At 40.0% G+C, this 110,184-nt stretch carries 104 protein-coding genes and 1 pseudogene; 33 read left to right on the top strand and 72 right to left on the bottom strand.

The window, feature by feature from the left end; translation table 11 throughout:
- Positions 1-384: 384 nt before the first annotated feature.
- The 9 genes from LM917_RS13720 to LM917_RS13680 form a co-directional block, all read right to left on the bottom strand.
- Entirely contained in the window at positions 385-1,176 is a 792-nt protein-coding gene (locus tag LM917_RS13720; RefSeq protein WP_232698092.1) for an ABC transporter ATP-binding protein, read from the bottom strand.
- A gap of 1 nt (position 1,177) precedes the next feature.
- Positions 1,178-1,975 carry an ABC transporter permease gene (locus LM917_RS13715; protein WP_232698091.1) on the bottom strand — a complete coding sequence of 266 codons (798 nt, stop codon included), beginning with the start codon at positions 1,973-1,975 and terminating at the stop codon, positions 1,178-1,180.
- Positions 1,976-2,135: 160 nt separating this feature from the next.
- Positions 2,136-3,149: an ABC transporter substrate-binding protein gene (locus tag LM917_RS13710; RefSeq protein ID WP_232698090.1), complete on the bottom strand. Its 1,014-nt coding sequence runs from the start codon at positions 3,147-3,149 to the stop codon at positions 2,136-2,138.
- Between the two features lie 12 nt (positions 3,150-3,161).
- Positions 3,162-4,283, bottom strand: a complete 1,122-nt coding sequence (gene hisC / locus LM917_RS13705; RefSeq protein ID WP_232698089.1) for a histidinol-phosphate transaminase — start codon at positions 4,281-4,283, stop codon at positions 3,162-3,164.
- Positions 4,273-5,370 (bottom strand): iron-containing alcohol dehydrogenase family protein, encoded by a 1,098-nt coding sequence (locus tag LM917_RS13700; protein WP_232698088.1) that lies wholly within the window; start codon positions 5,368-5,370, stop codon positions 4,273-4,275. Before LM917_RS13700 ends, hisC begins: the two co-directional genes overlap by 11 nt.
- 424 nt (positions 5,371-5,794) lie before the next feature.
- Positions 5,795-6,349, bottom strand: a complete 555-nt coding sequence (locus tag LM917_RS13695; RefSeq protein ID WP_232698101.1) for a phosphoribosyltransferase family protein — start codon at positions 6,347-6,349, stop codon at positions 5,795-5,797.
- Between the two features lie 21 nt (positions 6,350-6,370).
- Positions 6,371-7,432 carry an NCS2 family permease gene (locus tag LM917_RS13690; RefSeq protein WP_232698087.1) on the bottom strand — a complete coding sequence of 354 codons (1,062 nt, stop codon included), beginning with the start codon at positions 7,430-7,432 and terminating at the stop codon, positions 6,371-6,373.
- A 244-nt stretch (positions 7,433-7,676) separates the two neighbouring features.
- A complete protein-coding gene (locus LM917_RS13685) occupies positions 7,677-8,633 on the bottom strand; it encodes an ABC transporter substrate-binding protein (RefSeq protein ID WP_232698086.1) in 957 nt (318 codons plus the stop codon).
- 190 nt (positions 8,634-8,823) lie between these two features.
- Positions 8,824-9,294, bottom strand: a complete 471-nt coding sequence (locus LM917_RS13680) for a DinB family protein (RefSeq protein WP_232698085.1) — start codon at positions 9,292-9,294, stop codon at positions 8,824-8,826.
- Between the two features lie 301 nt (positions 9,295-9,595).
- On the opposite strand from LM917_RS13680, the gene ppdK reads away from it, so the two are divergent.
- Positions 9,596-12,223 carry a pyruvate, phosphate dikinase gene (gene ppdK, locus LM917_RS13675; RefSeq protein ID WP_232698084.1) on the top strand — a complete coding sequence of 876 codons (2,628 nt, stop codon included), beginning with the start codon at positions 9,596-9,598 and terminating at the stop codon, positions 12,221-12,223.
- 148 nt (positions 12,224-12,371) lie between these two features.
- On the opposite strand, the gene LM917_RS13670 is transcribed toward ppdK, so the two are convergent.
- On the bottom strand, positions 12,372-13,052 hold the full coding sequence (locus LM917_RS13670; protein WP_232698083.1) for a YdeI/OmpD-associated family protein: 681 nt from the start codon (positions 13,050-13,052) through the stop codon (positions 12,372-12,374).
- A gap of 400 nt (positions 13,053-13,452) precedes the next feature.
- Between LM917_RS13670 and LM917_RS13665 the strand changes: the two genes are divergently transcribed.
- Positions 13,453-14,337, top strand: coding sequence for a pirin family protein (locus LM917_RS13665; RefSeq protein WP_232698082.1), 885 nt, complete (start codon positions 13,453-13,455; stop codon positions 14,335-14,337).
- A gap of 95 nt (positions 14,338-14,432) precedes the next feature.
- Here the strand turns inward: LM917_RS13665 and LM917_RS13660 are convergent, their stop codons facing one another.
- The 3 genes from LM917_RS13660 to LM917_RS13650 all read right to left on the bottom strand — a co-directional run bounded on the left by LM917_RS13660 (position 14,433) and on the right by LM917_RS13650 (position 16,318).
- Positions 14,433-14,774, bottom strand: a complete 342-nt coding sequence (locus LM917_RS13660; protein ID WP_232698081.1) for a zinc ribbon domain-containing protein YjdM — start codon at positions 14,772-14,774, stop codon at positions 14,433-14,435.
- 320 nt (positions 14,775-15,094) lie between these two features.
- On the bottom strand, positions 15,095-15,865 hold the full coding sequence (locus LM917_RS13655) for a DODA-type extradiol aromatic ring-opening family dioxygenase (protein ID WP_232698080.1): 771 nt from the start codon (positions 15,863-15,865) through the stop codon (positions 15,095-15,097).
- A gap of 45 nt (positions 15,866-15,910) precedes the next feature.
- Complete coding sequence (locus LM917_RS13650; protein WP_232698079.1) at positions 15,911-16,318, bottom strand: DoxX family protein; 408 nt, start codon at positions 16,316-16,318, stop codon at positions 15,911-15,913.
- Positions 16,319-16,469: 151 nt separating this feature from the next.
- On the opposite strand from LM917_RS13650, the gene LM917_RS13645 reads away from it, so the two are divergent.
- Entirely contained in the window at positions 16,470-17,018 is a 549-nt protein-coding gene (locus tag LM917_RS13645; protein ID WP_232698078.1) for a helix-turn-helix domain-containing protein, read from the top strand.
- Positions 17,019-17,164: 146 nt separating this feature from the next.
- Here the strand turns inward: LM917_RS13645 and LM917_RS13640 are convergent, their stop codons facing one another.
- From LM917_RS13640 to LM917_RS13600, 9 genes are all read right to left on the bottom strand, one after another.
- A complete protein-coding gene (locus LM917_RS13640) occupies positions 17,165-18,220 on the bottom strand; it encodes an NAD(P)/FAD-dependent oxidoreductase (protein ID WP_232698077.1) in 1,056 nt (351 codons plus the stop codon).
- A 21-nt stretch (positions 18,221-18,241) separates the two neighbouring features.
- Entirely contained in the window at positions 18,242-19,222 is a 981-nt protein-coding gene (locus LM917_RS13635; protein ID WP_232698076.1) for an ABC transporter substrate-binding protein, read from the bottom strand.
- 89 nt (positions 19,223-19,311) lie between these two features.
- On the bottom strand, positions 19,312-20,157 hold the full coding sequence (locus LM917_RS13630) for an ABC transporter ATP-binding protein (RefSeq protein WP_232698075.1): 846 nt from the start codon (positions 20,155-20,157) through the stop codon (positions 19,312-19,314).
- 30 nt (positions 20,158-20,187) lie between these two features.
- Positions 20,188-21,903, bottom strand: coding sequence for an ABC transporter ATP-binding protein (locus LM917_RS13625; RefSeq protein ID WP_232698074.1), 1,716 nt, complete (start codon positions 21,901-21,903; stop codon positions 20,188-20,190).
- Between the two features lie 30 nt (positions 21,904-21,933).
- Positions 21,934-22,968 carry a FecCD family ABC transporter permease gene (locus LM917_RS13620; protein WP_232698073.1) on the bottom strand — a complete coding sequence of 345 codons (1,035 nt, stop codon included), beginning with the start codon at positions 22,966-22,968 and terminating at the stop codon, positions 21,934-21,936.
- Entirely contained in the window at positions 22,969-24,027 is a 1,059-nt protein-coding gene (locus LM917_RS13615; protein ID WP_232698100.1) for a FecCD family ABC transporter permease, read from the bottom strand.
- Positions 24,028-24,190: 163 nt separating this feature from the next.
- Entirely contained in the window at positions 24,191-24,529 is a 339-nt protein-coding gene (locus tag LM917_RS13610) for a TroA family protein (RefSeq protein WP_232698072.1), read from the bottom strand.
- A 13-nt stretch (positions 24,530-24,542) separates the two neighbouring features.
- A complete protein-coding gene (locus tag LM917_RS13605; RefSeq protein ID WP_232698071.1) occupies positions 24,543-24,935 on the bottom strand; it encodes an ABC transporter substrate-binding protein in 393 nt (130 codons plus the stop codon).
- A gap of 119 nt (positions 24,936-25,054) precedes the next feature.
- Positions 25,055-26,647, bottom strand: coding sequence for a helix-turn-helix domain-containing protein (locus LM917_RS13600; protein ID WP_232698070.1), 1,593 nt, complete (start codon positions 26,645-26,647; stop codon positions 25,055-25,057).
- A gap of 227 nt (positions 26,648-26,874) precedes the next feature.
- Here LM917_RS13600 and LM917_RS13595 point away from each other — a divergent pair, with 227 nt between their 5' ends.
- The 6 genes from LM917_RS13595 (at position 26,875) to LM917_RS13570 (ending at position 33,620) form a co-directional block, all read left to right on the top strand.
- The gene (locus LM917_RS13595) at positions 26,875-27,720 is read left to right on the top strand and encodes a M15 family metallopeptidase (protein ID WP_232698069.1); all 846 of its coding nucleotides are present in this window, start codon (positions 26,875-26,877) and stop codon (positions 27,718-27,720) included.
- Positions 27,721-27,740: 20 nt separating this feature from the next.
- Positions 27,741-28,796 carry a D-alanine--D-serine ligase VanG gene (gene vanG, locus LM917_RS13590; RefSeq protein ID WP_232698068.1) on the top strand — a complete coding sequence of 352 codons (1,056 nt, stop codon included), beginning with the start codon at positions 27,741-27,743 and terminating at the stop codon, positions 28,794-28,796.
- The gene (locus LM917_RS13585; protein ID WP_232698067.1) at positions 28,796-29,599 is read left to right on the top strand and encodes a M15 family metallopeptidase; all 804 of its coding nucleotides are present in this window, start codon (positions 28,796-28,798) and stop codon (positions 29,597-29,599) included. Before vanG ends, LM917_RS13585 begins: the two co-directional genes overlap by 1 nt.
- Positions 29,589-31,742, top strand: coding sequence for a serine racemase VanT catalytic subunit (gene vanT / locus LM917_RS13580; RefSeq protein ID WP_232698066.1), 2,154 nt, complete (start codon positions 29,589-29,591; stop codon positions 31,740-31,742). Before LM917_RS13585 ends, vanT begins: the two co-directional genes overlap by 11 nt.
- A 77-nt stretch (positions 31,743-31,819) precedes the next feature.
- The gene (locus LM917_RS13575; protein WP_232698065.1) at positions 31,820-32,515 is read left to right on the top strand and encodes a response regulator transcription factor; all 696 of its coding nucleotides are present in this window, start codon (positions 31,820-31,822) and stop codon (positions 32,513-32,515) included.
- The gene (locus tag LM917_RS13570) at positions 32,508-33,620 is read left to right on the top strand and encodes a HAMP domain-containing sensor histidine kinase (protein ID WP_232698064.1); all 1,113 of its coding nucleotides are present in this window, start codon (positions 32,508-32,510) and stop codon (positions 33,618-33,620) included. The genes LM917_RS13575 and LM917_RS13570 overlap by 8 nt, the downstream gene beginning before the upstream one ends.
- Positions 33,621-33,841: 221 nt before the next feature.
- Here LM917_RS13570 and LM917_RS13565 read toward each other — a convergent pair whose 3' ends face one another.
- Positions 33,842-34,393: an NAD(P)H-dependent oxidoreductase gene (locus LM917_RS13565; RefSeq protein WP_232698063.1), complete on the bottom strand. Its 552-nt coding sequence runs from the start codon at positions 34,391-34,393 to the stop codon at positions 33,842-33,844.
- Positions 34,394-34,553: 160 nt separating this feature from the next.
- Between LM917_RS13565 and LM917_RS13560 the strand changes: the two genes are divergently transcribed.
- Positions 34,554-34,892 carry a winged helix-turn-helix transcriptional regulator gene (locus LM917_RS13560; RefSeq protein WP_232698062.1) on the top strand — a complete coding sequence of 113 codons (339 nt, stop codon included), beginning with the start codon at positions 34,554-34,556 and terminating at the stop codon, positions 34,890-34,892.
- 203 nt (positions 34,893-35,095) lie between these two features.
- On the top strand, positions 35,096-35,809 hold the full coding sequence (locus LM917_RS13555; RefSeq protein WP_232698061.1) for an SDR family oxidoreductase: 714 nt from the start codon (positions 35,096-35,098) through the stop codon (positions 35,807-35,809).
- 106 nt (positions 35,810-35,915) lie between these two features.
- Here LM917_RS13555 and LM917_RS13550 read toward each other — a convergent pair whose 3' ends face one another.
- Positions 35,916-36,035 (bottom strand): helix-turn-helix domain-containing protein, encoded by a 120-nt coding sequence (locus tag LM917_RS13550; RefSeq protein ID WP_309241954.1) that lies wholly within the window; start codon positions 36,033-36,035, stop codon positions 35,916-35,918.
- A gap of 109 nt (positions 36,036-36,144) precedes the next feature.
- Between LM917_RS13550 and LM917_RS13545 the strand changes: the two genes are divergently transcribed.
- On the top strand, positions 36,145-36,885 hold the full coding sequence (locus LM917_RS13545) for an SDR family NAD(P)-dependent oxidoreductase (protein WP_232698060.1): 741 nt from the start codon (positions 36,145-36,147) through the stop codon (positions 36,883-36,885).
- Between the two features lie 489 nt (positions 36,886-37,374).
- Positions 37,375-38,487 carry a copper amine oxidase N-terminal domain-containing protein gene (locus tag LM917_RS13540; protein ID WP_232698059.1) on the top strand — a complete coding sequence of 371 codons (1,113 nt, stop codon included), beginning with the start codon at positions 37,375-37,377 and terminating at the stop codon, positions 38,485-38,487.
- A 167-nt stretch (positions 38,488-38,654) separates the two neighbouring features.
- Here the strand turns inward: LM917_RS13540 and LM917_RS13535 are convergent, their stop codons facing one another.
- The 8 genes from LM917_RS13535 to LM917_RS13500 all read right to left on the bottom strand — a co-directional run bounded on the left by LM917_RS13535 (position 38,655) and on the right by LM917_RS13500 (position 47,631).
- Positions 38,655-39,362 carry a DNA alkylation repair protein gene (locus LM917_RS13535; RefSeq protein ID WP_232698058.1) on the bottom strand — a complete coding sequence of 236 codons (708 nt, stop codon included), beginning with the start codon at positions 39,360-39,362 and terminating at the stop codon, positions 38,655-38,657.
- Between the two features lie 427 nt (positions 39,363-39,789).
- On the bottom strand, positions 39,790-40,416 hold the full coding sequence (locus tag LM917_RS13530; RefSeq protein ID WP_232698057.1) for a type 1 glutamine amidotransferase family protein: 627 nt from the start codon (positions 40,414-40,416) through the stop codon (positions 39,790-39,792).
- Positions 40,417-40,529: 113 nt separating this feature from the next.
- Positions 40,530-41,492 carry a helix-turn-helix transcriptional regulator gene (locus LM917_RS13525; RefSeq protein ID WP_232698056.1) on the bottom strand — a complete coding sequence of 321 codons (963 nt, stop codon included), beginning with the start codon at positions 41,490-41,492 and terminating at the stop codon, positions 40,530-40,532.
- Between the two features lie 333 nt (positions 41,493-41,825).
- Positions 41,826-42,314, bottom strand: a complete 489-nt coding sequence (locus tag LM917_RS13520; protein ID WP_232698055.1) for an imm68 putative immunity domain-containing protein — start codon at positions 42,312-42,314, stop codon at positions 41,826-41,828.
- Positions 42,315-42,559: 245 nt separating this feature from the next.
- Positions 42,560-45,169: an ABC transporter permease gene (locus tag LM917_RS13515; RefSeq protein WP_232698054.1), complete on the bottom strand. Its 2,610-nt coding sequence runs from the start codon at positions 45,167-45,169 to the stop codon at positions 42,560-42,562.
- Positions 45,166-45,849 carry an ABC transporter ATP-binding protein gene (locus LM917_RS13510; RefSeq protein WP_232698053.1) on the bottom strand — a complete coding sequence of 228 codons (684 nt, stop codon included), beginning with the start codon at positions 45,847-45,849 and terminating at the stop codon, positions 45,166-45,168. The genes LM917_RS13515 and LM917_RS13510 overlap by 4 nt, the downstream gene beginning before the upstream one ends.
- Before the next feature lie 99 nt (positions 45,850-45,948).
- The gene (locus LM917_RS13505) at positions 45,949-46,950 is read right to left on the bottom strand and encodes a sensor histidine kinase (protein WP_232698052.1); all 1,002 of its coding nucleotides are present in this window, start codon (positions 46,948-46,950) and stop codon (positions 45,949-45,951) included.
- The gene (locus LM917_RS13500) at positions 46,951-47,631 is read right to left on the bottom strand and encodes a response regulator transcription factor (protein WP_232698051.1); all 681 of its coding nucleotides are present in this window, start codon (positions 47,629-47,631) and stop codon (positions 46,951-46,953) included.
- A 296-nt stretch (positions 47,632-47,927) separates the two neighbouring features.
- Here LM917_RS13500 and LM917_RS13495 point away from each other — a divergent pair.
- Positions 47,928-48,416, top strand: a pseudogene (locus tag LM917_RS13495) (ABC transporter ATP-binding protein); the annotation flags it as partial.
- Between the two features lie 82 nt (positions 48,417-48,498).
- Here the strand turns inward: LM917_RS13495 and rlmH are convergent.
- From rlmH to pdxR, 4 genes are all read right to left on the bottom strand, one after another.
- Positions 48,499-48,978 carry a 23S rRNA (pseudouridine(1915)-N(3))-methyltransferase RlmH gene (gene rlmH, locus LM917_RS13490; protein WP_232698050.1) on the bottom strand — a complete coding sequence of 160 codons (480 nt, stop codon included), beginning with the start codon at positions 48,976-48,978 and terminating at the stop codon, positions 48,499-48,501.
- 5 nt (positions 48,979-48,983) lie between these two features.
- Positions 48,984-49,226, bottom strand: a complete 243-nt coding sequence (locus LM917_RS13485; RefSeq protein ID WP_232698049.1) for a CxxH/CxxC protein — start codon at positions 49,224-49,226, stop codon at positions 48,984-48,986.
- A 269-nt stretch (positions 49,227-49,495) separates the two neighbouring features.
- On the bottom strand, positions 49,496-51,538 hold the full coding sequence (locus tag LM917_RS13480) for a methyl-accepting chemotaxis protein (protein ID WP_232698048.1): 2,043 nt from the start codon (positions 51,536-51,538) through the stop codon (positions 49,496-49,498).
- Between the two features lie 287 nt (positions 51,539-51,825).
- A complete protein-coding gene (gene pdxR / locus LM917_RS13475; RefSeq protein ID WP_232698047.1) occupies positions 51,826-53,259 on the bottom strand; it encodes a MocR-like pyridoxine biosynthesis transcription factor PdxR in 1,434 nt (477 codons plus the stop codon).
- A gap of 852 nt (positions 53,260-54,111) precedes the next feature.
- Here pdxR and qoxA point away from each other — a divergent pair.
- From qoxA to qoxD, 4 genes are all read left to right on the top strand, one after another.
- Positions 54,112-54,966 carry a cytochrome aa3 quinol oxidase subunit II gene (qoxA, locus tag LM917_RS13470; protein WP_232698046.1) on the top strand — a complete coding sequence of 285 codons (855 nt, stop codon included), beginning with the start codon at positions 54,112-54,114 and terminating at the stop codon, positions 54,964-54,966.
- A 119-nt stretch (positions 54,967-55,085) separates the two neighbouring features.
- Positions 55,086-57,029, top strand: coding sequence for a cytochrome aa3 quinol oxidase subunit I (qoxB, locus tag LM917_RS13465; RefSeq protein WP_232698045.1), 1,944 nt, complete (start codon positions 55,086-55,088; stop codon positions 57,027-57,029).
- Positions 57,030-57,032: 3 nt separating this feature from the next.
- The gene (gene qoxC, locus LM917_RS13460; RefSeq protein WP_232698044.1) at positions 57,033-57,629 is read left to right on the top strand and encodes a cytochrome aa3 quinol oxidase subunit III; all 597 of its coding nucleotides are present in this window, start codon (positions 57,033-57,035) and stop codon (positions 57,627-57,629) included.
- Between the two features lie 2 nt (positions 57,630-57,631).
- Positions 57,632-57,922, top strand: a complete 291-nt coding sequence (qoxD, locus tag LM917_RS13455) for a cytochrome aa3 quinol oxidase subunit IV (RefSeq protein ID WP_232698043.1) — start codon at positions 57,632-57,634, stop codon at positions 57,920-57,922.
- 100 nt (positions 57,923-58,022) lie between these two features.
- On the opposite strand, the gene LM917_RS13450 is transcribed toward qoxD, so the two are convergent.
- From LM917_RS13450 to LM917_RS13435, 4 genes are all read right to left on the bottom strand, one after another.
- Positions 58,023-58,277, bottom strand: a complete 255-nt coding sequence (locus LM917_RS13450; protein ID WP_232698042.1) for a hypothetical protein — start codon at positions 58,275-58,277, stop codon at positions 58,023-58,025.
- A 247-nt stretch (positions 58,278-58,524) separates the two neighbouring features.
- On the bottom strand, positions 58,525-59,868 hold the full coding sequence (locus tag LM917_RS13445; RefSeq protein WP_232698041.1) for a TldD/PmbA family protein: 1,344 nt from the start codon (positions 59,866-59,868) through the stop codon (positions 58,525-58,527).
- A gap of 3 nt (positions 59,869-59,871) precedes the next feature.
- Positions 59,872-61,260 (bottom strand): TldD/PmbA family protein, encoded by a 1,389-nt coding sequence (locus LM917_RS13440; RefSeq protein WP_232698040.1) that lies wholly within the window; start codon positions 61,258-61,260, stop codon positions 59,872-59,874.
- Positions 61,261-62,110: 850 nt separating this feature from the next.
- Complete coding sequence (locus LM917_RS13435; protein ID WP_232698039.1) at positions 62,111-62,773, bottom strand: L-fuculose-phosphate aldolase; 663 nt, start codon at positions 62,771-62,773, stop codon at positions 62,111-62,113.
- Between the two features lie 385 nt (positions 62,774-63,158).
- Between LM917_RS13435 and LM917_RS13430 the strand changes: the two genes are divergently transcribed.
- Complete coding sequence (locus LM917_RS13430) at positions 63,159-63,719, top strand: hypothetical protein (RefSeq protein ID WP_232698038.1); 561 nt, start codon at positions 63,159-63,161, stop codon at positions 63,717-63,719.
- 131 nt (positions 63,720-63,850) lie between these two features.
- Here the strand turns inward: LM917_RS13430 and LM917_RS13425 are convergent, their stop codons facing one another.
- The 7 genes from LM917_RS13425 to LM917_RS13395 form a co-directional block, all read right to left on the bottom strand.
- A complete protein-coding gene (locus LM917_RS13425) occupies positions 63,851-65,104 on the bottom strand; it encodes a S1C family serine protease (RefSeq protein WP_232698037.1) in 1,254 nt (417 codons plus the stop codon).
- Between the two features lie 162 nt (positions 65,105-65,266).
- Positions 65,267-66,061 (bottom strand): MBL fold metallo-hydrolase, encoded by a 795-nt coding sequence (locus LM917_RS13420; RefSeq protein ID WP_232698098.1) that lies wholly within the window; start codon positions 66,059-66,061, stop codon positions 65,267-65,269.
- A gap of 30 nt (positions 66,062-66,091) precedes the next feature.
- The gene (locus LM917_RS13415) at positions 66,092-66,856 is read right to left on the bottom strand and encodes a two-component system regulatory protein YycI (protein ID WP_232698036.1); all 765 of its coding nucleotides are present in this window, start codon (positions 66,854-66,856) and stop codon (positions 66,092-66,094) included.
- Positions 66,843-68,234 carry a YycH family regulatory protein gene (locus tag LM917_RS13410; RefSeq protein ID WP_232698035.1) on the bottom strand — a complete coding sequence of 464 codons (1,392 nt, stop codon included), beginning with the start codon at positions 68,232-68,234 and terminating at the stop codon, positions 66,843-66,845. The genes LM917_RS13415 and LM917_RS13410 overlap by 14 nt, the downstream gene beginning before the upstream one ends.
- Positions 68,231-70,060, bottom strand: coding sequence for a cell wall metabolism sensor histidine kinase WalK (walK, locus tag LM917_RS13405; RefSeq protein ID WP_232698034.1), 1,830 nt, complete (start codon positions 70,058-70,060; stop codon positions 68,231-68,233). Before walK ends, LM917_RS13410 begins: the two co-directional genes overlap by 4 nt.
- Entirely contained in the window at positions 70,053-70,763 is a 711-nt protein-coding gene (yycF, locus tag LM917_RS13400) for a response regulator YycF (protein ID WP_232698033.1), read from the bottom strand. Before yycF ends, walK begins: the two co-directional genes overlap by 8 nt.
- A 240-nt stretch (positions 70,764-71,003) precedes the next feature.
- Positions 71,004-72,485 carry a peptidoglycan DD-metalloendopeptidase family protein gene (locus LM917_RS13395; RefSeq protein WP_232698097.1) on the bottom strand — a complete coding sequence of 494 codons (1,482 nt, stop codon included), beginning with the start codon at positions 72,483-72,485 and terminating at the stop codon, positions 71,004-71,006.
- A gap of 319 nt (positions 72,486-72,804) precedes the next feature.
- Between LM917_RS13395 and LM917_RS13390 the strand changes: the two genes are divergently transcribed.
- Positions 72,805-73,176: a hypothetical protein gene (locus LM917_RS13390; RefSeq protein WP_232698032.1), complete on the top strand. Its 372-nt coding sequence runs from the start codon at positions 72,805-72,807 to the stop codon at positions 73,174-73,176.
- 209 nt (positions 73,177-73,385) lie between these two features.
- Here LM917_RS13390 and LM917_RS13385 read toward each other — a convergent pair whose 3' ends face one another.
- From LM917_RS13385 to LM917_RS13325, 13 genes are all read right to left on the bottom strand, one after another.
- A complete protein-coding gene (locus LM917_RS13385; protein ID WP_232698031.1) occupies positions 73,386-73,595 on the bottom strand; it encodes a hypothetical protein in 210 nt (69 codons plus the stop codon).
- Positions 73,596-73,734: 139 nt separating this feature from the next.
- Positions 73,735-75,021 carry an adenylosuccinate synthase gene (locus LM917_RS13380; protein ID WP_232698030.1) on the bottom strand — a complete coding sequence of 429 codons (1,287 nt, stop codon included), beginning with the start codon at positions 75,019-75,021 and terminating at the stop codon, positions 73,735-73,737.
- Between the two features lie 244 nt (positions 75,022-75,265).
- Complete coding sequence (gene dnaB / locus LM917_RS13375) at positions 75,266-76,612, bottom strand: replicative DNA helicase (protein WP_232698029.1); 1,347 nt, start codon at positions 76,610-76,612, stop codon at positions 75,266-75,268.
- A 31-nt stretch (positions 76,613-76,643) separates the two neighbouring features.
- A complete protein-coding gene (gene rplI, locus LM917_RS13370; protein WP_232698028.1) occupies positions 76,644-77,087 on the bottom strand; it encodes a 50S ribosomal protein L9 in 444 nt (147 codons plus the stop codon).
- Positions 77,088-77,101: 14 nt separating this feature from the next.
- Positions 77,102-79,039 carry a DHH family phosphoesterase gene (locus LM917_RS13365; RefSeq protein WP_232698027.1) on the bottom strand — a complete coding sequence of 646 codons (1,938 nt, stop codon included), beginning with the start codon at positions 79,037-79,039 and terminating at the stop codon, positions 77,102-77,104.
- Between the two features lie 15 nt (positions 79,040-79,054).
- Positions 79,055-80,029, bottom strand: coding sequence for a YybS family protein (locus tag LM917_RS13360; RefSeq protein WP_232698026.1), 975 nt, complete (start codon positions 80,027-80,029; stop codon positions 79,055-79,057).
- 74 nt (positions 80,030-80,103) lie between these two features.
- Entirely contained in the window at positions 80,104-80,334 is a 231-nt protein-coding gene (gene rpsR, locus LM917_RS13355; protein ID WP_232698025.1) for a 30S ribosomal protein S18, read from the bottom strand.
- Between the two features lie 42 nt (positions 80,335-80,376).
- Entirely contained in the window at positions 80,377-80,850 is a 474-nt protein-coding gene (locus LM917_RS13350) for a single-stranded DNA-binding protein (RefSeq protein WP_232698024.1), read from the bottom strand.
- Between the two features lie 25 nt (positions 80,851-80,875).
- On the bottom strand, positions 80,876-81,163 hold the full coding sequence (gene rpsF, locus LM917_RS13345) for a 30S ribosomal protein S6 (RefSeq protein WP_232698023.1): 288 nt from the start codon (positions 81,161-81,163) through the stop codon (positions 80,876-80,878).
- Positions 81,164-81,301: 138 nt separating this feature from the next.
- Positions 81,302-82,402 (bottom strand): redox-regulated ATPase YchF, encoded by a 1,101-nt coding sequence (gene ychF, locus LM917_RS13340; RefSeq protein WP_232698022.1) that lies wholly within the window; start codon positions 82,400-82,402, stop codon positions 81,302-81,304.
- Positions 82,403-82,824: 422 nt separating this feature from the next.
- Complete coding sequence (locus tag LM917_RS13335; protein WP_232698021.1) at positions 82,825-83,046, bottom strand: DUF951 domain-containing protein; 222 nt, start codon at positions 83,044-83,046, stop codon at positions 82,825-82,827.
- Between the two features lie 4 nt (positions 83,047-83,050).
- Positions 83,051-83,941, bottom strand: a complete 891-nt coding sequence (locus LM917_RS13330) for a mechanosensitive ion channel family protein (protein WP_232698020.1) — start codon at positions 83,939-83,941, stop codon at positions 83,051-83,053.
- A complete protein-coding gene (locus LM917_RS13325) occupies positions 83,942-84,214 on the bottom strand; it encodes a putative Se/S carrier protein (protein ID WP_309241952.1) in 273 nt (90 codons plus the stop codon). It abuts the gene before it with no gap.
- A 236-nt stretch (positions 84,215-84,450) separates the two neighbouring features.
- Between LM917_RS13325 and yyaC the strand changes: the two genes are divergently transcribed.
- A complete protein-coding gene (yyaC, locus tag LM917_RS13320) occupies positions 84,451-85,083 on the top strand; it encodes a spore protease YyaC (protein WP_232698019.1) in 633 nt (210 codons plus the stop codon).
- A 153-nt stretch (positions 85,084-85,236) separates the two neighbouring features.
- Here yyaC and LM917_RS13315 read toward each other — a convergent pair whose 3' ends face one another.
- The 12 genes from LM917_RS13315 to rpmH form a co-directional block, all read right to left on the bottom strand.
- On the bottom strand, positions 85,237-86,397 hold the full coding sequence (locus tag LM917_RS13315) for an aminotransferase class V-fold PLP-dependent enzyme (RefSeq protein WP_232698018.1): 1,161 nt from the start codon (positions 86,395-86,397) through the stop codon (positions 85,237-85,239).
- A gap of 103 nt (positions 86,398-86,500) precedes the next feature.
- Positions 86,501-87,346: a ParB/RepB/Spo0J family partition protein gene (locus tag LM917_RS13310; protein WP_232698017.1), complete on the bottom strand. Its 846-nt coding sequence runs from the start codon at positions 87,344-87,346 to the stop codon at positions 86,501-86,503.
- The gene (locus LM917_RS13305) at positions 87,343-88,101 is read right to left on the bottom strand and encodes a ParA family protein (RefSeq protein ID WP_232698095.1); all 759 of its coding nucleotides are present in this window, start codon (positions 88,099-88,101) and stop codon (positions 87,343-87,345) included. Before LM917_RS13305 ends, LM917_RS13310 begins: the two co-directional genes overlap by 4 nt.
- A gap of 851 nt (positions 88,102-88,952) precedes the next feature.
- Positions 88,953-89,801 (bottom strand): nucleoid occlusion protein, encoded by an 849-nt coding sequence (noc, locus tag LM917_RS13300; protein ID WP_232698016.1) that lies wholly within the window; start codon positions 89,799-89,801, stop codon positions 88,953-88,955.
- Between the two features lie 630 nt (positions 89,802-90,431).
- Positions 90,432-91,148, bottom strand: a complete 717-nt coding sequence (gene rsmG / locus LM917_RS13295; protein ID WP_232698015.1) for a 16S rRNA (guanine(527)-N(7))-methyltransferase RsmG — start codon at positions 91,146-91,148, stop codon at positions 90,432-90,434.
- Between the two features lie 12 nt (positions 91,149-91,160).
- Entirely contained in the window at positions 91,161-93,062 is a 1,902-nt protein-coding gene (mnmG, locus tag LM917_RS13290) for a tRNA uridine-5-carboxymethylaminomethyl(34) synthesis enzyme MnmG (RefSeq protein ID WP_232698014.1), read from the bottom strand.
- Positions 93,063-93,072: 10 nt separating this feature from the next.
- Positions 93,073-94,449: a tRNA uridine-5-carboxymethylaminomethyl(34) synthesis GTPase MnmE gene (mnmE, locus tag LM917_RS13285; protein WP_232698013.1), complete on the bottom strand. Its 1,377-nt coding sequence runs from the start codon at positions 94,447-94,449 to the stop codon at positions 93,073-93,075.
- A gap of 229 nt (positions 94,450-94,678) precedes the next feature.
- Complete coding sequence (jag, locus tag LM917_RS13280) at positions 94,679-95,314, bottom strand: RNA-binding cell elongation regulator Jag/EloR (protein ID WP_232698012.1); 636 nt, start codon at positions 95,312-95,314, stop codon at positions 94,679-94,681.
- A complete protein-coding gene (gene yidC, locus LM917_RS13275; RefSeq protein ID WP_232698094.1) occupies positions 95,311-96,063 on the bottom strand; it encodes a membrane protein insertase YidC in 753 nt (250 codons plus the stop codon). The genes jag and yidC overlap by 4 nt, the downstream gene beginning before the upstream one ends.
- A gap of 54 nt (positions 96,064-96,117) precedes the next feature.
- A complete protein-coding gene (gene yidD / locus LM917_RS13270) occupies positions 96,118-96,336 on the bottom strand; it encodes a membrane protein insertion efficiency factor YidD (protein WP_232698011.1) in 219 nt (72 codons plus the stop codon).
- A gap of 17 nt (positions 96,337-96,353) precedes the next feature.
- Positions 96,354-96,722: a ribonuclease P protein component gene (gene rnpA, locus LM917_RS13265; RefSeq protein WP_232698010.1), complete on the bottom strand. Its 369-nt coding sequence runs from the start codon at positions 96,720-96,722 to the stop codon at positions 96,354-96,356.
- A 297-nt stretch (positions 96,723-97,019) separates the two neighbouring features.
- Positions 97,020-97,157: a 50S ribosomal protein L34 gene (rpmH, locus tag LM917_RS13260; protein ID WP_232698093.1), complete on the bottom strand. Its 138-nt coding sequence runs from the start codon at positions 97,155-97,157 to the stop codon at positions 97,020-97,022.
- Positions 97,158-97,731: 574 nt separating this feature from the next.
- On the opposite strand from rpmH, the gene dnaA reads away from it, so the two are divergent.
- The 12 genes from dnaA to LM917_RS13200 all read left to right on the top strand — a co-directional run bounded on the left by dnaA (position 97,732) and on the right by LM917_RS13200 (position 110,098).
- On the top strand, positions 97,732-99,090 hold the full coding sequence (dnaA, locus tag LM917_RS13255; protein ID WP_232698009.1) for a chromosomal replication initiator protein DnaA: 1,359 nt from the start codon (positions 97,732-97,734) through the stop codon (positions 99,088-99,090).
- 232 nt (positions 99,091-99,322) lie between these two features.
- Positions 99,323-100,462 carry a DNA polymerase III subunit beta gene (gene dnaN, locus LM917_RS13250; protein ID WP_232698008.1) on the top strand — a complete coding sequence of 380 codons (1,140 nt, stop codon included), beginning with the start codon at positions 99,323-99,325 and terminating at the stop codon, positions 100,460-100,462.
- 31 nt (positions 100,463-100,493) lie between these two features.
- A complete protein-coding gene (gene yaaA / locus LM917_RS13245) occupies positions 100,494-100,712 on the top strand; it encodes a S4 domain-containing protein YaaA (protein WP_232698007.1) in 219 nt (72 codons plus the stop codon).
- A gap of 14 nt (positions 100,713-100,726) precedes the next feature.
- On the top strand, positions 100,727-101,845 hold the full coding sequence (recF, locus tag LM917_RS13240) for a DNA replication/repair protein RecF (RefSeq protein WP_232698006.1): 1,119 nt from the start codon (positions 100,727-100,729) through the stop codon (positions 101,843-101,845).
- 12 nt (positions 101,846-101,857) lie between these two features.
- Positions 101,858-102,151 carry an extracellular matrix regulator RemB gene (gene remB, locus LM917_RS13235; RefSeq protein WP_232698005.1) on the top strand — a complete coding sequence of 98 codons (294 nt, stop codon included), beginning with the start codon at positions 101,858-101,860 and terminating at the stop codon, positions 102,149-102,151.
- Positions 102,151-104,073, top strand: coding sequence for a DNA topoisomerase (ATP-hydrolyzing) subunit B (gene gyrB, locus LM917_RS13230; RefSeq protein WP_232698004.1), 1,923 nt, complete (start codon positions 102,151-102,153; stop codon positions 104,071-104,073). Before remB ends, gyrB begins: the two co-directional genes overlap by 1 nt.
- 222 nt (positions 104,074-104,295) lie before the next feature.
- Entirely contained in the window at positions 104,296-104,847 is a 552-nt protein-coding gene (locus LM917_RS13225; protein WP_232698003.1) for a DJ-1/PfpI family protein, read from the top strand.
- 619 nt (positions 104,848-105,466) lie between these two features.
- Positions 105,467-106,234, top strand: coding sequence for an ABC transporter ATP-binding protein (locus LM917_RS13220; RefSeq protein WP_232698002.1), 768 nt, complete (start codon positions 105,467-105,469; stop codon positions 106,232-106,234).
- On the top strand, positions 106,221-108,143 hold the full coding sequence (locus tag LM917_RS13215) for an ABC transporter permease (RefSeq protein ID WP_232698001.1): 1,923 nt from the start codon (positions 106,221-106,223) through the stop codon (positions 108,141-108,143). The genes LM917_RS13220 and LM917_RS13215 overlap by 14 nt, the downstream gene beginning before the upstream one ends.
- Positions 108,144-108,190: 47 nt before the next feature.
- Positions 108,191-109,138: an L-lactate dehydrogenase gene (locus tag LM917_RS13210; RefSeq protein ID WP_232698000.1), complete on the top strand. Its 948-nt coding sequence runs from the start codon at positions 108,191-108,193 to the stop codon at positions 109,136-109,138.
- Positions 109,139-109,255: 117 nt separating this feature from the next.
- Positions 109,256-109,696, top strand: coding sequence for an FAS1-like dehydratase domain-containing protein (locus LM917_RS13205; RefSeq protein WP_232697999.1), 441 nt, complete (start codon positions 109,256-109,258; stop codon positions 109,694-109,696).
- 18 nt (positions 109,697-109,714) lie between these two features.
- On the top strand, positions 109,715-110,098 hold the full coding sequence (locus tag LM917_RS13200) for a MaoC/PaaZ C-terminal domain-containing protein (protein ID WP_232697998.1): 384 nt from the start codon (positions 109,715-109,717) through the stop codon (positions 110,096-110,098).
- Positions 110,099-110,184: the final 86 nt, after the last annotated feature.

Genomic DNA, 110,184 nt, shown 5'->3' with positions numbered 1-110,184 from the left:
ATTGCCTTGATCCTACTTTAGTGGAAAAAACCAGCTTCTCTTTTCACCCTTCGCTAAAAGTCTACGCCCACAAGGGGTTGGACTGCCCGCTCCGCACTATCCATCGGGAAAGCTCTCAACGACGTATTCACTGTAAGACTTGCTGGGGTTCGCTTTTTTATCCCGATGAATAGCGCTACGCTAGGTCGGGCTTCGCCAAGTCGCTCTGTGTGAAAAGAGAATCTGGTTTTTCATGCTTTTGAGTTTGATTTTGTTTCCCACTGAAGCCCTTTGCTGAAGAAGCACACTTCAGTAGTCAAGTAAAGTCCATTAGAATTTATCTGTAAATAAAAAAGACAGAGAAAAGATGAAACTTACCTTCTCCCTGTCTTCCTATTATTCATTCTAAGGTTTAACTGCCTTTAAACTTTCCTCGCGTATTAACTCAAGCAATTCTAGCTTTAACGCTAAAAAATCAGCACTGCTTTTATTCTGGTAATCACGTGGACGTGGCAACGGTACCTTGATGTTCTTCTTCAATCGACCCGGTCTTGCGGTCATTACATAGATAGAATCACCTAGAAAAATAGACTCTTCCACATCATGCGTGATAAACAGAATGGTTTTTTTCGATTCTTCCCATACCTTCAACAAAATCTCCTGCATAATGGAACGGGTCTGAGCATCAAGTGCTCCAAACGGTTCATCCATCAATAAGATTTCTGGTTCATTCGCAAGCGCTCTTGCTATTGCTACACGCTGCTTCATCCCACCAGAAAGCTGGATCGGATAATGCTTATCAAATCCGGTCAAACCGATAATATCCAGATAGTGATGGGCTATCTCATCCTGCTCTTTTTTGGAGATCCCTTTTAGCTGTAAGCCGAACGTGATGTTATCTTTCACCGTTAGCCACGGATATAACGTGTAGGACTGGAAGACCATTCCCCGATCTGGCCCAGGTCCTTTAATTTCTTTACCATCTAAAAACACATGGCCAGAGGTTGGTTCCTCTAGTCCCGCTACAACTCGTAGTATTGTTGATTTGCCACAGCCGGAAGGACCTAGTATGGTAACAAATTCTCCATTCATTACGGAAAATGAAGTTTGATCCAATGCTACTACTTCCCCACCCTTGGTTGAGAAGATCTTTCCGACATTATCAATGACTAATTTTGGTGTTGGTGTCGTGGTCATCTTATGATCCTTCCTTTCTCATCCAGGAGAAAGATACTCGGTAAATTGCCTTGAAAATTAAATCCATAATCAGTCCCAGTAAACCAATGATGATAATGCCCACAATGATTTTATCAGGCTTCAAGAAGCGAGATGCCTGCATAATCATGAATCCAATGCCCTCGGAAGCGCCAACGAGCTCCGCAACAACCAGATATGTCCAAGACCAACCAAACGTGATTCGTAGTGTATCTACTATTCCTGGCATCGATGCAGGCAGGATTACCTTTCGAAATAATTGCATTTTTTTAGCGCCCAATGTGTAGGAAACCTCAATCAAATCGTTCTGTACATTTTTCGTGACATCCATAACCATTAATGTAAGCTGAAAAAACGTACCAAAAAATATAACTGCCATTTTTTCGCCCTCACCTAGTCCAATCCATAAAATAAATAACGGGATAAACGCAGATGCTGGCATATATCGAATGAACCCAATAATCGGTTCAAATGCACCTTGAACAATACGTAATGAGCCCATTAATATTCCAAGCGGTACCCCAATAAGTGCCGCTAAAATAAATCCTGATGCTACCCGGGAAAAACTGATCCCAATATCAGCCCAGATTTCTCCACTTTGAAACATAGAGATGGCAGTTGCAACAATCCGATCAGGTGCAGGCAAGAAAAGTGGATTTACAAACCCTCCATAGCTTAATACGGACCATGTCCCGATTAGAAGCAGGAAGGTAAATATGCCCACACCTGTATAAAGTGGTTTCGCAATTTCTTTCTTTGGCGTTACAATATTTTTCCACATCTCTCTTCCTCCTTCTATCACAATCTTTTATTTGCATGAGAAAAGGAGGCCCTTTGAGGACTCTCCTTTTCTATATCAGATGCGTTACTCCCCGATCTGCTTGAATTACGTCCAATGAAAAGAACTCGTGATTTCAAATGCTCTTCATAGAGACGTATTCTTACAGTCCTCCAACAAATGTTGGGTTCAATACATCTTCCGCATTCAGAGCTTTGTCGATAATTTTTTGCTCTACATAGAAATCAATCGTATTCTTTGTAGAATCATAGATAGCTCCCTTACTTCCTACTGAGCCAAAGAGTGTTTTATTTTCTTCTTTATGAAGAAATTTCAGACCTGTAACGGTTCCTGTAAACTCAGCTAGCTCAATTTTTAGACCTTTAGCCATAATCCCGTTTGATTCTTCCGGATTTTGTTTCCAGTAATCCATCGCTTCTGCCATCGCTGCTACAAAAGCCTTGATATCATCTGGACGCTGCTCGATGACATCCTTTTTAAACCCTACTGTATCCACGATAATTCCAGATAGTTCTTTTGTAGAAACAAGTATTTTTCCATCTGCTTGTGTTGCTTTCGTTAACCATGGTTCCCATGTTACTGCTGCATCAACTTTTCCAGCTACGAAAGCCGCACCAGCGTCACCTGCTGACATTTGAACCATTTCTACATCTTTATCAGTTAAGTTAGCTTCTTTAAGTGCAGTAAGTATGAGAAGATGACTAGTAGAACCTTGTTCAAAGGCTACTTTCTTCCCTTTCAAATCGGCAACCGAAGGAATGTTATTCTTAGCAATTAGTCCATCCCCACCATAGGAATCATCAAGTAACCACACAACTTGCATCGGTACTCCCGCAGCAGCCAATGTAACTTGCACATCAAGAGCAGTAGCCATACCGTCAACTTGACCACCAGCTAGTGCCTGCTTACGCTCAGCCAACCCTTCAATTATCGATAATTCCACGTCGACTCCATGCTTTTCAAATAATCCTTTTTCTTTTGCCAGGAATAATGGACCATACCCTGTCCAGGTTGGCAACGTTACTTTAAGCGGTGTCTTTTCAGCCGTTCCTGCTTGTTCCTTACTTCCCCCGCCAGGTGTAGCCTGATTCGAGCTACATCCTACCAATCCAAGAATCATTATTACTGACAGCATGGTAATCAAAAACTTTTTCATGCTACTTCCCCCTCAATCTTTCTCTTCGTTTTGTATGACTTCTTTGAATGCCTTACTAAAATTCTTCATGTCATCTGGCTGTCCAATCGAGATGCGAAGTGAGGTCGGAAGTCCGTACCCTGTTAATGTACGAACGATAAATCCCCGTTCAGCCAACTGCTCAAAAACGACTTTGTTATCTTTAGCCGTATCTACATAAACAAAGTTCGCCTGACTGCTTACATAAGTCAGCCCCAGCTCTTCACACACATCAATCAGAAGTCGTTTTCCTTCCTCATTGATCTGTCTTGAGTGGAGGACATGCTCATCATCATCAAGGCTAGCCAGTGCACCAGCCTGAGCAATGCTATTTACGTTAAAGGGCGGCCTAACATGATTAATGGCATCAACCATCTCAGGCTGACCAATTCCATAGCCAATGCGGGCAGCGGCTAATGAATATATCTTGGAAAATGTACGCACAACAAACACATTTTTATAGCGTTTCCCTAATTCTACGGATGAACGGTAACCATCCCCATCCGCATATTCATGATAAGCTTCGTCAATGACAACCAATACTTGTCCAGGAACCTTGGAGAGAAACACTTCCAGCTCCTCGGCAGGAATCGCTCTTCCTGTAGGGTTGTTAGGATTACATAAAAAGATTGCCTTTGTTTTATTCGTGATTCTCTCAAGAATGGCATCCAAGTCTACTCCCAAGTCTTTTTTCATTGGAGAAAACACTGGTGTCGATCCCATCAGGTGGGTAGAAGCCAGATACTGAACAAATGAAATTTTCGGGATGATAACCTCATCGTCAGGCTCTAAAAAAGTCTGTGCTACCAGAATAATCATTTCATCAGCACCATTGGAAAGAATAATGCTATCCGAAGTGACTCCTTCTTTTTCAGCGATCTTATGTAAAACAGCTTCCCCATTGGAACTAGGATACAAATTTAATTGTGTCAGGGATTTCTGCATGGCATCTATTGCTTTTGGCGAAGGCCCTAACGGATTTTCATTAAAAGATAACTTGGATACTTTATCTAACCCTAATGCCTGTTTTATTTCTTCAACAGGTAAATCCTCCAGTTTGCATACATAAGGAGATAGGTTCGGGTAGACGCTTCTTACCATTTTCTCAAGCTTCATGTTTAACCCTCTTTCCAAGCTGATCTGCACCTTTGATAGCCGATACCACCATGTCTGGTGTTACGGTAAATGGCATGTTTGCCATGTCTTCAATCTCCACGCTAACGTCACCGAGACGAATCCATTCTTCCTCGGAAAGATTCATAATTCCCATGTCCTCTAAAGTGTATGGCAATTGAACCTTTTGATAGAACGAGATTAAATCGCGAATAGACTCTTCGCTTTTTCCTTCCATAACGAGCTGAGACAAAATTCCGAAAGCAACGATTTCTCCGTGATATGTTTCATGTACCTCTGGAAAAATGGTTAGTCCAGAATATATGGCATGTGCCGCAGCAGTTCGACAATCATCGCCGCCATAACCACTTACACTGCCACTTATTAAAATGATGCTGTCCACTACATCATCTACAGCCTGATCTACTTTTCCTTGTTTAACTGCTTCTAGTGCAGACGGGCCTTTTTCTAGCAACAATTCATAAATTCCCTCTGCTAATCTTACTGCGCTTCTGTTAAGAGCTGTAGGCTGGTTTTTCTGAACAGATGCAGAAGATTCAAACCATTTTGCTAACGTATCACCAATTCCCGCAGCTATAAATCGATATGGTGCTTTACTGATTACTTCTGTATCGACCAACACGATTTCAGGAGCCTTAGATCGATGACTGATTTCGATAAATGTTCCCTCGTCATCGTACATGATTGCAATTGGTGTAGCTGCTGCACATGTCGCCGCTATTGTCGGTATTGCAAGTAACGGTAATTTCTTTGCAAAAGCAACTGCTTTTACCGTGTCGATTGCTTTACCGCCTCCAACTGCTACGAGTACCTGTGGATTTTTCTCCTGAACCACAGCACTTAGCGCTTCTACATTTGACCAGGAACAATCCCCGCCGTACCAAATGAAGCCTTTGCTGGCTACCCCTTCTTGCTCCAAGCTTTCATTAATAATGGGTTCAACGATGGATAATGCCGTTTTACCACCAATAAACAGCGCATTTTCACCTAACGTTTTTATGTAGGAAGCGATTTCTTTTGTTATTCCCATTTCTCTTACATATTTTGCTGGTCCTAGTATAGTGTACATGATGACAACTCCTGTATTTTAATTTACTGATTATGTATTAATATACGACATTACATTTTATTATTTTTCTGAAAATTTGTCAATTCAGAAAAAATAACACGGAAAGTTATCAAAGAACGATACTCATAACTACCTATAATACCCGTTAACTATTACTCCAAGAAATCATTGCTCTATTTTGATATATTTTAATAAAAAATAATACAATTTTCTACAAATTCAATTATTTTTTATTTAAATGAATATGATAATCAATTATCAGAAAATTTCTCGAGACTTTCGTTTAGACAAACCTTCGTTGTACTTATGTAAATCAGTATTATTAAAAATCTTATTCACAAAATAAGACGCCTATCTGATAACAGGCGTCTTATACAAATAATATCGACAAAAACTTTGCCGTTTCTTTCATGTAACAACAGCTTTACTTCATCTGTGCATGAGGGAACAACGGAAGCTCTTCCAAAAATAGAATATCACTTCGCAGGGTAGCATTTCCTTCTGCCAAAATGGCTGCTCGTGCTACAACAATTCCTCCAGCCTGTACTACCAGGTCTTCAATCGCTTGTAGCGATTTACCAGTACTTATTACATCATCGATAATGGCAACTCGTTTGCCTGCAATTTCTCTGGCATCTGCCCCATCCAGACAAAGAACTTGCTTTTTCTGTGTAGTAATCGACTCTACTTCATTCACTAAAGGTGCTTCCATATATGGCTTAACACTTTTGCGAGCCACATAATATTTTTTCATTTGCATAACGCGGGATATTTCATGAATGAGTGGAATACCCTTTGCCTCAGCAGTAATTAATACGTCAACCTGCTCTAATTTTTCTGCTAGAAGTGGTGCTGCTGCTGTTACCAGCTCTGTATCCCCGAGGATAACAAAGCTAGCGATACTAAGATCATCGGTAATTGGTATAATCGACAATTGACGGGTAACCCCTGCTACCTCAAGTGTATATGTTTTTTCCATAACCATATGTACTCCCTCCTGTTACATTCCAAATAAACTGATTAACGCTCTCATTAATAAGCCAGCTAACATCCCAAAGAACGGATCAGAAATAGCCGTTACTACCATTGTTGTCCCACCCACTAGTCCAGACGATGCTTCTCCACCAGTTAGCGCAGAAGTAGCGTTCACCGGAACCGTTACAATCGCACCCAGTACAAACAAAAAGCCAGAGATGGATTCGCTCGGGATAAATCGTGCCATTTTTGGCAATAAACCAGCAATTAGGATGGCAGCCATAATAATCATCATCAAAACTCCGGAGGCTACAGGGTTAGGCGCTCCAGATGTAGCAGAAATAATCGCTTCTACAGGGGCACCACCAAACAAGGCAGAAACCATGTCAGCGACGCTACTAATGATGCTTAGGGTATCAATGTTTACATCAGTTTTGGCAATATCGCCATTGATCTGACCAAAGGCAATGTTCGCCCCAATGTTCAGACATACCATCGCCATCGCGCCACGCAGAATGCTAAATGAAAGTGTTGGTTTTTGAAAGATAAAACGGTCATTTTTTAAAGGTTGAATGGAGTTGTTCTGCTTAAGAACAATAGAAACAAGACTAGAAACAAGAACAGAAATAGTAATTGTATATACCAGATCTTTTGTTACAAAGTACGTTACCAAACCTGTCGCCATCGAAGTGATTCCAACAGGCATATTATTACGTGCCATATCCCATGACACCTTAGCTAGCATGATTCCAACCCCTGCCATCATACCGTTCGTAATAACAGGGCCAATAAATTCTACGATTTTCTCCAGGAAACCAAACAGACCGATAATGGTCATGATTGCTCCCCCGACAAAAATCATAGAGAGTCTGTCTCTCATGCTTTTTCCTAATGTTCCTGCTAATGCAATCGTTTCAGCCTGATAAGAGACAACTGCTACTGATCCTGTTAACGCGTTCCCCGTAGCACCAACCAAAAAGGCCAAAGCAGTTGGAACAGAGGCAAAACCAAGGGACAGCGCAAGCAAACCTTGCGGCAAACCATTTAATACAACGCTTAGCGCCGCAATAATATCTTTCCATTCCATTTCTCTCTTTCTCCTTTTCCCCTAAATCTCTCAGATGAGTTTTTAATCATTTCATATTTGAAAATTAACACAAAAACCGATCTTTATCAATGTAATAACTTTTTATTATTCGTATTTAATAAATAATCATGTGGTACTAACATAAAAATCATTCGTGTTTTGCCGAATCTCAGTAAAATACATGAAAAAAAACACATAAAAAAACCAGCCGATATACCGACTGGTTCTATAACATTCAATCTTATTATTGTGCTAAATCTGGATAAATTGCTTTAAACATTACCTCTATGCCATCTACTATCCTAGGTCCTGGTCTTGTAGTCAGATCGCTGTCCACATAAAATACATTTTTATTTTTAACCGCAGGTATGCCCTGCCATGATTTCCTCGTCATGATTTCCTTCTCAGGTTCTTGTACATAATCTACGGTAGTCAAAATAACTTCTGGTTTTCTTTTAATAACAGCCTCCTCAGAAACCTTGGACCAACCTGTTACATCGCTAAACGTATTTTCTACTCCAATCAGTTTTAGCGTCTCATCTTGGAATGTTCCTGATCCTGCTGTCCAAATGTCGGGATTAGGTGCTATTTCTAGATAAACCTGCTTTTTCTTCTCAACCTTACTAGCCGCATTAACAATTCCTTCTAGTTTTTGCTTCATTCCTGCTACGATCTCTTTACCCTTTTCTTCCGTACCTGTGATCTTGGCAAATAGCTCAATATCTGAATATACATCATCAATAGTAGCAGCTGATTTAATTGTTACTACCTTCAATCCCAGCTCTTCCAAATTACGTACTACGTCCCCATTCCCCATTGCATAAGCAAATACGACATCAGGCTTCAAAGCTACAATAGCCTCAATGTTAACCGTCATACTATTTGATACCTTCGTCTTGGTAGTTGCTTCTTGAGGGAAATCACATACATCAGTTACACCGACAACCTTATCACCAACACCCAACGCAAATAGAATTTCTGTATTGCTAGGCATCAAAGATACGATACGCCCAGGTTTTTTATCAAAAGTTATCTCCTTGCCAACTCCATCTACTACCTTAATAGGTGTAGTTACTGTCTCTGTGGATGGGGCAGGTGTTTTCTCAGCTGGTGGTTGTACATTTTGTGTCGAGCATGCAGTCATCAATACTAGAATGACTGCAAACAGCAGTATTCTCGCAGCATTAAGCCTCTGTATCATTCTTGGTTCCTCCCACTTTCTTTATGTCATAACATCTACTCACATGAATAATCTCATTGACTTCCATTTCACGATTAACTTGAACAGCAATGATAATTAAGAGATTAGCCAGTAAATGAGTATAGTCAAAAAATAGAAGAACCGTTAGAGAATTACCTCTCTAACGGCCGCAATAGTAAAAGAAGCTTTACTATTTATTGCTTACTTTTACAAGGCAAGAGATCGTTGTCAAATGCATGGCTTCATGAATAAAAGCAAAATTAAAGATTTCACCAACGGTATCAAAGCGTAAGAAACCTAACTCTACAGGTGTTTGTAGTGTTTGGTTAAGTACATCAGGAGTAATCTCGTTGATGATAGCAAGCTGTCCTGACATATGGGACAGAAGCTCTTCCTTAGAAGGTCCTGCCTCGGACCAATCGGATGGACGTGTTCCTGTAGAGAATAAAGCACGATAATTCTCAGGAAGTTGAGATGTAAACGTTATGCCACCTATGGTAAGGAAGAATTCAAAGCTGGAAATGATGTGACCCACATTCCATCTAACTGTATTGCTAAAACCTTCAGGCTGGGAATCGAATAGCTCCTCCGGAATTGCCTCAATCTGCTTGATTACTAGTTGGCGTACTGTTTTTGCTGTTTGGATAATTGCTTGGGACATTATAGTATTCCTCCTGTTTTGTATGTATGTCTGTATTATGCACTATGACTGTTATAAAAAACATATTTTAGATGTATTAGAACTGCGAAAGGACTTCGATAGGAGTTTTTCTTATCATAAGTTTGTACGATTATTATTTTTCACACCATTTCAGTAATTTGTAAAAAAATACTCTTGAAATTATATGTGTTATACTACAAAATAAAAAGTATAACACATATATGAATTCTTCATAATTAATGCTCATATTACTGTTTGCCATCACGTTATTCCATCAAGAAACGAGATATAGGAGGATATCATGGAGAAACTAGTGTATCGCTTTCAAGAAGGTTCAAAGGATATGTCAATTTTACTTGGGGGTAAAGGGGCAAATCTGGCAGAGATGACAAACCTCGGTTTGCCTGTTCCATCTGGTTTTACGATTACAACCGAAGCTTGTCGCCAATTTTATCAAACAGGTAAAAAGCTATCAGATGACTTATTGAAAGAGCTTGAAAAAGAAATTGCTGCATTGGAAGTACAAATGGGTAAAAATTTTGGAGATGTAAAAAATCCTCTTCTTGTTTCTGTTCGATCTGGCTCTGTTTTTTCTATGCCTGGTATGATGGATACGATCTTAAATCTGGGATTAAATAATAAAACTGTGGTTGCCCTTGCTGAAGCCACCCAAAACGAACGCTTTGCTTATGATAGCTATCGCAGATTTATTCAAATGTTCTCAGACGTTGTCATGCATGTGCCGAGAGAAAAATTCGAAAAGAAATTAGAACAAATAAAAGCAAAAAATAACTACAAGATAGATGCTGACATACCTGCTTCTGATTTAAAAAAACTTGTACAACAATATAAAGAAATCTACCAAACAGAAACCCAAAGTGATTTTCCAGAGGAACCTAAACAACAATTGCTATTGGCAGTAGAAGCTGTATTTTCCTCATGGGATAATGCACGGGCAAAAGTATATCGACAATTAAATGATATTCCCGATCATTTAGGAACCGCTGTAAATATTCAATCCATGGTATTTGGTAATATGGGTGATACCAGCGGAACGGGAGTTGCTTTTACAAGAAACCCCTCTACAGGTGAGGCAAAATTATTTGGTGAATTCCTCATGAATGCTCAGGGTGAAGATGTTGTTGCAGGTATACGTACACCTGAAAGCATCGATAAGCTAAGAAATATCATGCCCCATGTGTATGATGAATTTGTAAAAATTACAAGTCTATTAGAAAACCACTATCTAGATATGCAGGATATTGAATTCACTGTTGAAACTGGAAAGCTCTTTATTCTTCAAACCAGAAATGGCAAAAGAACTGCACAGGCAAGTATCAAAATCGCTGTAGACCTGGTTGAGGAAAAATTGATTACCAAAAAACAGGCGATGCGAAGAGTGTCAGCTAAACAAATTGAACAGATCCTGCACCCTACTTTTGATGTGCAAGGACTTAAGCAAGCTAATTTGATTACAAGCGGATTACCTGCATCTCCTGGCGCAGCAAGCGGTAAGGTTTACTTCCATGCTGACGATGTAGTTGCCGCCAAAAAACGAGGCGAAACATGTATATTAGCAAGATTGGAAACCTCTCCAGAGGATATCGAGGGAATGGTATCTAGTGCAGGTATTCTCACATCACGTGGTGGAATGACCTCCCATGCCGCTGTTGTAGCAAGAGGAATGGGATTATGTTGCATCGCTGGCTGTAGCACGTTAACCATTGACGAAAAGAAAAAAGAAATAAGCTACGGGGACATCGTCATTAAAGAAGGAGATTATATTTCCTTGGATGGTGGAACAGGTAAGGTATATCTAGGGGAAATTCCATATGATCATAATTCAATGGGAGACTCCTTTAAGGAATTTATGTCGTGGACAGATGAATTCAGCAAATTAGAAGTTCGCGCCAATGCTGATACGCCAAAGGACGTACAAACCGCTATCCACTTTGGTGTAACAGGAATTGGATTGTGCCGCACTGAGCATATGTTTTTCAATGAAAATCGTATATTTGCTGTTCGTCAAATGATCCTTGCTGAAAGTATAGATGAACGTCAAAAAGCATTGGACCAATTACTTCTCATGCAGAAAGAAGATTTTATTCAGCTATTTACCATCACAGCTGGAAAACCAGTTAACATTCGACTACTTGATCCTCCTCTTCATGAATTTTTGCCAAAAACAGAGGATGAAATTAATAAGCTAGCAGAAGATCTGTCGATTTCTACCTTCTATTTGAAACAACGTCTGCATGAATTGTCAGAAGTAAATCCAATGTTAGGGCATCGTGGTTGTCGCCTTGGTATTACTTATCCTGAAATTTATAATATGCAGGCAAAAGCTATTATCGAGAGTGCAATTGTTATACAAAAGTCTGGTATCGAAGTTGCTCCAGAGATTATGATTCCTTTCATTGGATCGCAAAAAGAATACAACTATGTGAAAGATAACATTGCGAAGACAATCGAAGATATCCTGCAACAAGAAAACATTCAAATCGGCTATCAAATAGGAACAATGATCGAAATTCCTCGTGCTTGTTTAACAGCCGATGAAATTGCGAAGGAAGCTGAGTTCTTCAGCTTTGGTACCAATGATTTAACTCAAATGACATACGGTTTCTCCCGAGATGACTCAGAAAAATTCTCTTGGGATTATATCGAAAAAGGCATCATGAAAAACGATCCATTCCAAACATTGGACTTCGATGGCGTAGGAGAACTTATCTCCATTGCCTGCAAAAAAGGAAGAGTAGTAAAACCTGCTCTTAAAATAGGCGTATGTGGTGAAGTTGGCGGTGATCCTGCCTCCATTCGCTTCTTCCACGAGCTAGGTTTATCATACGTGTCCTGCTCTCCTTATCGCGTACCTGTTGCCAAATTAGTGGCTGCGCAGGTTGCTATAGATGAGCCTTTTAAGAAGTAATGCTGGAAAGCCCTAGAATAAACGGCTAACAAATACAAGGAATACGAAAAAAGAACTGTAGCTGGAATAGTGGATTTTAATACCCACTTAATTCCGGTTGCAGTTCTTTTTGTAGGTGATACAGCTGGAGATTACTCCCTGTATTTTCCTATTTCTTATTTTTTCTATATAAATCCATTGATTTATATCCTTCTCCTAAGATAGTCTCCATTTCTGACAAGCGCTTTTCTTGCGTCTCTTTTCTCTTAGCGCTATATACATAACGTGCCCAATCCTTTTGATAACCAAAGGGTAACTGGTTGTATGTTTGTAATAAATCCTCATTCTTTTTCAAATGCTGCTTAATATCCTCAACATGTTCAATGTAGTCGTCTACACACTGACTGCTTTTCGTGCTAGTAGCTTTTTTTACTTTCTTTGGTGCTTCTGACTTAAGCCCGACTACAGTGAAAATATCATTTAAGCTAACCATTCTAGAAAATTTTATAGTACTTCCATAGACATACCCGTCCTCATTTTGAGGAATTTGACTAAATAAACTGTCACGGTCTATGTATTCCTTATATGTAGGGTTATTCTTTTTCGGGTACGCAAAGAATACATAACCTTTATCCGTAAGTAATTGCTTATCAATAATTTCCTTTACATACGTAGTAAGATCTTCTAATCCGAAAATAAAGATAAAGATAAGATCGTACTTATCTTTTTTAATAGATGTGTCATACTCTAATCCCTGAAAGTCATTATTATCCTCAGGAATATGAAGGATTAGTTTGGCCGGGTATTTATTTATATTTAATTTCTCAATAACACTTTTGGGCGAATTCATATTGAATACTCCTTTACTTTTTCATTATGTGTATTTTTCTGTGAAAAACGTTTCGACATTTTTCATAAAATTGGGATGTGACCGCTTGCGGTCCAACAAAACGGTCATGACCGTTTTGTTCATTCATCTCTTCTTAGGATAAATAGTATATCACGGAAACATTCACCGATATTTTAAGAGTTGACAAAAAGTAAATTACATATTATCTTCAATTAAAGATAAGTTAAATAGAGATTATTAAATTAAAGAAAATTTGCGAGGTGATTCCTATTGTCACCATCCAAGTTTGGCATATTAGAAACACTGTACACCAAAGGCAAGATCCCGATTCAACGAATACCCTGCTATGAAGATCGAAGAGTGATCAATACCAAAATAACGGAAAAAGGAGTGTAATAACATGACTAACACATTTAGAGCTATTGAAGGAACATTTAGAGGGGCCCCATTTCATATGGTAGGAGATGGATTTCGCGTATCCAACTACTTCCCATCAGGAACTAATTTTGCAGAACGAATCAGCCCGTTTCTTTTGATGGACTATAATGCACCTTTTGTTTTCCCACCAAGTAACGAAGTAAAAGGTGTTGGCGCCCATCCGCATAAAGGATTCGAAACCGTATCTATCGCATACGAAGGCTATGTTGAGCATCATGACAGCTTTGGCAACCACGGGATTATCGGACCTGGTGACGTTCAATGGATGACAGCCGGTTCTGGACTGCTTCACAAGGAGTACCACGAGAAAGAATTCTCGAAACGCGGCGGTGAATTCCATTTTATCCAACTCTGGGTCAACCTCCCACGTGCTAATAAATCGCATGAACCTAGATATCAGGCATTATTGAAAGAAGATATGGGACGTGTAGAACTTCCCGACGATGGTGGAAGTGTTCGAATCATTGCTGGAGATTTTAATGGAGCTCATGGACCAGCGCAAACTTTTACACCAATTAATTTGTTCGATATCGCTTTTAACAAGAACGGAAAAGCTCGCTTTGAACATCCAGCTACTCATAACACAGCTGCTATGGTACTTAAAGGAAGTGCCCAGATCAATGAAACAAAACAAGCCAATGAAGGGGATTTTATACTCTTCTCAAACACACAAGGGGAAATTCTCATTGAAGGCCTAACTGACGATACCCTCGTGATCATTCTTAGTGGAGAACCGATCAATGAGCCCATTTATATGCATGGACCTTTCGTCATGAATACCCGTGAAGAAATTATTACAGCCTTTGAGGAGTACCACTCCGGTAAAATGGGGAACCTTGATTTCTAATGAAAAAAGGATGGATTACCTTGTTTATTAGGTAATTCATCCTTTCATTTGAAGAGAACAGTAATGATATCGGTTCTATTGCATTAAAACTGTATCTATATCTTTTTAACAAACTCAGATTTTAGTTTCATAGCTCCAAAACCATCAATTTTGCAATCAATGTCGTGATCACCATCAACCAAACGTATATTTTTTACTTTTGTACCTATTTTCAGGACTGATGATGATCCTTTTACTTTAAGGTCTTTGATTACAGATACAGTATCACCATCGTTTAGGACATTTCCATTTGCATCTCTGATAACCTTATTATCTTCATTATTTTCGGTATCTAGCTCTAGACTCCACTCATGAGCACACTCAGGACAAACAAAATGGCTTCCGTCCTCGTACGTGTATTCTGAATTACATTTTGGGCAATTTGGCAAAGTAGACATAGATTCATTTCCTCCATTTGTTGTTGTACATTCTACTATATAAGAATTACATTTTCTTTTTTACAGCTTTATAAGAATAGCAGGTATGGGCTTTGAATTTAGTAGCTAACATATAGGGATTTCCTCATATAAGTATATACTGTCATAGTCTTCTCCTATTGACAAGCCTTCCTTCAAGCCATCCTTGAAGTTCATATTCCAAAAACATTTGATATTTAGCAATCATTACTCCCACATCAAAACCAAAAGGGCACCCTCAATTGGGTGCCCTGAAACTTAGTGCTAACCTAAACTTATATCATCTCAAACCGCCATCACTATTAATTAAACTGCCAGCAGCTTAAGCTTAAATTACCGTACTGATAGCTGCGGTGAAGCAATTTTGCATCCCGATTCGCATCACCAGCCCCCATCGCAATTAGCAAAGGAATAAAATGTTCATTTGTTGGCACGGCATCTTGGGCATATGGAGCTAGTTCCCTATAGTTAAACAAGGAAGTAACATCCCACGTTTCCAGTTTGCTCTGCAACCAGTTATCGAATTCTTCGGCCCATGAATCAGTACCTTTTGAATTCCAATTTACTCTCCGCAGATTGTGCACGGTTCCCCCGCTACCAATAATCAACACATCCTGTTCCCTAAGCTCGGACAAGGCTTTACCGATTTGATACTGCTGTTCATTGGTCAGATATCGGTTGACGGATAAGGCTACAACAGGAATATCCACATCGGGATAAATCAGCTTGAGAACTACCCAAGCACCGTGATCAAGTCCTCTCTCTTCATCCAACGTGCTCTGAATCCCGTGCTTGGAGAACAACGCTTGGATCTCGTCGCTTAGCGATCGATTACCTTTGGCTGGATAGGTCATACGGTAAAGCTCATCCTGGAACCCACCAAAATCATAAATGGTGCTGTACTCATCAACCGCGCTCACTGTTTGAGTTTGTTGCTCCCAATGAGCAGAAAAAATTACAATCGCTTTTGGCTTTGTTGTATGGGCCGCAAAGCTTTTCAATAAGTCATTGTACGCATGATCTTCAAGAACAAGAGAAGGTGCACCGTGCGCGAAAAAATATGATGGCATCATATAGCGATTCACTCCTTTTTCCATAACATATCTCTTCAATTATTGTTAAGATACGCTACGCTTGCTACGAATCATGTGATCAACTGAAAGTGGCGTAGGCTCAGATACAAGCAGATGCATAGAGATCAACATAAATCCTATTTCCATCTCGTACCCAGGCATCTGATCGCTTCCAAGTAGTCCTGCAGAAAGCTTCACAGTAATGATCGCGCCAAGCATCAATAGGATAAACAAAGCTGATACAAAGCGGGTGTACAATCCAACAATAAGCATAATGCCACCAGCTACTTCTACTATTGCTGCGATATAAGCGATAAATCCAGGAATACCCATAGAACTAAACCAAGCATCTACATTACCTAAACCCATTTGGAACTTAGTAATTCCGTGAAGGAGAAATATAATCCCCAACACAACACGCATAATAGTTGTTACCCCTGTCATTTTCGTCATTCTTTATCTCTCCATTCTTAATATATTAGTAATAATAAAATATATTTTATATAAGAAATATATATCATAGGACTCTGGCGTGTCAATAAAAACTTTGATAATATAAATATATATTCCGTATTACAAATATTTTAAAGGGCGAGTGAATACTATGGACATTGGCTCCAACATAAGAGCAATCCGGAAACGAAAAAGCATTACTATCGCTCAGATATGCGAAGAAACAGGCCTATCCCAAGGCTTTTTAAGCCAGGTCGAAACCAATAAAACCTCACCTTCCATTGCCACGCTTGAGAGTATTGCGCAGGCTTTGAAGGTACCCTTAGCTTATTTGCTACTAAAAAAAGAAGAACGCATGGGTATTGTTCGAAAAGAAGAAAGAAAAATCACGACAAGTGGAGTCGAGAATCTAAAGGTAGAGCATCTGAGCTCTACAAGGAATGTAAGAATGATGATCGTTGAGATGCCTCCCGGTTCTTCTACAGGTGAAGTTCCGCATGCTCATGAGGGTCAAGAAGTACACGTTGTGATTAAAGGGAAGATCTATGCCGAGCAGGGAGAAGATTCGGCTGTATTTGTGGAGGGAGATTCTTTTTCTTGGAATGCCTGCACACCCCATTTGGTAAAAAATATCGGCGATGAGCTGGCTATTGTACTTATATCTGTCTATACAGAAACAGATAACAGAAACAGATCATAACGGATATTTATTGTAAGCAAGTTTAGTAGTACTTCAACCTAATGAGACATATAGAACAAGAAAAATCCCTCAAACTCCAAAATTGACCTGAGGGATTTTTCCTTTCATTAAGTAAAAGAAGCAGGGTGGCTATCTCAAGTCCCCTATTAGCCTCTCACTTCTCTATAATTTTCGTCATCTAAACCAAGCTTCTTGTTTCGTTCCTTAAACCGGATATTATGTGAAGAAACGTATGCTACTTTCGGTGCATCTGGCTCAATATGTAACTTAGCACTATTTAAGGCGAGCACTCCATCCGTGAAGGCCCCAGCAATCAACCTCACCTTGCTCTCATGGTCAATGAAATCACCTGCGCCATAAATACCAGGGATATTCGTTTCCCTTTTCGCATTCACAACCGCTGCATCATCTTTCATTTCTAATCCCCATTCGGTTATTGAACCGTAATCGCACTTCAACCCATGATTGACAATAACTGCATCCACAGCAATTCTCTCTATTTCACCTGTTTCTATATGAGAAATGGATACTTGACTGATCATATCTCCATTACCATGCAGCTGTACCACTTCATAAGGTGTACGTACATCTACAGAGGACTCTTTCATCTTGATGACATTCTTCTCTAGTCCGCCAAAGTCATTACGTCGATGCACGACTGTTACACTTGCAGCGATTGGTTCTAATTCATTTGCCCAGTCAACCGCTGAGTTTCCACCTCCAGATATCAGCACATGCTTGTCACAAAATACCTCAAGCTCTTGTACTGTATAGTGTAAATTTGTGACCTCGTAGCGGTCTGCTCCTTCAATCTCTAGCTTTTGCAAGGTTAATACACCATACCCCACCGCTAAGATAACCGTTTTTGTATGATGCTTCTCACCTGTTGACGTCGTCAAAATAAAGGTTCCATCCTTCAATTTCTCTAACCCTTCGACCTTTTGATTCAACACAATTTTCGGATCGAAAGTTCTCGCTTGCTCTTCTAATTGAGTGATTAGTTGCTCACATAGAATTGGCGTAACTCCACCTACATCCCAAATCATTTTCTCTGGATAAATGAGCATTCTGCCCCCAAGCTTTGGTCCATACTCAATAATTTTTGTTTTTAAATCACGCATTCCACTATAAAAAGCTGTATACAACCCGGCAGGTCCCCCACCAACAATAGTTACGTCAAATAACTCTAATCCTTCTGTCATCTTGGTCCCCCATGCTTTTATTTATTTCGCTCCTGTTAACATCTCTGCCATTTCCTCTGCTTGTAACAGTGCTGATAATGGATCACTGGTAAAATATTTTTTAATATTTAGTTCATATACGTGCTGTTTTTTCACAGCATCAAGCGAATTCCAAACGCTCGGCAATTCTGGTTTGCTCCCCTCACCCTTTGTAATCATAAAAATATAATCACCAGCAAAGTCGTCTACTTTTTCCCAGGATACATCGAGTCTTTGCTCTCCCTTATCAATGATTTCGCTTTTTACTAAGGGATGCGGCGTAACTCCCAAAATTTGATACAAGGCATCTCCGCCTCGCTCTCCCGCTTCACCGACAACAATAGTCGATTTAGTAGTAACAACGTCAATAATTGAGAAGGTGGCACCTTCTGGAATCGCTTCTTTTATTTTTGCCTTAGCCACTGCGACCCGTTTATCAAAAGAAGTGAGCCACTCTTCCGCTTCTTTTTGTTTATTCAAAATTTCACCCATTGCCGTAATTTCCTCATGAATGCTGTTATAGTTACCCGTATCAAACACTACGGTAGGGGCAATTTTACTATATTGCTCAACCATTTTAGGATCCCACGTAATAATTAAATCTGGATTCAATGCAAGCATTTTTTCTACCGATACTTGTCCATCCTGCCCAATATCCTCTGTCCGGTCTGTTATGTACGGCTCAAGAAATCGTCCAAAATCTAGAATTGTTTTGGAAGTACCAACTGGCTCTACTCCTAGTGCCAGCACATGGCCGAGATCCCAGTCGACAATAACGCGCTCAGGATGGGTAGGAATTTCAACATCGCCTGTTACCGTGGAAATGATTCGTGTCTTATTCGTATCTTGTTCTACCGTCTGTTCTTCTTTCCTTACATTTGTACTGTTACTACTGGCTCCTTCACTTGCGCAAGCGGCAAGAAGGAACATCAAGCATAAAATGAACAGCCAGGATCCTGTTCTTTTTATGTTCTGTTTCATCATGTATACTCAATCCTTCTTTTCAGTTTTAAAAGGGGCAAGGTTAACCTACTAAGGTTTGACTCTTTTCTATAGGCACAACCTCGCACCAATTATTCTAATAAGCAGCTGCTAATACCTTTATGTTTGTTTGTTTCTTTCTTTTCCGATCCATCTGCTAGCTCATATGGCAGGCAAAGCGGACCGCCTGTACGTGGATCAGTGATAATATCTGCTTCGATCGCAAACACCTCACGTAGCACTTCAGGAGTGACCACCTTTTCCGGTGTTCCTGCACTCACTACTGTTCCTGATTTGATCGCCACCATATGATGGGCGAATCTAGTCGCATGATTCAAATCATGGACGACCATTATAATCGTTCTTTGCTCTTCCTCATTCAGCTTTTGTAGCAGTTTCAATACTTCAAGCTGATGAGCCATATCTAAAAAAGTCGTCGGTTCATCAAGAAACAGAATACTTGTCTGCTGGGCAAGCGCCATCGCTATCCATGCTCGTTGACGCTGCCCTCCCGATAATTGGTCAACAGCCCGATCATAAAAATCCATCATTCCCGTTACTTTAATCGCCCAGTGAATGATTTCACGGTCTTCCTGTGTCATTGTGCCTAAGCCTTTTTGATGCGGGTAGCGGCCATAGCCAACCAGCTCATAGACGGTTAATCCATCTGGCGCAGTCGGATTTTGCGGCAAAATGGCTAATTCCTTGGCCACTTCTTTCGTGGACTTCGTATGAATCATCTGCCCGTCAAGCATCACTCCGCCATCAATAGGTTTCATAATGCGTGCCATCGTTTTCAAAATAGTTGATTTGCCAGAACCATTCGCTCCTACTAAGGCGGTAATTTTCCCATTCGGTACAGACAAATTCAGGTTATCGATGATGATATGATCGCCATAGCCGATGGTTAAGTCTTTGGTTGATAAACGATCAGCCATTTCTATCTCCTCCTATAATCTAATCTTCTTCTACATTTGAAATTGTGCATAATGCAGTCTGCTGTAGGTACCTCCTGCTTCAAGCAGTTCCTTATGTGATCCTTGCTCTTTAATACCTTCTTCCGTTATTACTAGAATTCGATCGGCATTTTTAATCGTGGCAAGGCGATGAGCAATCACGAGCGTGGTTCTGCCTTGAGACAGCTCATGTAAGGCTTTCTGGATCGCTGCCTCTGTTTCAGTATCTAGCGCAGAAGTCGCTTCATCGAGAATAAGAATTGGCGGATTTTTCAGGAACATGCGAGCAATAGAAATTCGCTGCTTCTGTCCTCCAGATAACTTGACGCCACGTTCACCAATTAAGGTATCCAACCCATCTGGAAGCCCGAGGATAATGTCTTCCATCTGCGCACGCCTCGCAGCCTCCCAAATCTCCTCTTCCGTCGCATCAAGCTTCCCGTAGGCAATATTTTGTCGAATTGATCCATCGAAAAGAAACACATCCTGCTGCACAATCCCAATCTGCTGGCGCAATGATTGAAGCCCCATCTCTTTAATATCGATGCCGTCAATCATAATACTGCCTGATTCAATGTCGTAAAACCTTGGCAACAAACTACAAATCGTCGTCTTTCCAGCTCCCGATGGACCGACAAGCGCTACCGTTTCTCCTTTATTGACAGTAAAATTAATATTGGTAAGTACCTTTCCTTTTCCCTCGTAGCCAAATGTGACGTTTTTATACTCAATATCACCGTTTAGATGTTTAACTTGAATGGCATCAGGTACATCCTCCTCATCAGGCGCGGTGTTAAGTAGATCCAAATAACGACGGAAACCTGCTATTCCTTTTGGGTAGGTTTCTATAACAGAATTAATTTGTCGAATAGGTGTAAGAAAGATATTGGATAGAAGCACAAAAGCCATAAATTCTCCAAACGTCATTTGTCCTTCAATCACAAACCAAGTACCACAACCTAGAACAAATAGTGAAACAACCTTCATTAGCAAATGACTAATCGATGAGTTCCATGCCATCACCTTGTAAGTAACAAGCTTCGTTGTACGGAATCGTCCATTGTTTACTGCAAATTGCTTAATTTCATGATTTTCGTTAGCAAATGCCTTAACGACCCGAATTCCGCTCACGTTATTTTCAACTCTGGCATTGAAATCAGCTATATCGGCAAACATTTGGCTGAATGCCCGCGACATTTTCCCGCTAAAGTAAATAGATAGACATATCAGGAATGGAATAATAATGAATGTCAGCACAGCTAGCTCCCAATTAATCGATAACATTAAACCAAAGGCCCCAATCAGAGTCATCACCGCAATAAACAAATCTTCTGGACCATGATGGGCAATTTCGCCAATATCCATTAAATCATTGGTCATCCGCGAAACGAGATGGCCTGTTTTGTTATTATCAAAAAATCGAAAAGATAGCTTCTGGACATGGTTGAATAATTTTTTCCGCATATCTGTTTCAATATTAATTCCAAGCATATGACCCCAATATGTAACAACATAATACAGAAAAGAGGTAAGTATATATATCCCAAGCAAGGCGACACACGCCCATATAATTAAGCTCCAGTTTCCTGATGGCAGTAAGTCATCAATCACTTTATTAATCGCTAATGGAAAAACAAGCTCCAATAAGGCAGCAAAAATGGCACAAGAAAAATCTGCAATAAATAGCCATTTATATGGCCGGTAATAAGAAAAAAATTGCCTTAACATATTGTGAAAGAACTCCCTCCTATTTGATCATTAAACTTTTGAACGGGCTAGTAGGTATAAAAAGTAAGGCGCTCCTATCACTGCAACAACAACACCTGCTGGAATTTCCGAAGGCTGTATAATCCAACGTCCAATCGTATCAGCTACTAGAACGAGTAGTGCTCCTGCCAGAGCAGATCCTGGAAGCAGAAATTGATGCTGCGGACCGATCAGACGGCGAACAAGATGGGGCGCAATCAATCCGACAAACCCGATGCCGCCACTGACAGAAACGGAAGAGCCTGCTAATCCAACCGCTGCTGCAAGAAGAACCAATCGTTCTTTTTCCACAGAAGCTCCTAGTCCGATAGTCATCTGATCGCCCAAGCTTAATACATTTAGTACACGAGCTTTATAGCATACAAATGGCATTAAAATCACAATAAACGGAAGCAGTGAGACAACAAATGTCCAGTTAGAGCCCCAAATACTCCCAGCCATCCATGTTGCCACAAACTGATATTGCTCTGGTGAGATGCGCATAGTCAGCACAATCGTAGCAGCACTGATACCTGCAGCAATAGCAATTCCTGTCAATAAGAGCCTAGTAGGTGACAGGCCCTCTCCTTTTTTAAGCGATAGGACATAAATTAACGCAGCGGTGAGACCCGCTCCCAGCCATGCTAATATCGGCAGGAGCATCACAGAACCAACCGTTTGCGTTGGAAAAAAGGCAACGTAAAGCATCACAACAAGCCCTGCCCCCGCATTGATTCCCAGGATTCCGGGATCTGCCAGTGCATTTCGGGAAAGCCCCTGCAATACGCAGCCAGAAACCGCAAGTGAAGCCCCGACAAGAACAGAAATGATAATACGTGGAAGCCTGAAATCAAACAAAATCAGCTCTTGCTTGTCAGTGCCCCCGCCAAATAACGTTCTAATTAATTCTATTGGTGCTAGTCGGATATGCCCTGTATTAACACTTATAATAAAGGCAACAACAATGAACACTGTAAAAACAATTAATGTCGTTATGCTCCGCTTTCTTCTCTTGGATTCAGCAGGTGAAAAATCAGACCATTCCACTTATAACCCTCTCCTTTCTTTACGAGCAAGGTAGAGGAAGAACGGTACACCAATTAAAGCAATTAAAGCACCGACCGGTGTCTCATAAGGCGGATTGATCATCCTGGCGGTAAAATCTGCCCATAGAAGCAATAGGCTTCCAAGAACAGCTGAACATGGAATAATGTAGCGGTAATCTACCCCGACTAAATATCTTGTTACATGCGGAACGATAAGCCCGACAAATCCGACTGCTCCAACAATTGAAACAGCGGATCCAGCTAATACCAACACAAGAATAGTTCCCATAAGCTTAACCATTTTTGTTTTTTGCCCTAAACCGGAGGCTATCTCCTCACCAAGACTGAGCAATGTAATAGATCGGGAAAGCATAATGGCACAAAGAACCGCGACGCTAACCCATGGAATCATAATTTTCAACTGTTCCCACTTCGTCCCAGCTACTCCCCCCGCATACCAAAAGGCAAGATCCTGTCCGATCCGAAAATATAATGCAATTCCTTCATTTAATGCACCGAATAAAGCACTGACAGCTGCACCAGCAAGTACTAGACGTAACGGTGTCAAACCACCCTTTGCCATGGAACCAACTCCAAACACAAGTCCTGCTCCGACTGCCGCTCCGATAAACGAAAACATGATTAAGTTCATGTACGGGAGCTCTGGAAAAAAGGCAAAGCAAAGCGACATCACTAATACGGCACCAGAATTCAAACCGAGCAGTCCCGAATCAGCAAGCGGATTTCTTGTCATTCCCTGCATAATGGCACCTGCAACCGCAAAGCTTGCACCTACTAACACTGCCCCTAGTACTCTTGGCAGCCGCAAATCCCTGATAATCTGATGATCATTACTAGTAGGATTAAAATGAAAAACAGAATCCCAAATAACCGACAATTTAATATCAGCTGCTCCAAAAGAAATGGAAAGAGCTATACTAAATATAAGTGCGGCAATTCCCCCAATCATAATGATTGTTGCGGCTGCCGGTCGTGAACGGAGCTGAGGTTCCGCTGCTTCAATCTCCGTTTCATCTATTTTCACTGCAGTCATTCCCATCATCCATTCATTTTTGCATTAAAATATCCACAATTTAACGAAATTGATTATCATTATCATTTGAAAATGAATAGAGTAATCCTCCATGTTTCGAATTACTCGTGAAGCTTCTATACAAATGATTTCACCAATAACGACACATCAATGATATTTTCAGATAAAACTATTTCTTAATCGCTTCCAACATATCGGCAAATTCCTCCGCTTGGTTGGCCACGGAAATTGGATCATACGGCCAGAAGCGAGCTGGGTCTGGGAATAGCACACGTTTATTTTTTACTGCCTCAAGATTGTTCCAAATTGGACTTTTGGTATCAAAACTTCCACCGTATGACTCATCTACAAAAATATAATCCCCTGCATAGTTCTCAAGTACTTCATATGAGATCGTAAGAAATTCATCTGGATTTCCAATGACCTCTTTAGCAATTGCATCAGTTGGTTTTAATTGCAAATACTGATACAATGCTTCACCGCCCCGATATAAACTATCTCCATACACATAAAGATCCTTACTATAAGTCTGAATCATTATTTTGCGTAATGATTAAGTCTGGTTCAAGCTCCAGAATTTTCTCATAATCTGTTCCTTCACCAATGTCTTCTACTCCTTGGACTAAATCTTGAATATGGGGATTTTTAATATCCTTACTCCCTGCCCCAACCGGCTTCATATCCAAGGCCAGAACTGTAGCTAATAATCCAGCTTGTGTCACAATCCGCTGAGGTTTTGCTGGGATTGTCACCTCTCCATTAACCGTTTGGACTACCCGCGTTTCTTCAGCAGCAACCTGTTTATCTCTTGGGTTATTCTCTGAACTTTGACTAACCTCGTTGCTGCTGCAGGCTGTCAATACGGTTAGAGAGATAACAGTCAGTAGTACCAAAAGCTTATTGTATATGTTCAAAATTATCCTCACTCTCCCAACAGCGAAAATGATAACGATAACCATTTTCAATTGTAACAAGAGCAATTTTGAAAAGACATAGACAATGATAACTAATTCAATATGGACAAATGTCAGATTTACAACCTACCTAAGATGTATTTCACTTGAATATCCAATTGTTTCTCTAACGCTACACCTTCACTGGCCCAAAAATCTTCAAGGCGTAAGAGATAGATTTGTCTGTTTTTTGCGGCTGATAGCTGACGCCAAACTTCAAGTTCAGAGATTCTTGACGATTGCTCTACAGAATGAACTACAACAAACATATGGTCAGCTGCATACGCAGAAAGTTCATTTTCAGGAATGATCAGATGCTTATTAGTCTCCAATACTTCCTGTTGAATCCGCTTGGCAGGAGTCAACTTCAACATTGTATATAGATTAAAGGCTCCTCTTGCGGTCGATTTCCATATCCCTACATTTCCATTCTCTCTTAATTCATATAGACCGACTGTCTCCTCCTCTTTTAGCACACCTTTCAGCATTTTCCGGGCACATTCCGCTTTTTCCCTAAATGTCCGAATCCACTCATTCGTTTCCGTTTCTCTTCCAACGATCCGTCCGATCATCTCTACTTCTTCCAAACGGTCATGTGTATCCCAATCAAGCATCATGATTGGTGCTATTGACTCCATCTCCTCGATCATCTTTTGATTCGGATATAAATAAGTAGGGGCAATAATTAGATCTGGCTTGAGATCTCGCCATTGTTCAATGGTAGGCAGTCTATCAGGGGCTAATTGGATTGATGAGCCAACTTCCTCTCTTAACAGCTCAGGTACATTAGCATACGATGAGAGAACTGCGGCCGGTTTTATTCCTGTCGCTAGCAGTGAACCTGTAAACTGAAGGGTAAAGATTCGCTCAAAATTTCTTCCTTTCCTGAACTCACTTGGCGACATCCCCGTCTGCTTACGGAATTTTCTGCTTAAATAAAGACCATCCTGGTAGCCAACTTTGCGTGCAACCTCCCCAATCGTCAGAGTATGTTCAAGTAAAAAGACCTTAGCCTTATCCATGCGAATATGCGCCAAATAGTCAGAAAAACTCCAACCTGTCTCTTTTTTAAACCGCTCAGAAAAATAGTTTGGATGATAGCCAAAGTATTTTGCTACTGCGTCTCGTGACAAGGCTTGATGAGAATGTAAATGAATGTATTGCAACACTGAATGAAATGACGAACTATATGTACGCTCTTGAAATAAAATAAATTCAGCCTCAATTTTTGCAATTAATTCGTTCAACAAAAAAATTACTTTTGAATTTTCCGCTTCTTCAGCAGATATTTTAATCAGCTGAGTAGCTAAATTTTTCACCTCTACTGAAACCTGGTTATAATACAAACCACTCTGTGGAATTAAATCAAATGATTGCTGATAACGCAATTCTTCCTCTGTCACACCTATCAGCTCATAACATGAAAAAAAGAACACATCATAGATAAGTTCAGCTCTCCCTGTATTTCGAAGATTTACCTTTTCCTGAGGTTTTATTACTAACACCGAGCTGTTCTCAAGGTTGAACATTTGGTCTCCACTTTGAATCTCTGCCGTTCCAGATAAAATGATGAAAAGAACCGCAAGTTCTGTTTCATATTCAGCTACCTGCCCTGCTTTGATACATACATGAATGCCTTCTTTAAAGGAATACACTCTGTTTTGTCGTAACATCTCATCCTCCTTAAAATCCTGCATTTACCCTGATTTTCAATCTAATTGATTATCATTATCAATAAATTCTATCTCCTTTTTAGTATTCTCGCAATGTTAATAAAATAAAGAGAGCCCGATAACTTAAGAAAAATTTTATTTTCACCCTACTTTTCTTTTTAACAGTTGTCCCTATCCTAAATGAGTGAAGATTAAAGGAGGAAACTGGGAATGAAAAAGTTTTTTTTTTGCTTGTCATCTTGTTATTGCTAGGTTATAAGGGCGCTCAACAGATATATGAGAACACACAAATCTCTCTTAGTTACGAAAATAATCAAGCTCAAGGAGAGACTTCCAAGGAAGGATACCAAACAATAGAAATAACAAAAGATCAGATATACCAGGGAAATCTGTTATTAGTGAATAAAGAGTATCCCATTCATGAAGAAGCTGTAATGTCCGATGTGATCCATCTGTATCAGAATGAGGAATTGATAAGGGGGTATAGTTTGCTCGATACCTCCATTCAAATATCAGAAAGTGTAGCTAAAGCATTTTTAGATATGGCTCAGGATGCTAGGAAAGATAACGTGAGCCATTTTATGATTAACAGCGGTTATCGAGGCTTTGATGAACAAAATCAACTTTATGAAAAAATGGGCTCAGACTATGCCAATCCGGCTGGTTTTAGCGAACACAATATGGGTTTGGCCCTTGATATTGGATCTACTCAAATGAAAATGGAGAATGCGCCTGAAGGAAAATGGCTTGCAAAAAATGCTTGGAAATACGGATTTATTTTACGCTATCCAGCTGACAAAATAGCTATCACAGGTACGGCATATGAACCCTGGCATTACCGTTATATAGGGTTACCTCATAGTGCGATTATCCAAGAATATCATTTTACTTTGGAAGAATATTTGGATTACCTGAAAGAAAAAAAACACGTCTCAGTTCATGTCGATGGTGAAACATATGAAATCTCTTATTACCCTGTTTCCCAAGACACTACTATCAATGTACCAGTAAATAGGCACTATATTTCAGGTGACAATATGGGTGGAATTATTGTGACCATGTACCCTAATTAGCTATGGAAGGAGTGAGCAGTATGAAGAAAATAACAGTCGCCATCTTGTTTGGGGGGTGCTCCTCAGAATATGAGGTATCTCTTAAATCAATGAGCTCGGTGTTAGAAAACATAGATCAAGATAAATATCATGTCATTTTAATAGGGATTACAAGGGAAGGACGTTGGCTTCGATATGATGGCAGCATTGATCGAATTCTGGATAACAGTTGGCATCAAAGCGATGATTCCGTTCCTGCCTTTCTGTCTCCATGCAGACAAATGCAGGGAATCGTTGCACTCAATAATGGTACCATTACAACTACAAAAATTGATGTGGTTTTTCCTGTATTGCATGGTAAAAATGGAGAGGATGGTACCGTTCAGGGGCTATTAGAGCTTGCCGGAATTCCCTTTGTAGGTTGTCATACGCTTTCCTCTGCAATTTGTATGGACAAGGATTTTGCCCACATTCTGGCAAATAGTTCCGGAATAAAAACTCCTCGTTCAGTTACCGCTTTTAAAAATACCAATCTTGATACTCTTATCTCCGCCACCAAAACGTTAGGATTTCCGTTATATGTAAAACCTGCAAAAGAGGGATCCTCCAATGGAATTACAAAAGCACAAAATACCGCTGAATTGATACTGGGTATTGAAAAAGCCTTTTCACATGATAACAAAGTAGTCATTGAGGAAAACATTCCGGGATTTGAAGTGGGATGTGCCGTTCTTGGGAACAGTGATGTAATTGTGGGAGAAGTAGATGAAATCGAATTACTACATGGATTCTTCAATTATGAAGAAAAATATTCGCTGACAACTGCACTCATACATGTCCCAGCTAGAATTGAAAAAGAAGTCGCTGAAAAAATAAAGGAAACAGCAATTCACCTCTATCAGGTTTTTGGCTGTCGTGGTTTCGCACGCGTTGATATGTTTATAACACCGAACGGTGACGTTGTGTTTAATGAAGTGAATACGATTCCAGGCTTTACTACAAAAAGCAGATATCCAAGTATGCTGAGTTCAGCGGGACTTTCCTATACAGAGGTTATTGATAAACTGATTTCTCTGGCTATGGAGGAGGGTTACTGATGATTAAAGCAAGTAAAAATCGTTTTTCTATGATTTATTTGAACAGCCAAAATATGTATTATGGTCATTTAATCCTAGTCAATCATCATTACCCCATTCGGTGGCATTCAGACGACGGTATCCTTCTTAATAACATGAGGCTTATAGATGGAACGCACAACAATATTATGTTGGAAAACACGGCCGCGATTATGTTCAGTAGACTCCTGAAAGCCTCCAACGCAGAGCATGATATCGTACCTGTAAGCGGTTTTCGCAGTAAGGCAGAACAAAAAAACATCTATGATAAGTCCTTACATGATAATGGCTTGGAATTTACAAGACAGTTTGTAGCACGTCCAAATGAAAGCGAACATCAGACTGGGCTTGCTATTGATATTGCTGAAAAAAAGGAAGAAATTGATTTTATTTGCCCATCATTCCCCAACCATGGTGTATGCCAAACATTCAGGGAACTCGCAAGTCAATACGGATTTGTACAACGCTATACCAAAGATAAAGAGCAGCTAACAGGTATTTCGGATGAACCGTGGCATTTTAGGTATGTTGGCTATCCGCATTCTTCTCTAATGGAAGAGCATCACCTTTGTCTTGAAGAATATATAAATTTTACGAAAAACTACGAATTTCACAATGAACATTTACTGGTAGGTAATCAGAGAATTGAAATCTACTATGTAAAGGCAGAAGATTTTATTACACAAATCCCAATTGTACATGGTGCACGATACCAAATATCTGGTAACAATGTGGATGGATTTATTGTTACTGTATTTCATAAAGAGAATCGTAATGAGTGTTAGTAGTAATAAGCAGTATAGCGGGTTGGATGGTTTCAGAATAATTGCCGCAATACTTGTGATTGCTCTTCATACTTCACCACTTCTGTCATTTAGCGAGTTTGCTGATTTTACTTTAACCCGTATAGTAGCTAGGATTGCGGTTCCGTTTTTCTTTATGTGTACAGGATTTTTCTTTTTACAAAAGATTGGCAAAGATAAGAGTAAGAATACCTATATGTTGCAGCAGCTTTTATATAAAGTGGGAAGACTTTATGTGCTTTCGATCATTTTATATATTCCCGTAAATATATACACTGGATATTTTACAAATAACTTTACTCTATTTTCATTGGTGAAAGATATTTTGTTTAACGGGACAATGTATCATCTCTGGTATTTTCCTGGCATTATGCTAGGGGTTTGTATCAGCTACTTTTTATATACAAGGCTTTCTGCAAAGATAACTTTTTTGGTTACCGTTCTTTTATATGTAATCGGCTTATTCGGTGACAGTTATTTTGTATTTGCACAGATGAATCCGTATAGTAACGCATTCTATCAATCTATGTTCACCCTATTCGATTACACGAGAAATGGCATATTTTTTGCACCTGTGTTTATTGTCATGGGAGGGATGATTGCAAATTCCAATCACGGACGACGAAATGTTATATCTTACGCATTCGGATTAATATTGTACGGAAGCTTGCTAGTAACGGAAGGTTTACTTTTACATGCGTATCATATTCAGCGACATGACAGTATGTATATTTTTTTGATTCCGTATATGTACCTATTATTTCAGCTATTACTTTGTTTTAAAGGCAGAAGCATAGAATATTTGCGAAAGCTGAGCTTATACGTCTATATCATACATCCAATGTGTATTGTGCTTATTCGTGCAGTTGGAAAAATAACAGGACTTACACAGTTGATTGTGGAGAACAGCTTGATTCATTTTATGCTGGTAACAGCGTTGTCATTTGCTATTTCTATAATTTGGCTGTCAATTGTAAAGAGGTATCGTGGAGACACTCTTAATCAAACAGGACGAGCATGGGTTGAAATCGATTTTCATCATTTACGTCATAATGTAAAGGAAATCCAGCGTATTCTGCCTGAAAACTGTGAAATAATGGCCGTAACGAAGGCGCAGGCATACGGTCATGGGGGATGGCAAATTGCCAAATACGTAAGTAAATTGGGGATCAACCATTTTGCCGTTGCAACAATTGATGAAGGAATAGAGCTTAGGAAAAAAGGCGTAAGGGGAGATATTTTGGTTTTAGGATTTACTCACGAAAGCAATATACACAAAATTGCCCGATACAAGCTTACGCAAACTGTGGTGGATGAAGAATATGCAAAAAAACTGAATGACTGCGATATAAAGATACCTGTTCATATCAAGATAGATACAGGAATGGGAAGACTGGGAGAATCCTGTAAAAACATAGAAAAAATTGCTTCCATGTATCTATATGAAAATTTACACGTCTGCGGCACATTTACGCATCTGTCTGTAGCTGACAGTTTGGAAGAACGGGATATCCAATATACCAAAAATCAAATTGCACATTTCGATGAAGTTATTGAACAGCTAAAAGCAATAGGGATAGCTCCAAAGAAACTACATGTTCAAAGCAGCTACGGTGTGCTTAACTATGGTGAACTTAATTATGATTATGCACGTGTTGGTATCGCTCTTTACGGTATGTTGAGTTGTGAAGAAGATGAGGTTAAAGCAAACATTGACTTACGTCCTGTACTTTCACTCAAAGCACGAGTTGTGCAGGTAAAAAATGTGGATAAAGGAAATACCGTAGGCTACGGACGTAAATATACAGCAGAACAAGACGGCAAAATTGCAATAATTTCAATCGGATATGCGGATGGGATTCCACGTATGTTGTCACAAACAAGCGCTAACTGCCTAATAAAGGGGAAAAAAAGACCCATTGTTGGCACGATTTGCATGGATCAGCTAATTGTAGATATTACAAATATGGAAGATGTAAAGCAAGGGGATATTGCAACATTTATTGGAAAGGATCAAAATGAATACATTTCAGCTGACCAAGTGGCAAATCAGTGTAAGACGATAACCAATGAATTGGTAAGTCGTTTAGGAGAACGTGTAAAAAAAGTATACATGACTGATTAGTTAGCGATGAGGAGTAGGTTAGACATGAAACTGATATAATGATAATAAAGAGATTTTTATACCGGGGGTTGGATAAAATGAAGCGCATTACCATTTTAATAGCAGATGACGAGACGGAGATTGCAGAGTTGATTGCATTACATCTTCAAAAAGAGGGGTACCGTACCTTAATCGCATCTGACGGTAAGGAAGCTATTCATGCAATTCAAACCCATTCTATCGATCTAGCAATCCTTGATATCATGATGCCCAAACTGAACGGCTATGAAGTAACCCGACAAATTCGCGAACATTATCGCATGCCTATCATCTTTTTGAGTGCCAAAACTACAGATATGGATAAGATCTCAGGACTTGTGATGGGGGCAGATGATTATATGACCAAACCATTTAACCCAATGGAATTGATCGCCCGTGTAAATGCTCAGCTACGTCGTTTCATGCAGTTAAATCAACCAACTAACGTGAACAACACATTATTGGAGTTAAGTGGATTGCTCATTTCTCCTGAACAACGTACCGTTAGTCTTTACGGCAAGCCTATTGAATTAACACCTAAAGAATTTGATATTTTGTATCTACTGGCCCGCTATCCTAAGAAAGTCTACAGTGCCGAAAATATATTCCAACAGGTGTGGGGGGAAGCATACTACGAAAGCGGCAATACTGTCATGGTACATATTCGTACCTTAAGGAAAAAGCTTGGAGATGATAAAAATAAAAACAAACTTATCAAAACCGTATGGGGTGTGGGGTACTCATTCAATGGCTAAGATGTTACGAAGTTTTCGGTTTAACATGATTTTGTTATTGGGTGTAAGTTTGATTCTATCTGGTACGATCACCTACCTACTCTATAAAATTCTCCAGCTTTATTATCACTCCAATGTTCGGTTTGAAGATAACCTGCACAATGTACGCAAAATCATCCAAACTATTGGTGATATTAATGTCTTCTTGATCATTTTTATCCCACTCGCAATTTTATTTTTCTTTCTCCTCACCAAACGTTATACAACTTATTTTAAAGAGATTTCCACTGGTATTAATCGTCTCGCCAATGGCGATTTTACAAGTCGAGTTCAAATCTCATCCGATGATGAGTTTGGCGATATTGCGAAAGATATTAATCTGGCAATCGAACAATTACAGCAAGCCATCGAAAGAGGAGATTTTGCAGAAAGCAGCAAAGATCAATTAGTCTTGAATTTGGCTCATGATTTACGTACACCATTGACTTCTGTAATAGGTTATTTAGATTTCATTCTAAGAGACGATCAATTGACTGATGAACAAGTCAAACATTATACAACTATTGCTTTTACTAAGTCTCAACGGTTAGAGAAGCTTATTGATGAGTTATTCGAAATTACCAGAATGAATTACGGCATGCTTACGATTGAAAAAAAGAGAATCGATCTAAGCGAACTGCTAATACAATTAAATGAAGAATTATATCCTGCCTATGAGAATAATCATCTAACAGCTAGATTGAATGTGACTCCCAGTTTACATGTATACGGAGATGGAGACCTGCTGGCACGGGTATTCGAAAATCTCCTGACCAACGCAATCCGTTATGGAAATGACGGTCAGTTTGTTGATACCAACAGCTATCTTGATGGAGAAGATGTGGTAGTTCAAGTGATCAATTATGGAGATCATATCCACCCCGATATATTGCCACATCTCTTTGATATGTTTTTTACCGGCGACCAAGCACGAACCCATCAAGTGGGAAGTACAGGTCTTGGCTTATTCATTGCAAAGAATATAGTAACGCAACATAATGGAATTATTTCTGCCGAAAGCAGTTTAGTTCGTACTCTCTTTGAAGTACGTCTACCACAAGAACAATTATCAGAACAACCCAGTTAGAATCTATCGGTTTTTTTGATATTATGAGAGGACATTACACGAAAAGGCAATCTCAGCAGAGACTGCCTTTTCGTGTTGGAATCCCGAACCTTAACGGTGGCCATTGTGTTTCTGATACGCTAGTCGGCTGTTTCAGTCAGTCTGTATCCAAAAGTGGAACAATCCCCTTGAAGGTGGTATCTTCAATATCGCTTCGTTCCGATTCAATCTCGTCGAGCGGTTTAGAGATGCAATTCCTCTTTCAAGTGCGCTTTCAGACCGGATACGAACCGATCGATGTCAGGGTTTTTCATTACATCGTAACACCCGTAGCTCTTAAGCGGCTTCATGCCAAGATAGGCTTGTGCACGATGCAGGTGGTCCAACGCTTCATCTAAGCTTTTCCCCCCGAAAAACTGGAACGGATCCATAAATGCTTGCTTCGGCGCATTCCATGTCGTCGAGAACATATATTGCTTATCCGTTAATAGTCCGCCTCTACCATATTCGTCAGCTCCCTTAAAGAAGAGCCCGTAAGTATATACTTCATCCATATAAGTCTTAAATAACCCCGGAACGCTGAACCAGTAGATAGGCGTCTGGTAGATGATTACGTCAGCCCGTAAGAACTTTTGCTGCTCTTCTTCGATGTTATAGCCATCTTGAATGGTAGTCGTTTGAACCCGGTTCGTTTCGCTTAAATAATGGACCATGACATCCGCCAATGTTTGGTTTAATTGACCTCCTGTCGATCCGTATTTCTGATGACCGTTTATAACAAGTATATTTTTCATCTTCATTCTCTCCTTGTTTATCGCATTTTGTTGCTGTTAGCGAGAATAACACCTATGGTTCCTTTTGGGAAGTAATGATATTTATTTCATTAAGTATCAAAAAAGTTATTTTTGTAATATACTTAAGAAAATCCGTTCATTATTAAAGGAGAATATTGCCATGGATATAAGTGAACCGATCATACTTACTAAAGGAACACCAGGCGAAAGATGTCCAATCGCCAAGACGCTCGACCTGATCGGGTCCAAGTGGACGTTCCTTATCATACGTGACCTGCTTATTGAAGGAACGATGCGGTTCAGCGACTTACTAAAGTCGATGGATGGAATCAGTCCGAAGACTCTCTCGCTCCGTCTTAAGGAACTGGAGGAGCAACATATCGTGGTGAGAACCGTTTATCCGGAAGTTCCACCACGCGTGGAATATACGATAACCGAAAAAGGAAAAAGCTTAGAAAGCATTTTCATCGAATTGAAGCGATTTGGACTTACTTTGTAATGAAACGATGGATCAGATAAATAACCGTAATCAGCCTTTTATGCTGGATACGGTTTTTTTGTCGTGTACTATTCAACACGGTAACCACACAATAATATCTTTTAGGTAACTATATGAATTAATTATAACTACTTCCCTAAAGGAACTATTATAGATACACTGTTCCTTGTAAGCCACAACCAAGCTCTCGGGAGGAATGCAATATGCTGCAAGGTCATAAAATAGTAATTATCGGTGGAAGTTCCGGAATTGGCATGCAGACTGCCAAGCAAGCCATAGAGCAAGGCGCAGAAGTGATTATTGCCAGCCGCTCTGAGGATAAGCTGAAAGCAGCGGTATCTGCATTAAACGATAAAGTTACGGCTTATAAGCTGGATACCACACATGAGGAACAAGTTCAGTCCTTCTTTGCGACTGTAGGCCGGTTCGATCACCTGGTGATAAGCGCTGCGGAAACGTCAGGCGGATCGTTCCTTGAAACAGACACCGCCAAAGCCCGTCAATTGTTCGACAACAAATTCTGGGGACAGTATTATGCAGTAAAGTATGGGGCTCCAAACATGTCTACGAACGGTTCCATTACCTTATTCTCCGGTGTCGTTGCTTATAAGACGATGACGGGATCGTCCATACTCGGTGCCGTAAATGCGGCAGTCTCTAATCTCGGTCAGACGTTAGCCTTGGAGCTGGCGCCGATCCGAGTGAATATCGTGTCGCCCGGCATTATTGACACCCCTTCCCGCAGTAAAATGCCGGAAGAGACGCGCAATCAATTCTATGACTCTCTGGCAGGCAAGCTTCCCGTCCGCCGGATAGGTCAACCAGAAGATGTCGCACAAAGCGTGTTGTATTTGATCCAGAACGGTTTCGTGACCGGTACCGTTCTCCATGTCGAGGGCGGACATATTCTAACTTAAGTCTTTAGCAGCCCCATTCTCTGGGAAATGAAGCCTTCTCGACATATTGACACATCCGGTTCCCTTTACTTTAAAGGACAGGATGTGTCTTCTTCTACCATATGAATTACAGTCTTTTCATTAGTTGGACTCCTAAATCTGTCTCCAGTTTCTGAATTTGCGTGGTTACAATGGATTGTGCATAGTTCATTTCCTTTGTAGCTGGAACAAAACTTTCATATTTCACAATCTAATGAAAAGTTTTTAATGTATTTAAATTTTCAATTATACAAATGTTAGCTGTATAGATACAATATTACATATATCAGTTTTCAGTAATTAAAGGAGAGGGTGTTATGGATTTAAAAAACAAAGTGGCACTGGTTACTGGAGGGGGTACTGGAATTGGCAGGGCTACCTGTCTCGCATTATCTAAACGCGGAGCATCGGTAGCGATAAACTATTCACGTTCAAAAGTCGACGCAGAAGAAACAGTGCAGATGATTAAGTCAAATGGCGGACGTGCCATTGCGATTCAAGCTGATGTTTCTCAGGACAACGAAGTCAGGTCTATGGTGCATCAAATCGTACAGACTTTCGGAACGATCGATTTGCTTGTTAATAATGCAGGCATTACGCAGCATTTCCCTTTTGATGATCTTGAAGCTGCGACGGACGAGGTATGGGATGAACTTTTTGATGTGAATGTGAAAGGTATGTTTTACTGTTCGCGAGCTATCGCTCCTTTCATGAAGGAGAGACAACGTGGTGCAATTGTAAATATTGGAAGCATAGCAGGGCAAACCGGAATGGGGTCTTCTCTTCCATATGCTGTATCCAAGGCGGCGGTTCATGGTCTAACGAAATCGTTAGCACGAGCACTGGCTCCAAACATCAGTGTCAATTGTGTCGCTCCAGGAGCCGTAGAGACAAGATGGTGGGCTGGTAGAGAAAAACAAATGAATAGTATTGCTCCCAACCTGTTACTGCAACACCTTTCAACACCTGAGGATATCGCCCAGTTCATTTGTTCCGTATTGGAACAAGAAGCCATGACAGGTCAGATCATCACCGTAGACAGTGGTCAAACCTTGTGAAAATTTCATAAAAACTTCAGTGATCTCTACTCTCGCTTTACTATCACTTGTGATACGGTACTGCGTAACGAATCTAACGGATAATTTTCTTTACGTCATTACAACATAAATCCGCCAACCTGATACAACTGCATGTGCACCAAGTTGGCGGATCACCATTATGGGCCACGCAATCTTCGGAGACTAATCCACCTTCTTATAACCCTCTCCCACAAATACGTAACCAATCTTTTAGACTTACATAATCACTCTAATAATATCGAACAACGGAAAAAGTTGTATGGAAAGAATGACAATCGTAACAATCGTCATTTTTTTATAATCCCAAATACCCTATTGTTTTTTTGTCAGTAATAGTCTTTATTTACTAACTAATCCATGTCTGCATGAGTCGATCGTTTTATTTTGACCATTAGAGGTTTACAAAAAACACCTCGGTTGCTAACTTGGTACTGTGTTCTCATTATTTTCTTTTAAGGAGGTATATAAATGAAGTTCACCCAAAAACTTATATGGATCTTAGCCACGTTACTCCTGACTCAAAGCCTTGTCATGCCAGATTACATCCAAGCGGCAGACAGCAAAGAGCAGGCCGTCAAGAAAGTAAAGAAAGATTATGATACTTACGAAAAAAGCGCAAAAGATAATTACAAAAAATACGCGGACTCAGAAAAGGCAAGCTATCAATCGCTGCTAAAACTTGTAGACAATGACTATAAGCACCTGAAAGATATCGCATCTGACGATTACAACAAATTGAAGAAGAAATACGATTCTCGGAAACTAGATAGCTATTACGGTGAGATTAACAGGCTGGGTCGATCAGTGGACATCTACTATGGAGAAATCCATAGACTCGGTCAATCGATGGATCGCTACTACGGCGATATCTATCGACTGGCAGGGGCCCTCGACAGGTATTATGGAGATATCTATCGACTCACAGAAACACTGGATCGCTATTATGGCGAGGTTCATCGAATTGGAGGAACACTGCATCGATTTGAGCAGGGCAAATCAAGCATAACCCAGCTGAATAAGGATTTTGCAGAAATCAAAAGTAATACACATAATGCCCTTACCAATCGGGTTCAGGTTACCACGCAAAGCATTCAGGAGCGCAGAGCCAGCACTATCAAATCGTTATGTTTGGCTAAACGAACCGCCATTGAGAATCTGAACCGGGAAAGGAAAGAGGTTACTGGAGAGACGATTGACTTTGGTACATTTGGGATTGACAGCCTATGCGGCCAACCAATTAAAGTCTTCATAGATGGCGTTGAGCAAGATCTCTCCCAAGAGCCAGTCATCATTCAGGGAAATACGCTCGTTCCACTAAAACAGATCTTTGTGGCACTGGGAGCAGATGTGTCATGGAATGCACTTGACCAATCCGTGTCGGTTACCAAAGGCCAACGGGAGCTTTGGTTCCAGATCAACAACCGAGATGTCCGGCTTAACGGAAAAGAAAAGACGGTTTCTGTAGCCCCGACAATCATCCAAGGCACCTCGATGGTACCCGTCTCTTTAGTCGGTGAAGCTTTAGAGGTCAATGTGCAATGGGACGGCCAGACAAGATCTGTACTGATTAGTACAAAGTAAGCAGCTGTTACTATCAATTGAAAAATCCCTCTGGAAAATGACGTACCCCCTAAAGTAGACATTTGTAAAACCCTTGCGGCAGTAACTGCCAACCTTCTTTGCTCATTACAATCTAAGGCTGTCAAGAATGTCTTGACAGCCTTCCTTTGCATCTTAATCATTCCAGACTAACACCTTACATATTTTCGTTTGAAGCCGAGCTGCCCTTTATCTACCGCCTTTTGAATATTATCGGAAGCGTTCAAAAACTTGCTTTTGGCGGTATCGCGATTAACTTCTACCGGGCCTACTTCCTTCGCGATCGCGGCCGCCTTATCATGGAGCGGCAGATAGGATACTCCCACAGTGTAAATGAAATTGTTCATCGCGTATTTCGTACGCTCAGGTGCATCATGAATTGTATTTTTTACAAGTTCCAACATATCGGCAATTTTCTCTTCAGGAAATTCACTATCCGGACGATTCCCGAGTAGCCAGCAGTAGCAGCTCCAGCCCGCCGACATTTTTAGCTCTATATCGCTTGCAATCCATTTATCAGCAACTTGTTGCGCAATATCCGTTTCTGCCAAAGTTACTGCTACCACAAAATCCGATAGCATATAAAAATAAGCCCTATCAACCCAACGTTCAAAGTCCGCCTCAGACATTGCTTTAGGATCCGCGATCACCCCGGCAAAGTACATCGCATCGTAATTCCCTGTAGCATAAAGCTCCTCGGCTAATGGTTGATTACGTTTTATTTTCCTAAAAATGGGCTTCATCTGGCCTGTAGCCACGCCAAAAAGCGGTTCGTGCGCGCCATTGGATAGGTATATCTTCTTAGTGCGCTCCTTGCCGAGAGCTTCAAGCTCTTGCATGACCATTTCTAGATTCATTATTCGCACTTCCTTTTTAATGGTTTGTCGTTAGGGATTAAGCCGTCTTAACTTGAATATATCATAAAGCGGCCTTAATCCAATGAAATCAGGACCAAGACCGCTTAATTTTGTCAAACCATGTCACCCTGTTAAATCTTAATACAAATAAGCTTTTGCCTTCAGTAGCTATACTGAGACATGCATCAGACCTTTCCACGATATCAATCCCAGTTACGGGCAAACAAAACCTGCATAAAAAAGAACGATCCTTTCCGTCGTCCCCCTTTGGACAAATAGATACCGAGCTAGAGGATTTCCGGGGAGTTGTCCTGACAGAGACGATACAATACCTGACTGTACAGGGCGTCGATCTGTCTTATGCACGTTTCGTGGAGGCTGATTTGGGGCTACATCGTATTTGGATATCATATTTCTTCTTATACCTTTATTGGATTGAATTCATCAACTCATAGAAATACTTGGATTCATGAGTCTTATGAAGACTATACCAGGCATCTAATGTTTTTGAAGAAAACACACCCAGAGCCCTCAATACATGTACAGAAAATTCTAATGGAGCTATTCCAGATGCTGTGATCAATTTTCCATCCGTTACTACAGACTCCATTTTGTAATACTTTTCGCCTGTATAAGTAGGACAGATCATTTTAAGGTATTCCAGATCATTGCTTGTATGCCAACGTGAATTCAGCAATCCTGTCTGGGCAAGTCCCACTGTAGCACCACAAATCGCAGCAACCAGTATACCTTCCTTTAAACACCTCTCAACCATTTTTAAGATGGGTTGGTGATTTGTTTCTGTCCATGTATCTCCACCTGGTAAAATCAATGCATCTGTGCTTTCCATGTTGCACTCATCCAGACTGATGTCAGGTAATATTTTCAATCCGCCCATTGTAGTTACAGGAGTCTTTTCAATTCCCATGGTAACTAACTTTGTTGAGGACAGCCCCTTTTTATAATATCTTCCCGAGTTCAGTTCGGCAGTTAAGTAACCTATTTCCCAGTCTGCCATTGTGTCAAACACATACAGATATACCGTATTAATCATTTGCAAGTTCTCCTTATTTTACAATTCATCAAATGATACCTACCATCCATCGGTAATCAATGATTATCATCATAATAAAATAACTTCACTGACATCTGCTGTCAGTGAAGTTACTAAAGCTGATAATATTCCATTAACTCCGACGCAACAACAACGAGTTTTTCTTTCAAACTCTGTGGTTCGATTACTTGAATGGATTTCCCGTAGGATAGGAGAAGAGAAGGGACATAAGTATCAATTGACTTTTCCTCAAGTAAAAAGATTGCTTGATTTGATGTCCGCTCTTTCAGATAATGCCCCAAGTACCAATGCAGGCATAAGTCATCCAATGCATCTGACCTGCCTCCGATAATTAAAGAAATTAACCCGTCCTTGCCCACTAAATCAGGTAACAGATTTTGCATAAAAAATTCACGGGGCGAAAAGGCTTCGGGACGCTTAAATATTATTTGAGTACGCTTGATTTGTAGAATCCGTTCTACCCGAAAGGTGCGGATCTCATTCCTTAAGTGGCAAAATGCAACAGTATACCATTTATTGTTCCAGTAAACCGTACCATAAGGGTCTATCACCCTATTCTTGGGTTGCTCTTCATGGCATGTGCGATAATCAATTTCTACAGAGAATTCGTTTTCTACAGCCTGCTCCAATTCCACCAATACAGGCTGAATAGAAGGGTATTCCCTCCGGTTTATAACTTCAAATCCGGCTAAATGACGACTAAGTATACTTTCCTGCTCCTGATTTGAATACATTTTCAACTTTGATGTCGCATTACCTAATGCCTCACTCAAAGGGTATCCGGCTTCTTTTGCAAAAACCGCAGCATGAAGGAGAGCCTTTTTTTCTTCAATATCAAATAGCAGAGGTGCTCTGATAAAATTATTCAGCAAGCTATACCCGCCATTATGACCTGAGTCGGATATTATAGGTACTCCACTGGCACATAGTGCATCAATATACCGATATACTGTCCTTATATTTATTTCTAACTTTTCGGATATTTGCTTTGCAGTCATTTTTACGCCCGAATTCAGCAACCATAGAATTGCCAGCATATTATCGTTTTTTGGCATAACATGTACCCTCATCCTTTATTAAACCTCAATATTTTATTACACAAAATTATTAGCTTTGCGACTCACCTGTATCCCTTTATACATAAATCTTTAAGCCTTTCAATCCTCACGCAGCGCGGCGCGAAATCGCTAAACCTTCCCCTATTGAAAGGCTAAGACCACACCTTCATAACATGAACAGAAGGCCGTCGAAGTACTCGACCGCCTGATTGTAGGTGATTCAACTATTATTTCCATTAGTTCAATGAATGCCTATCATAACGTGTTTCCTTACATGTACCGAAATATCCGAAAGCCTTCTGCGGTCGTCTTGTAGTGAGCTGGGTAAACTTATAACAGCTCATCTGCGATCATTTTTGCCTTTTCCGCAAGCTCCCTCATATCATCGGCCGGAACAAGCTCGGCTAATTCGTAAGCCAGCGGATTACGGGAAAACTTGTACAATTCATCCCGAAGCAGGTTTCTTTTTTCTTCGGAGGAATCAATATAAAGTTTGCACGGCTGCCTAGCCTCATCCAAATCATGCAAATCGACATAGCCTGATTTAAGAGACTCCAACACAATGGCTGAAAGATCGATTAGAGCACCGCAGGCAATATCAAGTTCTACCCGAAACATGCCGTTAGCACTTTTCATATCAAATCCAATATTTCCGCCGTATTTCAAGTCTCCCTCGGAAAGCAGAACATCCAAACCCAAGTCCTTTAAAATCTGATTGAGCGTCACATCTGTTGAGTCTAATTGTTCCAAATAGTCTATTATTGCCAGCGAATCATCGGAACCGCCAATTAAATCTCCCCACCATTTGCTTATGTACATGTTCTTCCCCCGCTTTCTTTTAGGCATTGTAATTTTCCAAATAAGATAGTTTCATTATACAAGAGGTTATAGGCTTTAACTACGCTTAATCCCCCAAAAGCATATTTATCAATGCCGCTTCAACCTTTATCATCATTTTGGGCTTTACTACTATTTGTGGTACGGTTCAGCTTAACGGGTCTATCGGCAAAAAATGAAAGAGGGCTGGCATAACCAGCCCCTGCCTTACTAGGCACCCTTTTGTTCTATATATTCTCCTGCTTTAAGGCATCAATAATGTTTTCTTTTTTCACTTTTGAACTGGAATACAACATTGCTGCACCAACAATGACGAACACAGCAACAATGACAAACAAAATATCTGTCCAAGGAAGTGTGAATCTATAGCTAAAGGTGTACATCGCCGACTTATGGATCAAATATATCACTGCTATGCTGAGCGGAAGCCCGTAGAGCAGCGACTTTATCCCATAGAAGATGCTTTCATAATTCATCATTTTATTAAAGCCTTGCGGTGTCATTCCAACGGATTTGAGCATTGCAAATTCTCGTTTGCGCAGTGATATGCTCGTGGAGATTGTATTGAATATGTTGGCAATCGATATTAACGTAATTAATACGATAAAGCCATAAGTAAATACAGACATGAGCATAATCATTTGTTCTTCCTGTTGTCTGCCTTGATACACATTGTAAACAGACATATGATTTTCTTTGATCTCTTCAATTTGCTGCTGTGTATTCATTGGATCTGCACTCTTGAGATAGATATACGTTTGAATTTCGCTCCTTATCTGATCATCAATCAGTTGATTCATGACCTGTTCCGAGACGATAATATTTAAATTACCTACTCCTACAGATAGAATACCCATAGGAAGTTGATCGGTCAGAGCAGCAATCTTCACTTGGTTTAAGTTTATCCATTTATCTGTTAGCCCACCTGTATAAATTAAATCAAGACTATTGCCAACCTTCGTATAGATGGCTTTTGTTTCAACATATTTCTCTGTTATCATATCTTCATAAATTGTCGTATCAATTACAATCGCGGCTAATTGTTCTGGGTCAACTAGTTGTTCGTAATCTGCTCCAATAGCTGTAGCATATGCTCGCAAACTCTCTTCATTTAGTGCATTAACCTCAATATTATAAGGTAATTTTCCGTTCTTAAGCATGCTATTATCCATCTTCACCCGCTCTCGCAATTCTGGTGCAAGTGATGCTTCTTCAACCAAAGAGGATACACCCAATTTTTGTATAACACTAGCTTCTGTTACATCCTTTAGGGTTGTTATGGATTGTATCAATGGATCATTGGTTGTTCTGTCTTCATTACCCATATAGACCTCAATATCATAATTCACACCATCCTGCGAGAGTACAAGCGATTTAGACAAACTAGAGGTGAAGAAGGATACGGCTAAAAAAAGAACAATACTAATCACAAGTGAAAACACGGTTGCCTTGTATCTGCGCTTATTTCGTTTTAGGTTCTTCAAGCCGATTTCCGCTTCAATTCCGAACAACCTACGAATGAGCTTCGACGTTTTGACCGCTTTGCCAGTCAGCTTAATATCTGTTGTCTGCCTGATTGCATCAATAGCAGAGATCTTAGAAGCCTTCATGGCTGGCAGATACGTTGAAATGAAAATGGTCAGGATCGAGATCGCACAAGCAACTACTATTGATAAAGGCGTAAAGATCACTATAAATTTCTCTGTTAATCCTAATGCTCCTTGAACCATAGAGTTAATGAACATAAAAGTGATGCCAATTCCCACAAGGCCACAGATGATTCCAATAGGGATAGAGATCAGACCGATGACCATTCCCTCAAAAAATACCGAGTTTCGCTTCTGCCTTCTGGTCGCCCCCACACTTGAAAGCATACCTAAATGACGCGAACGTTCCGAAACGGAAATCGCAAATGCATTGTAGATCAACGAAACTGAGCCAATAACAATGACCGTCATAATGATTGCAGTCAAGGAATAAAGCGTGCTCCGCAAGTTATCATTATTCGTTATACCGTAATAACGCAATAAATCATTGTTAAATACAACAGACTCTGGATCGATTGCATTGGCCTTAGCTAAATCTCCAGCATGCGTATATAAGGTGCTTTTGACTTTTTTTAAGACAACCGTAGCATTAACCTTGCCATCAGCATCAATCATACTTTCATCAACATAAGATAGGATGGTATAACCAGGAGCCCAGGTCTGTTCCCACGTTGGACGCTTGATGACGCCTACTACAGTGTAACTTCCTGACCTGGTATTCTTTAAGATTTCCGCATTCTGATCATCCCCGAATCGCAAGGGGTCATTCTGTGTAAGTGCTCGCTGTATATCCTCTTTGTCTTCTGCAAATCTTTCACCAACCTCAAGTGTGAAAGTATCACCAATCTTGTAATCCACTTTAGCACCCTTTGCAATTTCCTCCGAAATAACGACCTCATTGCTCGCTTGCGGAAGCCTTCCCTGGCTTAGTTCAATCGGAAACTGTTCAAAGCCTTGTTTATTAAATTCCCTGATAAATAAATAGGGCTTATTGGGATTGCGTCCCCCTTCTAGAGGAGCGTAGCCTCGATCCCTTGAGATCACTACCGTTTGTGTTGCTTCATCTGCTTTAACCGCTTCAAGCTGAGCTTTGTTCACATCTTTATAAAGAACATGCCATTCTCCGTTGTCTGCGATCGACTGTCTTTGCATTAAATTCATAAAAGAGATGCCAAGAGTTGCAACAGCCATCACCATCGCAACAGATATAATGACGCCAATAATGGTCACAAGCGTCCGTCTTTTGTTCTGTTTCAAATGCCTTATCGTTAGTTTATTGACAATATTCATGGACGGATCACCTCATCCTTGGCGATCCTCCCGTCTTCAATCGCAATGACTCGATCCGCTTGCAGCGCAATCCGTTCATCATGCGTAATGATGATCAACGTCTGGTTATTGGTTCGATTAAACATTTTAAGTAGATCGATAATTTCTCCACTATTCTTGCTGTCCAAATTACCTGTCGGCTCGTCTGCCAGCATTATGGCAGGATTACTAACCAGCGCTCTGCCGATTGAAACCCGCTGCTGCTGTCCCCCGGAAAGCTGATTCGGCAAATGATTTAAGCGATTTTGTAAATTTAATGTTGTTACGATATCATCAAGGTGCTTCTTATTCACCTTATGTTCATCAAGTAGCAAGGGCAGTGTGATATTCTCTTCAACCGTTAGGATCGGAATCAGATTATAGAATTGATAAATCAAGCCAATCTGCCGGCGCCTAAAGATCGCAAGCTGCGTTTCATTCAAGTTATATATATCTGTGTTATCGACAAATACCTTGCCACTTGTCGGCCTGTCCACACCGCCCAGCATATGCAGGAGTGTTGATTTCCCAGAACCAGATGGACCGATAATCGCGACAAACTCCCCTTTTTTTACTGAAAATGAAATGTCATCAAGCGCCTTTACGGCTGTTTCCCCTTTGCCATACACTTTAGACAGATGTTCTATTCGTAAAATTTCCATGGCTAAACCTCCACTATTCAGATAATGGATTTAGTATATCTGTCTAATATGATTTTCAGGTGACTGTAATATGACTATCTAGTCACATAACGGTCCATCCTAAATAACCTGCTTGTAAAACTTAATCCGAAACTGTGTACCCTTTCCCTTCTCACTTTGAACAACGATATGTCCATTCTGGCTTGTAATAATACTGTGAGCCATAGCAAGACCAATACCAATGCTTTCTTCGCTTGCATTCTTGCCTTTATAAAACCGCTTAAAAATATAAGGTAAATCCTCCTTCGGGATTCCCGGTCCGTTATCGGCAATGACGATTTCCGTAAACAGCGCATTTTCAGCAAAAGTAATGTCGATGTTACCGCCTTCTTGCGTATGCTCAACACCATTCTTCAGAATATTGATCATTGCTTCTACGCTCCAATTAAGATCACCAAGGAAAGAGACTGTATGGTCCCCGTTTATCGAAACGGCTTGTTCTTTAATGTCTATTGGAATCAGCAATGGCTCTAACGCTTTGTGGCAAAGCTTGTACACGGGTACGGGTTCTTGTTTGAATTGCACCGTTCCTGCATCGATTTTGGATAACTTTAATAAGGAAGAAACTAGCCACTTAATCCGTTCCAGCTGAACGTGAATATTGTGCGTGAACTCCATTCTTTTCTCAACTGGCAGCTCGGCATCACTTAATAAATCAGCCATCACCATCATAGAGGTAATCGGGGTTTTGAGTTGATGGGATATATCCGAAATAGCATCTGTAAGCTGGATTTTATCTTGCTTTAAAATAGAGCTCTGCTCTGATAGCATGAGCGTCACTTTATAAATATCGTTCTTCAGAATACTAAGCTCGCCTTCTTGATTATCACGAACATCTAGCGAATAATCCCCGCTACTAATTTGACGCAAATAGCTGGATAACTTAGCTATTTCACGATATCTCCACCTCGTAAAAAATAAGCTGCATCCAATTAGCAACGCAGAGATAATGGCAATGAGGATCATGGCAATGGCCGATATGAAAGACGCTGCAATAATTCCAAGTAAACTGAGTAAACACATCACAAATAGTACAAGTTGATATTCTCGGTTACGCAGCATCTAATCACCTACCTTATAGCCAAGTCCACGCACCGTTTTGATTAGCGTCGGGTTTTGCGGATGATCCTCTAGTTTTTCTCGCAGCCTTTTTATATATACGGTTAATGTATTATCATTCACGAAATCTCCCGCAACATCCCAAATCTGTTCCAACAGCTGATTTCTGGAGAGCACCTGTCCGACATGGTTAGCAAAAATAAGCAATAAGCGGTACTCTAAGGCGGTTAACGTAATTTCATTGCCTTGCTTATAAACCTTTCCTTCGAGCACATTGATTCGAATCTGATCGATCTCGATGGTATTTGTTTGCGTTTGTTTGTGGTATCTTCGCAATACCGATTTGATCCTAGATAGAAGCTCCCGTATACGAAACGGCTTGGTAATATAATCATCAGCGCCCATATCAAGCCCCATCACGACATTAACCTCATCCTCAATCGCTGTTAGAAAAATAACGGGAAGATCACTTCCCTGTTTCACAATCCTACATAGATCGTAGCCGCTTCCATCCGGAAGTGATAAATCGAATATACATAAAGCGAACTGCTCTAAGCCTTCCGCTAACACCTTCTTTGCAGAGGTAACATCATAGCAAAGTACCGTAGAATAACCATCTTGCTGTAACGAATATTCAAGTCCAGATGCAATCGTCTTATCATCTTCCACAAGCAAAATTTTCATTTCATGATCATCCTAACTTTGTCGTCCTATTTATAAAAACCTGATGTACCTAACTAAGAAACATGATAATTTATTACATCATATTTCCAGATAGGTTGCAAAGAAGAAGTGCACAACAAAAAAACGGCATCGCTGCCGTTTTGATATCTATATTACAACTTGTAATCTGTATATATGGGCTTCATAGGCTGACTTTGACTCGCAGCCTCGCACCAACCACAGAATAGAAAATATATTGTAGATTGATCGTCCAGTCCATATTGAATTCTCCAGAATATCAACTCGAATCTCCAAGGGGAAAGAACATGACCGACATGTCGCAAGAAGAGATTTGTAAAATACGCGCCAGTCAATTTAGGTTCATTTTTCAATCGTCTCATCTTGTGCCATTCCTTACCGTAGAAGATCAGCTCATGCTGATGCTTAACGTGTCAGAGACCAAGACGAGTAAATGTGAACAAAAAGAAGAGGTCACGACGATACTCAAATTGGTAGGTATGGATCATCGCAAAAATGCTTATCCTTCTTCATTGTCAGGTGGGGAAAAACAGCGGGTTGCCATTGGTCGTGCCATCATCCACAAACCAAAAATGCTATTCGCAGATGAGCCAACTGCAAGTCTAGACTCGACAAGATCAAGAGAAGTCATGACACTCATCCATAATTTGACTAAAGAGTTGAAAATCACCACCTTGCTGGTCACACATGATGAAGAAATGCTCTCCTATGCAGATCATGTTATCACCATGAAAGATGGATTGATTTTAAATACTCGAGGGCTTTAAACCAGCTTGAATAAGCAATTTGATATTGAAACACTGATACGTCACTGAACACAGAGGCCCATAAGGATTTTCGGCTTTACCACTATTTGTGGTACGGTTCCCCCCGACTAATCCTAAACCCCCGATAAATCTGCTCCACCAACACCAACCGCATCAACTGATGAGGAAAAGTCATCTTCGAAAAAGACAACTGCGCATCCGCTCGCTTCAACACCTCATCCGCCAATCCCAACGATCCACCAATGACAAAAGCCACCTGGCTTCGCCCATGCAAAGCAAGCTTGTCCATTTCGCTGGAAAGCTTATCAGATGACCACATTTGTCCCTCAATGGCTAGAGCAATGACATAATGATCTTGCTTGATATGCCCTAGAATGCGCTCGCCTTCTTTTCTCTTTACCTGCTCCATCTCTGTAGCGCTTAGCTCTTCCGGAGCCTTCTCATCATTTACTTCTACCACATTCAGTTTGCAGTAAGCTGACAGCCGCTTCACATACTCCTGAATGCCTTCCTTCAGATACTTCTCTTTCAGTTTTCCTACTGTTACAATCGTGATTTGCACCCGTCCTACATTCCTTTCACATGCAGTAATACAACTTTTCCTGGCTGACCGCATTCCATACAAGTGGAAGCAATCTCGCCTAGCTCTACATCTCCAATGGCAAAGGTATCTGGTGCTACATCATGGTAGTTCACGTAATCGTCCAACTCTACATCTATATGTTCCATGCAACTGACACGAATGGGATGCTCCTCGTGGATGGGTGTTTCTTTTCCTTGTATTACAATAGTTTTTACTTTGTTCGTCATATGAATGGTTCCTCGCTTTATTTGAAATGCTCCTCCTAACAAAATGCTACATATTCCAGAGAAGCTATGTATTTATCTTGTATGATGCACCTTTTAGTCTACCCCAGTCAGTAAATAAATCATAGGGTATTGATCGATTTGCTTGTTATACCTTCTGTATAGAATGAAAAAGCGTGTAGATCTGTACCTCTTCGTACATTCTCTACACGCTTTAGACCACTTCACTTGAATGAATATGCTTTTACTTGTTATTCATACCCTCATAGCTTCTACACTTTGAATTGCTGCACCACATCGTTTAAAGATTGTGCTACATTTGCCTGATCTTGTGAAGTCTGAGAGATTTGTCTCATGCCTTCATTGGTATCTGAAATACTGTTCTGTATTTCTTCTGTATTTTCTGTGGTTCTTTGGGCAATGTTTGCCATATTTTCAATAGCATCTGAGATTTCCTTCATCGTATGGGAAACATTCTCTGACATGGTTGCGATATCTTTGGACATTCGGCTTATAAAATCAGCATCTTCATTGTATTTTTTGCCAGTATCATGGAAGAGATCGTAATTTGTCATGACTTGCTTATCAATGAATTCTAATATTCCATTCGCATCATGAGTTAGATCATCAAAAGCTTTTTGCGTACTTTCAATTGTTGCATGGATTTGTAAAGCTGTTTTCTCTGATTCATCGGCCAGTTTTCGTACTTCCTGGGCTACTACAGCAAACCCTTTTCCGCTGTCTCCGGCTCTTGCCGCCTCTATAGCTGCATTTAAAGAAAGCAGATTTGTTTGATTAGCAATACTTGCAATAGCATCGGCCATTACTTTTATTTCACTAACAACTTTTCCATTTTCAATTGCTGCTACGATCGCTTTTTCTTTTTCTTCATATAATTTTTTTGTATGCTCGATAGATTGCTCTGCAGTATTTCTTATGTGAACGGCTCTCTCTTTGATTTCGATTGCTTCCCGATTACTTTCATGTGCTGTCTTGGCTAGTTCTTGTACATGAATAGACACTTCTTCAATCGAAGCACTTATCTCTTCACTACTAGCACTTGTATCTTGTGAACCCATCGCTATTTCAGCAGAGGAACGGTTAATTAGTTCCATCTGACTCGTAATTTCCTCGAAGGTAGCACTTAATTCCTGACTAGTAGCACTAACATGCTCAGCGTCTCTAGCAACATCTCGTACGACTCCCCTTAGTGTCTCAGACATCTTGTTGAAGGCATTCCCGATATTCCCTATCTCATCCTCTTTCGTTATCTGTAATACACCAGTAAAGTCTCCCTCACCCATTACCCTACTCATATCTTCTAATCGTTTCAATCGTTTTCCCAGTTTTCTTGTAAAAATAAAAATTGCTGAGCCGACAACAAATACAGCGATAATTCCTATTATTGACAGAGTTAGTAATAATTCTTTAGATGAAGCATTTATTTCTTCATTTGAAATAAAGAATGCTAACTTCCAGCCTGTTTTCTTAACTGTATCGTAATAGGCTTTGGCGTCGCCGTAGCCACCCTCATCATTAATAAACGATTGTCCATTTACTTTTTGTAACATTTCATTTCCGAGGGTTTTTAACGATTGACTGGAATTATCTTGAATGTAATTCTTCATAACATTTTCAGAAACTATATCATGTAAAAACAGTCCTTCTCCAGTTATGAGCATAGGCTCGCCTGTTTCGCCAACTTTAATGTTTGATAACATTTTCATGATTTGATCCAATTTCAAGTCAGCAGAAACTATACCTATAAATTGATTATTATAATAGAGAGGAGTAATAGTTGTGACCATTGACACACCAGTAATTGCATCTGTATAGGGCTCTGTCCATTTCAACTCTCCCTCTTTTAAGTTTTTTGCATCCTTATAATATACCTCTGTTGTGTAATCTATATTACTGAATGAATCATCAACAGTCATAACACCATCATTTTGAGTAACAAAATAAGCTAGTGTTCCAACCTGTGGATCTAGCTTGTTCGGCTCAAAAAAAACGCCTACTGCAAAAGTTTCATCATTTGTTGGCAATATAGCCATCATTTTTTTCAGGTATTCATCTCTTGTCAGTTTGGGATTTTCCTTAATGTCTAATGAAAGTGCTTGTAGCGTCTTTTCATGCGCTAGCAAGGATAGATTAATTGACTCTATCCCTTTTTCTAATTCTGCGTGCATTGTAGAGTCGACCTGTTCAATCATCATCGTATTACTTTTAAAGTAGGATACTCCTGACATTACTACTACCATTAGTATGATGACCGGCAAAAATAGACATAACATTTGACTTTTTATTGAATTCATAGTTGTCTTCTTTCCTTTCGCAGCTGAGAAGCATTATAATCTCTTCTCACTCTTTCCGTTCTAATACCATTTGATTTTCTTCATTCAACAAAAAATATTTTTATAATGAATAACAATATCTACATTAATATTAATCGGAAGTTTTGAATAAAAATTTTACTAGGGGAATAAAATCCTTTTTTAGAAATTCCCTCTTCTCACCTCCTATCCCAACCTAAAATAGGGCTGTCCTGCAAGTAGAAACCCTACTTTACAGAACAGCCCTTATTTATTCGTTATCAGTTACCTCATTTTAAGCTACGTAAAGCACCTGAAAAACGAGAAATCGCTTCATAAATATGCTCTTCTCGAGCACGGCCGAATGTAAAACGAGCATATCCTTTCTCTGTCCCGAAAACTCTTCCAGGTACAAAAGCAACTCCTCTTTTCATTGCCTCTTTTAATAATTGTTGTTCGTTAACGTCCGCCTTTACTTTACACCAGATATGAATGCCACCCTCAGGGACTAAAAACTCTACCTGGTCCTCGAGCTGGTCATATAGCGAGAAAACCATTTTGTCTCTATTAAATGTAAGCGACTCACGAAGCTTGCTCATATGTGTCGAGAAATCCGCAGACGATAAAAACTGGTTAGCAATCCATTCAGGAATAATGCTAGGTCCTAAATCGATCTGCTGTTTTGCATCCGCCAAACGTTCAATTACTGTTTGAGGGCCAAAAATCCATCCAATTCGCAATCCAGAAGCGACGGTTTTGCTTAGAGAACTAACATAGAGAACGGTTCCATTTTGATCCATGGATTTTAACGTTGACATATGTGTCTTGTCAAAAGTAGTTAAACTGTATGGATCATCCTCAATAATCGGTATTCCGTAGCTAGAGGAAATTTCCAGTACCCGCTTTCTTCGTTCCATGTCGAGAAACGACCCAGTGGGATTTTGAAAATTAGGATTAAGAAATACCATTTTTATGCGATGCTGCTTATGTAATGTAACGATATCATCCGGATTAATTCCATGATCATCAACAGGCAATAAATAAGGTCTTATACCTGCTGATTTAAATAAGGACAACGAATAGCAATAAGAAGGGTCTTCAATCGCAACTGCATCCCCTGGTTTAAGTAAGCACTGGACGATTAGATACAAGGCCTGCTGTGCCCCAGAAGTAATCAACACAGATGAAGGGGTTGCATGTATATTTTTCATTTTTTTCAGATGTGATGCAATGGTTTCACGCAGTACTAAATTCCCTTGAGAATGATCATATCCTACTTGATAGTTAAAATCCTCGTTGGACATGATTTTGCGAAAATATTGAGTAGCAGATAAGTCGGGTGAAAGCTCTCCGCTTGCCAGATCGATGAGATCAAGATCGAAATTTTCTTTCCTTATAGCGCGCATCATTGTGGTGTTCGGTAGAAATGACCCTGTTTCGATCAGCTTCTCCCAGTTCGGACTTCTTTTGCGAGATGTACCCCATATGTTTTTACTTACGAGGGTCCCTTTCCCCTGCAGGCTTTCTACAATACCAAAAGCACGTAATTCCTCATAGGCAGCTACGATTGTCGAACGGTTTACTCCTAATTCTTTTGAAAGCAAACGTTCGGAAGGAAGCAATGTTCCCGGTGGATATTCACCATTGGAAATCCGCTGTTCTAGATATTGGACAATTTGCTTGTAGACTGGTATTGGACTTTCGCGATTGGGCTTCCAAGACATAAAGGAATTCACATCCTTACACTCACTCAGATAAGTTAATAAGTTTATTAGTTATAAGTTTATAGAACCAAAACATTCATTTCAACTTATATGCTCTTATAATAGCTCTTACCTTTACTAACACAAACTATGACCTGTTGTTATACCGAAAGAAGACACATATTGTGACAGCTTGTGAACTTTTTTTGATATTTCTTACTAATCCTATTCCCGTACATGAGTAATAAGGTACTCCATCTTAACCTTTTGATCTCCTCACCAACATAACAACGCCCAATTTTGGACATAAGTTATACTTTTTCCAATTTTAGTCTTGCTTAAATTGTCTGTGTTACTAGCAACGATGTTTAAATGTGACTAATTTTTGTCTTAATTGTTTCAAATCATTGAACATGGATGGGTGAAACATTTTTAAACTGGATGGAGACATTTTTTTAATTGTTAACTAGGATAAGGTTGAATTAATATTGTTTTCTTTCTGACTTATCTGTTTCGACGGAGTTATTTACAATTTATTGAACGTTACTATTTCCGTTGCATTCACAGTTAGGGGATGGAGACATAAAAAAGACAAAAATACATCCACTCGGTTCTTAAATTAAATGACTCACCGAGATGTATTTTATACGGACAACAACATCGTCCCTTTTTATAGAAGCAGATGGGAGAATTAGTTCCTATGTTTTATCCTTCCGCTGCATTCCCATCTTCATTCCTGATCAGGTCTTTATGGAAGAAAAACAAGTAAATACGAGAAAAAATATGGAAACTAGTCTTCATGCTGCTCTAGATACGGAAGACTATCGATCATATTTAAAATCTCGATAGTCAGTTCAAGAAAGGGGTACGACTATGAAAAGAAAGTGGTTTTTTTTAACAGTAGTTTTCACTATTATCACCGTGCTAACCGGTTGTGAACCATTAACGGTTTTGGACCCTAAAGGGCCACAAGCTCAAACTCAAGCCAATGATATTATGCTTTCTATTTTGTTAATGTCGTTTATTGTCATTGTCGTTTTCGTACTTTTAGTATTTATGTTAGTAAAGTACCGTGCTTCTAAACAAAGTGTAGATTATGAACCTCCTCACATTGAAGGGAATGCAATTGTTGAAGCAATCTGTGTCGGGATTCCAGTTTTAATCGTAGTTTTCCTTTCAATTGTTTCTGTTCAAAGTAACTATAAAGTTGAAGCAAGACCTGTAGGATATGAAGATAAAAAGCCTTTAGTTGTTTATGCTTCTACATCTAACTGGAAGTGGCATTTTAGTTATCCAGAAGAGAATATTGAAACCGTAAACTACCTGTATATTCCTACAGACCGAGCACTTGAATTTAAACTTTACTCATACGGTCCGATCACCAGTTTTTGGATTCCACAACTTGGGGGACAAAAATACGCGATGGCAGACATGGTTACCACATTACACCTAGCAGCAGATGCTCCAGGTGAATTTATGGGACGAAATGCTAACTTTAGTGGTAAAGGATTCGCTGAAAATACTTTCAACGTAAAAGCAATGCCTGAAGCTAAATTTAATGAATGGGTAAAAGAAGTTAAAGAAACTGCCAAGCCTCTTACTGAAGAACATTTCAATGAACTAATTAAACCAGGTCATCTTGGACAATTAACTTTTACAGGAACGCATTTAGATTTCTCACCAGCTCCAGAAGGTGAAAATGGTGGACATAATCACGGTTCTAAATGATTCTCGTAAGATTTCTGAAGAGAGAGAATCCGAACAATGTAAGCATTAAAGTTTTTTAAGTTTAATAGTAGCTGATTTTACATTTCAAGTAATATGTTATCCGAAAGGAGTTAACTAGTATGGATTTCTTTGATAGATTTGCCGTACCACATCCAAGTCCTGCGATTTACGCTTCGATGGTTGCCATTGGACTTACTGTTGTCGCAATTATCGCTGGCTTAACCTATTTTAAAAAATGGGGATATCTATGGCGTGAATGGTTAACAACCGTTGACCATAAGCGTATCGGGATTATGTATCTGATCTCTGCATTGCTGATGCTATTCCGCGGCGGAGTAGATGCTATTATGATGCGTGCACAACTAGCCGTTCCTGAGAACGGGTTACTAGATGCACAGCACTATAATGAAGTATTTACAACGCATGGTCTCGTTATGATCATATTTATGGCTATGCCGTTCGTTATAGCCTTTATGAACTTTGTTGTTCCACTGCAAATTGGAGCTCGTGACGTAGCGTTTCCGCGTTTGAATGCACTAAGCTTCTGGTTATTCTTTATGGGTGCAATGTTATTAAACATCTCTTTCGTTATCGGTGGTTCTCCAGATTCAGGTTGGACTTCTTATTTCCCACTTGCGGGTAACGAATTTAGTGAATCTGTAGGAACAAATTATTATATGTTTGCTCTCCAGATATCCGGCCTCGGTACAATGATAACGGGTATTAACTTTATCACGACGATTCTTAAAATGAGAGCACCTGGTATGACATTAATGAAGATGCCAATGTTCACATGGTCTACTTTGGTAACTAACGTTATCATTGTTTTCGCTTTCCCTGTCTTAACAGTGGCGCTTCTAATGGGTACTATGGACCGGCTTTTTGCAACAAATTTCTTTACCACTGCTAATGGTGGTATGGATATGCTTTGGGCTAACTTGTTCTGGGTTTGGGGACATCCAGAAGTATATATCTTAATTTTGCCAGCGTTTGGTATTTATAGTGAGGTTATCTCAACCTTTGCACGCCGCAATCTGTACGGCTATAAATCGATGGTTGGCTCAATGGTTATCATCTCTCTATTGTCCTTCTTGGTTTGGACTCACCATTTCTTTACAATGGGTCAGGGAGCACTAACAAATAGTATCTTCTCGATTACGACAATGGCGATTGCCGTTCCGACCGGGGTTAAGATATTTAACTGGTTGTTTACTCTCTGGAAAGGTAAAATTGAGTTTACTGTTCCAATGCTTTATTCAATAGGTTTCATCCCGATTTTTACAATCGGTGGGGTTACCGGCGTTATGCTTGGGATGTCAGCCGCTGACTATCAATACCATAATACAATGTTTCTGGTAGCTCACTTCCATATGGTTATTTTACCTGGTGTTGTATTCGCAATGCTTGCTGGTCTCACTTACTATTGGCCAAAAATGTTCGGCTTCAAGCTGAACGAACGTATTGGGAAATGGGCATTCTGGTTTATCTCAATCAATACTTTGGTAACATTCATGCCAATGTTTATCTCCGGTTTAGATGGTCAAGCACGTCGTATGTACACATACTCTGAATCAACTGGATTTGGCATATGGAATATGATTTCGTTTATTGGAGCGATTGGGCTCGCGATAGGTTTTGCTTTAATCGTTTACAACGTCTATTACAGCATTCGTTATTCCCCAAGAAATATTGGTTCCGATCCATGGGATGCTCGTTCACTGGAGTGGGCTACTCATAGTCCAGTACCGGAGTATAACTTTGCTCAGGTACCACATGTTAATTCAAGTGAGGCATTCTGGGATTCCAAGAAAAATGGGCATGTGTTATATAAAGGTGAATTAGAAAAAATTCATATGCCAAATAACAGCGGTATGCCGTTTATTATGGCTTGTATCTTCTTCTTATGGGGCTTTGCATTTATATTCGCCATGTGGACCACAGTAATCATTACAACAATCGGTATCTTTGCTTGTTTGGCTCATCGATCCTTCGAGCAAGATCATGGTCGTTACATTTCCGTTAGAGAAATTGAAGAGACAGAAAAAAAATTGCGAGGTGCTTAAATAATGAAAATAGATAACTCGCTGCCACTCGAATATAGTACTGAAGAAAATCAAACGAAAATCTTAGGCTTTTGGATCTTCCTTGGTGCTGAGATTATGCTTTTTGCCACGCTATTTGCGTCATATTTCGTATTAGTTGATCGTACGGGAAGTGGCCCCACTGGAGCAGAGATTTTTGAAATCACTCCAGTATTAATCGAAACAATCGTACTGTTAACAAGTAGTTTTACCATCGGTCTTGCTATTCATGCCATGCGTATTGGCAACAAGAAAGCGATGATGGCATTCCTTACTACTACGCTTCTTCTGGGTGCAGGTTTCCTAGGAGTTGAAATTTATGAGTTCGTTCACTATGTTTCTATTGGTGCAGGACTCCAAACTAGTGCCTTTACATCTATCCTGTTATTAACCTTAGGTACACATGGAGCGCACGTTACGTTTGGTCTGTTCTGGGGATTATTTATCTTGATGCAAGTCAGAAAGCAAGGGTTGACTCCTGAAACTGCCAATAAATCATTCATCTTTTCACTTTATTGGCATTTCCTAGACGTAGTTTGGATCTTCATCTTCAGCTTCGTTTACCTGAAAGGAATGATGTAAACATGAAAGAATTATTCCCAGCTAAACAAGTAATGGGTTTTGTATTTTCAATGATTCTGACTGTAACTGCACTTTCGGTGTATTTCTTAGAAATGTCATTTACAGTAGGCATAACAATCCTTCTTGTCACAGCATTCATACAAGCAGGTCTTCAGCTAGTTGTGTTTATGCACGCTGGTGAAACTAAGGATAAAGGGGCAATTTATACAAACGTATATTACGGATTAATCATTGCCCTCGCTACCGTCTTCGGTACATTGCTAACCATGATCTGGGGTTATCAAATTCCATAGTAATTACAAAAATGCAGCCACCTCTCCTCAGGAGGTCGGCTGCATTTTTCTTTTCAATCATACATGTTATAACAACGAATACAAGGAAAAGGCTTTAAGCTCACTCTTCGGGTATTCCTATCATGGAAATCGTTTTTTCATGGTCAGATCTTTTCTCCAACATTTCCTCCGTCACTACAAAAAATGATCCCATTAGAAAGATAAAAACAGCACCCACAACTGCACCGACGCCAACAGGAGTCAAAATATTATGACTATTTTGCAAAAAACCAATTAGAAAAGTAATGATTCCAACGAAGAGGACAGTTCCTCCAACATACTTCACATAATTCAATATTTTTACTTTAGATTCCAAGTCAATCAACCCCCTTTCTATATATTATTAGTTTTGTTCACAAATTAGTCAAATATTTTATAATATTTGGAATAAAAAGGTGCTATTATCCATTATTTTTTATCTCCAGAGGCTTTGAAATAATTACGACACCACTACAACCAACGTAAGATCTAAATAAAAAAGCCAGAACCATCGAAAGACAACGACGATCCCAGCTTTTCTACTTTTTGAGCCTTACTAACTATAACTTACCTTCACTCGAATCCTACAACCCTGAAATCGCAAGCGAACTAACCCGTAAGGAAGGGGAATTAATTCGTCCCATAAATCTCAAATCATTACCGATCTCCTCTACCTGATTCAATAGCTCCAGCATATTGCCTGAAACAGTTATCTGATAGACAGGCTTCGTAATCTTACCGCCTTCAATGTAAAAACCACGGCAGGAAAGCGAAAAATCACCGGAAATTGGGCTAGTACCAGAGTGAAGACCATCCAGATCGGTAATAAGCAAGCCTTTGTCAATTACACTTACTATTTCATCCAAAGAATGCTCACCTGGTTGAATAAACAAATTATGTGGCGCCACCGAAATGCTGTCACGATAACCATCCTTGGAAGCGTGGCCTGTGGATTCTACGCCTGCTTTTTTAGCAGTTTTACGGTTATGCAGGAAGGTTTGTAATTGCCCATTCTTTACAACCTCCACTTTTTTCGTCGCCATACCCTCAGCGTCAAAAGACGTACATCCCATTGTTCCTTCCATAAGCGGATCGTCTACAATCGTGATGTTGCTACCTGCCACTTGCTGATTCAGCTTCCCTGCTAAGCGAGAGAACCCTTTTTCAACAGCACTTCCTGAGAATATAGAAGTAAAAGTTGCGAGTAAATCACTTGCCGCATCATAGCGCAGGATCACTGGATATTGAGCCGATTTCACACTTGCTGAACCTAACTGGGAGAGAGCATTCTCTACTGCACGTTGAGCCAGCTTTGGAATATCCAGGTCTTCAAAATGATCCGTTGTATAGGCAAAATCATAACCGGAAGTGGTACTTCCGTTTTCTTCTGATACTACTTGAAGTCTGGCGGAGGCAATGGTATAACGAGAGTGGCAGGAAAGTCCCTTGGTATTGGTAATCATGGTTTCGCCTTCTGACGTACTGACCCCGACTCTGTTAACCAGTGTAATACGTGGATCTGCTTCACTTGCAATCTGTTCCAGAAGTTGTGCGGCGTCAATCAGTTCTTTTGGCGAAGTGCTTGCCAATTCTTCCGCATATGTTTTTACCTCAGCATAACTCTCTGATCCACTAAAAAGCTCTTCCTGTTCATTACTTTCTAATACTTCGGCATTGCTTTTTGCCTCTTCCAGCAATATCTTGATTGAATTTTCATCTATTTTTTCGGTAAAGGAGTAGCACATTTTCCCATCAATTACACCACGGAAGGATAGGCCACCGCTCTCCTTAATCGTGTAGGTATCGATCTCCTTTTTAAAGACACTTACATTGGTAGAACTACTTCTACTATAATATACTTCCATATCGGTAAAGCCTAGCTCTTTTCCCTCTTGAAACAGTCTTTCCTGGAATTGTTTCACGTCCATTCTCTATTCCCCCTTTCTACCGCCAACTGTCATTTGCGATACGCGAATCATTGGTTGCCCTACATTTACAGGGATACTACCGCTGACCGAACCGCACATACCTTGGCCATAGGAGAGATTGTTTCCTACCATATCAATATTTTTCAAGGTTTCGATACCTGTTCCAATGAGAGTTGCACCTTTTACTGGCTCTTCAATTTTTCCGTTTCGAACGATGTACGCTTCATTAACCGCAAAGTTAAATTCACTGGTGGCAGGATCCACTGATCCACCACCCATATACTTGGCATAAAGGGCGTATTCTGTATTTGCAATAATTTCTTCAGGTGTCGAATCGCCAGCTGCAATATACGTATTATTCATACGGGAAGCGGGCGCGAATTTATAGGACTCTTTACGACCTGAACCGGTTGATTCGGTATTCATCATTCTCGCACCCAGCTTATCGATCAGATATCCTTTTAACACACCATTCTCGATCAGTACATTGCGTCTAGTTCTCGCACCTTCGTCATCGATTCTGGAAGAACCGAATTCATTTGCAATTGTACCATCATCAATAGCTGTTACTAACGGAGAAGCTACGTATTCCCCTACTTTATCTGCGAATACAGAAGCCTTCTTGGCAACACTGGTTGATTCCAGGCCATGTCCGCATGCTTCATGGAAGATTACTCCTCCAAATGCGTTATCAATAATTACAGGCAGCTTGCCGCTTGGGGCATAGCCGGCATGAAGCATTGTCTTCGCACTTCGGGCAGCTTCACGTGCATACCACTCTATATCCATATCCTGAATGAACTCTGCTCCCGCATGAGCACCTGGAGCAAAATATCCTGCCTGCTTTTCTGGACCATCTGAAGCAATACATCTAATACCCAAACGCGTACGTGTTCGGCTATCCTCCACAAAAAGACCATCAGAGTTAGCGATTAAGACATTTTGCGTATAGTCATTATAAGAAATCTCCGTTTGTGAAATGATTGGATCATAATTTTTCCCCGCTTCATGTGCACGGCGCATCCATTCGATTTTTTGTTTCTTGGTCACATCATTCGGCATTAGGTGAATAACGTGCTCATTATCCAGCGTTGTTTTTCTGAGATCAATTGTGTGATTACCAGGTGTTCCTGTAATTGCTTGTGCAGCTGAAGTAGCTACCTTGAGCAAATTCTCTTCCCGAAAATCATTCGTAAAGGCATAGACAGAAAACGATCCTTTCAAAATACGAATGCCTACCCCATAATTTCGTCCTGACAATGCATTTTCTACCGTTCCACCAAGCATGGTTAGATTGTTGCTTACCTTATCTTCCACAAATATATCAGCAAAATCGCCACCTGTTTGAAGAGCAGCTTGAAGCATTCTTTCAATCAATACTGGATGTAACATACTCTCTCTCCCTTCGATAATCTAACTCTTACTGTAATGATGTATTATCTTCGTAAACTTTCCCATCATGTTCGAAATGGGGATTGAGTAATAAAACCTGTCTGTTACAATCTGTACATCCCTTTTCGTCTCATTTATTATGGTAAACGGATGAGCAGCCTGCTAAAAAACAGACTATTACTTTATTTTGCTCCACTATCTTTTTATCGTCAATCTCACTTTACATTTTTTTGAAATAACCAGTCTCTATATAGCATGATTTCTATCTATACAGTCTGTTATTACTTATCTACATCACCTCTCTTTAACATATTTTCATGTAGATCGTCCCATAACAGGGAATAACATAACAAAGATTTTACTTCAAGGTTAGATTTCATCCGGCTTTTGTGGAAAAAACCAGCTTCTCTTTTCACCCTTCGCTAGAGTCTTCGCCCTTCTGGTGGCTGGACTGTCCGCTCCGCACTATTCATCGGGGAAGCTCAAAACGATGTATTCACTGTAAGACTTGCTGGATCTCGCTTCTTTTTCCCGATAAATAATGCTCCGCTGAGTTGGGCTTCGCCAAGACACTCTGTGTGAAAAGAGAAGCTGGTTTTTCGGGCAGTTGGTTCTCTTTGTTACCTAAAACCGTTAGCAGAAGAAGCACATTTTTTGTCCAGAACCTTTAAGGTCCTACCTAGTTACATAACAAAGAGGGCGGATCTAAAAGTGCAACCCATGAGATACTGCGTAGCATCGCAACCTTTTGCACTTTCCTTCTTCTGCAGCCCACTACAGTAGTGTATAAGGATACAATAAAAAAGCGCCCGGTTTCCCGAGCGCATCTCTTACTATTACATAGATATTATTAGTCTTGTTTCCCATAAGTCTTGAATTTTTCAACATTGCGTTCCATTTCTTCATCAGACAAGATCACAGGCTCTCCTGCTGCTTTAGCCTGCAAATATAATTGGGAACAGAATTCCAATTGTTCTGCTTTAGCAAATGCTTCTGCCATAGTTTTACCAGCCGAGTTCAAGCCGTGGTTAGCAAGAAGAACCGCTGTTCTGCCTTCCATACCCTTCAGTGCGTTTACCGCTAACTCTGGGGAACCATACGTTGCATATTCTGCACAACGTACGTCTTTACCACCAGCATGCGCCACTAGATAATCAACTGCCGGCAATGGCAAACGAAGTGTGGATAGAGTAGTCGCATAGATAGCGTGGCAATGTACCAATGCATCTACGTCGGTACGATTGCGATATACAATGGAGTGCATATCGAATTCGCTGGATGGTTTCAATTTGCCATCAATAACGTTATTCTCAAGGTCCATGATAACTACATCTTCTGGTTTCATCGTTTCATAAGGAACGCCAGTTGGTGTAATTGCCATATATCCTAATTCACGGTTCATAATACTAAGGTTACCACCTGTACCAGTTGTTAATGTACTGTTAGCCATCTTAATTCCAAATTCGACGATTGTTTCTCTCTCTTCTCTCATCAGTAGTGTTTCTTGTGACATGCATACACTCACCTTTCCACTTCTATTTTGGAAAAACCAACTGGTTTGCAAAGCCACCGAAAAAAACATCCCATCTTAACATTTAAGCGCTTTCATTAAACATTAACGAACGGGTAACCTTATATGTATCCAGAGCAAACCGTTACCTTATTATACAATGTTAAAACATTACATCTCAATTTAATTTTGTGAAATTACCGACAATAAATATTGTCATTCATTATATTTTTTTCCTCTCGAAATCATTTTTTACACATGCGATCCAAGTAAAGATGTCAATTTTATATGTTTTGTAATCTTATTGTCACCTTATTTAAAATAATATCTGATATTCTGATTTAGGTCACAATAGCAACAAAACATACAAGGGGATGCCACAACTACAATGAATAAAAGAACCTACAAAATCGCACTTACTTCTTTGACAGTATTATTGTTGTTCGCTTTTACAGCCTGCTCAAAACCTCAGTCTGAAGCTCCTACAAAAACAGGCAGCCAGACTTCAACGGAGAATTTGGGCACTGAACAATTTGATGATGGACACGGAAATGAAGCTGATGTAGAAACATATGCTAGCAAAGAAAGCGGTTTTACTCTGAAATATCCAGAAATATGGAATGATGTCATCAAAGTTAACGAACATAAAGATGATTCTATGCCAGCAGTAGAAATGATTACATCATTCCTTTATGCACCTGAAGGAAAGCAGCAAGATGATCTAGAATCCTTGTTGAACATTTATAAAGTAACTCAAGATAACTATGCGAAAATGTCTAAAGAAGAGGGTCCAGAGCTTGGCGTAAAACTAGCTGAAAACGATAAGTTTGTATGGCTTGGTTCCCTTCCTCAATCCAATCCGTTCGATCCTAACAGTGAGATGGGTAAACAATTTGAAAATCTAGTGGTTGAACTTGAATTCCACAAAAAAAATCTATCGCTTCAATAATACAACTGGAAATATGTAGAAAAAACGATCATAAGAACTTGATTACACACTTATATTCATTCTGATAACACAGAAAGAGAGGCCAACTATCAGCCTCTCTTTCTCATTAATTATTTTCCGGGAAATCTTCTTTAGCGTTGCTGTTGTTGCTGTTGTTGTTGACTAGGACTTTCTCCAAGTTTAACTTTTACTTTCTGTTTGAAGCCATCACGATACAACGTGACATCTACAGTGTCACCTGGTTTTTTATTTTGTGTCAGGTATTTCAGTAATTGAGCACCACTTGTTATCTGCTCATCATCAAGATGAGTAATAACATCATATTCTTTAACCCCTGCTTGTTGAGCTGGAGATAATTCACCTACTGACATTACTACAACCCCTGCTTGAATGGTCTCAGGCAGTTTCAGAACATCTTTCCACGCATAATGTGGCACATCAGTCAGATCACGTGGTCCCACACCCATATATGCTCGATTTAGATAACCATCCTTGATGAGTGCCGGAATAATTGTTTTTACATCATTGATAGGAATAGAAAACCCTAGCCCTTCTACACCATTTTTAGAGATCTTCAAGGTATTTATCCCAACTACCTGCCCCTCAATGTTCACCAAGGCACCACCGCTATTTCCGGGATTGATAGCTGCATCTGTTTGAATAACATCCAGTTCCCAGTCAACTGTTCCATCTTCATTAATATCCATTGGCATGGAACGGTTGGTAGAGCTCACAATTCCTTGTGTTACAGTTCCTGAGAATTCCATTCCTAGCGGGTTACCAATAGCAATTACCGGCTCCCCGACTTTTAATGTACTGGAGTCACCCAGTTCTGCAACCTTGTTAACCTTGGAACCATCTATCTCCAATACAGCAATGTCCGTTCTTTCATCATGACCAAGCACTTTTGCTTCTATCCGTTCTCCACTGATCAGACTTACTTCTAATTTCTCTGCCCCTTTAATAACATGATTGTTAGTGATGATATGGGCTTTTCCATCTTTCTTTTCAAAGATAACGCCCGATCCCTCACCGCTTGTTACTGCTTGACTCTCTCTGCTCCACGGATTGCTTACTTGTTGAATATTAATAATACCAACCACTGCTTCGTCTACTTTATCTACCGCTTTGGTAATAGCCGTATTAACTTCCACACTCACCTGTTGTGCAAGTTTAGAGCTAGAATGTTGTTCCGTAACTTTTGACGTAGTAGTCGTATCTGATAACGGATTCATGTATCCCGCTTGAGTTAACCACGGAGCTACCATCATCACCACCAGACCACCGATTACTGCTGATGTGATCGAAGTGAAGATTGTTTTTCCCATTCCTTGCGAGGATTTTTTTTTCTTATCATTATAAAATTCATCATCATAATAGCCCATAGCAATTACTCCTTTCGATTTTAAGGAATAAGAGAATAGGAGTGGTTTGTTAATTAATCCTTCCCTGTCCTTGTGTTAACAGTATAAACAGGATTTTAGGCAATTTAACGTTAGAAATATGGAAAGGTTATGGAATGGTAGAAGAGTTACATATCAAGCGGTCTATAGTTTCTCCATTCTAGTTGGACGATGCGGATACGTCTCACGTAAATAAACATCGTCGCCCACACGTAAACCGGATTCTTCCAGGATGTTTTTAACCGTCAATTTGGCTAAATCCATCATGTTATTCTCTTTGCTTAAATGGGCAAGGTAAACCCTCTCCGCTTCCCCACCTAGAATATCAAGCAGAGCTTCAGCAGCCATCTCGTTGGATAAATGACCAAAATCGCTTAAAATTCGTTGCTTAATACTCCATGGATAGGCGGACATCCGCAGCATGTCTACATCATGATTCGATTCAAAGATATAGGCATCTGATCCCTTTATTATCTCTTTCATTTTGTCACTGACATATCCCGTATCAGTAGCAATTGTCATTTTCTTATTTTCATGATGCATGCAAAAACCCATTGGCTCTACCGCATCATGCGATGTCCCGAATGACTGGACAGTTATATCACCAAACTCCATAGTTTGTCCGACTTCAAGAAGATGACGCTGCGATTCTGGTACGACACCGATTAATCGATCCAGTTCTCCCCACGTTTTCTCCGTCGTATAGACAGGAATTCCATAACGTCTCGCCATAACTCCGACCCCTTTTATATGATCGGAGTGCTCATGCGTTACGAGAATAGCCTGCAGTTCATTCGGTTTTACGCCTACCTCTTGCAGTAACGCTTCCGCCTGCTTTCCTGTTAACCCGACGTCAACCAATAGAGAAGTACGTTCTGTTCCTACATAAATGGCATTTCCTGTACTTCCGCTAGCTAAAACACTAAACTGCAAGACAATCCCTCTTTCCCCTTAATCGTTTTCTCCACATTATTGGTTCGCCGGATTCTCAATGATCCCGTGAAAACCGTTCACGTAGTCTACTTTATCGCCATGCTTGAATCTCCATACCGGAGCCAATACCTGAATATCAGCATCATATTTATTACCGTAATATCCTAGAGAGATACTATCAATCGTTTCTCCACTCTTGATCATTTCCTTCTCTATCAAAGAGCTTAGTGCCGTGTATGCAGAGATAATCTTCCGACCCGAACCCTGATTACGCACCAACAAGTAAGTTTGTCTGTATCCTTTTATCTGGTTGCCCTCTATTTGAAATGATAGCGGCGCCACAAACATTGGTAAACCATCATGCATTTGCCAATAATTTGGGTATTCCAGTGACCAACGTACATCCTCTTTGTATTGCTCTAAATGCTTGACCTTATCCTGAAGCAGGTTCAAAACATCCTTGGGACTTTTAGGATCACGAATCTCTATTGGATTTAAAAAAGTAGAAACCAATGTGGTTGTTTCCAGATATGATTTCTGTTCAAGAAGCTCCCGACCGTCTATCGATGATGTAACATACTCCACATACAGATGATTAAGTTCAGGTGTTTCCTGTGGAATATCCATCTTCAATGTGATATTTTGTTTTGCTAAGAAGTTTTCCATTTCCCATTGCATGTTTTGTGCTGTATCTGATTCTAGTCCTAGTTGAAATTTTGATAGATACAGTTGATATCCAAGAAAAACATTCAGAATGAGAAAGGCAAAAATCAGAATGGTTTTGGTTCTACTCCAATCCAACTGGTTGCCCTCCTTTTACTCTGGCACTGCGCACATCTATCAATTTATTATACACGCCTTCCATTTCGATAACCCATGATGGGATTAATTGCACATATCCCTTCTGTTCCACCAATTGATAGGCAAGATAGACATCGCTGATCTTATTGATATCTACTCCTTTTTCCTGCAAGTAGGCAAAAAGCTCTTCACCTGAGCCAACCTGCTCATCCTTATATCCAAAAAACGTATCTAAATCAATCAGAGATCGTCTCATCGACAGAACCTGACCTTTATCCACATTCACCTGAATATTATCGATCAATTTAGCATCCTGACTAATCAACGGATACGAACCCAGATACTGTCTGAAAACAACCTGGGCATTCTGATCCATCCGTTCCTCTACCGTCTCCAGCCGGAAATCATCAATCCAGCCCATATGCTGATTAATAAATACGGTAGCCTCCTGAACCTGATCTCTTAGCTCAATATCTGTATCCGCTGTCTGCCAGGTGGGCGACGTAAGCGTCATTAATTGCTGACCACTCCGAATCTGAATGGATCTAGTACCATCTGTATAGATGTAGGTACCATCTCTTTCTACGATCTGCCTAACCAATCCCGGGTCCAGAAAGTACGTATCTAACAACTGCTTACGCGTAATCGGCAGGTAGTTGTAATTATAAAGACTAAGGGTAGAAGAATTTTTAGGCAAATAGTAAATGTGCCAATAAGGCAAGCTATCCTGTACGACATACGGTGATTTCTTAGGTTGTTTATATACGTGTAACGACTGTTCAGGCAGTGATTTACCAAACATCAAGTACGAATTGTTCAGATCCTTTGATGTCACTGCTGTTTTGGCACGGAAGGAGATTTGATCTTTCTTTGATAAAAACAATGCATAGACTGCATCATCCATCTGTTCATGATAAAGCCAAACTCGATCTACACCCGTTAATCGTGGATCAACATCCCCACGAATCGTCAGCACTTGGCTTAATACAGAAATAGGAATCTGCGAGCGATATTGCAATTCAAGACCTTTTTGATTACGAGTCAAGGCTTCCCACTTTTGTTCACTAAGTGGGTAATAAGTAAACTCGGAGAAATACCAGTTTTCGATCTCTCCCATCAAAATGCGATACACATCATCTGTATATACCGCCTTTGTATGTTTATCCTCTCCGTAATGAAACAGTATCGATTCCGGTCTGAGTAGGTCTTCAAGCTGTTTTGTTGTACCTAATTTATCTGATGGAAAAAATGTGGCAGGAGATATTAACTCCAGCTTAGGTTGATTGTTCAATAGTAAGAAGGTTAATACCCCGCTCAGCAGAACTAAAAAGACAAGTAGCACTGATTTAACTTTTTCTAGCCAGTCGTTGTTAATCATCTCACCTTCCCGCCTTCCATCAGGGGAATCCAGAAGGTTACTTCTGTTCCTTCATTCCATTCACTTGTAATCTGGATATCGCCACCATGTGCTTCTACCAGCTCTCTGGCGATTGCAAGCCCAAGACCCGTCCCACCTTGGTTTCTAGAACGTGCTTTATCCACTCGATAAAAGCGCTCGAAAATATGGCGCAAATCACGTTTAGGAATCCCGATTCCTGTATCGGTAACCGTAATATAGGCACGGTATTTTTCCTGATCTGCGTAAGCTTTTAACGTGATACTGCCATGATCTGGCGTATATTTAACTGCGTTGGATAACAAATTATCCAAGACCTGCGTAATAGCATCCTCATCCAGATAGACGTTCGTAAGTCCACCTGATTCTGTAAAAAACAGCGTAATGCCCTTCTGTTCCGCCTGCATGGCAAATCGTTGAGACACATACGTAAGTAAACCCGACAGATTTGCATGAGTCCGGTTCAAATAAACGCCTTGCGAATCGAATCGTGACAATTGCAGGAGATCATTAATCAGGCGAATCATGCGCTCTGTTTCATTCATGGTCACTCGCAGAAATTGATTCGATACTTCAGGTTCATCTACCGCTCCATCAATAAGCGCCTCTGTATAGCTTTTTATCGTTGTAAGAGGAGTACGAAGCTCATGGGAGACATTGGCGACAAAATTACGTCGTTGTTGCTCCGTTCTTTCTTGTTCGGTAACATCCTGCAAAACGGCAATAATTCCACCCTTTTTCCCGCTATCCTGTTGTAATGGTGTAATTAGCACACGTAACATAACAATTTCCCGATTGGAAACCATCATTTCTAGTAATAAGGGGGCTCCTTCAGCAAACAAAGGCATCTCTTCCTCAGGAGGAAGCCGTAATACATCATAGATCGTTCGATTCTGCTCTAACACATCCTTCTCTTTTACTTCCAAGATATCTTCAGCAGACCGATTCACTAAAATAATCGTACCATCTCGATTGGTAGCTATAACGCCATCACTCATATTCGTGAGGATCTGAGACAGCTTTTCCCGTTCTTCTTCTTCCTGTAGTACTGCCTCCTTTAACCGCTGAGTCATATCGTTAAACGCCATTCCCAATTGTCCAATTTCATCATCACTATAAACGCGTACTTTACGGTTAAAGTCACCTGTTGCTACCGACTTTGCCTGCTTGGTCATTTCTTTTACCGGCTTCGTAATAGTTTGAGCCAAAAAATATCCAAGAATCGCCGTAACAACTAGAGCTATCGCAGTCCCTGTGGCAAAGATAGTAGTGATTTTACGAATGGTTCTATAAAGTTCTTCTACGGAAGCAACCATATATACTGCTCCATAGACCGTGCTTCCCTTTTTTATGGGAACAGCCAGTACTTTGACTCGCCCTTCCGTAATCGGATCAATCCGCATCGATTCATTTCGTGTACCTAACAATGCAATCGTTATTTCTTTTTGAGCTGTTTTCTGTCCTACGATAGCCGGATTATCTTCCGAAGTGCTTATAATTACACCATTCGAATCCACAACCTGGACACTAGCTTCCTTAGACATGTTCCGAATTAAGTTATCAATATCTTCTTTACTATTTGCCACACTCTGATCATCCGGATTGCGCGGCGAACTAAAATGTTTTTCTAACAAGGTGGCAAGTAGCGAAGCTTGATTATTCAAGCTTTCTGTGAAGCTATTGGTATAGTACTTCTCTACTTCTCTTGTAAAATAAGCGCCCATCACCTGCATCGCCATGATGAGTAGCATGACGTATATGACTACTACTTTCCACTGAACTGTTTTAAACAGCTTCAGTTTACCCATTCGTAGAACCCCCTGGAATCGGGTTTTTCATGGTATATCCCAAACCACGTCTCGTAATAATATAAGTTGGTTGGCTAGGATCATCCTCTATTTTTTCTCGTAGTCGTCTAATGGTTACATCAACCGTTCGCACATCACCAAAGTAGTCGTAACCCCAGACGGCTTGTAATAGGTGCTCACGCATCATAACTTGTCCCTGGTGCTTGGCAAGGTATACAAGCAATTCAAACTCCCTGTGCGTAAGCTCAAGCGTTTCTTCCATCTTTTTAACGGTATAGGAGAACATATCAATTTCCAGTTCTCCAATGCGGAATTGGTGACGGTTCTGATCTTCTTGTTTTGGTTTTTGTCTGCGTAGATGTGCTTTTACCCGCGCAATCAATTCACGAGTACCAAAAGGCTTTGTGACGTAATCATCTGCTCCCAGCTCTAAGCCCAGTACTTTATCTAACTCAGAATCTTTCGCTGTTAACATAATGATAGGCATGTCATACTCCTGACGAACAAGACGGCATACATCCATCCCGTCCCGTCCCGGTAACATAATGTCTAACAATATCAAATCAGGCTTTTCCTGATGTACCAGGCGAAGCGCCTCTTCTCCATCATAAGCACATACAACCTGATGTCCTTCTTTTTCTAGGGCAAACTTTAAGATATCAGCAATTGGTTTCTCATCATCTACTACGAGGAGTTTGGCCATCGTGGTACTCCTTTCACTATCACGTCTCTATACTTATCAGTTCCACTTTATCGAATTATATCCTCTCAATCAACGTTTACAAATCATTCCCTGATTAGAAAACTTGGCTTTGTCAAGCCTTTGGCGCAGGAAAAGCTTTAGTTGCACTTATGCAGATAAGAATTTTTAAAAATTCTTGTCTGTAAATAAAAGAAACAGACCCGCCTGATTACCAGATTGGTCTGTTTCTCTTATTTCTCTTTATCGTAGCATGGTTAGTGGATTAATCACTGAACCATTTTTAATAACTTCAAAATGTAAATGAACACCAGTTGATTGTCCAGTAGAACCCATTACACCAATAGGAGCTCCCTGACTGACAACTTGTCCATTCTTAACGTTGATACTACGCATATGCCCATAAAGCGTACGCATGCCGTTGTTATGATCGATGGTCACACTAAGACCATAGTTACCATTCCAACCAGCTTGTACCACACGACCGTTGTCTGCAGCTACAATCGTACCTGAGCCTGCAATGTCCAGTCCTTTATGCAGACGGCCCCAACGTTTACCATATCCGCTGCTAATATTTCCTTTTGCTGGCCAAATGATACGACCTGAACCACGATCAGCAATTACTTTTGTCCCTTTTTCTACTACTTTCGTTACAGGTTCTTGAAGTACATCCCATGAAAGAACCTTTTTGGCAACCTGTTGCCCATTCTCTTTTACCACTTCATATTGTACTCGTTTTTGACCATTCTTGCCTTCTTGGACGACTTTTGTTTCGCCTTTAAGCATTTTTGGATTCGATCTTGTCTCTATCTTATGATAAACAGGTTCTTCTGTTGTTAGATTCTCCACCACTTGAACCGTAACAAAAGGACGGACCTCCGTTACATTTAACTTTTGATCTAGTTGCAAAAGTGTTGTTTCTGTAAGGCCAGGATTGTTTCTAAGTATTTCTTTTTGGGTAATTCCATATTGTTTAGCAATACCGCTAATTGTATCTCCCTGTTTCACTGAATGGACTGCTTCTTGCGCCGTTCCTTTCAACAGGAGTTGTTCTATTTCTTCTACTGGCATAATTTGCTCAGCCAGAATTGAATCCTTTTCCATATCTATTTCTTCTTTGAATTCAACGGTTTTTACTACAGTATCTGGCAAGGACGCAGCCTTAACCTCTTGCTTTGTTTCTTTTTTAGGGAGAACCCCGCTATAACGTGTTTTTACGCTGTCTAATACTTTATTAGCTTCTTCTTCGTTGGCAGCATAACCAACCACTTTGTCATCAACTGTAATTTTAACAGCTTCAACATGAAGGTCCAATTCTGCATCTAGAGTGCGCAGAGTTTCTTCGTTATCTACTTTTCCATTAAATACTTGTTCTTCTGCATATACAATCTTGTCGCTAAGGGTTAGAGCAGCACCTTGTTTTTCTTCTTCATTTTTACGTTTATTATCCATCCATGTTTCGACAACTGAAGGGTTGTCCACTACGCCTAATTCTTTACCGTTCAACTTTACATGATATAAAGTCGCGGTGTTTGCCGAATAATATGCGTATGTAGCACTGGATAGACCTAGTACGAATACAGCTGCAATAGTAGCAGATTGTTTTCTATGGCCAAGGATATATGCCCAAGTCCGTTTAGCGATTTGTCTGGAACCCTGATTATTAGTATCAAGCAATGACTTGACACGCTTAACCAACCAGTCTTTCCATTCGGCCGGTTGCATCATTTTAACCTCCTATAAGCCTCTCCAACATCAAAAATGTCTAATTACATTGTGTCTGATTTTATGTCGAAAATAACAAAATTTTCCATTAGTTTATTACTTACTTCCAACTCTCGACATTCTTCCTTCTAAAAGCCAACTACAAAGACTGTATCACAACACTATAACTGTCATCAAGTGTAAAATCCGGTCGAATAAACAGTTTACTCCTCTGTCATACTACTAGTAACAATTTGTTGATGAAAAATAAATTGACATTTTTTTTGCGACAGAAAATAAAATTGTTACTAGTACCTGCTATATTGGGAGGACGTTTTAGATGAAAGAAATAAGTATCATTGCTGGTTTTAAAATATTGGAAAACGCAAAGAAAGCCGCACAGGAACTGCGTGAAATGGGCTGTTCTACCGTTCAACTTAATGGTGTTAGCAACTATCCTGGCGAAGGCGTAGAAAAAATTACGAACCCCATTCAAGGCAAAATTTCTAGCTTGGGGAGCATGACACTAGATGCAGATTTTCCTAGTGGGCGCGATGCCAGTGTAATGGCTGCCGTTGATCCTTCTGCCAGTGGGATGGCGGATCGTGGAGCAGAATTTAATATGCCAGGTAATATGCTAACCGTACTTGTTGATGATGCTGTCAGTAGCAATGCTGAGAAAATCATTCAAAAATACGGGGGTATGTTTTAGCAGTAGAAACAACCGACCATTAGAAAAACTTCTATCGAAGTCTTTTCGAAGAAGCTGATCCTTCCTTAGAGGATGTTTTTCATGCGTATCAGGGTGAGAAGCTCCGAAGTTTATACTTTCTGATCCAGTTAAAAAACAGCCACTTTTCTCAAATAAAGAAAGTGGCTGTTTCTTCCCCTGCATACATATGAACTTCTTCCTATTCTCATTTATTTAATAGGCAGCATTGATGTAATATCTCGGATGGACAGACGGCGAATTTCTTTCTTTTTCGCTGGCGCTTCCTCTTTTACTCCAATTACAAAGCAGACATACCCCTTGCTTACATGTGTCATGGTTCCGCTAATGATTGAGCCATTAAACATCTTTACCTCAACATTTTTTCCTACCAAACTCATTGCTTTTTGATCAAATCCCATTATCAAACACCCCGTTTTCATTTGGTATAGGATACAATATGCCCAGATGGGGTGAAGTGGTGACTGTCCAGAAAAAAAGAAAAAGGATGCTTGGGAACCTGATCATAACCAGGGTTACCAAGCATCCTTCTATTTGTTATTACACGTAAATTCCACGAACAACATTTGTTTGTTCACGATCAGGTCCAACAGAGAAAATGGACATAGGAACGCCAGTTAGCTGTGTAATACGCTCAATGTAATGACGTGCATTTTCTGGAAGGTCATTCAGGTTACGCACACCTGTAATATCCTCAGACCAGCCTGGAAGTTCCTCATATACCGGCTCACATTCAGCCAATACTTTTAGGCTAGCAGGGAAATGCTCAAGGATTTCACCTTTATACTTATAAGCGGTACAAATACGCAAGGTTTCAAGACCAGACAGCGTATCCAGCTTGGTGATTGCTAGTCCAGTAATGCCGCTTACACGACGAGCATGACGAAGTACTACACTGTCAAACCAACCGATACGACGTGGTCTACCTGTTGTAGTACCAAACTCAAATCCTACTTCACGAATCAAGTCACCAACTTCATCATGAAGCTCTGTTGGGAATGGACCATCTCCAACACGAGTCGTATATGCTTTTGCAACCCCAATTACCTGATGAATCTTGGATGGACCTACACCGGAACCAATTGTAACACCACCAGCAATTGGGCTAGAGGAGGTTACATATGGGTAGGTACCTTGGTCGATATCAAGCAGGACACCTTGAGCACCTTCAAACAAGACACGACTTCCATTGTCGATAACATCGTTTAGAACAACAGAAGTATCCGTTACATAAGGACGAATAATTTCCGCGTATTTTAGATACTCTTCATAGATTTCTTCCAGTTTGAAGCCTTCCGCTCCATACAATTTCTCTAGGATGCGGTTCTTTTCTTCCAGATTGCGGCTCAGTTTTTCTTTGAACTCTTCTGCATCCATCAAGTCAGCGATACGAATACCGATACGCGCCGCTTTATCCATGTAAGCTGGACCAATACCTTTGCGAGTTGTACCGATTTTATTAGCACCGCGACTCTCTTCCTCTACACCATCTAGCTTGATGTGGTAAGGAAGAATAACATGAGCACGATCGCTTACTTTTAGATTGTTGGTACTAAAGCCATGTCCATGTAGGTAATCTAGTTCAGCTATCAATGCTTTAGGATCAATAACCATACCATTTCCAATTACACAAATTTTATCTGTATAAAATATCCCAGAAGGAATGAGATGAAGCTTATACTTATTCCCATCAAAAATAATTGTGTGACCTGCATTGTTACCACCCTGGTAACGAGCCACTACCTCAGCAGTTTCTGCCAGGTAATCGGTAATTTTCCCTTTTCCCTCATCGCCCCATTGGGTTCCTACAACCACGACTGTTGACAATGAAAACACCTCCTGATAATAATCAGAAAAACAAAATCATTTTACTAAAGCAAGATCGGTATGTCAACCAAATCCCGAACATTATTATATTAAATTCATAATACGTTCGTGAATAACTTTACCAATTAGATGCAATTGGTCATTTACTATTATTTACAATGTGTATAAGTAATAGACAAAAAATAAAAAAAGCTATCTCTCAGGTACACTTATAACTAGTACCTAAGAGATAGCTTGATTCAACTTAGCCAACTTCCCTAAACCTATTGTCAAGACTAACGAATTTATTAAACTCTTTGAGAAAGACCAATTCAACCGTTCCTGTAGGACCATTACGTTGCTTTGCGATGATAATTTCAATGATGTTTTTAGCCTCTGTTTCCTTGTCGTAGTAATCGTCACGATACAGGAACGCTACAATATCAGCATCCTGCTCAATAGAACCCGATTCACGAATATCAGACATCATAGGTCGTTTATCTTGACGCTGTTCAACAGAACGGCTAAGCTGCGACAAAGCAATAACAGGTACATTCAACTCACGAGCAATCCCCTTAAGTGTACGGGAAATTTCCGATACTTCCTGCTGACGATTATCTCCTTTACCTCGTCCAGAGATTAATTGTAGGTAGTCAATCAGAATCATACCCAAGCCTTTTTCCGTTTGAAGTCGACGGCATTTTGCCCGGATATCCTGAACGGTAATACCAGGAGTATCGTCAATGTACACAGGTGCCTTTGCCAAGGTCCCGATAGCCATCGTTAGTTTTTGCCAATCATCTTCTTCCAGAGCCCCTGAACGCATACGAGAAGCATCCAGATTCCCCTCAGCACAAATCATACGCTGAACCAGTTGGGAAGCTGACATCTCTAATGAAAATATGGCTACAGTTTCATTTGCTCGTGCTGCTACATTTTGGGCAACATTCAAAGCGAATGCCGTCTTACCAACAGATGGACGAGCAGCCAAAATGATTAGGTCAGACCGCTGAAATCCAGCCGTCATTTTATCAAGATCAGGATACCCGGAAGGAATCCCGGTTACGTCACCTTTACGCTGACTCAAAAATTCAATGCGCTCATAAGTTTCCATCAACGCATCTCTAATTGGAATAAACCCGCCACTATTACGGTTTTGGGCAATTTCTAAAATATATTTTTCTGCATCAGCAATAATTTCGCCTACTTCGTCTTCACGCCCATAACCATCGTTTGCAATTTTTGTTGCTGTACGAATAAGGCGACGTAAAAGCGATTTTTCTTCGACGATTTTTGCATAGTACCCAATATTTGCTGCAGTAGGCACTGAACTTGCCAAGGAGGTTAGATAAACGACGCCACCTGTTTCCTCTAGCAATTTTTGGTCCTGTAGCGATGCAGTTACGGTAACAAGATCGACAGGCTCTCCTTTTTCATAAAGGTCAAGCATGGTATTAAAGATGCGCTGGTGAGATGTTTTATAAAAGTCTTCTGGGCGAAGAAGTTCCATTGCGGTAATGAGCGCTTCTTTCGTCAAAAACACCGCACCTAAAACTGACTCCTCCGCTTCAATATTCTGCGGTGGCACACGGTCCAAAAACAAATCGCTCACAATACACCCCTCAACTTCTTCGTTAGATTACTTATGCTTCTACTACATGCACCTTTAGTGTAGCTACTACATCGGGATGTAGTTTTGTCTTTACTTGAGTTACTCCCAAGGAACGAATAGGTTCCATATCTAGTTTACGTTTATCTACTTTTAAGTTAAATTGTTTTTCCAACGCTTCAACTACCTGCTTACTGGAAATCGCGCCAAAAAGACGTCCGCCCTCACCGGCTTTACCCTCTATTTTAACGGTCATTTCGTTCATTTTCTCAGCCAATTGTTGGGCATCAATTTTTTCCTGTTCCTTACGTTTCTGTTCACTTTTCTTTTGAGCATCTAACGCTTTTACATTTCCATCAGTTGCTTCTTTAACCAATCCTTTTGGTAGAAGGAAATTACGAACATAACCTTCAGACAAATCCTTGATTTCACCTTTTTTACCTTGTCCTTTTACGTCTTTCAAAAAGATTACTTTCATGAGAAACGTCCTCCTTACAATTCTGTGTTAATTACATCCTTCAGCATTCTGACTGCATCAGGAATAGATATATCTTTAATTTGAGTGGCTGCCCCATTCAAGTGACCGCCGCCGCCCATTTTTTCCATAATCGATTGTACATTTATATCTCCCAGGGAACGAGCGCTTATCAAGACCGCATCATCAGAACGCATGGCTACTACAAAGGAGGCCTGTATTCCTTCCAGTGTCAGTAACGCTTCAGCGGCTTGAGCAACTTGTACCTGAGTATAGCTTTCATTTGCATCCCCTATTGCAATAGCAATTCGGTCTTTAAATACCTCTGTATTCATTACGACACGAGCACGCTTGATGAATTGCTGGATATCCTCTTTAAGAAACCGTTGCACCATCGCTGTATCAGCACCATTTCTCCGCAGGAAAGAAGCTGCTTCAAAGGTACGTGATCCTGTGCGGAAGGCAAAGCTTTTGGTATCCACAACGATCCCGGATAGCAATCCAGTCGCAATTACACTATCAAGACTTACACGATCGCTTTGATACTGAAGTAATTCTGTAACTAGTTCTGATGTAGATGAAGCATAAGGTTCCAAGTATAAAAGAACAGGGTCTTCTATAAATTCTTCTGAGCGTCTATGGTGATCAATTACCACAACGCGACTGGTCTCTTCCAAAAGACGTGGTTCAATAACTAGTGATGGACGATGTGTATCTACAATAACCAGCAGCGTCCGGGTTGTAATAAGCTGAAATGCCTGCTCAGGTGTTACAAACCATTCAGCAATCGGTGATTGATATACCTCTTTCATTAAACGATCAATACCGGCATTCGTACTATCGAGTACAATATGTGCTTTTTTATCATGAATCTGTACAGCTTTTAAAACACCCAGACATGCCCCAATAGAGTCCATATCTGCATTTTTATGACCCATTACGATAACCTGATCAGCCTCGTGAATCAAATCTCGCAAGGCATGAGCAATAACTCTGGCACGTACACGTGTCCGTTTCTCTACAGCATTTGATTTACCACCGTAGAAGTTCAGCTTATTGCCAATCTTGACAGCTGCCTGATCGCCACCGCGTCCCAAAGCAATGTCTAAGCTAGATTGTGCGTTTTTTCCTACCTCAACAAGAGTAGGCATTCCCGCTCCAATCCCGATCGACAACGTAATAGGTATTTTATTATCAACGGTCATTTCCCTTACAACATCGAGGATTTCAAAACGAGTTTCTTCCAGTTTATCAAGAGCTGCTCGATCCATGATCGCAATAAACTTGTCAGAACTGATACGACGTAGAAAAACCCCATGCTTCCCGGCCCATTCTATAATAACACCGGATACACTTGTAGTTAGCAATGTCCGGCTTTGATCGTCCATTACTTGGCTTAATTCATCCAGGTTATCTAAATGAATGATACCCATAACCGTTCTTTCCTGTTGATAGCGTATTGCCAATTCCTTGTATTCCGTAACATCTGTAAAATACAGCAGTCTTTCCTCCGGTCTAATGAGAACCTCATATATTCGTTCTCCATAGGCAAAATCTATTTTTTTCTGTTCCGGTTTCCAGTCTAGTGCAGGGAATACTTCTACAAGTTCTTTCCCAATCAAAGATTCTTGATTAGTGATTTTCTGCATGTAAGGATTGGCCCATTCCAATACTTTTTCTTCATTAAACAGCAGGATACCAATCGGCATTTCTTGTAAAAGACCTTCACTTGCTTTTTTTACACGATGGTTAATCGTTGCCATATACATTTTTAAGTCTTGTTGAAATCTTTTTTCGACCTGTAAAGTGGCTATAATTAATCCAATCACTAACAGAATCCCGATTACACCGTATACCCAATGATACAACGTCAGAATGGCTACTAATAACAAGCTGAGGGTGATAGCCAATACCATATGCAAACCATACCAACGCTTAAATAGGAACTTGGGCATTTACTCAGCTCCTCTTCACTTTCTAGACTCAAGTTTTGTACGCAAATGTATGCCTATATCAAGTAACCCGATGAATCCTACCAAGGTTGCTATCACTAAAATGGCACCCATGCTAAGTATAGTAGCTAATAGAAGAAAAATAAATACTCCTATCATAACTCCTCGAAAGCGTGGATTATTTTTGTACTTATGTACAGCAAAGGATATAAAACTAATCCCTTGGACAAAAAAGAGCACCTGTAGCGAGTAGAAGACGCTAATTAAAGTGGAACCCCAAGTTTGTTCGTAAAGATTACTCTGATTAAAAAACATCAACAGCATGACAATTAAGTAAATGAATAACAACACGCGAGGTATTTTCCATTCGCGAATAGGTGGCATTGCAGGAATTGCTACACGTAACCGCTTGCTAATCATTCTAGCTAGCCAATGAATAAGGGCTGTCGCGATAAAACCTGAAGCTACCAAGAAAAATGGAAGCATAGATACGAGAGTCATGCGCAACATTTCCATTGATTCTTTCCATTGTTCCAGTGTATAACCAGCAGGTACCATTCCGAAGAACTGGTCGCTATTCATAACGGTTTGGAAGGCCTGATTTATTTGATCAAGAGGATTGATATTAAAAATCTGAAGGGTAATATAGATTCCGACCAAAGTCATGAGAACAGAGACAATTGAACCAGCAAATACACCTGGAAAAGCCCTGTTAGTCTTTTTATAGGCATACCCCATAGACCAGCCGATTAAAACTCCGCCAATCGCCACAATTATTCCGGGAATATTACTTAGCAGCATGCCTAATAATGCAAAAGCCAAACTGATAACCAGCATTTCTTTCCCAGAACGTCTTAATCCCAACAAAATGAAGGGAATAGGCAGAAAAATATTAGCAAAAAACGGCAGGACGTTTAATCCCAAAAAGAGAAAAACGCCAGCAATACCTAATAATAAGGCATTTTCCGCAAGTTGTTTTGTGCGATTTTGCAACGGATACCGACTCCCTTCTTCAATATTGAAAAAGAGGGGCCACGTTTCTGTGCCCCCCTTTATCTCTTATACTCTTATTCAGCCGTATATGGCAGCAACGCTACTTGACGAGAGCGTTTGATTGCAACTGTCAGCATACGTTGGTATTTAGCAGAAGTACCAGTTACACGACGAGGTAAAATTTTACCACGCTCGCTGATGAACTTCTTCAGTAGATCGGTATCTTTGTAATCGATCTTTTTGATCTTGTTAACAGTAAAGTAACATACTTTACGACGTTTATTAGGGCGTCCTTTACGTGCCATGATAGTCCCTCCTTCTTAAGGATGTGATAGTTTTTGAACTTCTTAGAAAGGTAGATCATCATCAGAGATGTTGATCGGCTTTCCAGCATCGGCGAAGGGATCACTATGCTGATCATTGTTATTATTTCTGGAAGCTGCAGCAGGACGTGATCCATAGCCTTGGCCAGAATCATAACCAGTGTTACCCTCACCCGCTTCACGTGAGCTTAGGAACTGTACGTTATCAGCAACAACTTCTGTTACGTATACCTTTTTGCCCTCTTTATTATCATAACTTCTAGTCTGCAAGCGACCTTCTACTGCAGCTTTTCTACCTTTACGAAGGTAGTTCGCGCAAAGATCAGCCAACTGGCGCCATGCTACGATATTAATAAAGTCTGTCTCCTTGTCGCCATTGGCTCCTGAGTAAGGGCGATTAATCGCCAGGGTAAAAGTAGTAACTGCAACACCATTAGGCGTATAACGCAACTCTGGGTCCTTTGTTAAGTTTCCAATAAGAATAACTCGATTTAGCATAAGATTCCCCTCCCCGTGACAACGATTACTGGTCTTCTCTTACGAAGAGGAAACGAATAACGTCGTCATTAATTTTCATCAGACGCTCAGTCTCAGCTACAACGTCTGCATTAGCTTTAAAGTTCATCAAAACGTAGAAACCATCACGGAGCTTCTGGATCTCGTAAGCAAGACGACGTTTGCCCATTTCTTGAAGTTTGGTGACTTCTCCACCATTGTTAGTCACGATGTCGCTATAACGAGCTACATTCGCTTTCACTTTCTCTTCATCAAGGTCTGGACGCAATACGTACATAACTTCATATTGACGCATACCTTTTTCACCTCCTTTTGGACTAGCGGCCCTTGGATATCAAGGGCAAGGAGCGAGTGCAATGAAACCTATAATAGGCACCCATTTATATACTCGCATTTTTGCATTATAACAAATCAAGTGGGACAAATCAAGTTTCTAGACGTTGAAACGGAAGTGAATAACATCGCCATCTTTTACCACGTATTCTTTACCTTCCAGACGATACTTTCCTTTTTCACGAGCAGCAGCAACGTTACCTGCTTCAACCAGGTCATTGTAAGCTACTACTTCAGCTCGAATAAAACCGCGCTCAAAGTCAGTGTGGATAACACCAGCTGCTTGCGGAGCTTTGGTTTCATTGCGAACCGTCCATGCGCGTACTTCCTGAACTCCCGCTGTAAAGTAAGTGATCAAACCAAGTAGTGAATAAGCTGCACGAATCAGACGATCAAGACCTGATTCGTGAAGACCTAGTTCTTCCAGAAACATTTCTTTGTCTTCGCCTTCTAATTCAGCAATCTCAGATTCTACCTTGGCACTGATGATTACCACTTCTGCACCTTCTGTTTCAGCGTGTTTACGCACAGCTTTTACGTGTGGGTTATCATCAGCAGTAAGAATTCCATCTTCCGCTACGTTACATACATATAGCATAGGTTTAATGGTTAGCAAATGCAGGTCACGAATGAGTTTAACCTCATCCTCTGTTAACTCCACACCGCGTGCTGCGTGTCCTTCTTCAAAAGCAGCTTTCAGTTTTTCCAGAACATCCAGTTCCTGTTTCGCCTCTTTATCACCCGCTTTTACTTTACGGCCAATTCTTTCGATACGGCGAGTTACAGAATCAAGGTCTGCAAAAACCAATTCCAAATTGATTGTTTCAATATCGCTCAGTGGATCAACTTTACCAGCCACATGCGTGATATTCTCATCTTCAAAGCAACGTACTACTTGAGCAATTGCATCTACTTCACGAATGTGAGATAAAAACTGGTTACCTAGTCCTTCACCTTTACTTGCACCTTTTACCAGACCAGCAATATCTACAAACTCAAATGCTGTTGGTACTACTTTATTAGGAACCACGATCTCTGTTAGCTTTTGCAAACGCGGATCTGGAACTTCAACAATTCCCACATTTGGATCAATCGTACAGAAAGGATAGTTAGCGGATTCTGCTCCCGCCTGTGTGATGGCGTTAAACAGTGTAGATTTACCTACGTTCGGCAAGCCTACAATTCCAACACTTGAACCCATATTGTTATTCACTCCTCATTAGCTTCACTATTTTGGATGATACCGATACTTAAGGATGATTGCAAGAAAAAAGAAAACCCAGATTGAACAGCTTTTCATAAAAAAATAGGACAATATTTTATGGGTAACTGTTAAAAAATTATTGGAAAAGCTTCTTATTTCTGTTATGATGGTCGATGTCGCTCTTTTTTGTTGTCCACATCCTGGGGTGTTTTCCCTTCTTTTTCATTGTGGGTAATAATGTGGATAATAATTATCAGATAAAGTTACACACAGGCAGAAACCTTGATACAATAAGGATTTCGCCCTTTTGTGTTATCCACATGTTTATCTTTTTCCTGTGGATAAGTGGTTTTATATAAAAATGTGAGAAGCATCTTCTCCCTCTTTTCATTATGAGGAATTAGATGCTTCTTTTTTACTTATTCATTTGTGTCTGTTGCTTTTTCAGTTGCATTTGATTGCAGGATTTTTTTTAACTTTTTCTCAAACTCTAATCGAGGCAACATAACACTATGATCACAACCGGTACATTTAATGCGAATATCCATGCCCATGCGAATAATTTTCCAGGCATTTGTTCCGCATGGATGAGGCTTTTTCATTTGAACAATATCACCTAGCTCAAACTGTTTTCTATCCATTCCTTCATCCCTCATTTGCGCCTGTCTTTTTAGAATTCCCCACCATGACCGTTTTTGGATAAGGAATTTCAATACCCCTGCGGTCAAATTCTGCTTTTACCTTCGCTCTGATTTTGCGTGAAACAGGTACGTGTGTATTTGGTTTACATTCTGCTGTAACTCGTATGATAACTTCAGAAGGGCCAAGAGCCTGCAATCCTAATACCTGTGGAGTACTTAGGATGTCTTCTATTTCATTATCCATATTTGCTATAACTTCCTTCAATATTTGCTCTACATGCTCAATATCTTCTTCGTATGCTACTGAAATATCAATAACTGCGAGTGAGTTTTGAATAGAAAAGTTGGTTACCTGTTGAATGGTACCATTAGGGAAAATATGAACCTCTCCTGTCCAACTCTTCAGCTTTGTTATGCGTAGTCCAATAACCATTACTGTACCTGTTACATTATTAATGGTTACTACATCACCTACGGCAAACTGATCCTCAAATATAATGAAGAATCCTGTGATTACATCCTTGACCAAACTCTGCGCCCCAAATCCCACTGCTAAGCCTAGTACCCCAGCACTAACCAATACAGGTTGCAGGTCTATTCCAACTTGCTTTAAGGCGATGAGCAGGGCGATAAAATATATGCTATAACTCACAACATTGTTGATTAGCACACGCATTGTATCAATACGTCTTTGTTCTAGCTGTATTCTGTTTCCATGACGTGAGGTAAATACCTTATTTACCCCTTTGGAAACCATAGCTACTAAAACCCTTGCAATAAGCAGGACAAGTCCTATTTCCAGCAAGGTGAACCCTATATTGATCCAGAAGTCCACATTTAAAAATGCCGCAAATAATTTTTCTCCAGCACTTTTCGCTGTCTCTACATTTTCCATCTATTCCTCTCCTTCCATTGATAACAAATTAATCTCTTCGTATGTTCCCTGTTGGTATTGATACATCCCTTTAATCACAACCTGTTGGGAATGAATAATCTTACATGCCTGCCTGTATTGCTCATAAGGAAACTCGATGGATAAAGCACATCCTGCCGTAATTTCCTTTGGCGTAGGTCGGGTATCAATTTCGATATTAGCATATTCCAGTAGCATTTCTGCACGTAATGCCTGCTGCGTTGAATCAAAAGCAATCAAAATTGTATCTCCCACAAAGTTCTCTCCTTAGTCCCACAGTCGTTAAAACATATTTTATTTTACATGCTTCTGGTTAGTTGATCTAGTTTAACCTGCAATAAACCTGCAATTATATGTACTACTAATTTTAGGTAATTAATCGCCATCACTAGATATTCGATGTGTAATCTATCAAACTAGCCTCCCTAAACAGGTATAAAATCAATTCTATCTCCATATACTAGGAATACTTTACTCTTCTGGAGGTAACGATGAAACGATATGATGAGAATCCCGAAGTTTCCCTTCCTCCGTTTAAAGTGGAATATCAGCATGGGACAGCAATAAACAGGCTGTCTGCCCACCTCTATGAACGTTTTTTACTAAAAGCGGATGAGCAGGATTTAGTTGTGTTATGTATCGGTACTGATCGATCGACTGGTGATGCACTCGGCCCGTTGATTGGAACCAAGCTTAAAACCTACTATCTGGAGCATATCACCGTGTATGGGAGCTTGGAAGCACCAGTACACGCGGTCAATCTTGGTGAACATATTGCACAAATCGAGACAAAACATCCTAACGCCCTGATTGTTGCCATTGATGCCTGTTTAGGTCAGTTTCAACATGTTGGATGCATTAACGTGTCTGACGGTCCGGTTAAACCTGGTGCAGGAGTAAAAAAGGAACTCCCTGCCGTAGGAACATTTCATATCACTGGAATCGTTAATGTTGGTGGCTTCATGGAGTATTTTGTCTTACAAAACACCAGGCTTCATATCGTAATGAGTATGGCTGAAGTTATTGCCTCCGCTATTTATCAGGCTGCAAAAGGAATCGAGCAGCCGATTGCATTTCCCTGGCAGGATTCTTCTTCTTATTTGCGAGATAACAGTATGTCATAAATATGAATAATGGCCGATTAAAGTGGTTCGTTTTCTGTTCTCAACTATGTGTGAGTTACTGACATAGTTATAGAAACGAATATACTTAATCGGCCTTATTAATTTTTGTTTGGTGTTTACCTGCTATTGTACAGCTTCTGTTTAGATTTTGTATTAACCCAGACGAAATGCTTCCGAGATTTCTTGTACAGCCATAATTAGTTGATTCAGGTCATTTTCATCGTTATAGATCCCAAAACTGGCTCTAACCGCACCCTTATCCTGTGTCCCCGAGGTCTCATGTCCAAGTGGCGTACAATGATATCCTGCCCTCGTAGCAATTTGATATTCTTTATCGAGAATAAAAGAGACCTCAGACGCGTCTGCTCCCGCAATATTGAAAGCAACCACACCAACCCGTTCTACTGTTGGTGCAGGACCGTATACCTCTACTCCCTCTATTGTTTGTAGCCGCTCGAGTGCTTGCTTTGCCAATTGCCATTCGTGCTGATGAATGTGGGATATCCCTTTTTCCAGTACAAATGACACACCAACCCCTAATCCAGCAACGCCTACTGTATTTGCTGTTCCGCTCTCGTAACGATCCGGCCTTGTCGTAGGTTGATCAATCGCTTCGGACTGACTACCCGTTCCTCCATGAATCAAAGGTTCCAAATCAATCGAATCAGTCACATAAAGACCACCAGTTCCCTGTGGCCCATATAAGCCTTTATGACCTGGAAAAGCAAGCATGTCGATATTCATCTGGCTCACATCAATAGGCAATACACCTGCACTTTGAGAAGCATCTACCAAAAAAGTGATTTGGTGTTGCTTTGCCAATTGTCCCAACTCAGCTATAGGCAGAATAACCCCAGTTAGATTAGATGCATGACTCACAACCAAAAGCCTTGTTGAGGGTGTAATCTCCTTCTCGAAATCCTCCAGATAAAAGAGTTGATCCTCCCTGGGTTGAACATAGGTAATTGTTACTCCCAATGTTTTATGCAGATACTCCAAAGGTCTTCTCACAGAATTATGCTCAATGGATGATGTAATGATATGATCCCCTGATTTTACATATCCCTTGATTGCCTGATTTAGCGCTATTGTTGCATTTGGATAAAAAAAGAGGTTATTCGGGTTATCTACCCCAAATAACCTGGATAATTGCACACGTGTTTGGAACAGTACTCGACTTGCCTTGATTGCTAACGTATGGCCACCCCGACCAGGATTGGCAGCATACTGATCAAGAACTTCTATCATTGCTTCCTTTACCCCTGGAGGCTTAGGCCATGAGGATGCTGCATTATCCAGATATGTTATCGACATGGAATATGCTCCTTTTCTCTATCTGTATCCGTATGGAAAAATACTATTGGAAAGTCACTAAGACAAATCATTTTTCATCTAATCTGGTTATGTCCCGCCTATATTATTCTTCCAATTGAAGCATTTCTAGAATACGTTGCAAATCATCATCAGAATAAAATTCTATCTCGATTTTACCTTTTTTACTGCTTTTGTTTATTTGAACACCCGTCCCAAATCTAGCCTGTAATCTACGCTCCATTTGTACATAAACCTTGTTTTTTCGTGATTGTTTCGTCTTTTTTGTTTCACGTGAAACATTTAAAGTTTTAACCACTTCTTCTAAATGGCGAACAGTCCATTCATGCTTGATTGCTTCTTCTGCAAGCTTCCACTGCTGTTCTGCTTTCGTTACAGGAAGTAATGCTCTAGCATGTCCCATGGAAAGAGCACTGTTTGCAACCAACCTTTGTATCTTTTCAGGTAGTTGTAACAAGCGCAAGATATTGGTGACATGTGGTCTGCTCTTTCCTACTTTCTGCGCCAACTCTTCCTGCGTATATGAACAATGCTCCATTAATTTTTGATAAGCCTCTGCTTCTTCAAGTGGATTCAGATTTTCCCTCTGTAAATTCTCAATCAGTGCTAACTCAACCAATTGCTGATCAGAATAATCCTTAACTACAACGGGAACTCTCTCCAACCCACCCAATTTGGCAGCTCTAAGCCTTCTTTCCCCTGCTACCAGCTCATAGCCCTTCATGCTTTTTCTTACAATTAAGGGCTGAATAATACCATGACTCTTAATCGATTCACTTAATTCCTTAAGAGCTGTTTCATCAAACTCTTTTCGAGGTTGATAGGGATTGGGACGAATATCCTGAACAAGAATGTCCGCTATTTGCTCATTTTCTTCAATTAAGTTCGAAGTTATCAAAGCACCTAATCCTTTTCCCAACCGTTTACTCATATGCCGACCACTTCCTTAGCCAATTCAGTATATACTTCGGCTCCTTTTGATCGAGGGTCATAGTTGATAATAGCTTGTCCATGTGAAGGTGCTTCACTTAAGCGTACATTACGGGGAATAATTGTACGATAAACTTTTTCTTGGAAATATTTCTTAACTTCTTCTATAACCTGAATACCTAAATTTGTGCGAGCATCCAGCATTGTTAACAGTACACCTTCGATTGCGAGATTGGAATTAAGATGTTTTTGAACGAGACGAATTGTATTAAGAAGCTGACTTAATCCCTCAAGTGCATAGTATTCACATTGGATAGGTATTAAGACAGAATCAGCAGCAGTTAATGAGTTAACTGTCAGTATACCCAATGATGGTGGGCAGTCAATAATGATATAATCGTAATTATCTTTCACGATTTCTAACGCTTTTTTTAGCCTTATTTCTCTTGAAATAGTGGGAACTAACTCGATTTCTGCTCCAGCCAGTTGAATTGTTGCTGGAATAATAAATAGCTTATCCATCTCCGTAGGTAATGTAGCTTCAACTGGGCTAGTGTCATTAATCAGAACATCATATATGCAATAACGAACATCTGCTTTATTGATTCCGACTCCACTTGTTGCGTTCCCCTGAGGATCAATATCTACTAACAAAACTTTTTTACCAAGTGAAGCAAGACATGCGCTTAGATTAACAGAAGTTGTTGTTTTGCCAACCCCACCCTTCTGATTGGCTACTGCAATTACTTTCCCCAACATCTCCACCTCATTTTGTCTATGTTACTTATGATCTCTCTCCTGCATGAAGCAGAATGGTTTTCCTCTTTCAATAAGTGAAAAAAACAACCTCACTAATCGTACTCACGAAAAACTTTACTAAATAACAGTGATCTCCTTCAAGAAATTTTCTTACTTACATGAAGATCCTTTCATTACCTACCAATAATATACAAGTTTTGTTTCTTAAAACAAAAACATATCTATCTGGAATTCATTTTCCTACAAAAATTATTGTAGCATGAAAACCTCGTAAACTACCTTTTTCTCACACATTGTTAAGAGAAAAGATGAAGAAAAATCTTATTCTACAAAGTGAGACGGCATTTATCGCGCATTATACTCTCCTACGAATAAAAAAAGGAAGAAAAGTAGTACGCTTTATCAATCATACGTATACTTTCTTCCTTTACTAACGAAGAATGTTTTCTATAACATGCTATATGGTAGGTTAATTTCTATATTAGAAAGTATAATCGTACAAGGGTTTCATCCTATTAGGTTTAGATAACGTTATCAAAAATGAACTTGGGTGATGAAAGATTTTATCTGATGGAATATTAGTCGGTTTACTTGAGGCTTTATCTGTAGACTCACTTAAAGTAAACCTTTCCCTTATGAAAAACTATTGATGAAGCCTATTCGAAGAAGCTGGTATTTCAATAGAGGTTGTTTTTCATGCGTATCAGGAAGTAATTCTATGAAGTTTTACATCTGATACAATAAGAAAAACTGTCTACTTCAACACTCATCCTCTAACCTATTATGATCCCAAAATAACCTTTGATAAATGCAGTAGTAACTCGTAGTTATCCAAGCGTTTTCAACTATTAGGGTTTCTGACTTTTAGGAATACGAATCGTAAATTGATAATACTCATCGTGATCCTCCTCATCTGTTTCGACAGGCAATCCCGTTTGAATTACCATATCAATTGACTGTCGCACAGTATTAATGGCGATACGAGAATCTCGTGAGAAAGCCTTCATTCTTGCTTTCTTCTCTTTCTCGGGTTTCGGATTTTCTAGATTATTTAAAATCTGCTTCACGCGGATCTCTGTTTGTTTTACGTTTAATTCACGAAGAAGAATTTCTTCCATCAATCTGATTTGCCACGTTTCATCTTTTAGAGGAATCAGTGCTCTTGCATGACGCTCAGTAATCTGCCGGTTCATTAAAGCTACCTTGATTTGTTCGGGTAAATGAATTAATCGCAATTTATTAGCGATAGTTGATTGACCTTTTCCTAATCGTTGAGCTAAGCTTTCTTGAGTCAGATTATGCAAATCAATAAGTTTTTGATAGGCATATGCTTCTTCAATTGAGGTTAATCCTTCACGCTGTAAATTTTCAATAAGCGCTATAGATGCGGTTTGTGTATCGTTAAATTCCTTCACAATTGCTGGAATACGCTCAAACCCCAGCTTTTTTGAAGCACGTAATCTACGCTCCCCTGCAATCAGTTCAAATTGGTCATTTCTAATCCTTACAACTATCGGTTGAATAATTCCATGCGTCTTGATTGTCTGACATAATTCATCTATCTTGCTGTCATCAAACACCGTTCTTGGTTGATAAGGATTGGGGACAATCTCATCAACTGGTATTTGTCTTATCTCCTCTGTTTCTCCCCTGTCAGAAAGACCAAATAAACGTGAAAATTGATCTTTAACTGTCATCGTGCAATCCCCCACTTCTTTTCACACAGAAAGACTGTTTGTTATCTACACCTTGAATGACTTTAAACATCTGCTACACGCACCATTTATGGCTTTTCGTTCCTATTACCCCTGATAGATTACTCCGACCTTGGCTAAAACAAGAACTACAATAAAAAGTAACGCGACAGTCTGTCTTACTTGCACCGTGCAATCATCCGTACGAAGTATTACTTATTCCTCTGATAATTCTTCATAATAGTTCTAAATCCTGCTCGAAAAGGACATTTTCTTTCTTGCCTGACCACTCCAGGATAACTCTATGTTTCACGTGAAACATTAATAATACCTGCATAGTAAAGGAGCTGGCTTATCTATGCCAACTCCCATTACAACCTACAACCAGTTTACCTTATTCAAATCTTTTACCCATCTGATTTAAGCTATTTTTGAAACAAGTATAATCTCAGACATACAAAATCGGGGCAATTGCTAACTTATTTTCAGCTTCACCAGAGCTTTGTAGACTCTTCCTTCAATTTACTATTCAATCTACAGCTTTACTTTCATACTGCTGATTTCTTATATAATATCGTACAAATTCTTCAAACCAACTGCACTTTTAGCCCGTATTTCTACGGTTAAACCTGCTTACATAAGAGGTTTTTTCGCTGGAATACCCGGACGCCTTGGATATGCTTTTGGAGACTGTTCCTTTTTATTAATCAAAATTATGTTTCTCTCTCCAGCATCATCAGGTAACTCAAAACTCTCCAGCTTGTTTGTTTTCCCGCCAAGCGTTTTAATAGCCTTTTTAGCTTCATTAAGCTCCAGTGTGACGTCTGGTCCCTTTAGTGCTGCAAAAGTTCCTCCCACACGGGCTAATGGCAAGCAAAACTCAGCTAGCAGGTTAAGTCTAGCAACAGCACGAGCAGTCACAATATCAAACTTCTCGCGATAAGCAACGTTTTGACCAATTTCCTCGGCTCTACCGTGAGTAGGATAAAGACCTGTTAAACCTAACTCTTTACCTACATGTTCAAGAAAATGCATACGTTTTTGCAACGAGTCTACAATAGTCATTTCCAGATGAGGATAACAGATTTTAAGCGGAATGCTTGGAAATCCTGCCCCTCCCCCTACATCGGCCATTTTGCTCACATCTTTTAATGGAAAATAAAATCCCAAAGTAAGTGAATCATAGAAATGCTTGGTATAAACCTCATTTTCCTCTGTAATGCCTGTCAGGTTCATTTTTTCATTCCACTCCACAAGCAGGCGATAGTAGAGATCAAACTGTTCTAGTTGCTCTTGGGTTAATGTAACACCTTTTTCCTCTAATCTTGTAACAAAGTGTTCCTTACTCATCCCTTATCTCCTCTACTCCGATGCTTTTGTTAAAACACGGTGGAATTGCTCCAGGTAGACCATCAATACTGAAATATCAGCTGGGGTAACACCGGAAACACGAGAAGCCTGACCGATGTTAAGAGGTCTGATTTTCTCTAGCTTCTCTCTCGCCTCTTTTGACATACCTGAGATAACCGTATAATCGATTGCGCTAGGGATTAGCTTACCTTCAACTTTATTCATTTTCTCTACTTGAGCAAGTGATTTACGAATATATCCATCATACTTAACCTGAATTTCTACTTGTTCACGAACTTCCTCATCAAGCTCCACAGGTGATGGTGAGATACGATGAATGTGTTCATAGTTTACTTCAGGTCTACGTAAAAGCTGCGCCAAATCAATTACTTCCGTCAGCTCAGGAGTTCCAGTTTCTCTTAGAACCTGTTGTGCTTCTTCATTTTCAGGTTTGATGCGCGTATTGTTTAAGCGCTCTTTCTCTTGAGCCACTTGTTCGCGCTTATTAATAAACGCTTTGTAGCGCTCCTCACTGATCAGTCCGATCTCATAACCGATGTCAGTTAAACGCATATCAGCATTGTCATGACGCAGAAGCAAACGATATTCTGCACGCGATGTTAGCAGCCGATATGGATCATTCGTACCTTTGGTTACTAGATCATCAATTAGCACTCCAATATAAGCCTCTTCACGTCCCAGAATAACTGGTGGCTTATCTTGAACTTTGCGTGCAGCATTAATTCCCGCCATTAAACCTTGCCCTGATGCCTCTTCATAACCGGATGTTCCATTGATTTGCCCTGCAGTAAACAATCCTTCAATTAGTTTAGTTTCTAATGAAGGCCATAACTGTGTGGGTACAATAGAATCATACTCAATTGCATAACCAGGACGCATCATTTTAACCTCTTCCATTCCAGTCATGGAGCGAAGCATGGAGAGTTGTACTTCTTCTGGCATGCTGGTAGATAGCCCTTGAACATACATTTCCTCTGTATGACGGCCTTCTGGCTCGAGGAAAATCTGGTGACGCGGTTTATCGTTAAAACGAACTACCTTATCCTCAATGGATGGGCAATAACGTGGTCCAGTTCCCTCTATAGCACCTGAATACATTGGTGCACGATGTAGGTTCCCCTGAATAACCTCATGTGTTTCCAAATTGGTATAGGTTAACCAGCAAGGTAGTTGATCTGGAATGGCTGTTGTTGTTTCATAGGAAAATGCACGTGGTTCTTCATCACCTGGTTGGATCTCCATTTTACTGAAATCAACGCTGCTCTTATGAATGCGAGGCGGTGTCCCTGTCTTGAAACGAACTAATTCAAGGCCCAGTTCTTTCAGGTTTTCAGCCAAACGAACAGATGGACGCATATTATTTGGTCCACTCTCATATTGCAAATCACCGATGATGATTTTTCCACGTAAGTAAGTACCAGTCGTAACAACAACTGCCTTAGCTTTATAGCGAGCTCCCGTGTTGGTAATCACACCTTCGCACACACCATCATTTACAATAAGCTCTTCCACCATTGCCTGACGCAAGATTAAGTTAGGCGTATTTTCAATCGTTTTTTTCATTTCACTCTGGTAAGCAATTTTATCAGCCTGCGCACGTAATGCGTGTACAGCAGGACCTTTTCCTGTATTCAACATTCTCATTTGAATATAGGTTCGATCTGTATTTTTTGCCATCTCTCCACCTAGCGCATCAATTTCACGCACCACGTGTCCTTTGGCAGGTCCACCTACAGATGGATTACAAGGCATGTAAGCAACCGCATCTAGGTTAATCGTTAAAAGCAACGTCTTACATCCCATTCTGGCCGCTGCGAGTGCTGATTCGCATCCTGCATGACCCGCGCCTATAACAATTACGTCAAAATCGTCGCCATTATATGTTGTGTTCATGTTTTTCCTCCTATTTTCCGAGACAGAATTGAGAGAAGATCTGATCGATCAAATCATCACCAACACTCTCTCCAATCACTTCTCCTAATAACTCCCATGCTTTCTTAATATCAATTTGTACCATATCGACAGGCATTCGATCATGAATGCCAATAATTGCTTCTTCCATTGCTTGTTCAGCTTGTCTTAATAAGTGAATATGACGAGCATTGCTTACATATGTCATATCTTCCTGCTGAACACGACCACTAAAGAATAACTCAGCGATCGCCTTTTCCAATTCATCTATTCCTTCTTCCTCTTTTATAGAAGTTAAGATAATTGGTTGATTAGGAAAAGCTGCTTTTACCTTCTCCATATCCAGATTCTGAGCCAAATCAGTTTTGTTTACAATCACAACAACTTGCAGGTCTTTCGCTGCTTCAAAAATAGCATAATCATCCTGAGTAAGTTCTTCATTATAATTTACCATCAATAGTATTAAATCGGCTTGTTTTAACATGCTACGTGACTTTTCAACCCCGATTTTTTCGACAATATCTTCAGTCTCTCGAATACCAGCCGTATCAATCAAACGAAGTGGTACCCCTCTTACGTTGACGTATTCTTCAATAACATCTCGAGTTGTACCAGCTATATCAGTAACAATCGCTTTATCCTCTTGCACAAAACTGTTTAGTAATGAAGATTTTCCTACATTGGGTTTCCCTACGATTGCGGTAGAAAGACCTTCACGAAGAATTTTCCCCTGTTTGGCTGTTTGTAAAAGTCGTTTAATCTGACTTCTGACTTCTTCGCATTTGTTAAGTAATAAATTTTGGGTAAAATCTTCAACATCGTGTTCTGGATAATCTAACGTTACCTCTATATGGGCCATTGCTTCAATTAATTCCTGACGTAATGCTCGCACCAGCTTGGATAACTTACCCTCTACCTGAGATAACGCCACTTTTAGTGCCTTATCTGTCTTAGCACGAATCAAGTCAATAACTGCTTCTGCCTGAGATAAATCAATACGACCATTCAAAAATGCTCGTTTAGTAAACTCCCCTGGTTCAGCCAATCTAGCTCCGTATTCCAAAACCAAATCAAGTACTTTTTCAACGGAAATTAAACCACCATGACAATTAATTTCTACTACATCCTCTCGCGTAAATGTACGCGGAGCTTTCATCACAGAAACTAATACCTCTTCAATCATTTCATTCGTTTTGGGATCAGCTAATGTCCCATAATGTATGGTATGGCTATCCACAGTGGATAACTTATTTTTACCGCAATATATTTTATCCACAATCGCAATGGCTTCATCACCGCTCACACGAATGACAGCGATCCCGCCCTCTCCCATGGGAGTAGCAACTCCAGCAATTGTATCCATATTCAACTTCATTCACCTCTAAATTATGATGTTGGTGTATCATCTAACGTCTTAGCTTACCATATTTTTTCCACAAATAACAGGGAGGTCAGGGGCTTTTCCAACATCAACTTCACTTATCCACAGTATGAGCAAAAGCCATCCGTTAGAAACATCCGACTCCTTCTTGTGGATAAAAAATTAGGTCAAACTTTCCACTAGTAATACTTAGAATTGGGTCAAAAAAAAGAAGCCTCTAACGAGAGGCTTCCTTGGTTTTTGGTGATACTACAATGTAACGGTGAGGTTCTTCACCCTCACTAAACGTAACCACTTCAGAACGACTTTGTAGAAAAGCATGAATTACTTTTCTCTCAGCTGCTGACATTGGTTCAAGTCTAACATTGCGTCTAGTTTGGATTGCTTTATGAGCAAGACGAGCAGCCAGTTTTTCCAGTGCTTCTTTACGTTTTGCCCGGTAATTCTCAGCATCCAGGATAATTCGAACATGCTTATCGGAATGTTTATTGGCAACTACGTTCACCAAATATTGTAGGGAATCCAGTGTATGACCACGTCTTCCGATTACCATTCCTAAGTCTTGTCCAATCATATTAAATTGATAATGATCTGATTGCTTTGCAGTCTCGATGGTAACCTGCAAATCCATTTGTCGAAGGACATCAGCTAGGAAAGAACGCCCTTCTTCCACTGGATCATAATTCAATTCAACTTCTACTTTCGCGTCACGTGTTCCAATTAACCCAAGAAACCCTTTGCTTGGCTCCTCCAGAACTCGTACACTTACTCGTTCTTTCGTGACTCCAAGTTCTTGCAGTGCTTTATCAACCGCCTCATCAATCGTTTTGGCTGAAGCTAGCGCTTTTTTCACTTGGAAGTTCCCCCCTTGGAACTATTTTCACTACGACTATCTTTATACAAGAAATACGTTTGAATAATCATATAAATGTTACCGTATACCCAATATAATGCTAGTGCAGAAGGCAAAGTTACCGAGATAACCAAAATCATAATTGGCATAATGTATAAGAACATTTGCATCTGTGGGTTATTTTGGATTTGTGCTCCCATCATCTTCTGTTGCAAGTATGTTGTTAATGCAGCCACCACTGGCAAAATGTAGAGCGGGTCACTTGCACCAAGTTGCATCCACAAGAATTCTTGTTCTCTAATTTCTGTGGTACGAATGATTGCATTATAAAAGGCAATCAGAATTGGCATCTGAACCAAAATTGGCAAACAACCAGCTAGCGGATTGACATTATGCTTTTGGAACAGCTTCATGGTTTCCATTTGAGCTTTTTGCGGATCATTTTTGTACTTATCACGAAGCTTTTGCATTTCTGGTTGTATTGCTTGCATTGCTTTTGATGAACGAATTTGTTTTACGTTTAATGGCAACGTCAGTGTACGAATAAAAATGGTTGCCACCAAAATTCCAAGTCCATAACTGCCACCTAAGAAAGCAGCAGATTCCTTAATCAACCAGGATAATGGATAAACAAAAAATTTATCCCAAATACCAGTCGATTCTGGTCCGATTGGAGGAGGATTTGTGATACTTGTTCCACAACCTGTTAGAACTAGCATAACTAGTCCCACCAGAAGGGCATAACGCATACGACTACTCAAAGCTTTGTTCCTCCTTATTATTTACTCAAGGAAAAATTTATATTATTTTTTCTCTGGAACAGGGTCAATTCCTCCTGGATGGAAAGGATGACATTTCGCAATTCGGACAATTGCGAGCCAGCCTCCCTTCAAGGCACCAAAGCGTTTGATCGCCTCGATTGCATAGAAGGAACAAGTTGGTGCAAAACGGCATGTCGGTGGTTTAATTGGCGAAATAAACTTTTGATAAAAGCGGATACACATGATTAATAGTTTTTTCATTCTACATGATCCTCTTTTTAACTAGTTTTATCAGTATGTAAATTCGTCGCCTTGACTGCTTTTGCTCTTTTAAGCGCATGCATTAATGTACTTTGAATCGTGGATAGCGATAATTCCTCTACCCCAGGTCTAACAATAACCACAATGTCTAGCTCAGGTTTTATTTTCTCTTCAACACGTGAGACTACTTCTTTTATAAGGCGCTTTACCTTATTTCGAGTGACAGCGTTACCAATTTTCTTACTGGCAGATATACCTATCCGAAAACTGGCTTGTCCCTCTTTTTCCCACGTATAGATTACAAACTGTTTATTAGCAGCTGATTTTCCATTTTGAAAAACAGCTTGAAACTCTTCATTTTTTCGCAGGCGATGCGAGTGATGCATGGTTTACACCCCTACCATCAACATTATAGTGGAAAAAAAGGGCGCATTCCACTGATACTAGTATTTCCAAGAAACAAAGAAGAAGCCAGCCAGCGGCTGGCTTCTCGCATCTATTGTCCTTATCCTCTTTCAAGGGCAGACCTTCATAGGCAGTACCTACTTTTAGAAAAACTTCTAGCGAAATTATTTCGTAGAAGCCTTCATTACAGCGGATGATTTTCATTAAGTATCGAGAATATATGCTCAATCGCTTATACTTTCTGATACAGTAAGAAAAAGACCACTCTTTAATGTGGTCTAAGCGGAAAGAACTTTTCTACCTCTACTACGACGGGCAGCCAAAATTTTACGGCCATTTTTTGTGCTCATACGCTTACGGAACCCGTGATCTTTTTTGCGTTTACGGTTATTTGGATTAAATGTAGGTCTCATGATTGAAATACACCTCCGTCCTCCAAGGCATTATATAGAGAAAAAAAGAAAAAGTCAAGTTTACATTTTAGACAACGCGACCTCCCGTTTCTTTCCTTTCTTTCCTATCCTACTTCATTTTCTTCTAATAAGCTACGTATCATTATTTCCAAATTTCTATTTTAACTATCCACAAAAAACTATTTCCCAACCCTTGTGAATAACTTTTTTATCCACAGAAAAGTTTTCGACAAATCTATCTACAGCTTGTACACAAAATATAGGGGTGTGAATATCATAGCGCCACTATTTGTTGTGTTTGTGGATAACTAGTAAAAAACCATTGATATCATGGCTTTTATTTGATATCATGTTTTTGTTTTGATCCGTTAATAAATGAACAAGCATAAATGTTTTTCCACAGCATGTGGATAATTTTGTGGACAGATGTTCTGCACTGTGAATAAGATACTCACAACCCTGCGGATAATTGTCTTCTTTTTTTCTCTATTTTCTCAAACACTTGACGTACTCTATTTTTCTATAGATGTAATTTATCCACACATTACTTGTGATGGTGGAAGGAGGAATTTACTAGGTGGACGCAACGATTAGCGAATTGTGGCGAAAAGTTCTAGCTAAGATCGAAAAAACATTAAGTAAGCCCAGTTTTGACACCTGGTTAAAAGCAACGAAGGCAACTGCACTCGAAGAAGACTCCTTAATTGTAGTCGCACCCAATGAATTTGCCCGTGATTGGCTGGAATCGCGTTACTCACCGCTTATAACAGAGATGCTTTTTGAAACGACTGGCGTTCATATGAAAGTAAAGTTTGTCGTACCACAAAATCCCGATTTAGGTATCAATGATGAAATGATGATAGCTCCAAAGGTAGTTCTACAATCGCAAGGAGTTGAAGATCAGCCTACAAGCATTTTAAATCCTAGATACACATTTGATACATTTGTCATTGGATCTGGGAACCGTTTTGCTCATGCTGCTTCGCTTGCTGTAGCAGAAGCTCCTGCCAAAGCCTATAATCCGCTGTTTATATATGGGGGGGTAGGATTAGGTAAGACTCACTTGATGCATGCCATCGGTCATTACGTTATTCAACATAATCCCTCTGCAAAAGTGGTTTATCTATCGTCAGAGAAATTTACGAATGAATTTATTAATTCAATTCGAGACAATAAAACAGTAGAATTTCGTAATAAATATCGCAGTGTAGACGTGCTTTTGATTGATGATATTCAATTCCTGGCTGGAAAAGAACAAACTCAGGAAGAATTTTTCCATACTTTCAATGCATTACACGAAGAAAGTAAGCAAATTATCATATCTTCTGATCGACCACCAAAAGAGATTCCTACGTTGGAAGATCGTCTTCGTTCTCGTTTTGAATGGGGCTTGATTACTGACATTCAACCGCCGGATCTAGAAACCCGGATTGCTATTTTACGTAAAAAAGCAAAGGCCGAAAACCTTGATATACCAAATGAAGTGATGGTTTATATCGCAAATCAAATTGATAGCAATATTCGTGAACTGGAAGGGGCACTAATCCGTGTTGTTGCCTATTCTTCCTTAATTAATCGCGATATTGATACTCAATTAGCTGCGGAAGCCCTGCGAGATATTATTCCTTCCTCTAAGCCGAAAGTTATCACGATTATTGACATTCAGCGAATAGTAGGGGAAGCTTTTACATTAAAATTGGAAGATTTTAAAGCAAGAAAACGAACCAAATCTGTAGCATTTCCTCGTCAAATCGCTATGTATTTGTCGCGCGAACTTACTGATGCCTCTCTGCCGAAAATTGGAGACGAATTTGGTGGCCGTGATCATACAACAGTCATCCACGCCCATGAAAAAATTTCTAAGTCCCTTGCTACCGATCCTCAATTGCAAGAGACTGTTCAGCAATTAATAGAAAAGCTAAAAACCGGCCATTAATATTCGAAAGAGAGCATGGAAACTGTGAATAACCTAAAAAGCCTATACACAACTTATCCACATGTGTATAGGCTTTCGTTATCAGCGTTTCTTTGAGATATCCACAAATCCACAGTCCCTATTACTATTACTATCTTTTTAATATAAACAATTAATGTATTAATATACGCGGACTGAGAAAAGAATATACATCATTTTTATACAAGAATTTCGTATACGGGGGTAAGGTATAATGAAGATCACAGTGCAACGCGATAAATTATCGACAGCTGTATCACATGTAGGAAAAGCTGTATCAACCAGAACAACAATTCCAATCTTAACGGGAATAAAAGTAAAAGCAGATCAAGATGGGTTAACATTAACAGGAAGTGACTCAGATATTTCTATCGAAGTTCATATTCCATTGGAAGAGGGAGAAAACTGGGGAGTAACTGTACATGAACCAGGTAGCATTGTTCTGCCTTCACGAATCTTTAGTGAAATTGTACGGAAACTGCCTGCTAACGAGATCGATATTCAAGTAGATGAGCGTTTGGTAACTACAATTCGTTCTGGACAAGCAGAGTTTACCATTAACGGACTAAATGCTGACGAATATCCGCAATTGCCACAGCTGGAAGAGGATAAAGTTTTCAGTATTCCTGGTGACTTGTTAAAAACAATGATTCGTCAGACTTCATTTGCAGTAGCTGCTTCAGAAATGCGTCCAATTTTGACAGGTATCATGTGGACGCTGGAGCAAGGTGAACTTCGATTTGTCGCTACGGATAGTCACCGCTTTGCAGCACGCAATGCAAAAGTAGAGTGTTCCGATGATCTTCGTTTTTATAATATCGTTGTTCCAGGAAAAAGCTGTAATGAACTGGTAAAAATCATGGATGACGACCAAAGTTTGGTTGATATTGTTGTAGCAGACAACCAAATTCTAGTAAAATCAAATCATATCCTGTTTTATTCTCGTCTTTTAGAGGGAACCTATCCAGATACGAACCGGATTATTCCTCAAGGTAGCAAGACTGAAATTATTTTATCAACGAAGGAATTTCTTCAATCCATTGAGCGTGCTTCTTTACTAAGTAGTGCCGGTAAAACAAACGTGGTTAAACTGGCTACATTACCTGATGGAAATATTGAAATCTCCTCCAATGCACCTGAGATTGGTAAGGTAACGGAGACTCTGCAACCTAAAGATTTTAACGGAGAAGAATTGAAAATCTCTTTTAACGCTAAATTTATGATTGATGCGCTTCGTTCTATTGACAGCTCTGAAATCATGGCAAGTTTTTCAGGAGCGATGAGTCCATTTGTTCTTCGCCCAACCGATCACAATTGGAGTTTGCATCTAATCTTGCCAGTTCGTACGTATTAGAATCAGTTTCATAAAAGGAGAATGTACAACAATGGCTAATGCAGTCAAGATTCGTACCGAATATATAACGCTTGGTCAATTTTTGAAGCTGTGTGGTGTAATCGACACAGGAGGAATGGCTAAAGCATTTCTTTCGGAAGTTCCCATCAAAGTAAACGGGGAACCGGAAGATCGACGTGGCCGGAAACTATATCCGAATGACCTGATTGAAATTGAAGATCATGGTTCATTTACAGTGGCTGCAGGCTGAGAGGAGTAAGCTCTTTGTTCTTACGCAATCTGAAGTTGGCACACTATCGCAATTATGCAGAGCTTTCGCTGGAATTTACAGGCCCGATTAACCTTTTTGTCGGAAATAATGCTCAGGGTAAGACCAATGCACTCGAAGCTATTTATGTTCTTGCCCTGGCTAAATCTCATCGGACTTCCAAGGATAAAGAACTGATTAACTGGAATGCCGACTATGCAACTATCCGTAGCGAAGTAGACAGACGCTACGGATCTGTTCGTTTAGAGATGCAATTGACCAATAAGGGAAAAAAGGCTAAAATTAATGGTTTAGAACAGAAAAAATTAAGTAACTACATTGGAGCGTTAAATGTAGTACTGTTTGCTCCTGAGGATCTAGCGATTGTGAAGGGAGCACCTGCTCAACGAAGACGTTTTCTGGATATGGAGATTGGTCAGGTTTCTCCTACCTATCTCTATCATTTGAACAACTATAACAAGGTCTTGGCTCAGCGAAATCAGCTGTTAAAAGATTTAGCAATGAAAAAGAGCAGTCAGACTGACATGATGGCAATTTGGAATACACAATTGGCCGATCTAACGGTAAAATTATTAAAAAAGAGATTCGAATTCATCACCAAGCTGGAAAGTTGGGCTCAGGAGATCCATGGGGGAATTACGAACGGTAAAGAACAATTGAGCCTGAAGTACGAAAACAGCTCTCCAGTGACAAGAGAGATGAATGAGGAAGAAGCCTTGCAAGCATTACTTGCAGCTTATGAGGAAATCTTCGATCGCGAAAAGATGAGAGGTAGTACCTTGATTGGTCCGCACCGTGATGATTTTTCCTTGCATGTGAATGGAATGGATGTACAATCATACGGCTCCCAAGGTCAACAACGTACGACAGCCCTTTCTCTAAAACTGGCAGAAATTGAATTGATCAAGCAAGAGGTAGGAGAATATCCCGTACTACTTCTCGATGATGTATTGTCAGAACTGGATGAGCATCGTCAAACTTTGTTGCTTGAAACCATTCAAGATAAAATCCAGACGTTTGTAACGACCACAGGAGTGGAAGGATTAAAACATCAGGTATTACAACAAGCAACTCGCTTTAATGTACAGGAGGGAACCATCTCCAAAGAAGGGTAAGGTGAGAAAGCTATGTTTTTGCATGTGGGTGGGGACACTGTTGTCCGCATGAAAGATGTGATCTCTATTATTGACCATCAGACGGTGAAAAACTCAAATATTTCTCTAGCCTTCATGGAGGATTCCGGGAAAGAAAAACGTTTGATCGATCAGGAGAATGTAGAAATCAAATCTTATGTTATTACTTCACATGTGATTTACTGTTCTCCCATTTCTTCACTTACCTTAAAAAAACGAGCGCAGTTTTTGCACCAGTCAGATGTGTTACTCCCCGTGCAAACTGACAGTAAGGAGTTGACAGAGTAGTGGATGTAACAACCAAAGATCAAAATTATGATGCTAGTCAGATACAGGTATTAGAAGGATTAGAGGCTGTACGAAAACGTCCAGGTATGTACATTGGTTCAACCAGCAGTCGTGGTCTTCACCATTTGGTATGGGAGATCGTAGACAACTCTATCGACGAATCCTTGGCTGGACATTGCGACGAGATTAATGTTTTTATTCATAAAGACAATACGATTACCGTTATTGACAATGGACGTGGTATTCCAACTGGTATCCATGAAAAAACGGGTAAGTCGACAGTAGAAACCGTATTAACTGTACTGCATGCCGGTGGTAAATTTGGCGGTGGCGGTTACAAGGTATCTGGTGGTTTGCATGGTGTAGGTAGCTCCGTAGTAAATGCCTTGTCGGAATGGATGGACGTTACGGTCAAGCAGAACGGTAACGTTTATTTTATGAGATTTGAAGTAGGAGCACCTGTTGAAGATCTTAAAATCATTGGTGAAACAGAAGAGACCGGTACAACAATCACGTTTAAGCCAGATCCATCCATTTTTACCGAAATCACAAGTTTTGAATACGAGATTTTACAAAAACGTATTCGTGAGTTAGCTTTCTTGAATAAAGGGCTAAAAATCACATTGGAAGATCAACGTGAAGAACAAGAACGCCGTGAAGAGTTTCACTACGAGGGTGGAATTCAATCCTTCGTTTCGTTCCTAAATAGAAACCGTGATACCATGCATGAAGAAGTTATCTATTGTGAGGGAGAAAAAGATGGACTGCAAGTAGAGGTTGCGTTGCAATATAACGATAGCTATGTAAGTAACATCTACTCCTTTGCCAATAATATCAACACACATGAGGGCGGTACGCATGAAGCGGGATTTAAGGCAGCGCTGACCCGCGTTATTAATGACTACAGTCGAAAGTTCAACTTCTTGAAAGAAAAGGACCCGAACTTATCCGGTGATGATGTGCGTGAAGGAATAACAGCGATCATTTCTGTTAAAATTCCTGAACCACAATTTGAAGGACAAACAAAAACAAAGTTGGGTAACTCTGAAGCTCGTAGCATCACAGAATCCGTCTTTGGCGAGCGTTTTCAGGCTTTCATGGAGCAGAACCCTGCTGTAGCCAAAAAAGTGGTTGAGAAGTCCCTGATGGCTGCTAGAGCTCGTGAAGCAGCACGTAAGGCACGTGAATTAACGCGTAGAAAAAATGCGCTGGAAGTGAGTGCTCTACCAGGTAAGCTGGCTGATTGTTCCTCCAAAGATGCTTCTGAGAGCGAACTATTTATCGTAGAGGGAGACTCTGCGGGTGGTTCAGCGAAAATGGGACGTGATCGTCACTTCCAGGCAATTTTGCCGTTACGTGGTAAAGTGCTTAACGTTGAGAAATCACGTCTGGATAAAATTTTAAATGACAATGAGATCCGTACGATTATCACTGCACTGGGAACAGGTATTGGGGAAGACTTTGATATCGGCAAAGCTCGTTACCATAAAATTGTTATCATGACAGATGCAGATGTCGATGGTGCACATATTCGTACGCTACTCTTAACCTTCTTCTTCCGCTATATGCGTCCATTGATTGAATGTGGCTATATTTATATTGGTCAGCCACCTTTGTTCAGTATTAAGCAAGGGAAGAACTTATACTATGCGTATAACGATCGTCAGAGGGATGAGATTGTATCCCAATTAAAAGAAACACCAAAAATCAATATTTCGCGTTATAAAGGGCTGGGGGAAATGAACCCGGAACAATTGTGGGAAACTACGATGGACCCAGAAATACGCACGCTGCTTCAGGTTGAATTACAGGACGCAATCGATGCAGATATGGTATTTCAGACATTGATGGGTGATGAAGTAGAACCGCGTCGTGACTTTATTGAAACGTACTCACGTAATGTGCGTAATTTAGATTTTTAATTGTAACCAACAAAATACGCTAGAAAAATATATATGAGTAGAGCCAGCAAGTACAAACATCCGTGTCTGTTATGAGCTGGCTTTTTTCAACGGATAAGAAAGTATAACTCTAGTCCGTATAAGTATAACTAAAGTTTTGCCTATGCCAAAGACTCGGTAAAGCTTTAGTTTTCTTACTATATCAGGAATATTCGGAAAATTTTAAAAAAAGAGGTGAACATATTGAAAAGCCTAATCTACTTGGCACCGGGATTCGTTGATTTTGAAATTAGTATTCTCACCTATTGTTTATCACACTGCAACAGTGACATCATAACAATTGCTTCTGCTACCGATAAAGAGGGAGTAACTAGTGTTGGGGGACTTAGAGTAATGCCACATGCTGTAGTAGGAGATGTTCAAGCAGAAGAGTATGATTTATTGGTTATCCCAGGTGGAAACTATGTGTTCGATGTAAAAGAGGATGAAGAGATTCTTGGATTGATACGAAACATGCACCAACAAAACAAGAAACTGGCTGCAATCTGTGGGGGGCCCCTTCTATTAGAGAAAGCTGGGATACTTACGGACAAACGTTATACCACTTCCGTAGATGATATCAAGTTACAAGAAGCATTTACAGACCAGGATGTAACAGTTGATGGCAATATTATTACAGCAAAGGGTGGCGCATATGTCGAGTTTGCAGTGGAAGTAACGAAGCAGCTTAATCTGTTTATTGATGAAGCGGATGAGTTGGAGACGATTCAATATTTCAAAAACCTAACGAAATAGTTAGACTGGGGAAGATCAATAACTGAAAGAAATGAACATGAACAATGATCTACCCTAACATGTTAAGTTAAGATAAATAAATTAAGGGTGTAATTGATTGTTGATGGGAGAGCCAATTACTAAAAACAGATCATGTTTAGACTGTTTCACGTGAAACATATTTAGTGAAAATGAAAGAAGTCGCTGAAGAGCGGCTTCTTTTTTTATGTTAAGAGCAAGGTATACATAGCCTTCACGCTTACTTTTTTACTCTGCATAACTTACAAAGATGTAAGTTTATTGAAAGCAAACTCGATGGGAGTAAAAATCCCCATCCTATACAATTAAGTCATCAAGAGAAACGGAGGGTGAAGCGAATGAAAAGAATAATGGGCGTGATCCTGACAGTAATCCGGTTGCTCTGTGATACAAAAGCAGTGGTTCAAGTGGATGATCTGGAAGAGATCGTAAAATGTTAGATCATTCATTTTTAAGAGACCACACTAAAACTAAAAGATGCTCACACAGCAGTCAGCAAGCAATGATTACAGAGACCCAAAGCCCCATCATATACATCGTAATCCGCCAACGATAAAAAGGCGGTACATCATAAAAACAGAAACGAAAGGAATTGATATTCATGCAAGCAGTTCTTAAAGTAGATCAAGTCTCGAAATTATATGGTAATAAGGGAAATCAATTTACAGCATTAGAAGAGGTAAGCTTTCAAGTAAATCGGGGAGAGTTCGTAGGTATTATGGGACCATCTGGAGCGGGGAAAAGTACCTTGCTTAATATTATCTCTACGATTGATATGCCAACATCGGGTAATATTTTCATCGACGGCACTAATGTCATCGCTATGAAGGAAGATCAACTGGCTCTGTTTCGCCGGAGTAAGCTAGGTTTTATTTTTCAAGATTACAATCTGATTGATTCACTCACAATCAGAGAGAATATTGCGTTACCCCTTTCCTTAAATCGAGTTAAGACGAAAGAAATTGATAAAAGAGTAGAAGAAATCGCTAAACGGTTAGGCATTACAGAAATTCTTGAAAAGTATCCGCATCAAGTATCTGGAGGACAAAAACAACGCTGTGCAGCATCTCGAGCGATTGTTACCAATCCTTCATTGATTTTTGGAGATGAGCCTACTGGAGCTCTGGACTCTAAATCATCGCAGCATTTACTTGAGTCATTACAGGATTTGAACCAACAGGAACATGCGACTATTTTATTGGTAACACATGATGTGTTTGCAGGCAGTTATTGCGATCGGATTTTGTTTATTACAGATGGGATGATTTATAAGGAGCTTATAAAGGGAAACCGTTCTCGTAAAGAGTTTGCGCAGGAGATTTTAGAACTATTAGGTAGAGTTGGAGATGACATAAATGACGCTATTTAATCTCGTTACCCGAAATATGAAGCGTAATGCAAAAAATTATTTACTCTACTTTATATCGCTCATATTTTGTATCGCCATCTACTATACATTTGTATCACTACAGTACAATTCACAGGTGCTGAAACAAAGTCAATTGTCCGGAAGTATGTCATATGCATTTTCCTTCTCGAGTTGGTTAATTATCCTGTTTGTTGCTGTATTTGCTGTCTATTCCAATAGTTTCTTTACGAGGAAACGTAAACAGGAAGTAGGTTTATATTCTCTATTGGGTGTACGAAGAAAACAAATAGGGATGATGCTGTTTTTTGAAAACATGTTTCTCAGCTTGGGAGCTTTACTAATTGGTATAGCAGGAGGGACTCTTTTTTCTAAATTAGCCCTCACATATTTAGCCTATCTGATGAACCTGACTATTACTGTTTCTTTTGAGGTTCCTTTACAGGCTGTTATTAATACAGTCCTGATCTTTATATGTCTTAGCCTATTTACGTCTGTTCAAAGTTATTTGCTAATTTATCGCTTTAAGCTGATCGATCTATTTAAGGCAGATCAGGCAGGGGAGAAGGCTCCTAAGGGTTCTCTAATTATGGCGCTAATTTCCGTAATTTTGATAGGTTCGGCCTATTATCTGTCCGTTAACTTTATGAAATTCCCTGATCCAATAATCGCTTTATATATTATTGGTGCCACTGTTCTTGGAACCTATATTTTCTTCCACTTTTTCATGGTTAATTACCTGAAGCGGGCTCGTAACAATAAGAAATCGATTTATAAAGGGTTAAATATGATTACAAAAGGTCAGCTTTTGTATCGGATTAAGGGGCATGCCACCTCGCTTGCTACCATTGCAGTGCTATGCACTTTAACACTTTGTGCAATCGGTACTATGGCTACTATTTATTACAACGTAGGGATTAAAACAAAAGAGATGAATCCGTATAGCTTTTCATACGAGAAAAAATCAGATGAATTTGCCGGGAAAGTAGAGCAGATTTTTGAAAAACATTCCGATGAACATAAAATTGTAGAGAGTAATGAATTACCGTTCCTTTCTGTGGCTGGAAGATTTGATTTACCAGAAGAACATTATTTACAGTTTAACGGAAAAGATGGCTATAAATTATTATCCGAAAGCAAATATAACAGCAATCGAGAAAAACAAGGTTTACAGCCTATAGAGCTTAATTCAGATGAAATGCATATGATATTTCCTTACGCCAATGAAAGTCAGTGGGGTAGCATAAAAAATCAATCGATTCTTCTAACGAAAGGGACTAAAGAAGCTCCTGTTACGAAGCTACGTCTTGTGGGTATAGCAAGTGAACGAATGTCCAATTTGTTTTTCCCCATCCTCGTTGTTGATGACAATGTGTTTGAAGAAAGTAAAAAAATCGGGACACCATACACGATTGAAAACGTAACGATTAATAATCAGGATAATAGTCTTGCATTGAGTAATGAGATGAAAGAACTGACAGAACTCGAGAACGTAGCAATGAACGATTATTATTCCTCCTATCAGCTTTTGAAGGAAAGCTCAGGTTTGATGATCTTTATTGGAGGTTTTATCGGCTTGGTATTCATCCTGGCAACGGGTTCTATCCTCTATTTCAAACAATTGACAGAAGCACATCATGACAAGAAGCTTTATGCGATTATCAGCAAGATAGGAACAACGAAGAGAGAGCGTAAGAGTGCAATTAGCAAACAAGTTTTGTTTATTTTTGCACTGCCATTAGGAGTGGGGATCATACACAGTTTATTCGCTCTTAATACAATGTCGATGTTATTTGATATGTCGATTACCATTCCTGTCCTTGTCACGATTGTGATATTTATCCTGATCTATACGGGATACTATTTCTTGACTGTACGCTTTTATACCAAGATTGTTAATGAAAAGCAGTAGATACGGTTACAATATGACGGATCAAATCGGAAAGGGAGCAAGAAATTATGAATAGAAAAATTTCTCGCGTAGCCTTGATTGGTTCGGGATTTGTAGGATCGAGCTATGCTTATGCCTTGGTAAATCAGGGAATGGTAAACGAATTGGTTATCATTGATGTAAATAAGAATAAAGCAGAGGGAGATGCCATGGATTTAAGCCATGGCATACCTTTTAGCTCGCCTATGAAAATTTGGGCGGGCGATTATTCGGATTGTAAGGATGCTGATCTGGTTGTGATTACAGCGGGAGCCAATCAGTTACCGGGTGAGACGAGACTCGATTTAATCGAGAAGAATGTAAAAATATTCAAGACGATCGTTTCAAGCATCATGAATAGTGGTTTCTCCGGAATTTTTTTGGTCGCAAGTAACCCGGTAGATGTTCTTACTTATGCTACTTGGAAAATTTCCGGCTTACCTTCAGAAAGAGTATTAGGTTCGGGTACGATATTGGATACGGCACGATTTTGCTTTTTACTGGGAGAAGCTTTTCAAGTTGATTCCAGGAGTGTACATGCCTACATAATGGGAGAGCACGGTGATACGGAGGTTCCCATATGGAGCCAAGCAAGCATTGGAGGAAAAAGTATTTTAGAATGTCTGGATAAAGGAATAGGACCTAGTCAGGAAGAATTGGACCAAATTTTTATTAATGTGCGGGATGCAGCTTACCAGATTATTGATAAAAAAGGTGCTACTTACTACGGGATTGGTATGAGCCTGGCAAGATTAACCAAAGCAATTTTGTATAATCAAAACTCCATTTTAACGATCGCTACTTTACTTCATGGAGAGTTCGGATTAAAAGATATTTATATTGGAGTTCCAGCGGTAGTGAATCGAGCGGGTGTTCGTGAGGTTATCGAAATTTGTTTGGCAGATGATGAAAAGGAGAAACTAATACATTCCGCAAACATACTACGTGACGCCTTAGAGACAATCTCGTTTGATTAAGCATAGTGATGTAAATCCTTCTTTAAACAAGTGAAGAAGGATTTTATATTTTTGAGCAAGAATAAGTAAATTATAATCTGAATTTTCTCTCAATAAAGTTGGCAGGGAGGGGCATATGTGGAAAAGTTACAGCGGAAAATTGGTGTGACACTTGGTCCTTTTCAATATTTGATAGAAAAGGGGAAGATTAAGGAGTTTGTACTAGCGATTGGAGATGATAATCCGATTTATTACGATCTCGATGAAGCACTAGCTCAAGGCTATCGCAACATTCCCATTCCACTTACCTTTCCAACTGTTATGGAGATGTGGGCCGGATATAATTTTGATGAACTAATGCAGCTCTTGGAAATGAACCCATTACGAGTATTGCATGCTGAGCAGGAGTATCAGTACTTGGCAGTTATTCACGCAGGTGATGAGCTAACAGGAATGAGTACGATTTTATCTGCTAACCAGAAAAGGGACTTGCTATTCGTTGTTATTCAAACCGAATGGGTTAATCAATATGACGTAAAGGTGTTAATTAGTCGCTCCACAATTGTAGAACAGTTGTAAATAGGGAGGGAAAGATGCATGTTTAAGTGTATACCAATTGAAAAGCCTCCGCTCACTCATACCCAATTGGTTCGTTATGCAGGAGCATCGGGCGATTTTAATCCTATTCACACCGTAGTTCCTGTGGGTGAACAAGCTGGGCTAGGAGGAGTCATTGCACATGGAATGCTAATAATGGGGTTTGCTGGTGAAGCCATTACACATTGGTTTCCTCGTGATAAGGTTCGTTCCTTTCATGTGCGGTTCAAAGAAAAGAGTGTGCCTGGTGAGAAGCTCATTATTGAGGGGCAAATCATTGAGGAATTAGAGACATCTGGCGAAACCAGATTGGGTGGTCAGGTAATTGTAAAGAATGAGTATGGAGAAATAAAGTGCAAGGGTTGGTTTGAAATCGCGAAGTAAGAGGGTTGTTGAAATTCACATTAAAACAGAGTCCTACTAAATATCTGAACTGTGACCCGTAAGATGGACACTTAAAAAAGTGACCC

This window comes from Brevibacillus daliensis (assembly GCF_021245735.1).
Taxonomy (GTDB): Bacteria; Bacillota; Bacilli; order Brevibacillales; family Brevibacillaceae; genus Brevibacillus_B; species Brevibacillus_B daliensis.
The sequence above is the reverse complement of the archived record's forward strand: the minus strand, read 5'-3'. Positions and strand labels throughout refer to the sequence as shown.

Excerpts from the sequence above, each read along its gene's own strand:
- ychF (WP_232698022.1), bottom strand. The coding sequence starts at position 82,402 with ATGGGTTCAAGTGTTGGAATTGTAGGCTTGCCGAACGTAGGTAAATCT.
- noc (WP_232698016.1), bottom strand. The coding sequence starts at position 89,801 with ATGACAGTTAAAGATCAATTTTCACGTTTATTTGGTCTTTCTGACAGG.
- LM917_RS13425 (WP_232698037.1), bottom strand. The coding sequence starts at position 65,104 with ATGGGCTATTATGATGATGAATTTTATAATGATAAGAAAAAAAAATCC.
- LM917_RS13690 (WP_232698087.1), bottom strand. The coding sequence starts at position 7,432 with ATGGAATGGAAAGATATTATTGCGGCGCTAAGCGTTGTATTAAATGGT.
- LM917_RS13615 (WP_232698100.1), bottom strand. The coding sequence starts at position 24,027 with ATGGGAATGACTGCAGTGAAAATAGATGAAACGGAGATTGAAGCAGCG.
- ppdK (WP_232698084.1), top strand. The coding sequence starts at position 9,596 with ATGGAGAAACTAGTGTATCGCTTTCAAGAAGGTTCAAAGGATATGTCA.
- LM917_RS13670 (WP_232698083.1), bottom strand. The coding sequence starts at position 13,052 with ATGAATTCGCCCAAAAGTGTTATTGAGAAATTAAATATAAATAAATAC.
- LM917_RS13435 (WP_232698039.1), bottom strand. The coding sequence starts at position 62,773 with ATGTCACAAGAAACACTACTGATGAGAGAAGAGAGAGAAACAATCGTC.
- LM917_RS13665 (WP_232698082.1), top strand. The coding sequence starts at position 13,453 with ATGACTAACACATTTAGAGCTATTGAAGGAACATTTAGAGGGGCCCCA.
- LM917_RS13440 (WP_232698040.1), bottom strand. The coding sequence starts at position 61,260 with ATGTTACATCCAGTATTGATTGAAAGAATGCTTCAAGCTGCTCTTCAA.
- qoxC (WP_232698044.1), top strand. The coding sequence starts at position 57,033 with ATGAAAATAGATAACTCGCTGCCACTCGAATATAGTACTGAAGAAAAT.
- LM917_RS13720 (WP_232698092.1), bottom strand. The coding sequence starts at position 1,176 with ATGACCACGACACCAACACCAAAATTAGTCATTGATAATGTCGGAAAG.
- LM917_RS13335 (WP_232698021.1), bottom strand. The coding sequence starts at position 83,046 with ATGGATAGAAAACAGTTTGAGCTAGGTGATATTGTTCAAATGAAAAAG.
- LM917_RS13700 (WP_232698088.1), bottom strand. The coding sequence starts at position 5,370 with ATGTACACTATACTAGGACCAGCAAAATATGTAAGAGAAATGGGAATA.
- LM917_RS13505 (WP_232698052.1), bottom strand. The coding sequence starts at position 46,950 with ATGCTGCGTAACCGAGAATATCAACTTGTACTATTTGTGATGTGTTTA.
- LM917_RS13385 (WP_232698031.1), bottom strand. The coding sequence starts at position 73,595 with ATGGGATTTGATCAAAAAGCAATGAGTTTGGTAGGAAAAAATGTTGAG.
- LM917_RS13585 (WP_232698067.1), top strand. The coding sequence starts at position 28,796 with ATGATTAAAGCAAGTAAAAATCGTTTTTCTATGATTTATTTGAACAGC.
- dnaN (WP_232698008.1), top strand. The coding sequence starts at position 99,323 with ATGAAGATCACAGTGCAACGCGATAAATTATCGACAGCTGTATCACAT.
- LM917_RS13430 (WP_232698038.1), top strand. The coding sequence starts at position 63,159 with ATGAATAAAAGAACCTACAAAATCGCACTTACTTCTTTGACAGTATTA.
- LM917_RS13480 (WP_232698048.1), bottom strand. The coding sequence starts at position 51,538 with ATGAATTCAATAAAAAGTCAAATGTTATGTCTATTTTTGCCGGTCATC.
- LM917_RS13520 (WP_232698055.1), bottom strand. The coding sequence starts at position 42,314 with ATGTACATAAGCAAATGGTGGGGAGATTTAATTGGCGGTTCCGATGAT.
- LM917_RS13200 (WP_232697998.1), top strand. The coding sequence starts at position 109,715 with ATGTTTAAGTGTATACCAATTGAAAAGCCTCCGCTCACTCATACCCAA.
- LM917_RS13395 (WP_232698097.1), bottom strand. The coding sequence starts at position 72,485 with ATGCAACCGGCCGAATGGAAAGACTGGTTGGTTAAGCGTGTCAAGTCA.
- LM917_RS13365 (WP_232698027.1), bottom strand. The coding sequence starts at position 79,039 with ATGCCCAAGTTCCTATTTAAGCGTTGGTATGGTTTGCATATGGTATTG.
- rnpA (WP_232698010.1), bottom strand. The coding sequence starts at position 96,722 with ATGCATCACTCGCATCGCCTGCGAAAAAATGAAGAGTTTCAAGCTGTT.
- LM917_RS13540 (WP_232698059.1), top strand. The coding sequence starts at position 37,375 with ATGAAGTTCACCCAAAAACTTATATGGATCTTAGCCACGTTACTCCTG.
- mnmG (WP_232698014.1), bottom strand. The coding sequence starts at position 93,062 with ATGAACACAACATATAATGGCGACGATTTTGACGTAATTGTTATAGGC.
- LM917_RS13530 (WP_232698057.1), bottom strand. The coding sequence starts at position 40,416 with ATGATTAATACGGTATATCTGTATGTGTTTGACACAATGGCAGACTGG.
- LM917_RS13500 (WP_232698051.1), bottom strand. The coding sequence starts at position 47,631 with ATGAAAATTTTGCTTGTGGAAGATGATAAGACGATTGCATCTGGACTT.
- LM917_RS13445 (WP_232698041.1), bottom strand. The coding sequence starts at position 59,868 with ATGGACGTGAAACAATTCCAGGAAAGACTGTTTCAAGAGGGAAAAGAG.
- LM917_RS13715 (WP_232698091.1), bottom strand. The coding sequence starts at position 1,975 with ATGTGGAAAAATATTGTAACGCCAAAGAAAGAAATTGCGAAACCACTT.
- LM917_RS13685 (WP_232698086.1), bottom strand. The coding sequence starts at position 8,633 with ATGATACAGAGGCTTAATGCTGCGAGAATACTGCTGTTTGCAGTCATT.
- LM917_RS13390 (WP_232698032.1), top strand. The coding sequence starts at position 72,805 with ATGAAAGAAATAAGTATCATTGCTGGTTTTAAAATATTGGAAAACGCA.
- LM917_RS13650 (WP_232698079.1), bottom strand. The coding sequence starts at position 16,318 with ATGACGAAAATGACAGGGGTAACAACTATTATGCGTGTTGTGTTGGGG.
- qoxD (WP_232698043.1), top strand. The coding sequence starts at position 57,632 with ATGAAAGAATTATTCCCAGCTAAACAAGTAATGGGTTTTGTATTTTCA.
- LM917_RS13635 (WP_232698076.1), bottom strand. The coding sequence starts at position 19,222 with ATGATGAAACAGAACATAAAAAGAACAGGATCCTGGCTGTTCATTTTA.
- LM917_RS13625 (WP_232698074.1), bottom strand. The coding sequence starts at position 21,903 with ATGTTAAGGCAATTTTTTTCTTATTACCGGCCATATAAATGGCTATTT.
- LM917_RS13630 (WP_232698075.1), bottom strand. The coding sequence starts at position 20,157 with ATGGCTGATCGTTTATCAACCAAAGACTTAACCATCGGCTATGGCGAT.
- LM917_RS13575 (WP_232698065.1), top strand. The coding sequence starts at position 31,820 with ATGAAGCGCATTACCATTTTAATAGCAGATGACGAGACGGAGATTGCA.
- LM917_RS13570 (WP_232698064.1), top strand. The coding sequence starts at position 32,508 with ATGGCTAAGATGTTACGAAGTTTTCGGTTTAACATGATTTTGTTATTG.
- qoxB (WP_232698045.1), top strand. The coding sequence starts at position 55,086 with ATGGATTTCTTTGATAGATTTGCCGTACCACATCCAAGTCCTGCGATT.
- LM917_RS13350 (WP_232698024.1), bottom strand. The coding sequence starts at position 80,850 with ATGCTAAATCGAGTTATTCTTATTGGAAACTTAACAAAGGACCCAGAG.
- pdxR (WP_232698047.1), bottom strand. The coding sequence starts at position 53,259 with ATGTCTTGGAAGCCCAATCGCGAAAGTCCAATACCAGTCTACAAGCAA.
- LM917_RS13330 (WP_232698020.1), bottom strand. The coding sequence starts at position 83,941 with ATGGAAAATGTAGAGACAGCGAAAAGTGCTGGAGAAAAATTATTTGCG.
- yaaA (WP_232698007.1), top strand. The coding sequence starts at position 100,494 with ATGGCTAATGCAGTCAAGATTCGTACCGAATATATAACGCTTGGTCAA.
- LM917_RS13645 (WP_232698078.1), top strand. The coding sequence starts at position 16,470 with ATGGACATTGGCTCCAACATAAGAGCAATCCGGAAACGAAAAAGCATT.
- LM917_RS13210 (WP_232698000.1), top strand. The coding sequence starts at position 108,191 with ATGAATAGAAAAATTTCTCGCGTAGCCTTGATTGGTTCGGGATTTGTA.
- yycF (WP_232698033.1), bottom strand. The coding sequence starts at position 70,763 with ATGGCCAAACTCCTCGTAGTAGATGATGAGAAACCAATTGCTGATATC.
- walK (WP_232698034.1), bottom strand. The coding sequence starts at position 70,060 with ATGGGTAAACTGAAGCTGTTTAAAACAGTTCAGTGGAAAGTAGTAGTC.
- vanG (WP_232698068.1), top strand. The coding sequence starts at position 27,741 with ATGAAGAAAATAACAGTCGCCATCTTGTTTGGGGGGTGCTCCTCAGAA.
- LM917_RS13555 (WP_232698061.1), top strand. The coding sequence starts at position 35,096 with ATGCTGCAAGGTCATAAAATAGTAATTATCGGTGGAAGTTCCGGAATT.
- LM917_RS13640 (WP_232698077.1), bottom strand. The coding sequence starts at position 18,220 with ATGACAGAAGGATTAGAGTTATTTGACGTAACTATTGTTGGTGGGGGA.
- hisC (WP_232698089.1), bottom strand. The coding sequence starts at position 4,283 with ATGAAGCTTGAGAAAATGGTAAGAAGCGTCTACCCGAACCTATCTCCT.
- LM917_RS13695 (WP_232698101.1), bottom strand. The coding sequence starts at position 6,349 with ATGGAAAAAACATATACACTTGAGGTAGCAGGGGTTACCCGTCAATTG.
- LM917_RS13525 (WP_232698056.1), bottom strand. The coding sequence starts at position 41,492 with ATGCCAAAAAACGATAATATGCTGGCAATTCTATGGTTGCTGAATTCG.
- yidD (WP_232698011.1), bottom strand. The coding sequence starts at position 96,336 with ATGAAAAAACTATTAATCATGTGTATCCGCTTTTATCAAAAGTTTATT.
- LM917_RS13565 (WP_232698063.1), bottom strand. The coding sequence starts at position 34,393 with ATGAAAAATATACTTGTTATAAACGGTCATCAGAAATACGGATCGACA.
- yyaC (WP_232698019.1), top strand. The coding sequence starts at position 84,451 with ATGAAACGATATGATGAGAATCCCGAAGTTTCCCTTCCTCCGTTTAAA.
- LM917_RS13220 (WP_232698002.1), top strand. The coding sequence starts at position 105,467 with ATGCAAGCAGTTCTTAAAGTAGATCAAGTCTCGAAATTATATGGTAAT.
- LM917_RS13485 (WP_232698049.1), bottom strand. The coding sequence starts at position 49,226 with ATGACGAACAAAGTAAAAACTATTGTAATACAAGGAAAAGAAACACCC.
- LM917_RS13215 (WP_232698001.1), top strand. The coding sequence starts at position 106,221 with ATGACGCTATTTAATCTCGTTACCCGAAATATGAAGCGTAATGCAAAA.
- LM917_RS13710 (WP_232698090.1), bottom strand. The coding sequence starts at position 3,149 with ATGAAAAAGTTTTTGATTACCATGCTGTCAGTAATAATGATTCTTGGA.
- remB (WP_232698005.1), top strand. The coding sequence starts at position 101,858 with ATGTTTTTGCATGTGGGTGGGGACACTGTTGTCCGCATGAAAGATGTG.
- LM917_RS13545 (WP_232698060.1), top strand. The coding sequence starts at position 36,145 with ATGGATTTAAAAAACAAAGTGGCACTGGTTACTGGAGGGGGTACTGGA.
- LM917_RS13535 (WP_232698058.1), bottom strand. The coding sequence starts at position 39,362 with ATGAATCTAGAAATGGTCATGCAAGAGCTTGAAGCTCTCGGCAAGGAG.
- LM917_RS13515 (WP_232698054.1), bottom strand. The coding sequence starts at position 45,169 with ATGAATATTGTCAATAAACTAACGATAAGGCATTTGAAACAGAACAAA.
- vanT (WP_232698066.1), top strand. The coding sequence starts at position 29,589 with ATGAGTGTTAGTAGTAATAAGCAGTATAGCGGGTTGGATGGTTTCAGA.
- LM917_RS13560 (WP_232698062.1), top strand. The coding sequence starts at position 34,554 with ATGGATATAAGTGAACCGATCATACTTACTAAAGGAACACCAGGCGAA.
- rpsF (WP_232698023.1), bottom strand. The coding sequence starts at position 81,163 with ATGCGTCAATATGAAGTTATGTACGTATTGCGTCCAGACCTTGATGAA.
- LM917_RS13410 (WP_232698035.1), bottom strand. The coding sequence starts at position 68,234 with ATGATTAACAACGACTGGCTAGAAAAAGTTAAATCAGTGCTACTTGTC.
- rpsR (WP_232698025.1), bottom strand. The coding sequence starts at position 80,334 with ATGGCACGTAAAGGACGCCCTAATAAACGTCGTAAAGTATGTTACTTT.
- LM917_RS13310 (WP_232698017.1), bottom strand. The coding sequence starts at position 87,346 with ATGAGTAAACGGTTGGGAAAAGGATTAGGTGCTTTGATAACTTCGAAC.
- qoxA (WP_232698046.1), top strand. The coding sequence starts at position 54,112 with ATGAAAAGAAAGTGGTTTTTTTTAACAGTAGTTTTCACTATTATCACC.
- LM917_RS13660 (WP_232698081.1), bottom strand. The coding sequence starts at position 14,774 with ATGTCTACTTTGCCAAATTGCCCAAAATGTAATTCAGAATACACGTAC.
- LM917_RS13680 (WP_232698085.1), bottom strand. The coding sequence starts at position 9,294 with ATGTCCCAAGCAATTATCCAAACAGCAAAAACAGTACGCCAACTAGTA.
- yidC (WP_232698094.1), bottom strand. The coding sequence starts at position 96,063 with ATGCGTTATGCCCTTCTGGTGGGACTAGTTATGCTAGTTCTAACAGGT.
- rsmG (WP_232698015.1), bottom strand. The coding sequence starts at position 91,148 with ATGAGTAAGGAACACTTTGTTACAAGATTAGAGGAAAAAGGTGTTACA.
- rplI (WP_232698028.1), bottom strand. The coding sequence starts at position 77,087 with ATGAAAGTAATCTTTTTGAAAGACGTAAAAGGACAAGGTAAAAAAGGT.
- LM917_RS13655 (WP_232698080.1), bottom strand. The coding sequence starts at position 15,865 with ATGATGCCATCATATTTTTTCGCGCACGGTGCACCTTCTCTTGTTCTT.
- LM917_RS13510 (WP_232698053.1), bottom strand. The coding sequence starts at position 45,849 with ATGGAAATTTTACGAATAGAACATCTGTCTAAAGTGTATGGCAAAGGG.
- LM917_RS13315 (WP_232698018.1), bottom strand. The coding sequence starts at position 86,397 with ATGTCGATAACATATCTGGATAATGCAGCATCCTCATGGCCTAAGCCT.
- LM917_RS13600 (WP_232698070.1), bottom strand. The coding sequence starts at position 26,647 with ATGTTACGACAAAACAGAGTGTATTCCTTTAAAGAAGGCATTCATGTA.